Genomic DNA, 114564 nt, shown 5'->3' with positions numbered 1-114564 from the left:
AGAACTGGGAAACCTGCTTGCTGCAGGGCGTTGGCCACGAAGCTGCCAATAGCCCCCAAGCCTAATACGCCCACCGGCCACTGGTTTTTTTCCACCACCTCTTGCGATTTCCAGGTGGCGCTCTGCTGTTGCTCTAGATAACGATCCATACTGCGGTAGAAGTGCAGCACGCCATACAGGGCGTAATCGGCCATCAGCTCGCCCATACCCGCATCGCGCAATTTTACAATCGGCACATCACTGGGCAGGCCTGGCGTTTTCAGCAGGTAATCTACCCCAGCGCCTAAATTGATGATGCCTTTGAGCTGGGTCTGCTCTTGCAGCAAATGGGCGGGAGCTTTCCAGATGGCGAGATAGTCAGCATCTTTACGCTCATCCGCTGGCGCTTCACTGGTGAGGACGGTGGCTTGGGGTAGCGCTTCAGCAAGCGCCGCTTGCCACTGTTCAGCCTCACCAGTATGCACAACAATTTTCATCTTGTTCCCCTCTTGATAAAAGTGTCATTACTACAAGCTATCATGGTGAGCACTTAAGATCGTTGCAAGCTCGCTTAGTGCAAATAACGGTGCCGTATACATTTTTTGTCATAAAGCCTTTGACCGCTAACCAAGGGTCGGTGCTAGTATCGGGTCAAGACGACATTGGCGGGCCTGCTGCAAGCGTGGCAGATGCAACCCCGACGCCTGATCGGTGGTGGCCAGGTCGATCCTGTGGCCCAGCGTTGCGTGCCTATAGTAGGCAGAGCGCTGGTTCTTGGTGATCTTTAATGGCGAGTTGCCCGATGACTCAGGTTTCCCTGCCTTTCACGCGCGAAGAGTACGCTACCCGCCTGTGGAAAGTGCGAGCTGAAATGGCCAGTCGTGGCATTGACGTTCTGATCGTCAGTGACCCTTCCAATATGGCTTGGCTAACCGGCTACGACGGTTGGTCGTTTTATGTGCATCAATGTGTGCTGGTGGGCCTTGAAGGCGAGCCAGTATGGTTCGGACGGCGCATGGACGCCAACGGTGCCCTGCGTACCTGCTGGATTGATCCTGACAACATTACCTACTATCCGGATTACTATGTACAGAATCCGGACATGCACCCGATGGAGTATCTGGCTCAGTCGATCATGCCCGATCGCGGCTGGCATCTGGGGGTAGTGGGCATGGAAATGGATAACTACTACTTCTCCGCCAAGGCCTATCTAAGCCTGTTGCGCGAGCTACCCCATGCGCGCTTTATGGATGCCAACGCCTTGGTGAACTGGTGCCGGGCGATCAAATCGCCGCAAGAAGTGGCCTATATGCGCATTGCCGCCAAGATCGTGGAAGGTATGCATACGCGTATTCTGGAAGTGATTGAGCCAGGCTTACCCAAGAGCAAGCTGGTGTCAGAGATTTACCGCGTTGGGATTGAAGGTTTTGTGGATGAGAACGGCAAAGTATTTGGCGGCGACTATCCTGCCATAGTGCCCATGCTGCCTACTGGAAAGGATGCTGCCGCGCCGCACCTGACCTGGGACGATACGCCGTTTCGCAAAGGTGAAGGTACCTTCTTCGAGATTGCCGGGGTGTTTAAGCGCTACCACGCACCGATGTCGCGCACCGTATTTCTGGGCACACCGCCAACGGATTTTATTCGTGCGGAATCAGCTCTTTTGGAAGGCATTGAAAACGGCTTGGCAGTGGCCAAACCCGGAAACCGCACGGCGGATATCGCCATGGCGCTGGGTGCGGCAATGGATAAATACGGCTTTGACCGCGGCGGTGCCCGCTGTGGTTATCCCATCGGTATTTCGTACCCGCCCGATTGGGGCGAGCGCACCATGAGCCTACGCCCCTCGGATGACACTATTCTGGAGCCGGGCATGACGTTTCACTTTATGCCGGGGCTCTGGGAAGAAAACTGGGGCTTGGAAATTACCGAAAGCATCTTGATTACCGAAGATGGCTGCGAAACCCTGGCCAATTTTCCGCGCCAGCTGTTTGTAAAGTAGTGGTTTGTAAACAAAGGAACATCCAATGACAGATCAAGCGAGCCCACTGCGGCCTAGCCCCATTTCCGCCACCGTTGATTTTGATGCTGATGGCGTGCAGCACGGCTTCTTAAAGCTGCCGATCTCTACCGATGAGTCTGCCTGGGGCGCGGTGATGATTCCGGTGACCGTGGTTAAAAACGGCGATGGCCCCACGGCACTGCTGACCGGTGGCAACCACGGCGATGAATATGAGGGCATTACCTCGCTGCTGAAACTCTCATCAACCCTGAAGGCAGAAGACGTGACGGGGCGGGTGATTATCGTCCCGTGCATGAACACGCCAGCGGTCATGGCGGGCAAGCGCACCTCACCGATGGACAAGGGAAACCTCAATCGTAGCTTTCCCGGTGACCCTAACGGCAGCGTTACGCCGCAAATTGCCGACTACTTCACCCGCGTAATGGTGCCAATGAGCGACGTGGTGCTCGACCTCCATTCGGGCGGCCGCACGCTGGATATTCTCCCCTTCGGCGCGTCCCACGTATTGGATAACAAAGCGCAGCAGCAGTCCGCGCTGGAAGGTGCCAAAGCGTTCGGCGCCCCCTATGCCATGGTGATGTTTGAGCTGGATGCGGAAAAACTCTTCGACACCGCCTGCGAGCGGCAGGGTAAAGTGTTTGTCGCCACCGAGCTTGGCGGCGGCGGCACTTCCACCCCACAAAGCATTGCCATTGCCGAGCGCGGCGTGCGCAATTTCCTGGTTCACTATGGCCTGGTAGAAGGCGAAGTGGAAATGCCGGAAAGTGGGCAGATGTATCTCGATATGCCCGACGCCAGCTGCTACGTACAGAGCCAGCACTCGGGCGTGTTAGAGCTATTGGTGGCCCTGGGTGATGAAGTGAAAAAAGGCCAAACCATCGCTTACGTGTACGACATGACCCGCAGCGGCACCGATCCGATCGCCTATAAAGCGGAGCGCGACGGTATTTTGATGGCACGCCGCGCGCCCTCATTGATCAATATGGGGGATACCCTGGCGGTGATTGCCGATGTTGTTGAACGCCTGGAGGCTTAGCCCTCGGCATGATGAAACTTGACCGATACGATCTGAAAATTCTCGACATCCTCTCCCGCGATGGGCGAATCACCAAGTCGAAGCTGGCCGAGGCGATCAACCTCTCGGTCAGCCCCTGCTGGGAGCGGGTAAAACGCCTGGAGAAAGCCGGCGTTATCCAAGGGTACAGTGCGCGCATCAATAGCGAGGTATTGGTGCCCCGCAACCCTGTCTGGGTGCAGATCGAACTCAAACAGCACAACGCCGAAAGCTTCACCCGTTTTGAAGCCCTGGTGATGCAAACCCCGGAAGTTACCGAGTGCGTGGCGGTGGGGGGCGGGGTGGATTACTTGGTGAAGTTTGAAGCGCGCACTATCGATAGCTATCAACGCCTGATGGATAGGTGGCTGGTTTCTGAAGCCGGTATCGAGCGCTACTTCACCTATATCGTGACCAAAACCGTAAAGCGCGTTCCCATAGGCATTGATATCGACGACATTCTTTAGGCCCCACCAAAAGCAATTACCAAGTACAACCAAAAAAAATCACTGCTAAACGCCCACTGACAAAAAAAGTCGTGCGATAAGGCTCGGTTTTCAAAAACACTTCGTGGCTCCTCTCCGTTAACCTGGGTGCATTCAACGGCAAGGCAATGAGCTTGCCGACAATGCCACACAGTAATTGCAGCGCTCGGTTAGCCAGACTGCATTTGAGGAGAGGTTCCCATGACCACACTATCGGCCACGCTCGCCAAGCGCCTGGAAGATCCGCGTCTGTTTCGGCAGTACGCCTACGTGAACGGTAAGTGGACCCACGGGGAAGGCGGTCGCGAAGAAGCTGTCTATGACCCCGCCACCAATGAAGCCATTGGCCATATCCCGTTACTGGAAGCCGAACAGATTACCGCCGCCGTAGATGCCGCTGAAGCCGCGTTTGTACAGTGGCGTGCGCTACGCGCCGACGAGCGCTGCGAGCGCCTATTGGCTTGGTACGATCTGATTCAAGCCAACCGCGAAGACCTTGCGACCATCATGACGCTGGAGCAGGGCAAACCCCTTCCCGATGCCCGTGGTGAGGTGCAGTACGGTGCCAGCTTCGTGCGCTGGTTCGCCGAAGAGGGTAAGCGTACCTACGGCGAAACCATCCCCAGCCATATTCCTAACGCCTCACTGGGTACCATTAAAGAGCCGGTGGGCATCGCGGCGATGATTACGCCGTGGAACTTCCCTTTGGCGATGATCACTCGCAAAGCAGCAGCGGCGCTGGCGGCGGGCTGTCCGGTGATTGTTAAACCTGCCAACGAAACGCCTTACTCTGCGTTGGCGCTGGCAGAGCTTGCCGAGCGCGCGGGGATTCCGGCGGGCATTTTTAACGTGGTGCTAGGCGATCCGGCGGAAGTCTCGAAAATCCTCTGCAGCGAGTCGCGTATTCGGGCGTTGTCGTTCACTGGCTCCACTCGTGTGGGCCGTCTGCTGATCGAGCAGAGCGCCAACACCGTCAAGCGCTTATCGTTGGAACTGGGCGGCAACGCACCGTTTATCGTCGGGCCGGATATGGACCCGAAAGAGGCTGCTTTCGCAGCAATCGACGCCAAGTTCCAAACCGCGGGGCAGGACTGTTTGGCAGCCAACCGCATTCTGGTGCACGAATCCATCCACGATGAGTTCGTTGAGCATTTCAGCGAGCGTATGGCAGCGCTTACCTTGGGCAATGGCCTCCAAAGCGAGATAGACCTTGGTCCGCTGATTCACCGCCAAGCGGTAGAAAAAGCCGCCGCGATTGTCGATGACGCCATCTCTAAAGGCGCCACCGTGATCGGCGGTGATCAAAGCCAAGCACCCGGCGAGAACTTCTTTATGCCGGTGATGCTGACCGGCGTGACGGCGCAGATGAAAGTGTGGCGGGAAGAAAACTTCGCCCCGGTTGCCGGTATCACCGCCTACAGCACCGACGACGAAGTAATCGAAATGGCCAACGACACCGAGTACGGCCTGGCCGCGTACATCTACACACACGATATTCGCCGCATCTGGAAGCTGATGCGCGCCCTGGAGTACGGCATGGTCAGCGTCAACTCAGTGAAGATGACAGGTCCGCCGGTGCCGTTCGGTGGTGTGAAGCAGTCCGGCCTTGGTCGTGAAGGCGGCGCCACGGGTATCGATGAGTATTTGGAAACGAAATATTACTGCCTGGGTGCGCTGGGTTCAGTCTCTGGCAGCTAGTCATAAAGTCGAAAATAATTTAAAACACCCTCCCCATAATGCGGGGAGGTTTACTGTATAGAGAGAACGCTATGAGCTTGCATCAGAATTTGATCGAACGTGATCGTAAAGTCACTTTCCACGCCTCTACCCACCTGCGCGATTTCGCCCATGGCGATGCCCCGGGCCGCGTGATTACCGGCGGCAAAGGCATCAATATCGTGGATAAAGATGGCCGTGAATTTATCGACGGCTTTGCCGGGCTTTACTGCGTCAACATCGGCTACGGTCGCACCGAAGTCGCTGAAGCGATCTATAAGCAAGCGTTAGAGCTCTCTTACTATCACACCTATGTGGGCCACTCCAACGAGCCGCAGATCGAGCTTTCCGAGCGTATTTTGAAAATCGCCGGCATGAACATGTCCAAAGTGTACTACGGCATGTCCGGCTCGGACGCCAACGAAACTCAGCTCAAGATCGTGCGCTACTACAACAACGTGCTGGGCCGCCCGCAGAAGAAAAAGGTTATCTCACGCATGCGCGGCTACCACGGTTCTGGCATTGCTTCAGGCTCGCTGACTGGCCTGAAAGCGTTCCACGACCACTTTGATCTGCCGATCGACACCATTCGCCATACCGAAGCGCCGCACTACTACCTACGCGCCGCCGAACAGCACGGCATGACCGAGCTCGAGTTCTCCGCTTACTGCGCCGACAAGTTGGAAGCGATGATTCTGGAAGAGGGCCCGGATACTGTGGCTGCCTTTATTGGCGAGCCGGTTCTGGGTACGGGGGGTATCGTACCGCCGCCGGAAGGCTACTGGGATGCGATTCAAACCGTGCTGGCGAAGTACGATGTGTTGCTGATTGCTGATGAAGTGGTGTGTGGCTTTGGCCGTACCGGCTCTGATTTCGGCAGCCATCACTACAATATGAAGCCTGACCTGGTCACCATCGCCAAGGGCTTAACTAGCGCCTACCAGCCGCTCTCCGGTGTGATTGTGGGTGAGAAAGTCTGGCAGGTGCTGGAGCAGGGCACCGGTGAGTACGGCCCCATCGGCCATGGCTGGACCTACTCTGGCCACGCCCTGGGCTGTGCGGCAGGGCTTGCCAACCTGGATATTATCGAACGTGAAAACCTGGTGGGCAACGCCGCTGAAACCGGTGCTTATTTCCAGCAGCAGCTAAAGGCTAACTTTGAAGGCCATCCGCTGCTGGGTGACGTACGCGGCGTTGGGCTAATGGCGGCACTGGAGTTCTCACCGGATGCCAAGCAGCGCCTGCACTTCGACCCGGCACTTAAAGTCGGCCCTCGCGTGGCGGCGGCTGCCATGGAAGAGAACCTGATTGCCCGGGCCATGCCCCAAGGCGATATTCTCGGCTTTGCACCGCCGCTGACCATTAATCGTGGGGAAGTGGATGAGATGATTGGCCGCGCCAAGCGCGCCATTGACCGGGTTACCGATGAACTGGTGCGCTCTGGTGACCTGAAAAGTGGTGAAAAAGAGGCCGCGTTTACGGTTTGATGACCTGATTTAGCCTTCTAAGCGCCGCTGCCTGTGCAGCGGCGCTTTTGTTATTGAAGGTGTCTACTATGCTAAAGATATAAGCTGAACTCAGGTCACAATTAATTGAAAGTTAAGGAGTAGCCAACGATGCAACCGGTCTTAGCCTTCGATGTATACGGTACGTTGATCGATACCCAAGGGGTTACCGTTGAGCTCGAACGTCGCCTAACGGATGCCTCCAAAGCCGGTGAATTTGCCCGCCGCTGGCGCGATAAGCAGCTAGAGTACAGCTTTCGCCATGGCCTGATGGGAGCTTACGTGCCGTTTTCGGAGTGCACCCGCGAAGCGCTGGTTTTTATCGACCGCGCACTGCAAACCGGGCTTTCGGATAACGACCAAGATCATCTAATGGCGGTCTATGGTGAGCTGCCCGCGTTTGACGATGTAGTGCCTGCGCTAGATCAGCTTCGCGATGCGGGCATACGCTGTGTGGCATTTTCGAACGGTACAGCGGATGCCGTGTCCAAACTACTTACCCGCGCAGGCGTTGAGAGCCATATGGACGATGTGATCAGCGCCGATGAGGTAAAACGCTTCAAGCCCGACCCAGCAGTGTACGCGCATTTGCGTAGCCGCTTAGAAACACGACCCGAACAGACATGGCTGGTTTCCAGTAACCCCTTTGATGTGATTGGCGCCACCCATGCAGGCCTACGCAGTGCCTGGATACGGCGCAGCTCTGACGCCCCTTTCGATCCTTGGGGGATCGAGCCGGATATGACCGTGACCGATCTAGAAGCATTGGCAGAGCGCATCATCCGCTAGGTTGTTAACCGACGTAGACAGGCCGCATAATGACACACGTTTAACGATCTAGGATTCAAGAATGTCAGAGAAAATTTACTGTATTGCCGGTTTTAAGCCCAAACTAGGCAAAGAAGAAGCGGTATTCAAAGCGCTTCAGTCGTTAGAACCGAACACCCACCGGGAAGATGCCTGCATTCACTACACCGTGACCCGGCAGATCGATAACCCCTTCGCCCAAGGCACCGGTTATCCGATTGTGTTTCATGAAATCTGGGCCAGTCGCGAAGAGTTTGAAGCCCACTGCCAGCGCAAAGAGATTCAAGACTTCTTTGCCAAGCACGTTGAAGCGCCGGATGGCGACATCGAAGATGCCAACGTGTGTGTCTACACCGATGAGCCATGGAATTTTGACGCGCCCAAGGTTTAAACGAATTAAGCTTTAAGCGAAAAAGGAGCCAACATGACCGATAAAAAGATGAACGTCGAGAGCTTTAACCTGGATCACACCAAGGTCAAAGCCCCGTATGTTCGGTTAGCCGATATTAAAGAAGGCCAGAACGGCGACCGTATTCATAAATACGACCTGCGTATCTGCCAGCCGAACAAAGATCATATGGAGATGCCCGCGCTGCACTCCCTTGAGCACTTGATGGCTGAGATGTCGCGTAATCATACCGATAAAGTAGTCGATATCAGTCCCATGGGCTGCCAAACCGGCTTCTACATCGCGATGATCAATCACGACGACTACGACGGCGTGATCACTATCATCGAACAAACCTTGAACGATGTGCTAGAAGCCACTGAAGTACCCGCCTGCAACGAAATGCAGTGCGGCTGGGCCGCCAGCCACAGCCTTGAAGGCGCCCAGGAGCTGGCTCGTAACTTGCTGGCCAAACGCAGCGAATGGACTGAAGTGTTCGCCTAAGCATTATATAGCAGTAAGCAGATAGTTAGCCTGACGCCTCCCCGATGCTACTGATAGCAAGGGAGGCGCTTTTATTGAGAGCGCCTTAACGAATGGAAAACGCCGCTCAACAGTGACATGCTGACGCGTTGGTCGCGGATTTAAAGGCATCTTCGTTGCCATCGGCGCCGCACTGGCTCTTCGCCCATGAAGTTAGCTCTGCGGGATTGATGAATGCGTGATAGAGAAGCATTGACTTCCGCTTATGATGCCCCTATAAACCCGCTACCACCCATCACTCTAGGCCCTCATGTTTCTCCTAATCACGATTGCTACCCTTTCAATCGCGTTCTCGTTTTTATGTTCCATCCTTGAAGCGGCGCTTCTTTCAATTACGCCCAGCTACATTGCTAAGCAGAAAGAAGATAACCCCAAGTTGCACGCCTCGCTTACGCACCTCAAGGCCAATATCGACCGGCCCCTCGCCGCTATTTTGACGCTCAACACAATTGCCCATACCGTGGGGGCAACCGCAGTGGGTGCTCAGGCCGCGGTCGTGTTTGGCGAAGCCTCTATTGCCATCGTCTCGGCGGTGATGACCATGGCGATTTTGATACTCTCGGAAATTATTCCTAAGACCATTGGCGCGACTTACTGGCGCGGTTTGTCGCCGTTTTTGCCGCGCTTATTAAAGCCGATGATTATAGGCCTGCTGCCTTTTATCTGGATGTCGGAGCAGATCACCCGCCGACTTGGTAAGTCAGAGCACGATGTCGATCTGCGCGATGAAATTAAAGTGCTGGCCCGCGTCGGCCTGGAAGAGAAGGTGCTGGATGCAGACGAGTCGCGCACCATTATCAATATGCTCAACTTGCACGATATCGTCGTCAGCAAAGCGATGACGCCGCGTACGGTGTGTGAAACCGTTTTGCCTGATATGACCGTGAAAACGTTTGATGAGCAGTATGGCAAAGCGCCGTTCACGCGTTTCCCGGTGATGGACAACGGTGAGCAGGCCTTTGGCTATGTGCATAAAGCGGATATGTACCACGCTGACGATGCCAAAACGATGCGCGAGTTGATGCATCCAATCGGCAGCGTTGACGTCTCCCATAACGTCGAGCAGGTATTCACCTCTATGCTAAAAGATCACCTGCACATGCGAGTGGTCTACGACGAGCACGGTACCTTTGTAGGTTTAATCACATTAGAAGACATTATCGAAACCATTTTGGGTCAAGATATTGTCGATGAGACCGACAATGTGGCCAATTTACGCCACTATGCAAAACAGCAGTGGATCAAACGAGTTAAGCGGGAAGATAAAGACACCAAAACAGTCGAGTAATCCCAGCTAGCCTCACTGATGTTGATCGGCGTCTAAGGGCGCCGTTCTGCTTTTTATAAGCGAGCGCTTTTGCTCCAAAGAGGGGCTAAACAAGCGATAGTGAACGTTGTCTGGGTACTCGCTGTCTTAGCGCTAAATGATCTATAGTGAAGGTGTTGAAAGTCCAATAAAGTATTAGGGCGTCTAGCGTCCATTAAGGAGGAAAGCATGTCATTACGTATTAATGCCGTCGTACCTGATTTTGAAGCGGAAACAAGCCAAGGGCCGATTCGCTTTCATGACTGGATTGGCGATAGCTGGGCGATCCTGTTTTCGCACCCGAAAGATTTTACCCCGGTTTGCACGACGGAATTCGGCGCCGTCGCGAAGCTGAGCGCAGAGTGGAAGAAACGCGGCACTAAAGTGATCGGTGTTTCCGTGGATGGCGTTGAAGACCACAAACGCTGGGGCAATGACATACAAACCGTCAGCGGCAGCGAGGTCGATTTTCCGATCATCGCCGACGACAGCCTAACGGTGTCAAAGCTTTATGACATGCTGCCGGAAGATGCCTACCTGCCTGATGGCCGCACACCGGCAGACAGCGCTACGGTGCGCTCGGTATTTATTATCGGGCCGGATAAGCAGTTGAAGCTTTCCATGACCTACCCGATGACCGTAGGGCGCAACTTTGCGGAAATTCTACGCGCCCTGGATGCGCTGCAAACCACCGCGAAATATGGCGTTGCCACCCCGGCTGATTGGACGATAGGTCAGGACGTGATTATTCCGCCTAGCGTTTCCGACGCCGATGCCAAGCAAAAGTATGGCGAATACGAAACAGTGCTGCCATACCTGCGTAAGACACCACTGCGTTAATAGAGTGGGGTAAAGAGCCAAAAGCCAGCGCCGATGCGCTGGTTTTTTGCATTGAATCAAGAAGCTTCCAGCGCTAACTGCTCAATAGACGTGGAAACACTGCGCGCCCCGGTGAGTATCTCGTTGACGATGATCTCAATTTCCCCGACGCTGGTCTGGCTGGATTTTCCTTGCTCTACTACCTGCTGCATCGCTTGAGTAGTGCGCTCCACCAAGGCGCTGTTCTCTTTCAGCACCTTAGTAATTTCATCCACCGCTTCACTAGAGCCTTTGGCCAAGCGGCGCACTTCGTTAGCCACAACCGCAAATCCGCGACCCTGTTCACCCGCTCGTGCTGCTTCTATTGCGGCATTAAGTGAGAGTAGGTTGGTCTGGTTAGCGATCAGTGCAATCGACTCGGTAATGCTATTAATACTCTGTGCTTGCTTGTTAAGCGCGGAGATTAGCTGCTGCGCTTCTGCCAACGTTAACGCCGCTTGTTCCGAATCACGAACAACGCGCTGTAGGTGGCTAAGGCCGTTTTGGGCGATTTGTTCTGTCTGAGATGAGGTGCTCTGGGCGGCAGTGACAGCGCGTGTCGCTGATTCAGCGGCCTCAACGGAGCGGGTGATGTCGGTGGCAAACTTAACCACTTTAACGACCTTTCCATGGCCATCTTGAATCGGGTTGTAAGTCGCCTCTAGCCACACGCTGGTGCCACGAGAATCCAAGCGCTGAAACTTGCCTTGCATGTACTCGCCCTGAGCCAGACGCTCCCAGAAAAGCGGGTTGGTTTTTGAGAAATCGGCAGGACAAAACATTCTATGGTGCGCACCTACTAATTCTTCATTTCGATAGCCCATCACCTTTTCAAAGTTTGTGTTGGCGTTAAGAATCTCACCGTTGGGCGTAAATTCAATCACCGCCATGGAGCTGTTTAGCGCTTCTAAGACAGCATTTTTGCGCTCTGCTTCTTGGTGCACGGTGGTAACGTCATTGGCAATTTTGAGTATCTCGACAACCTTTCCTCGCCGGTTACTGATCGGTAAGTAGGTGGCCTCTAACCAAATCTCATCGCCCAGGGCATTTGAACGCCGAAAGCGCCCTTGCTGGCTATGCCCAGCGGCAAGTGTTTCCCAAAAAGTACGGTACTCAAGACTACTGCTCTCTTCAGGAAAGCAGAAAATCCGGTGGTGTTGCCCCTTCACTTGCTCAAGGGAGTAACCGACAGTGGTCAGGAATTGCTCACTTGCCTCCTTGATAATCCCTTCAGGTGAAAAAGAGATACAAGCGGTATGTTGGTACAGTGCACTATGTAAACCATTAGAAGCTAGAAGAGTGAGCATTGTTAATCCTGTCAACGGTTCTATTAAAGTCTTGTGTACAAGGTTAGAGCAGTTTTGGTCTATAAGCATCAAATTGTATCTAGATGACACAAAATGTTGCATTTGTAATATTTTCGGTATTTTTATTATTAAATGTTGCTAATGGTCAGGCATTGAGTCGAGTTGTTAATAGTTATTATTTTCAAAATGTTACGCATTAAAAAGTTGCTTTTTTGGAGAAATTTTAAGAAGCGGTAGAAGTTAAGCTGTCTTTTTCAATTTCTATGTACAATATGAGTATAGGTAAAATTATAGAGGAGGTTCTGAAGAAAATCACTTGATCGTACAGTTTTTGTATAATTTATTGCTAGGCGCTATAACAATTCCGCTGTGGGTAGTGGAGTGAGGTGGTTTGCAGTGCCTAGCTGTATAGGCTAATCGCCTAACGTTTGGCGGGAATCAAGCAAGAAAAGTGGGGGGAGTTGCTAATGTAGAGGAAAGAGGCGCGAGGATCCCTCTACTAGCGCCTCTAGGGCGCACGCTTACATCGTGCTGATGAAGATCATCATTATTTATTCATTAGGCGTTAGTGCGTTAAAGTATGTGTTGAAACCACGTTAGACAACAACGTGTCGTTCTCTTTGATGCCTTTCTGATTGCCAACCGAGTTTATGCTGTCCATGGGAAATACGTTGTTATTAGGGTTTTTGGGCAGCTTAATTGCTGGATTGTTGACGGCGGTGGGTGCGCTACCGGTGCTGCTGGGTAAAACTCCTAGCCGGGGCTTTCGTGATCTGGCGCTGGGGTTTGCCGCTGGTGTGATGCTGGCGGCATCCTTCTTTTCGCTGATTATTCCAGCGCTCGACGCTGCGGAAATCTATTATTCCGATGGCCCCGTGCCCGCCGCGATTGTTTGTGCGGCTATTTTGTTAGGGATGGGCGCGATTGCGCTGCTTAACGAGCATCTGCCCCATGAGCATTTTGCCCAGGGGCGCGAAGGGCCGGAGGCAGCATCGCTGCGTCGGGTGTGGCTGTTTGTATTTGCGATTACTATCCACAACCTGCCTGAAGGCATGGCGGTGGGCGTCGGCTTTGGGGCCAATGGGTTAGAGGGTGGTATGCCCCTGGCGATTGGTATTGGCCTACAGAACATGCCAGAAGGGCTGGCCGTAGCGGTCGCTTTAATGGGCGAGGGCTACTCAAAGTGGCGCTCCTGGTCTATTGCTGCGCTAACTGGCCTAATCGAGCCCGTTGGCGGGCTATTTGGTGCCAGTATTGTCAGCGTTTCCCAAATACTGCTGCCTTGGGGCCTTGCCTTTGCCGCCGGCGCGATGCTGTACGTGATCAGCCACGAAATCATCCCCGAAACTCACCGCTGCGGGCACCAGAAAAAAGCCACCTTTGGTTTGGCGATGGGTCTGGTGATTATGCTGTTCTTGGATGTGTGGCTGGGTTGATCGCGCGTTAACCTATGACATCGGCGCCACCGTGAGGCCCTGTTTGATGGCACAACCGGTGGTCGCTTAGTACGTCAATAATATGGCACTGGCCAACATTGCCTCCCGCGCACTGATTGATCATACGCTGAAGCTCATCGCGCACTGAGGTGAGTCGCTCGAGTCGAGCTTCAACTTCAGCCAAGTGCCGCTTTGCCAGCGTATCAACCTCCTCGCAGGGCATGGCGGGATAATCCGCCATTTGTAACAGCTCCCTTACCGCCTCCACTGAAAAGCCAAAATCCCGCGCATGACGAATAAACGTCAATCGGCGGATAGCGGCGGGGGTATAGCGACGCTGGTTGCCCTCGTTGCGTGGCGCTGAAGGTAGCAGCCCAATCTGTTCGTAGTAGCGCACCGTTTCTGGCTTGCAGCCGGACTCACGTGCCAACTCGCCAATGCCGATATAGCGCTCAGTGGCGGCTGACTCAGGGTTTTGATCGTTCATTGCTTGAACCTCTAGTGACTATAGGTATTACGCTGCTGTCAAGATAGACCAACTTGGAGCAAAGAGCGATGAGTGACACCACCCCCGCTAAAACGACACAACACCCGACGCCACAAGCGACGAACACACCGATCACCTTGCGCGTGCAGGGCATGGACTGTGGCGGCTGCGAACGTAAAGTCGAAGCGGCGTTAACGCGCTTAAGCCATGTTGAAGAAGTCTCCGCGAGTTCTGTCACCGGCTCGGTGCGATTAACCGCGCCAATGGGAAAAGTGCTGCCACATTCCGAAATTGAGTCGACGATCACAGCGCTGGGCTACCAAGTGGTTGATGAATCGGCGGCCAAGGCTGAATCGGAAAAGTCGTCCTCTTGGTGGCAGTCCCCAAAAGGGTATTTAGTGATTGTCAGCGGTGCGTTGCTGGCGCTTGCTTGGGGGCTTAAGTTCGCCTGGCCCGCTCTGGGCAGTTGGCCGTTTATTGCCGCGACGGTCGTTGGCCTTGTACCGATTATTCAGCGTGCGTGGCAGGCGCTTAAGATGGGCAACCCCTTCACCATCGAAATGCTGATGAGCATTGCCGCTCTTGGGGCGCTGGCGATAAACGCCGCCGCCGAAGCGGCGGTGGTGGTGTTTCTATTTGCGGTGGGGGAGATGCTGGAAGGCGTCGCCGCCGCTCAAGCGCGCCGCAGTATTTCGGCGCTTTCCAAGCTGACGCCCTCCATCGCGCGGTTACTTGAGCATGGCGAAATACGCGAGATAGCCGCCGCCTCGCTTCAGCCTGGGCAACGGGTGCAGGTACGTCCAGGTGATCGGCTACCCTGTGATGGGCAAATTATTGCCGGTCACTCCTCAATCGATGAATCGCCGGTCAACGGCGAGTCGGTGCCGCGGGAGCGTGGCGAAGGTGAGACAGTGTTTGCCGGTACCATCAACCTGGATGGCGTTCTTGACGTCGAGGTGACCCAAAGTGCTGAAAATAACACCATCGCTAGGGTAATTAAGCTAGTGGAAGAGGCACAGGCAGCGAAAGCGCCAGTGGCGCGCTTTATTGACCGCTTCGCGTTTTACTATATGCCGGCGGTCGTCGGGGTGGCATTGCTGGTCGCGATCATACCGCCGCTGGTGTCGACGATGCTGTGGTCTGAGTCCATCTATCGCGCCCTAGCGCTTCTGCTCATTGCCTGCCCCTGTGCGCTAGTCATCTCGACCCCTGCAGCGATTGCCGCCGGGTTATCGGTGGGTGCTCGCAATGGCCTGTTGATGAAAGGCGGCGCGGTACTTGAGCAGTTGGGTAAACTCAAGCGGGTTGCGCTGGATAAAACCGGCACGCTAACCGCAGGCAAGCCCACTGTGACGGATGTTGAGAGCCTTGAAGCTGGTAGTCATCTTGATAAGAACCGTCGCGATGAGATAGTGCGTCTTGCTGCCGCTCTGGAGCAGAGCTCAAGCCATCCTCTTGCCGTGGCGATCAGTGATTATTATGACCGGCAAGATGGGGCTCCGATACCGACTGTGCAGGATGCCCGAGCGTTAGCGGGGCAGGGCGTTGCCGGGCAGGTAGAAGGGCGTGAGTTAATGCTGGTGAGCCCGCGCTATCTGCAATCTTTTAACCAGCACTCCAGTGAGATAGAAGCCCGCATTGCGTCGCTGGAAGCGGATGGCAAAAGTGTCGTGGTGCTGATAGATAACGAGCGCCCTTTAGGGCTGATCGCCCTGCGTGATGAGCCTCGTGAAGATGCTCACAAGGGCCTCCAAGCGCTAGAGCGCTTAGGCGTTCAGGTCGTGATGCTTAGCGGAGACAACGCCCGCACCGTGGCCGCTATTGGTGAGCAGCTTGGTATTGAAGCAGAAGGCGAGCTAATGCCGGAAGACAAAGCCCAGCGTGTGCGCCAGTGGCAGGCGCAAGGGCTTGGCCCGGTGGGCAAGGTTGGGGATGGTATTAACGATGCGCCTGCGCTTGCAGCGGCAGAGGTGGGGATTGCGATGGGCAGTGGTACGGATGTGGCATTGGAAACCGCGGATGCCGCCTTGCTGAAAAATCGGGTCGGCGGTATTGCCGAGATGATCGCGCTTTCTCGGGCCACCATGCGCAATGTAAAAACCAATGTGGCCCTGGCGCTTGGCTTCAAAGCGCTGTTTTTGGTCTCAACGGCGCTAGGCATCACGGGGATGTGGGTCGCGGTAATGGCGGACACTGGGGCGACCGTTTTGGTCACCCTCAATGCACTGTACTTATTGCGTTACCGCTTTAATGGCGTTGGCTAGAAAGAGCCGGCTAGTGGCTCTGAACGTACTCGACCAGCGCCTGGGCGAAGGAGTCGGTGCTGCCAGTCCCGCCCATATCGGGGGTGACCATATCGCGGCGGGTTTCCAGTACGGTACGAATGCCCTGGCGGATTGCGTCACCCTTTTCATTCATGCCCAGGTGATCCAGCATTTGGGCCGCAGCCAGCAGCAAAGCGCATGGGTTGGCGATGTTTTTGCCTTCGATATCCGGTGCAGAGCCGTGCACGGCCTCAAAGATCGCCGCTTTTTCACCGATGTTCGCACCTGGGGCGAGACCCAAACCGCCGACTAAGCCAGCACAAAGGTCAGAGAGAATATCGCCGAACAGGTTGGTGGTGACCATTACATCAAACTGATGAGGGTTCATCACCAGCTGCATGCAGGCGTTATCAACGATCATCTCCTGGAATTCAATCTCGGGATACTCTTTGGCTATTTCGCGCGCCACGTCCAAGAACAGCCCAGAGCTGGTTTTGATGATGTTGGCTTTATGTACCGCGGTGACTTTTTTGCGGCCGTTGTTTTTGGCCAGTTCAAAGGCGTAGCGCACGATACGCTCGGAGCCCTTGCGGGTTACTTTGATCACTGAAATGCCCGTCTCACCGTCGTCGATCATCTCCTGGCCGTCGGAAAGATACGCACCTTCGGTGTTTTCGCGCACGGTGATCATGTCGATGCCGTCGTAGCGTGAACGGGTGCCGGGAAAGCTAATAGCCGGGCGCACGTTGGCGTACAGATCAAAGTGGCGGCGTAGCTGTACGTTAATCGAAGAGAAGCCCTTGCCAATCGGCGTGGTGAGCGGTCCTTTCAGCGCGATGCCGTATTTTTCAATGGCATCCAGGGATTCTTGTGGAATCAGCGTGCCATGCTTTTCCAGGGCGCCTAGGCCAGCGTCTATATGCTGGTAGGTTAAGCCGCAATCTAACGCGTCGAGTACACGCAGCGTGGCCTCCATAATTTCGGGGCCGATACCGTCGCCCTTGATGACTGCAATAGATTGGCTCATGTGCTGCTCCTCTTTGATCGGCAAACGGGTTGCGCTTGCCGCTTCAACGTAAATAGTTGGGACCTGATAAGGCGTCGTTTTCGAGCGTAATGGTACGCCAAATTTAGCCTAGAGGGCACCCTGCAAAGGGAGTAGCGCGGGGTGCAACCAGGTGGAATTGCTGATAGACTCCTGCGGCTTATAACGACGCGATGATGTAGATTCGCGTTTTACTGACAGCAAGGCATAACGGTAATGATCTTTTCACGTTTATTGCAGGTACTACCTGTTTCAGGGCTGATGACTCCGCCCTAGGTTTTTCCCCTCCTCAAGCGATACGTCGGACACGTTCATTGCGTTGTCACGGCGTTACGGTTCGCTATTGCCACTCTTCTGCCGATTGGCGGACCCAATATTTGATTGCTCCAGCACTGACTCATTGGTCTTTTATTGCACGCCATGAATGCGTCGCTGCGTTGCGTCAACGGTTTTGATTATCTCGTTGTTATTCTTTCAATCCCCAACCAGGACTCTCTGCATGTCTCTTTTCAGTAAGCATGAGTGGTTTTCCAATATAAAGGGCGACACGCTCTCGGGCATTGTAGTAGCGCTCGCATTGATTCCCGAGGCGATTGCCTTCTCGATTATTGCCGGTGTTGACCCTAAAGTCGGCCTCTACGCCTCTTTCTGTATCGCGGTAGTCATCGCCTTTACCGGTGGTCGTCCTGGCATGATTTCTGCCGCTACCGGAGCCATGGCGCTGCTGATGGTGACGCTAGTGAAAGAGCATGGGCTCGAGTATCTGCTGGCAGCAACGCTGCTCACCGGTGTACTGCAGATTGTTGCGGGCTATCTGAAACTCGCGGATTTGATGCGCTTCGTGTCGCGCTCAGTGGTGACCGGGTTTGTAAATGCGCTGGCGATTTTGATTTTTATGGCACAGCTACCGGAATTGACCGACGTCACCTGGCACGTCTATGTAATGACGTTGGCGGGCCTGGGCATTATCTACCTGTTCCCCTATTTACCCGTCATCGGAAAATCAGTTCCCTCGCCGCTAGTCTGCATTGTGGTGTTAACCGTGGTGTATATGGTCAGCGGCATGGATATTCGCAGCGTGGGTGATATGGGTGAACTGCCCGATACCTTGCCTATGTTTCTATGGCCAGAAGTGCCCTTAAACCTTGAAACATTGATGATCATCTTCCCCACCGCGATCATGCTGACCGTGGTAGGCCTGCTTGAATCCATGATGACCGCCACTATTGTTGACGACCTCACCGATACGCCGAGTAATAAAAACCGCGAATGTAAGGGCCAAGGTATCGCCAACATTGGTGCAGGTTTAATGGGCGGTATGGCGGGCTGTGCCATGATTGGACAGTCGGTGATCAATATTAAATCCGGTGGACGTACGCGCCTTTCGACACTCATAGCAGGTGTTGTGTTGCTGCTAATGGTGGTCTTTTTAGCCGATTGGGTATCACAAATTCCCATGGCGGCGCTGGTAGCGGTAATGATCATGGTGTCGATTGGTACCTTTAGCTGGGAATCGATCCGGGATCTTAAAAAGCATCCGATAAGCACCAATATTGTCATGCTGGCAACGGTTGCGGTTACGGTTAGTACGCACAACTTAGCTATTGGTGTATTTGTTGGTGTACTGCTTGCTGCACTGTTCTTTGCTAATAAAGTGGGCAACATTCTCTACATCGGCTCAAAAGAGATTGAGGCTGGCAAGGAGCGTGAATATCAGGTAGTAGGTCAAGTATTCTTTGCCTCTTCCGAGCGTTTTACGGCCGCTTTCGATCTCAAGGAAAGTATTGATAAGGTGAGGATTGATCTTTCCCGTGCACATTTCTGGGATGTGACTGCTGTCCAGGCACTGGATCGGATCGTGATTAAATTCCGTCGTGAAGGTACCGAGGTAGAGTTGGTGGGCTTGAGCGAAGCCAGCGCAACGGTAGTGGATCGCTATGCAGTACACAACGATCCCGAAGCGGTTGAAAAGCTGATGGGCGGCCACTGAACCAACGCATGGAGAGCGATATGACAGATCAAGTATTAGCCGCGATTGACGGCTCCCAGTTTTCGGAAGGCGTCTGCGATTATGCAGCCTGGGCCAGCTTGGCGATGGATGCACCGTTAACCTTTGTGCATGTGGTCGACAATCACTCGGAAGTACCCGAAGAGCAGAATCTTTCCGGCAACCTGCGTTTTGGCGCCCGCGAACGGCTGATGAAAGAGCTTTCAGAGCTTGATGAGCAGCGCGCCAAGGTGAATCGCGAGCAGGGCAGGCTGATGCTGGAAGCCGCCAAAGAGCGGGCGATTGAGGATGGGGTCAGCGACCCCGTTACTCGTCAGCGCAATGGCACCCTGGTAGAGAGTTTGTTAGAGCTTGAAAAAGAGGTGCGTTTGCTGGTGGTGGGTAAACGCGGTGAGACCGCCCACCAGGCCAGTAGTCATCTTGGCTCTAACCTTGAACGGGCGGTGCGTGAACTGCACCGTCCGATCCTGATGGTGCCGAAAACCTTCAAGCGACCTGAAAAGATCCTGATGGCCTTTGACGGTAGCAAAACCGCCCGTAAAGGCGTTGAGATGCTGGCTCGTTCACCGTTATTCGCAGGCACCGAGTGCCATGTACTGATCGTCGGTGCGGAGACGGCCGAACGCCGCTCCGAGCTTGATTGGGCGTTAAGCACATTGCGCGAAGCGGGCCATCAAGCTGAAGGCGCTATTCGTGCTGGTGAGGTAGACGAAGCCCTACAATCCTACGAAAAAGAGCACAGTATCGATCTGCTGGTGATGGGCGCCTACGGGCACTCGCGTATTCGCCACCTGCTGGTCGGAAGCACCACAACGGCCATGCTGCGTGGTAGCCGCATACCGGTGCTGATTTTGCGCTAAAACTCAACGGCAGCACATAACCGTTTAGCTCGCTTTGCGTATTACCTTCGCAGCCGGCCTTCTCTTCTTGAGTGTGCCGGTTTTTTAGTACCTGCAGTGCATAAAATTGGTCTCTATCAAATGATGCTAATGTTGCAATGCGCTTCTATGCTAATAGTCAGGTTGTTACCTATTCACTCACTGGAATAGCGCGAGGAGCCTGCTGTGAACATGCCTTTGATGGAAAAACCGCCTGTTGGCTTCGATGAAGCTTCGACTTCCCACCGCTTTGTTGCCGAGCTATTGGCCCAAGCCGATATTCAGCTCGACGGCAGTCGACCATGGGATATCCAGTTGAATGCACCCGGCGTTATTGATAGCGCTCTTTCGCGAGGCAATCTTGGGCTTGGCGAAAGCTATATGAAGGGTGACTGGGACGCTGACCGGCTTGACGAGTTGTTTTACCGTTTAATGCGTGCCCGGCTCGGGCAGCGTATCAAGCCCACTCAATTGGTTTATCACTCGCTGCGTTCGCGCCTGTTGAATCGTCAAACGGCGAAGCGAGCCTGGGAGGTGGGCGAAAAGCATTACGACCTGGGTAATGACTTCTACGCGGCCATGCTCGATCAGCGCATGACCTATACCTGTGGTTACTGGAAGCATGCTCGAACCTTGGACGAAGCCCAGGAAGCCAAACTCGACCTCGTCTGCCGTAAATTGCAATTAAAGCCAGGTATGCAGGTACTCGATATTGGCTGCGGCTGGGGTAGCTTTATGGCCTACGCGGCGGAGCACTATGGTGTTGAGTGCGTAGGTTTGACTATCTCCAAAGAGCAAGCGGAGTTTGGGCAGCGGTTGCTCAAAAAGGGCTTGCCAGTAGAGTTTCGACTGCAGGATTACCGAAATGAAAGCGAGCAGTTTGACCGTATTGTCAGCATCGGCATGTTCGAGCATGTAGGGCATAAAAATTATCGTGAGTATATGGGCGTCGTTAACCGCTGCTTAAAAGAGGATGGGCTGTTTTTGCTGCATACCATCGGCAAAAGCTTAAGCAACACAGTGACTGACCCTTGGATTGATAAGTATATTTTCCCCAATGGCGAGCTGCCCACCTTGGGGCAAATCGCGGATGCTGCTGAAGCACTGTTCGTGGTGGAGGATGTGCATAATTTTGGGGCTGATTACGACCGCACCCTGATGGCGTGGCACGATAACTTTGAGAGGCACTGGCCGACATTTGAAAGCCAGTATGGCGAGCGTTTCTATCGTATGTGGCGCTACTACTTGCTGACGTGTGCCGGTGCTTTCCGGTCCAGGGAAATTCATCTTTGGCAGCTGGTGATGAGTAAGCAGGGAGTGCTGGGAGGATACTCTCGTGTTAGTTAATCAGAGGTTTCCTCGGCTTCCGGCAGTAACTTGCTGGGCACCCAGCGTAAAAACGCCACCATACCAAATAGCTCTACCAGTGATTGAAACACCACCACCACGACCGCTGCTTGCCAGGCGCCAGGTAGCGTTAGGGCGATGGGCAGTATCACAAAGGAGTTACGCGTCCCAAAGCTAAACGCTAGCGTTCTAGCGCTGGCGGTGGGCAGTTTAAACAACTTGCCAAGCCCCTTACCCAACAGTGCCGCAAAGAGTAAAAAACCGATAAAGATAAATACCACCTGAATCAACACGCGGCTAAGATCGAACACAGTGTTGACCTGGGAGGCGGCAATCATAAATACCACCAAGGCCAGTAAGGGCACTGGCAGTAAACCCAGGTAATGCACGGTGTGTTTAACTGCCTTGTGGTGCTGGGCTATGTACTCGGTTAACCAAGCGAGTGCTAAAGGCGTGAGAATAAGTCCTGCAAAAGCACTAAGCAGCTCTCTAGAGAGCGTAAGTCCAAACCACTCACTACCCAAGAATAGCCACAAATAAATGGGTAACGTGACCATCTGTACCAGCAGCAGTAGCGGGGTGGCGGCAACTGCCAGAGCACTATCGCCCTTGCCTAAATGCGTAAAGGTAATAAACCAATCGGTGCAGGGCACCAGCAGTACCAGTAAAACGCCTGCCATTGCGGCGGGAGAAAGCGGCAGCCAAATAACGGTCATGGCTAGAAAGGCTGGAATGGCAATAAAGTTACCGACCATCAGCGCGGCCATAAAGCGTGTGTCCGCGAAGCTACGGGCAACGTGCGGTAAAGGAATTTGCGTAAAGGTCGCATAAAGCAGCACCGCTAGCAGCGGCCATAAAAAATGCGCCAGCGGCTCAGCGAATTGCGGTGCTCTGATGCCTAACGCTAGGCCTAAGCCAATGGAAGCCAGGTAGAGCCAAGATTGATGCTTTTCCATCTGATTGCGCATGTGGCTCCCGTGGGTGACTGTGCTAACGAGAAAGCGCCATGCGCTCACCCACCACGGCGGCGCCCAGCCAAAGCGGTAGGCTGACCACGATATAAACCAGCGCCATACCAGGGCGGCCCAACTGCACTAGATGCAATGTCTCTAAGCTAAATAATGAAAAGGTGGTAAAGCCGCCGCAAAATCCGGCGACTAATAACGGTTGGAAATGAGCTAGCTGGCCGTTGGGGTATCGCGAGAGGGTGGCCGCCAACCAGCCGATTAGGCAGGAGCCCAGTACGTTAACGATGAGGGTTCCCCAGGGAAAATAACCCCCTAGTGCTGCCTGCGATAATAGCGAAACAGCGTAGCGCAGCGCGCTGCCCACGCCGCTACCGATACCCACCGCAAGGTAAGCCTTCCAGGCGCTCATAAGGTCGCTCCTGACAATGAAGCGCCTGACAACACCCAGCCAAGCGTGACCATGGCTAAGCCAAGCAGCAGCGTGGTACCCACGTTAACGCCGGCGCGGAATTGCTGGCCGCCCTGCCATAGCTCAATGGTCTGCAAGCTAAAAGAGGAAACGGTGGTGTAGCCACCCAGTAAACCAGCGACTGTGAACAGCCATAAAGGCGAGGGGGCGCTGGCGATACCTAGGCTGCCGAGTAGCCAGCCCGCTAGAAACGCGCCGCTGGCGTTAACTGCCAGCGTTCCCCAGGGAAAGGCCTTACCGAGGGAGCGTGCGAGTAGATTGGAAACCGCAAACCGGCTCATACCCCCCAGCGCGCCGCCTAATGCGACTAACAGTACGCTTGTTAAGCCATTTTCCATGCTTTCCCCCTTAGGCGGCCACTCCAATAGGCCGCTAAGTTTAGCATGTACGTTTTCTAGCGTCCGACGCCGGCAAAACGTTTTAGGGTGTCGCGCGTCAATGAGTTCGTGTAGAAAAGGTCGAGAATATAACAACAATGTTGATGCACCCGCTCAAGGAGAAGTAACCCATGTCAGATCGCGTGTTGGCAGCTATCGATAGTTCTCAGTTTTCAGAAGGTGTGTGTGATTATGCGGCCTGGGCCGCCAAAGCGCTGGATGCCCCGCTTAGTTTTATTCATACAGTCGATAACCATGCCCAGGTAGCCGAGCCCGATCTAACCGGTAACCTGGGGTTAGGTACCCGAGAACACTTGCTGGAACAGCTGTCAGACATTGAGGAGCAGCATGCAAAAGTCTCCCGTGAGCGTGGCCGCCTGCTACTCGACGCCGCCAAGGAGCGCGCGACAAACGCGGGTATTGCCGACCCCCAGTGTTTACAGCGCAACGGCACCCTAGTGGAAACCCTGGTCGAGAACGGAAAAGACGTACGGCTTTTGGTGGTGGGTAAGCGTGGCGAGACGGCGCACCAAGCCAGCGGCCATTTAGGCTCCAACCTTGAGCGCGTGGTGAGGGAAATGCACCGGCCGATTCTCATGGTGCCGAAACAGTTTACTCAACCGCATAACGTGCTGATGGCGTTCGACGGCAGCAAAACCGCGCGTAAAGGCGTGGAAATGCTGGCCAAAAGCCCACTGTTTGAGGGCGCCACCTGTCATGTCGTGATTGTGGGCGCGGAAACCGCTGAAAATCGCTCGCAGCTAGCTTGGGCACTGGACACTTTACGCGAGGCTGGCCACACCGCTGAAGGGGCTATTCGCGCGGGCGAAGTGGAAGAGACCCTGCGTAGCTATAAGCAAGAGCATAATATCGACATGTTGGTGATGGGTGCCTACGGGCACTCGCGCATTCGTCACCTGCTGGTTGGTAGCACCACTACCACTATGTTGCGTAAAGCCCAGCTACCGGTGCTGATTTTGCGCTGATTGAGGCACTTTTATGGCTCAGCCGGGATAGTGGAGGCTTCCCGCAGTACGCGCTGGGCCAGTAGCCAACCGGCGATGATAAACACCAGCATGCCCAATAGAAGCGCACGAAACGAAGCGCCTGCGCTGATGGCTAACCCCAGCACCGCAGGCGCGACGCCGGTGGAGAACACCATGGCAGCGCTCAGCGCGGAGCGAACCCTCCCTAGGTGCTCGGCTCCCCACAGCTTGATCAGCAGGCCTGAGGCAATTAGCTCTTGTGCGCCCATGGCTAAGCCACCGCCCACCATCAATGCCCAAATGCTGATATGCCCGCCAATGGTGAGTGCCATCAGCATGGCAAAGGCGTAGGGGAGTAGGTAAAGGCGGGCAAGCTTTACGGGCCCCAATTTATCCACCCAGCGGCCACCGAGAAGCGCCCCCGGCAGTTTGGCGATCCCCATGCCGGTCAGCGCCAGAGCATAAATGGCCAGCGAGCTATCTAGGGCTTCGGTTAATTGGGCTTGATAAATAAACAGCCCCGTCATGGTGATGGGGAGTGCCATAAGTAGCGGCATTAGCAACCAAAAGCGTTTTTCGCGAAAAGGGCGAGGACCGTGGGGCGTTTGTTTTGTCGGTTTAACGCCCGGTGCGCTGGGCCATGGGGCTTTCAGCAGCAGCCATAGCCAAGGCAGGGCGATGACGCCACACAGCAACCACCAGAAGGTTTGCCAACTGCTCCAGATGAGCGCCGCAGCCACTAACGGGGGCAGCAGCGCTTCACCCAACGGAATACCTAAGTTAGCCAGCCCAATGGCACGGCCGCGCATGGTGGAAAACTCTCGGGCGGCGAGCGTGTTACCCACATGGGTCAGCATGCCCTGCCCGCATAGCCGTACTATGCCAAGGCCGATTATCCCCAGCCACCACCAGGGCGATAAGGTAAGCAGAAAAACGCCGGTTAATAGCAGCGACAAGACGATAGCGGCAAAACGCCGTGGGTTGATCCAATCAATTGACGGCCCAAAGCGCAGCATGCAGAAGCCTGCTATCAGCGTAACCAAAGCGTAGGCGGTGCCAAACTGGCCGACACTAAGCCCCAGGTGGGCCGAAATGGGCGCTTGAAAGAGACCAATAAAGTAGCTCTGCCCAAGGCTTGAGCTAAACATCGCAAGAATAGCGATACTGAGTACGCTGCGGTGATCGCGCAGCAGGGTGCGGTAGCCCATCGAATAGTCCCTTACGCGATCAAATTTCAACCTGCCCTAGCACCCCTTTAACCAGAGTTGTATTTCTAACTGAAATTTAAGCTTCGGCGGCAGCTTCTTTCTGCTGGTGCAGTTCAGTTGCCTGAGCTGCGTTAATGCCTGACAGCAGCGCCTTAAGCGATGCACTTACAGTGTCGCTATCCTCGGCAACTGCGCAGAGCCGCTGGCCATCGATATTGAGCTGAACGAAGGCAATGGCATTGGCCTCACTGCTGGCACCAAGGGAGTGCTCGCTGTAATCGATAATCCCTAGACTGCTGCCGGAGTGGCGTTGCCAGGCATCGGTAAACGCCGACATCGCGCCGTTGCCCTTGCCCGAAAGGCGTAGTGTTTCGTCACCCTGTTGCAGCGTTAGCTCAATGCCTTCCTGCTGACCTTTGGATAGCTGGTAATCCACAAGAGATAAGGGTGCTTCCTGGGTGAAATTATCGAACATCACCTGGCGAATCATCTCGCTGGAAAGTTCGCTGGCGCGCTGTTCACTCTCCTTCTGCACATAAGGTGCCAAGGCCAGCATCATCCAGCGCGGCAGGTTAATGCCGTAATCCCGCTCAAGCAGAAAAGCCATACCGCCTTTGCCAGATTGGCTATTGACGCGGATGACGGCCTGGTAGTCGCGGCCAATATCATGAGGATCAATCGGCAAATAGGCGACTTGCCAGGGTTCATCAGGCTTCTGGTGCTTGAGTGATTTACGTATCGCATCCTGGTGGCTGCCCGAGAAGGCGGTGTAGACCATTTCGCCTACCCAGGGGTGGCGTGGGTGTATGGCGATACCGGTGCACTCGTTGACCACCTGAATAATTTCATCAGGATTGGAGAGATCCAGTTCAGGATCGATGCCCTGGCTGTAGAGGTTCATCGCCAGAGTGACGATATCCATATTGCCTGTGCGCTCGCCATTGCCCAGCAGGGTGCCTTCCACTCGCTCGGCGCCCGCCAGCAGGGCGAGCTCAGCAGAGGCCACCGCGCCACCGCGGTCGTTATGGGTATGCACCGAGATGATCACACTGTCGCGGCGGCTAATGTGTTGGCAGAAGTATTCGATCTGGTCGGCGTGATGATGGGGCCCCGCCACTTCCACCGTGGTGGGTAGATTAAGAATGCACTTGTTGTCTGGCGTTGGCTGCCAGACATCCATCACCGCCTCGCAAATCTCCAGCGAGAAATCGATCTCGGTGCTGGAAAAACTTTCCGGGGTGTACTCGAAACACCAATCGATATCGGGGTATTGATCGGCGTAGGTTTTGACCCAGGTAGCCCCCTGAACCGCGATATCGACAATCCCGGCGCGATCCATCTCAAACACCCGCTCGCGCTGAACGGTGGAGGTGGAGTTATACAGGTGAACAATGGCACGCTTGGCACCCACCAGCGAGGCAAAGGTCTTTTCAATCAGGTGTTCACGGCACTGCACCAGTACCGCAATGGTGACGTCATCGGGAATTTGATTATCTTCGATCAGCCAGCGCACGAAGTCATAATCGGGCTGGCTGGCCGACGGAAAGCCTACCATGACTTCTTTGATGCCCACTTTAACGATCTGCTGCCAGAAACGCTGCTTTTGCTCAACGGTCATCGGCTCAAGCAGCGCCTGATTGCCGTCGCGCAGGTCTTCGCTCACCCAGATCGGGGCGTGCGCTAGATCGCGATCCGGCCATTGGCGGTTGAAGGCAGGCACGCGGGGCGCAGGGCGATATTTGCGATGATCGAAAGCAGGCATGGCGGTGTTCCTAAAGTAGTGGTCGTCACAGTGTTGTAGATAGCGGCTGCTTATGGCGGCCGTGCTGCTGATTCGCTGCTTTTGGCAGTTCAAATAGTGTAAAGGGTTTGCCGCGCTAGGTTCTTGCGAAGATAGGTTGGATGGAGTGATAATTAGCAGAGTATATCTTTTAAGTAAATTTTTTTAGCAGGAGCTGCTTTCTATGGCCGTAACCCCGCTTGTGTTGGACCGTTTTGATCGCCATATCTTAGATATAGTGCAGTTAGAAGGGCGCATTAGTAATCAGGAGTTGGCGGATCGTATCGGGCTTTCACCTTCGCCCTGTTTGCGCCGAGTGCGGGCCTTGGAAGAGCATGGCCTTATAATGCGCTACCGTGCGGAGGTCGATTCCCGCCAATTGGGCTATCAGTTAATGGCGCTACTGCATATTTCCATGGATCAACACACGCCGGAGCGCTTCGATAATTTTGAGCGCCATATTCGTGAGATCCCCAACGTCATCGAGTGCCTGATCATTACCGGTCAGGCGGCGGATTTTCAGCTTAAAATCCTGGTACGCGACATGGACGACTACCAACACTTGCTGCTGCATGTGATTAACCGCATCGAGGGTGTGACCGGTGCGCACACCAGCTTTGTGTTACGACGAGTCTTTGAGCATCGCCCGGTGCCTACGGATCGGGCTTAATCAACTACTCATGGTCAAGGACAATGTCGGCGGTTTAGACTGCTGTTTTTCAACCTGCTAGGAGTTTTTCCTATGACGATTCAGCGCCACGATACGAAAGCCCGTATGAGCCGTGCGGTTATTCATCAAGGTGTGGCCTACCTGTGTGGCCAGGTGGCTGGCCCAGAGGCCCGTGAGGGGGATATTACTGCCCAGACGGAAAGCATGCTGGCGCGGGTGGATGCGTTGTTAAAAGAGATTGGTTCAAGCCGAGAGCAGCTGCTTAGCGCGACGGTTTATCTAAAAGATGGCAGCGACGTGGCCGCTATGAACGAGGTATGGGATGCCTGGGTGCCGGAAGGCTACGCACCGGCGCGCACCTGCGTTTGCGCACCGCTACCCGCCGATGAGCTCAAAGTGGAAATTACCGTTACTGCTGCGGTTAGCAGCTAACGATTCACTTCCCAGGCTTTTCCACCGGAAAGCGGGTGTCGCGCAGGCTATCTTTGATCTTCTTGAGGTGGGGTAAAAAGTCTTCACCACGCCTCAAGGTCACTCCAGTGGCTAGCGCGTCAATCAGCGTTAACTGAATTACCCGCGAGGTCATCGGCATGTAGTGGTCGGTGTCTTCAGGGGTAGCAACATCCAGGGTGGCAGTGCACTCGTTAGCCAGCGGTGAGTTGGGCGCGGTTATCCCGAGTACGACGGCCCCGGCATCTCTCGCCAAACGGGCGATATCCACCAGCTCCCGCGTGCGCCCGGTGTAGGAGATAATCACCACCACATCACCTGTATGGCAAGCGGCGGCAACCATGCGTTGCATCAACACATCGATGTAAGCCATCACCGGCAGGTTGAAGCGGAAGAACTTGTGCTGGGCATCCTGGGCCACCGCACCGGAGGCGCCCAAGCCAAAAATGTGGATCTGTTTGGCCTGGGTGAGGTAGTCCACCATGCGCTCAACGGCGCCCATATCGATTTCGCGCTGGGCTTCATCGAGGGCGGCGATGGTAGCGCCAAAAATCTTATGGGTGTACTGGGTGGCGGTGTCGCCAGGTTCCACTGCTCGAGTCACATAGGGCGTGCCACCGGCTAAACTCTGGGCCAGTTTAATTTTAAAATCGGGATAGCCCTTGGCACCAAAGTTACGGCAAAAGCGATTAACAGTGGGTTCGCTGACGCTTGCCGCCTGAGCGAGGCTGGCAATGCTTAGACTGGTGGCGACCGTCGGGTCTTCAAGAATTACATTGGCGACTTTACGCTCGGAGCGGTTGAGTTCTTCTAAGCGTTCGCGTAAGCGGTCAAGTAAGTCATGAGCCATTAACGGTCTCCGTGTGAGGGGTAGAAAAAAGCGGTTTCCATTCGCTGCACCAAGACACAAATGCCTCTGCAGGCAGCGGACGGGCGTAGAAGTAACCTTGCGCTGCTTCACAGCCGATAGAGCTTAAATAGGCTGCCTGGGCTGAGTTCTCGATGCCTTCCGCCACCACATCGCAGCCCACGCTGTGGGCAAGCTGGGTAATGGTTTGGGCCAGTTGGCGGTCAATTGCGCTGGTTTCCAAGTCCATCACAAAGGCGCGATCTATTTTGAGCGTCGAGAACGGCAGCGTTTTAATATACGCCAGCGACGATTGACCGGTGCCAAAATCGTCGATGGCGACGGCGATATCCATGTCAGCCAATTGGGCAAGCTGCTGACGGGCATGGTTCATATCGCTCATCAGCCCCGACTCGGTTACTTCCAGGGCCAGGAAGCGCTGGGGAATCTGCCGCTGTTCAAGGCGAGCAAGCAACTGTTGGGCAAAGTCCTTACGGGTCAACTGACGAGCGGCCACATTCACCGCAATATGAAAATCGTCATTGAGCAGCCCTTGCGCCCGCCAAGTGCTGATATAGCGCATGGTTTCATCCAGCACCCAATCGCCTATGCAGAGAATATCACCGCTGGCCTCTGCCAGCGGAATAAATTCGCCAGGGGATATAAACCCAAACTCCGGATGCTGCCAGCGTAGTAGCGCTTCCGCGCCGAGAATCTTGTGGTCAGCCAGTGATAGTTTGGGCTGGAAGGCGAGCGACATCTCGCCACGCTCGGTGGCACCACGGATGGCCTGCTGAATATGTAGCCGATGCCGCTGCTTGGTCTCGAGCGCGGGTGTGTAGTATTGAACCTTTAGCGATTCTAGAGGAGGTAGTGCTAACGCGGCCATATGCACCAGCCGTTCCGTCTCAAAATAGCCAGATTCGGCGCTAATGCCGATACGTGCGCTGAGGGGAAGTAAAAGCTCTCCCAGCGCCTGATCATTTTCGAAACAGACGAGTAGCTGCTCGGCCAGGTGCAGCAGCTTGTCTGGGGTTGCTGTGGGGGTAATGACGAGCAGCTCGCTTCCCCCCCATAGCCCTAACAGACACTCCGCGTCGAGCTGTTGACGAAGCCGCTGGCTAATGAAACGCAGTAGCTGATCGGCAACCCGGTAACCGTGCAGGCGCACCACGTCATCGAGCTTATCAATAGCGATAAATAGTAGCCCTGTGCCCGAGGCCTGAAGAGCCGCGGCGTGGAGCGCTTGGCTTAATCCACGGCGGTTGGGCAACTGGGTAATGGGGTCGGTGCGAGACTGGCGGTCTAACTCCTGGGTGCGCTTGGCAACCATAAGTTCGAGAGTGTCGACCTGCTTCTCGCGTACTTGGTAGCGGTGCTCAATGTTTAAGGTATTACGGATGCGCTGTAAGACTTCATCCTGCTTAAAAGGCTTGGTGATAAAGTCACGTACACCCATGGCTAGCGCGCGCTGGCGAGTGGCGTCATCAATTTGGGCGGTAAGCACAATAATCGGTGGCATCTGCTCGGCAAAATACGTACTGAGCTGTTCAATGACCGCGTAGCCGTCTAAATGCGGCATGCGAATATCCAGCAGCAGTAGGTCAGGTAACTGGCGCTGGCAGTGGGGGAGCACCTCGCGGGGGTCGTTGATCCCGTGGATATTCTCAAACCCATACTCATCAAGAAGATCGAACATGAGCTCGATGTTAATCGTGCTGTCATCCACTATTAACAGGTGTTTTTCAGTAAGGCTCATGGTTCCTTCCCTGACGCAGTCTGAATAAACTGAGCGATGGTGGCTTTTAGTTTATCAAGTTCAAGCGGTTTGGTGAGATAGGCGTTAAAGCCTGCTTCCAAACCGCGCTTTATGTCGCCTGGCATGGCATTGGCCGAGAGGGCGACCACTGGCAACGTTTGCAACTGTGGGTCGCGGCGCATTGCTTCCAATGCCTGATAGCCGTTCATGCCCGGCAGATGGATATCCATTAGTACCAAAGCAGGCGAGCAGTGACGCATTATTTCCAGGCCAATTTCAGCGCTGGGTGCAATTTGCAGCTTGATGTCGCCTATCTCTTCGATAATATCTTCCATTAGCCGCTGATTGTTGGGGTTATCTTCAATATAGAGCAGCGTAAAGGCGTTTCTGGGCTGGGTATGAACCCAATGGGGCGGAGGGACTTCGTTAGCGGCGGCGTCTGCGTTAGCCGTAGGCAAGGTAAACCAGAAGGTGGCACCTTGGCCTAGCTGGCTATCGACGCCCATTTCTCCGTTCATACGCTCGACTAGCTCGCGGGTAATCGCCAGGCCAATACCGGAGCCTTCTATGCTGCCGCCTTCTGCATCAAGACGATTAAAGGGTTCAAAAAGCTCGTGCTGGCGTTCAGGTGCAATGCCAGGGCCGGTGTCGGTCACGCTGATGCGTACATGGTCAACTAAGTGGGCCACGGCAATATCGATTGAGCCGTTGGCACCGTTGTACTTAATCGCATTGGAGAGCAGGTTTAACAGTATCTGTTTGGTGCGCGTGTAGTCGGCGTTAACCTGCCATTGGTCATTGGGCGAGGTGTAGCGAAAACGAATGCCTGCCGCCTCGGCGCTGGCTTCCAAGGTGGAGCAGGCGTCGTTAAACACGTTGGTGAGAATAATCGGTTCGATGGAGAGCGTCATATGGCCTGCTTCGATCTTGGCCAAATCCAGCACTTCATTAATTAGGCTAAGCAGATGCTGGCCACTTCTCTCGATGTGCAAGACCTGGCGATGCTGCTTGTCGCCCAGCGGTTCCCGGCGGCTATTGGCCAGTATTTGGGCAAAACCGATGATGGCATTGAGCGGTGTGCGTAGCTCGTGGCTCATGGACGAGAGAAATTCACTTTTCGCCCGGCTGGCAGTTTCCGCCTGGTCTCTAGCGGCAGCCAGATCGCCCATGACCTGTTCACGCTCGGCCATTTGGCTATAAAGATTGATCAGCAGTGCACAGGTATCGGTAAACGGCTGAAGCCAATCCAGCAGCGCTTGATTCAGCGGCTGTTTGCTGTTGGCAATAGCGTACATGCCGATTAACCGTTCACCGCTGAAAATAGGCACGCCGAGGTAGTTATGCAGTGGCGGATGCCCTGAAGGGAAGCCGCCACGTTTGATGTGACCATGGACATCATTCGTCATGATCACTTCACCATACGCAAATACGTTGCCAAGCAGCGATTTAGGGTTAGTGAGGGTCATATCGCCGCTGCGCAGCCTCTCCATTAGGTGGCGCGACTCCTCACTCCATGACAGGTCTGTGATGGCATGAATTTTAAGGGCATTGGTGGTGTTGGTAGGCAGGACTTCACCTATCAGCGCGTAGCCGCTATCGGTAAGCTCACGCAGCGCCTCCATTAGAAATACCCACAACCGTTTTCCCGACATCAGCGCTGGATAATCGGTAATACCTTGGTGGAGTACTTTGAGCAGTTTCTGCTCTTTATGCATCCGGTGGGCAGTGTGGGCTAGTTCCAACTGCAGCTTGTGTAGGCGAAGTAGCTCTTCAGCCTGACCGGCTAAACTACCGAGTAGCTTTAAATCACGTTCGCTGAACTGACGAGGCTGCTGGTCAATGATACACAGCGTGCCAACGGCCATGCCATCCAGAGGCCTTAGTGGGTAGCCTGCGTAAGAGCGGATATGCGGTGAATCTGTGACCAGTCGATTGTCTGCAAAGCGCGCGTCTTTATGGGTGTCTTCAATGACCAGCGGTCCATCGTGGGCGATGGCATAGGCGCAGAACGAGACTGTCCGCTCGGTTTCACACACCTCAAGCCCTTGGTGCGATTTAAACCACTGGCGCTCTTTATCCACTAACGACACTAAGGCAATGGGCACATCGAACAGGTCACGGGCCAGTTGCGTCAACCGCTCAAAAGCCGTGTCTTGAGGCGTATCGAGTACCTGTAGAGTATGCAAGGCCGCCAGACGCTGTGTTTCATTATGATGAGTATCTGGGGATTGCATGGCCTTTCCACCGAAGAGGATTAAGTAAATATATCGTACAAGAGTTATACCAATGAATAATTATCTATCGGTCATTAACCCACAAGCTTTAGCCAAGACCTATAAGTTTTATTAGCCAGCGTCGATAAGGTGGGTAAAGTAGGCGGCTAGTGGTTCGTTTGGCTTGATAAAAAACGCTGCGCATGTGGCTAAAACGCTCAAAGCCGTGACGGCCATGGTAAGCACCCATGCCGCTCTCGCCAACGCCGCCAAAGGGCAGTGAAGGAACGGCGTGATGAAGCAGCGTGGCATTAAACACCAGCGCGCCAGAGCGTGTTGTTTGCAGCAACTGCTGTTGTAAGCCCTTATCATTTGTAAAGGCATACAGTGCTAACGGGTGAGGGCGGGCGTTCACATAACGTATTGCCGCTGACATATCGCTTACGCCAATGACCGGTAAACAGCGGCCAAAAATCTCTTCGCGCATCATCTGTAGCCCCTGGTGAGGGTCGATAATCAGCGCAGGCGCATGAGGTCCGTGATCGACGACTCTGCAGCTATGGTCTTGGGCTTCTTGCAGCATGGTATCTAGCCGCTGCTGGTGGGCCGCGTTAATCGCGTGGGTGGCTGCATGGTCGTCGGGGCGCTGCCGTTGAATAGCCTCGCTCAACGCTTTAACCAAGGCACTAATATGGCGGCTCTCAACCAGCACATAGTCGGGGGCGATACAGGTTTGCCCGCCGTTCATGCCTTTACCAAAAATAATATCCGCTGCCGCTTTAGCAAAATCCGCATCCCCTGCCACGATAGCGGGCGACTTGCCGCCTAATTCGAGTGTCGTTGGGGTCAAGTTCGCCGCGGCTGCTTGGGCCACTTGCCGGCCTACCGCGCTGGAGCCGGTGAACACTAAGTGATCGAACGGCAAACCGCTAAAACGACGCGCCACATCCACATCGCCTTCCACTACTTTGAACTCTTCGGGAGAAAAGTATTGCGGCACCAGTTGTTTCAGCAGAGCGCTGGTGGCAGGGGAGTGCTCGCTAGGCTTAAGCATCACCACATTGCCCGCTGCAAACGCATCCACTATTGGCATTAGTGCCAAACTCCAGGGGTAATTCCAGGGCGACATCACGCCGATAACGCCCAACGGTTGCGGTGCGATGCGTGCCCGGGCAGGCAACAATCGCCACGCTACGTTCACCGACCGGGGGCGCATCCAGCGCCATAGATGCAGTCTGGAGTGGCGAATAGCGTGGAGCACCGCGCTGATTTCAGCTATACGTATTTCCACGTCGCTGCGCTGACCAAAATCCGTTTGAATTGCGCGGATAATCTCAAGCTGGTGATGCTTGGTCATACGCGCGAGGCGGGCCAGCCGGTCACGGCGCTCCGTTAGCGTCGGATAGGGCGTTTGGTCGGCAGCCTGGCGCTGCGTTTGAAAGTCACCCGTCAGATCGCGCGTCATGGCCTCTCCTTATATGCCGTTACCGGCGTGGCATGGTGCAGTACAGTGCAAACTAAGCTTCGCATCCGCTTTCGTTGGTACAGCCCGTTGATGCAGTCAGTAGATATAGATAAAAGGTGTGGATAGTTAGTGTAAACGGTTTATATAAACAGTTAGTGTAAAGTGGCATTTTAGCCCCACACACTCGGAAAGGTGCTATGCCGTTGCCCCCACTGTCGATCACTATTCTACCCACCATTGAGGCCGTTACGGCAAGTCAGTGGGATTCACTGGTCGATGATGATCAGCCCTTTTTACGTCATGGTTTTTTACACGCCCTGGAGGCCAGTGGCTCTGTCAGCGTCGCTACAGGCTGGGAGCCGTGCCATTTGAGTGTATGGCAAGGCGAGCAACTGGTCGCGGCGCTGCCCATGTATCGCAAGCATCACTCCTACGGCGAGTATGTGTTTGATTGGGGCTGGGCAGAAGCGCTAGAACGCGCCGGTGGCCGCTACTACCCCAAAGCGCTCAGTGCGGTACCGTTCACGCCGGTGCCAGGCGCGCGCACGCTAATCGCCAGCCACGCCGATGCCAGTGCCGTGCGCGCTTTGCTGGCCGAGGCTTGGCGTGAACAGTGCGAAAACCTTGAGCTGTCTAGCTGGCACTTGCTGTTTGCCGATGAATCGGATGTTACCGCCTGGCAGGCCCAGTGCCCGGAACTGATCACCCGTGAAGGGGTACAGTTTCAGTGGCGTGATTGTGGCTTTGGTGATTTTGAGGGCTTTCTATCCAGCCTGACCTCTAAGCGGCGCAAAATGATCAAGCGTGAGCGACGCTTGGTCGCCGAGCAGGGTTTACAGGTAGCGCGCCGGGAAGGCGATGCGATTACATCAGCGGATATGGCGCATTTCTATCGCTGCTATGCGATTACCTACCATGAACGAGGCCGCCCGCCTTATTTAAACCATGACTTTTTTGAGCGCCTGCGCCAAACCATGCCCGACGCGCTGATGCTGGTACAAGCCTACGTTGAAGAGCGCCCGGTGGCGGCTGCGCTCTATTTTCGTGGCACTAGCACACTCTATGGGCGTTACTGGGGGAGTGAAGTCGTTGCCGATTGCCTGCATTTTGAGGCGTGTTATTACCAAGGCATTGAGTACTGCTTGCAGCGTGGCTTAACGCTGTTTGACCCAGGCACCCAGGGCGAGCACAAGCTGGTGCGCGGGTTTGCACCCCAGCGCGTGCGCTCACTGCACTATATTAGCCACCCAGGGCTTGCCGCCGGTGTTGCCCAGTTTTGTCATGAAGAGGGCGAGCATGTCAGCGCCTACCGTGATGCGGCCTATCAAGCGCTGCCATTTAAGTAGTTATTTAAGCTGTTATTTAAATGATGCGCGGCTCGCTGGTGGTGCGCCTTGATGGCATAATGCGCGCCAATCAGCGCGTCTATTTGAAACAACCGCTGTTTTAATACGTCATTTTATATTTTTAGCCTGGTCGATAGGCTGGAAGAGATAGGTTATCGGAGAGCAGTGATGCGCAAATGGTTAGTGATGACATTGCTCGCTGTCTTAGCGCTGCTCCAATACGAGCTGTGGTTGGGCAACGGCGGCTGGCGCGATTTGCAGCACGTGGAGCAGCGGGTTGCGGTGCAAGAGGCGGCCAATGTGCCCATGCGCGAGCGCAATGCGCGGCTGGCGGCCGAAGTGACGGACTTAAAAACCGGGTTAGACGCCATTGAGGAGCGTGCCCGCAGCGATATGGGTATGGTACGCACCGACGAACAGTTCTTCTGGGTGCCGGGGGTAGCGATCCAAAATGAGTTGATCGGCATCAATGCAGGGCTAGTCGCTCCCCAGGAGCCACCGCAGTGAGTCAAACCTGGTTAATTGTTCCCGCGGCAGGTCAAGGACGCCGCATGGGCGCCGACAAACCCAAACAGTATTTGACCTTGGCCGACGAGCAGCCGGTGCTGGCGCATACCTTGGCGCGCCTTCATAGCGCTTTTCCTAGTGCTCGCTTGGTGCTCTGTTTGGATGCCGACGACCACTGGTTTTCGCCACGCTGGGTGCCTTTTACTGATTGGCAGCGTGTGGCGGGCGGTAGCGAACGAATGGACAGCGTGTTAAATGCACTGCATGCCATGGCGGCCGACGATGATGACGTGGTAATGGTGCATGATGTGGCCCGTCCCTGTATTACCTTGGGTGATCTCCAGGCGCTGTATCAGGCCGCTGCGACGCACCCTGCAGGCGCGCTCTTGGCGATGCCGGTGGCGGATACCATGAAACGCGCCGATGACCAGTGTCAGAGTGCACAAACCGAACCCCGGGATGGCTTGTGGCACGCGCTAACGCCCCAAGGCTTTCGCTACGCGCTGCTGCGGCGAGCGCTGGAGACCGCCCGCCAGCAGCAAACGCTGGTGACCGATGAAGCTTCGGCGGTTGAAGCCCTGGGCGAATGCCCACAGTTGGTAAGCGGGCGCCGCGACAACCTGAAAATTACCCACCCGGATGACTTGGCGCTTGCAGCCGCGATTATGGCGGCCCAAACCACTAGCGCGTCCGGCGGGCTTTAATCATTAGGAGTTCATAATGCGTATCGGCCACGGATTCGATGTACATCGCTTCGGCCCCGGCGATCATTTAATGATCGGCGGGGTTAAACTTCCGTTTGAACACGGCTTTGTGGCCCACTCCGACGGTGATGTGCTGCTCCACGCTGTCAGTGATGCACTGTTGGGCGCCTGTGCGCTGGGCGATATTGGCCGCCACTTTCCCGATACTGATTCCGCGTGGGCAGGGGCCGACAGCCGCGAGCTGTTGCGTCATGTGGTCACGCTTATTCAAGGCCAGGGCTATGGAGTGGTCAATGTCGACACCACGCTGATGGCCCAAGCGCCGAAAATGGCGCCGCATATCGAGGCAATGCGGGAGGTTATTGCCGCTGATCTTGGGGTCGCGCTTGGTCAGGTCAATGTTAAAGCCACCACCACCGAACGATTAGGTTTCACCGGACGCGGTGAAGGCATCGCCGCGGAAGCTGTGGTGCTGCTTAACCTTACCGAGACGCTTAATGATTAATATGCCTGAATGGCAGCGCTGTTTAGATGCTCAATTTGGCTCTCCCAAGCCTGGACAGTACCGTGCACAGCCGGAAGACTTCTGGGTCGATGAACAGCTTGATTTTACCCCCGAGGCACACGGTGAACATCTGTGGCTGCGAGTTGAAAAGCGCAATCAAACCACGTTGGATGTCGTCAAGACCTTAAGCCGGCTTTGCGGCGTGACACCCCGCGATATTGGTTATTCTGGCATGAAGGACCGTATTGCCGTCACACGCCAGTGGCTGAGCGTGCATCTACCCGGCCGCGACGCGCCGCCAGAGCTTGAGCAGTCCCTTCAAGCGCTAGGCATTACGGTGGTTGAACAGGCGCGGCATCCACGGAAGTTGAAGCGTGGCGTTCACCGCACTAATCGGTTTGTGTTGCGTCTGAGCGGTGAGGCCATTGAGAGCGAAGATTTTGTGGGTCGCTGGGAAGCCCTTTGTCAGTATGGCGTGCCTAACTATTTTGGCCCCCAGCGCTTTGGGCCTGAAGGGCGTAATCTTCAGCGTGCCGAAGCATTACTTTACCGAGGTTGGCGCAAACGCGATGATCGCCAGGGTATGATGCTCTCCACGGCGCGCAGTTTTTTGTTTAACGAATTGCTCAGCGCGCGCATTGCGGATGGCACCTGGTCGCAGCCGCTGGCAGGCGATACGTTGATGCTGGATGGCACGCAAAGCGTGTTTCGTATCGACGCCTCCGATGCGACCCTACAGGCCCGTGCCGCTGAATTGGATGTGCATCCCACTGGGGTGCTTTGGGGCGTTGGTGAAGCAGACCAGGGCGACGCCGCTGACTATGAAGCTCGTCTGCTTGAGCACTACCCTGGCCTGTGCAGTGGCTTAGAGCGCAGCGGAGTAAAGCAGGCGCGCCGTGCACTGCGTATGCGGCTGCTGGATCCTCAGCTTACCAGGGAGTCTGGTGCCGTCCGGCTTTCGTTTGCACTGCCTCGGGGTAGCTTTGCCACTGCCGTGCTGGGGGAGCTGATGTTAGCGAACTGATAGCCGTGGGTGGACTCAGTCGTTAGCGCTGTGTAACTAATAAGGCCTAGCGGTTAGTAAAAGTGATGGGTATAAGCCGCCACGTTACGCGCTTATGATCAAGGAGACCCGCCATGCGGCGACTACTGCTTTCAAATGATGATGGTGTTCACGCGCCGGGACTGCGTGCGCTGCACGATGCGCTGTTGGCCCATGCCAATATTCGCGTAGTGGCTCCTGACCGAGACCGTAGTGGTGCCAGCAACTCGCTCACTTTGTCACGGCCACTCTCGTTGACGCCGCTGGATAACGGCTTTTATAGCGTCGATGGCACGCCCGCGGACTGCGTCTATTTGGGCGTTCATGGCGTATGGGACGAAAAACCTGATTTAGTCATCTCAGGCATTAATCACGGCAGTAATCTGGGTGACGATGTGCTCTATTCAGGCACCGTCGCGGCGGCAATGGAGGGGCGCAATTTGGGTATGACGGCGATTGCCATGTCGCTGTGTGGCGAGCGCCATTTCGCCACCGCCGCCAGGGTGGCTGCCACCTTGATTGGCGCCGCTGATCAGCTCTCGCTACCGCCGCGAACGCTGCTAAATGTCAATGTGCCCGATGTGCCCTGGGAGGAGATTAAAGGCGTAAAAGTGACCCGTTTAGGCTATCGTGGCCCAGCCGAGAAACCGTTAGCGGTAGAAGACCCTCGGGGGCGTACGCGCTACTGGATTGCGCCGGTAGCGGCCAATGCCGATGACGGTGATGATACCGATTTTGCTGCCGTCGAGGCGGGCTATGTGTCGATTACTCCCCTACAAACAGACCTCACGCGGTACCCCGCGCTTAACGATGTGCAGGAATGGTTGGATGTTTTTGCCTGATATCTCTCCAGGAGAGCTGCGCGGTCGTGGTATGACCTCCCAGCGTACCCGTGACCGCATGGTCGAGCGCCTCATGCAGCAGGGCATCAGCGATGCCCGAGTGCTGGAAATCATGGCCAGAGAGCCGCGTCATCTGTTTGTTGATGAAGCGCTGGCTCATCGGGCTTATGAAGATACCGCACTACCGATTGGCTTTAGCCAAACGCTGTCGCAGCCCTTCATCGTGGCGCGCATGACGGAGCTTGTGCTGCGCGCCGAGCCGCTCAGGGTATTGGAACTGGGGACAGGGTCTGGCTATCAGACGTTAATACTGTCGCGCTTGGTCCAAGAACTCTATTCCATTGAGCGCATCAGTGCGCTACATGAGCGTGCGGCAGAGCGTTTAAGACGGCTAGCGGCACCTGCCACTCTGGCGGTGGCAGACGGCGGCTATGGTTGGCCTGACGCCGCGCCATTTGACGTTATTTTGTTAACCGCCTGTGCTCATACGCTGCCTACAGCGCTACTAGAGCAATTGAGCCACGACGGGGTGCTGATCGCTCCGTTGGAAGAGCCCGACGGCAGCCAGTGGCTTACGCAGGTAAAGCGCATTGGCAGTGCCTTTGAAAAACGTCGGCTCGAGCCCGTGCGTTTTGTACCCTTACTGCAAGGAGTAGTGGATTGAAGCGGCAACCCTTAGGAATATTTTTACGAGGCGCAGGGATGGGCGCCGCCGACGCGGTACCCGGCGTATCGGGAGGAACGATTGCGTTTATCAGCGGTATTTATGAAGAGCTGATCAACACGATCAAGCAGTTTGGCCCCAGTGCCATTGGCGCTTGGCGCCGCGGCGGCTGGCGGGCCCTGAGTAACCATTTGAATCTCGCCTTTCTGGTGCCGTTGCTGGCGGGGGTCGCGGTTAGTCTGTTTAGCGTAGCGCATTTAGCGCTCTGGTTGATGGAAGCACACCCGCTGCTGCTGGATGGGTTCTTTTTTGGCCTGGTGGCTGCCTCTGCATTGGTGGTAGGGCAGGCGAGCAATGGCTGGAAGCTGTGGTATTTAGTGCCGCTACTGGTGGGGTTAGTGCTAGCACAAGCGTTGCCCGGCATGATGCCGCTGGTGTTATTAATTGGTAATGAAGCGCTGGTAGTGATGATGGCAGGCTGTATCGCGATTAGCGCCATGCTATTGCCGGGCGTGTCAGGCAGCTTTCTGTTGCTGACTATGGGTCTCTACGGCACCATTATGGGCGCAATTCGCAGTCTGGATATGGGCATTATTGTGCTGTTTGGCATGGGTTGTATGGTGGGATTGGCGCTTTTTTCACGGCTCTTGTCCTGGCTGTTACGGCGCCACCACACCTCAACGATGCAACTGCTGCTGGGGTTTATTGTCGGTTCGCTACCGGTTCTCTGGCCATGGCGCGAGCTATTACGCTACCAAATTGGGCCAGAAGGGCAAATGATACCTCTGGAATACCGCTATTTATTACCCGCCGACTATGCCGTATTGACCGGTGCTTCGGCACAAGTAGCCGGTGTTATCGCGCTAATGGCTGTGGGTGCTCTCATTGTCGTTTTGCTCAACCGACATGCGGATCGTCGGCCAATCGATACCCAGCTTGGCGCTGAAAAGGAGTAGGTTTGTATGCATAAAGGTTATCTACCTAAAGTACTAATGATGTCGGTGCTGACACTCGCCATTGCTGGCTGTGCCAGCCAGCAAGGCAGAAGCCCCCAAGTGCGCGATTTAAGCCAAGCACGTCAGGCGGTTGAAAAATCCCCCCAATATACGGTCAAAGCAGGCGATACCCTGTATGGCATTGCGTGGCAGCACAATATGGATTATCGCCAGCTCGCAGCAATGAATAATATTGATCCGCCCTACCAAATTCGGCCGGGGCAAACGATTGCCCTGCGTGAGGATGCGGCGTCGGCATCAATGGCCAGTAACCAGCCTGCTGATACCTCACGAGGTGGAGGCGCTGTGGCGACCGGGTTGAATCCGCAGGCGGCCTCAGTGGCGAGTGATGACCAGGAGCTGGATTGGTTGCTGCCAGATGAGTCGGCTATTCAGCGTAACCAGCGCCTAACCGCTGAACGCAATGCCGCAGAGCAGGAAGCTGATGAGCCGTCCTCCTCCCCTCAGCCAGAAGTGGTCGCGGCAGTTGATCCTGAGCCCGCCCAACAACCGGCACCTCAGCCATCATCAGAACCTGAACAAGCGCCAGAGTCGCAGCCAGTCTCAGAGCCAGAACCACAGCCCGAAGCTGCTCCAGCCACACAAAGCGCCAGCGTAGATCGCTCTTCACGTACCTATACGCCTGCCGAAACCATTGCTTGGCAGTGGCCTGCCGATGGCAATGTCGTCGGGGCATATGGGCAGGGTGATAGCATCACCGCCGGGATTGATATCGCTGGTAAAAAGGGGCAACCTGTTAAAGCGGCAGGCCCTGGTATCGTGGTCTATGCGGGCAGTGGCGTAAGAGGCTATGGCAACCTGATCCTTCTCAAACACAACGACCAATTCCTTAGTGCGTATGCCCATAACGACAGCCTACGAGTCAGTGAAAATGACGTAGTAGAGGCTGGCGAAGTTATCGCCACGATGGGGGATAGCGATGCAGAAAACGTCAGATTACACTTTGAGGTTCGTCGTGATGGGCAACCTCAAGATCCCATGGACTTTCTGCCTAACCGTTAGTGCACTCACCGGTAGAGCGAGTAAACAGCGTTTAACCTGGATGTTGCCCGAATGGCTATATTCGAGCGTCATATAACAATCGTCACATAACAATATGGTGTGCGTCTTAGCGTGCACTCCTTTGACTTTATAAATGGCGGGTAGGCGACAAACGAGGGGTAAGGCCATGAGTATGTTGGAGAAAGACCTACAGGAGGTTGACCTGGACGCTGCCGAGGAGGCACTTGATGATACCGACGACGATGTTGCGGTAGAAGAAGATGCTTTCGAGAAGGCGCTAGGGCGTGAGGATCGTCAATCGACCCAAAGCTTGGATGCAACGCAAATCTACCTCAACGAAATCGGCTTTTCGCCACTGCTAACGCCAGAAGAAGAAGTTTACTACGGCCGCTTGGCGCGTAAAGGTGACCCTTTGGGTCGCTCGCGGATGATTGAATCCAACCTGCGGCTGGTAGTGAAAATAGCCCGCCGCTATCTGAACCGCGGCTTGACGTTGCTGGATTTGATCGAAGAGGGCAATTTGGGTTTGATTCGCGCGGTAGAGAAGTTTGATCCCGAAAGGGGCTTCCGTTTCTCGACCTACGCCACTTGGTGGATCCGCCAAACCATCGAACGGGCGCTGATGAACCAGACGCGAACGATCCGCTTGCCCATTCACGTAGTCAAAGAACTCAATATTTACCTGCGTGCGGCGCGGGAATTAACCCAAAAATTTGATCATGAAGCTACCGCCGAAGAGATCGCTGATCACCTTGATAAACCGGTCGATGTGGTGAAAAAGATGCTCGGCCTTAATGAGCGAGTGTCGTCGGTCGACTACCCCATGGGTGGCGAGAGTGATAAGCCGCTGATTGATACGTTGGCTGACGATGAGGTTCAAGGCCCAGAGGCACGCCTGGTGGATGGCGATGTCAAAGAGCATGTGGATCTGTGGCTGGATGAGCTGAGCGAAAAACAACGCGAAGTGGTTGTCCGCCGCTTTGGCTTACGTGGCCACGAGTCTGCAACTCTGGAAGAAGTGGGTGCCGAAATTGGTTTAACCCGTGAGCGGGTGCGCCAGATACAGGTCGAAGCACTCAAGAAACTACGTCGTGCATTGGAAAAACAGGGGCTTTCTCTTGAAGCGCTGTTTGAAACCTAAGTGAAGCTTCGGCGAGTGCAAAGCGCAACACCCCTCTAAGCCGAGCGAGTGCCATTGAGCGCTTACTCGGTTTTTTATTGCTAAATCAGGTAAGTGAGAGAGTACATGCGCCCCCTTGTGGCTGACATTGATCTGGACGCGCTGCGTCACAACTATCAATTGGCGTGTCGCTGCGCGCCGCAAAGCCGCTCAGTGGCAGTGATCAAAGCAGATGGGTATGGGCATGGCGCGCTGGCCTGCGCCCAGGCGCTGGAGCACCTAGCCCCGGCGTTTGCCGTCGCCTGTATTGAGGAGGCCCTTACCCTGCGCCAGGGCGGCATTACCCAACCCATTATCCTATTGGAAGGCATCTTCAGCGCCGACGAGCTGACGCTGGTGGACACCCACGGCTTCTGGATTACGGTTCACAGTCAGTGGCAAGTCGATGTCCTGCTAGCGGCTTCACCTAAAAAGCCAATTCCCGTCTGGTTGAAAGTTGACTCCGGCATGCACCGCCTGGGCTTCGACATCGACGAGGCCGCTGCCATCTGGCGTCAGCTTAGCGCCGCTCCGAGCGTGTCTTCGCTCCATCTCATGAGCCACTTTGCCAGCGCCGATTCCCGCGATAACCGTTACTTCAACCAGCAAATGGCGCGTCTTCAGGGGCTTGCTAGCGAGCTAAAAGCGCCGCTGTGTTTGGCCAACTCACCGGCTACCCTGGCGTGGCCAGTGGCCCATGGCGACTGGAACCGGCCAGGTGTGATGCTTTACGGCAGCGACCCCTTGGAAGTCGCCAATGAAATCACCCAGCAGCTGCAGCCCGTGATGACCCTGCGCTCGGAAATCATTGCCTTGCGTGAGCTGGAGGAGGGTGAGCCCGTGGGCTATAGCGGGCGCTGGCGCGCACCGAGGCGCTCACGCATTGCCGTGGTTGCCTGCGGCTACGGCGATGGCTACGACCGCCATGCCCGCGATGGCACACCGGTACTGGTCAACGGCCAGCGCTGCGCGATTGCCGGTAAAGTCTCCATGGATATGTTGACCGTTGATGTGACGGACGTCCCCAATGCCGCGATTGGCAGCGACGTTGTATTGTGGGGCAGGGCCAGCAACGGGGAGGTGCTGTCGGTGGATGAAGTGGCCCGCTACTGCGATACCATCAGCTATACGCTGCTAACAGGGGTACTGCCTCGGGCGCCGCGGCGTTATCATGGGCGTTCTGCTTAAACGGTTGTTTGCATGTCAAAATCACGTTACCCGCGCTCGTTTGCCCACCCGCGTTACTGGCCCACATGGCTCGGTATTGGTGCTATGTATATCGCTGCCTGGTTGCCTTGGCGATTAAAAATGGCCATTGGCAAAGGGCTTGGACTACTCGCCTGGCGCTTTGCCAAACGGCGCCGCCATATCACTGAAACCAATATAGCGCTCTGTTTTCCCGAAAAGAGCCCCGAACAACAGCATCAGCTTGTCAGAGATACCTTTATTGCCAATGGCATTGGACTGATTGAAACCGCAACCGGTTGGTGTCGCGATGGCGAAAGCCTGCGCCACCGTGTCGCTTACATCGGCGAAGAGCATATGGCCCACGCCGAGGCCAAGGGTAAAGGTGTGATCATTGTGGGGGTTCATTTCTCTTCTCTTGATTTAGGGGGGGCGCTGCATGCACTTTTTTTCTCCGCCGATGCGGTTTATCGCCCGCATAACAACCCGCTGTTTGAACGCTTTATGACACGAGCCCGCGGGCGCAATTTTGGTGTCGCCATTGACCGTTACGATCTGCGTGGGGCTGTGCGTCAGCTCAAGGCGGGCCGCATGGTGTGGTACTCACCAGATCAGGATTTTGGCCGCGATGTGAGCGTATTCGCGCCGCTATTTGGCCAGCAGGCCGCCACTATTCGCTTAACGGCCAAGCTTGCCCGTATGACCGGCGCATCAGTGGTGCCGATGATGTTTCACCGCAACCCGGATAATGCCACTTATACCATTGAAAGCCTGCCGGCCCTGGAAGGGTTTCCCAGCGGTGATGAAGTGGCCGATGCCACGCGGGTCAACCAGTTTATTGAACTGGCCATTCGCAAGCACCCCGAGCAGTATCTATGGCTACATCGGCGTTTTAAGACCCGCCCCGAAGGCGAACCTGGGGTTTATTAATCACTCGCGACAGTCATAAAAAAAGCCAGCATTAGCTGGCTTTTGGTTTTCCGGTGCTGCGTTGAGCCCAGATTAGGGGCTTAATCCAAGTTGCGGGAGTAGAAAATTTCCAGCATTTCTTTACGCAGACGACCCTCGATGTCGCGGGCTTCTTCAAAGGTAATGTCGCGACGCGACGTGCCGAACAGGTAGTTATCCAGTTCGAAGTCTTTGAGCAGCATCTTGGTGTGGAACATGTTTTCCTGATACACGTTCACGTCCATCATCTGATACGCATGTTTGGTGTCTTCAGCGAGATAATCTTGAATGGAAGTAATACCGTGATCGATAAACAGTTTCTTGCCATCCACATCGCGGGTAAAGCCGCGCACCCGGTAATCCATGGTAACGATGTCGGAGTCGAAACTATGGATCAGGTAGTTCAGTGCTTTTAACGGGCTGATATGTCCACAGGTGGAAACATCGATATCCAGGCGGAAGGTGCTGATACCGTTGTCGGGGTGCGACTCTGGGTAGCTATGCACCGTAACATGGCTTTTATCCAGGTGCCCAACCACCGTCTTCGGTAGCGGGCCGGGGCCTGGTTGAATTTGCTCCGGTGCCGCCTCATCAAGCTCATGTTCGGCAATCAAAATCGTTACGCTCGCGCCATGGGGCTCGTAGTCCTGGCGGGCGATATTGAGCACATGGGCGCCAATGATGTTGGTGACGTCTTTAAGAATCTGGGTCAAACGCTCGGCGTTATAGAGCTCATCGATATAGTCGATGTAGGCCGCCGTCTGCTCTTCGGTCTTGGCATAACAGATATCGTAAATGTTGAAGCTCAGCGAGCTGGTCAGGTTGTTAAATCCGTGCAGCCGGAGATTGTCTGTCACGTCCGAGCCTCCTCAATAATCTCAAAGGAATGGGTAATCTTAACGCCGCCATTAACGAGCATGATCGATGCACTGCAATATTTTTCAGCGGAGAGTTCAACCGCGCGGGCAACCTGTTTTTCTTTCAGCGCGCGGCCGGTTACCACGAAATGGACGTGGATCTTGGTAAATACGGCGGGCACTTCATCGGCGCGTTCGGCGTCTAGCTCAGCGACGCAGTCGGTCACATCGGCACGTGCTTTATCAAGAATATTCAAGATATCAAAAGCGGTGCAACTACCCATGCCCATCAGCAGCATTTCCATTGGGCGAGGCCCCGTATTACGGCCGCCGTGGTCGGGCGGGCCATCGATCACAACGCTGTGCCCGCTACCGGATTCCGCCACGAATTGGCGGCCTTCTGTCCATTTTACCCGTGCTTTCACGCTGCTCTCCTCATCTAGGCGACGAAAGGTAAGTCGCGCAGCATAACATTTCTTGGCCTGCGCGCCTCTTCTCAGCGCCGCTGTTGAACATTGCTACTGTTCGGCATGCGCCAACCACCCTCATAGATAGCTGGTTTGCCCACCACGCTCGGATTGTAAAGATACACCCAGGCTAGGCCAAAGCAGGTGGTTATCTGCTGGCGGACATATTCCCCCTCGGACGGTGCATCAATGCGGTAATCCTCTAACCGGTCTAGCTGGGCTAGGTGGTCGACGTTGATCCGATAAACTTCTATTGTGACCCCTTTTGACGGTTGCCATTTGGCGCCGGGGTAGGGGCCGATATCGTAGAGCGTGAGCACTGGGGTAATGTCACTTCCGAGCAGAGTGGCGCTTTTTAACCAGTAGGCATTGTTGAAACCTTGCTTGAGCGTGCCATAGACCGCAACCCGTGGCGTGTCAGCGATGGCTTCACGTAAATAGCGAAGAAGCATAGGTTAACCTCTTTTGCCCTGTAGCTGGTTTTCCAGTGCGGCCAGTCGTTCGGGGGTTCCTACATCGACCCATGGCCCTGTGTAGCATTCACCGCTTACCCGATGGTTATCAATGGCAGCTCTGAGCAGTGGCGCCAAGGCAAAGGCGCCCTGGGGTTGACCGGCTAACAGGGCGGGGTGAATCACGCCGATTCCCGCGTAGGTCAATCGCTCGGTGCTGGTTAGATTAATGCGTCCTTCCGCTAGTCCAAAATCCCCATTCAAGTGGTGTGAAGGGTTTTCCACCAGTACCAAATGCGCCAAATCGTCGCCATGGAGTGCGTGTTGGGCGGGTAGTGCCGCGCACCAAACGTCACCGTTGACTAACAGAAACGGCGACTCGCCAAGTAGCGGCAACGCTTGCTGAATGCCGCCGCCGGTTTCCAGCGGCGCTGTTTCCCGACTCCAGTGAATGCGCAGCCCATAGGCGTCACCGTCGCCGAGCGCGTCAATAATCTGATCTGCACGGTAGCTGACGTTGATGACGACCTCATGAATATTCGCCTCGCGAAGACGCTCCAGGTGGTGCACGATCAGCGGCTTGCCAGCGACGGGCAACAGCGGCTTGGGGCAGTGGTCAGTGAGTGGGCGCATCCGCTTGCCTAGGCCTGCGGCTAAAATCATCGCCTTCATGACGGCATTTCCGCTAGTCGTTTCATAATGGCAGGCCGTAAGGTGAGTTTGACCCACTCTGCGAACGCCACCTTCTCGGGTACATTGGAGAAGGAGAGCGCAGAGAGACTATCTTCCAGATGATCAAGAAAGTGCGGTAAGCGTTCCAGATAACCACTTTTTTGATCACGCAGGGTTAAACGGCAGAAAATCCCCAGTACTTTTAGCGAGCGCTGGGCGGCCATGGCGTGGCATTGGGAGAGAAAAGTGGCAAAATCGACGCTGCTAGTGAGTCGGCCATCGCGGAGAGCCTGGTGATAAAATGTCTCGACAAAATCGGCAAACTTTTCGCTGCTAAAGCGGCAGTAGCGCCCCCGCAGCAGTGAGATCACATCGTAGCTGAGCGGACCCGCCACGGCGTCTTGAAAGTCGATCATAAACAGACGCTGATCGTGCATCATCAGGTTCATGGCATCATAATCACGGTGCACAGTGACCACCGGCTGCGCTAAGGCGTGCTGGATAAGCTGCTCGCGAATGGCTTGCCAGCTTTCTGGAGGTGACAGCGTTAACCAAGCGCTGAGACACCACTCGGGAAATAGGTCGAGCTCGCGGCCCAGCAGCGCCGCATCATAAGCAGGTAGTGAGTCAGGGTTTGCGCGGTTTTGCAGCTCGGCGATCAGCGTGAGAGCCTGCGCATGGTAAGTCTGTGTGGTAGCGTCGTCGCTAAATAAACGCTGTAGCGGCGTATTGCCCAAGTCTTCTAGCAGAAGAAAACCCTCCGCTAGGTTGGTGGCGTGCACCTTGGGAACCGGTAGCCCGGCGCTGCGCCATCGCTTGGCGATCGCCACAAACGGCTGGGAGTCCTCTTGCTCTGGAGGTGCATCCATGACCATTTGGGTGGTGCCGTCGGGTAGCGTTAGGCGAAAATAGCGCCGAAAACTCGCGTCACCCACGGCGGAGGAAAGCGAAATATCGGCCTTGATTAGGCCATTTTGTTGGGCAGCCCACGTGGTGAGGGCGTTAATCCGATATGAGGACATGCAAGCTCCTTGCTGGTCGGGCATCATGCGGGCTGTATAATACCGATTCTGGATGCCAAGGATAACGAACATGGGCAAGCGATTTTCGCGCACGTTGCCGGTTGCGCATACGCTAATGGGCAGTTTGCTTGCTGGCGCCTCGTTTACGGCGGTGGCTCAAGGGGAGGCCTTATCAGCTAAAGCGTTGGATTGGCAACCCTGGGGGAAAGAGGAAGCGGCTAATCAACTGTGCCGTGGGCGCTACGTCATGCCCAGCTACCGCTTACCCGCGGAAGAAAACCCGGAGACCCTCTCACTTGAGGCCAGCGACGTCGATTATGCTGCCAATGGCGAGGCGTTGCTACGCGGTGATGTTGTACTACGCCGCGGCAATGAGGAAGTGGAAGCGGAGCGGATCTTTTTACCCGCCGACCGCCAGCAGATCGATGCTGAAGGCAATATCGCCATACGCGACGGGCTAGCTTTGGTACGTGGCGAACAGGCGATGCTAAGGCTTAACGAAGATCGGGCCACCCTGGATAATAGCCACTATGTGCTTTACGACCAGCACCTACGCGGTCAGGCTCGCCAGCTAGAGCAAACCGGGGAGAGCGAGTACCGCCTGCAAGACGCAAGCTTTACTACCTGTGACCCCGGCGCCAATAGTTGGCAATTGGTCAGCAGTGATATTCGCCTGAACCAGGCCGAAGGCTTTGGCACTGCACGTCATGCGCGTCTGAAAGTGAAGGATGTGCCGGTATTTTATTGGCCATGGTTACGCTTTCCCATCGACGATCGCCGACACACAGGTCTGTTGACGCCCTCCTTTAGTTTCTCAACAGATAGTTTGGACTTCACTCAACCGTTTTATTGGAATATCGCGCCCAATCGTGATGCGACTATCACGCCGCGCTGGATGAGCGATCACGGCTTGCTGATGAACGGTGAGTACCGCTACCTGTTTGAAGAGAGTGCGGGTATCGTTGAAGGTGGCTATTTAAGTAGCGATAAAGGCGGCTCTGGCGGCGGTGAAAATCGCTTCGAAGGCGAGGATCGCTGGTATGTGGATGCCCGCCATGCTGGTCGTATTAACGCACGTAGTAATTACCGCTTGGGGTACGGTGCAGCCAGCGACGGTCGCTATTTCGATGATTTTGGTGGCGAGTTTGGCGACAATGATCGCGCTAGTATGGAACGCTTGGCCCAGGTCGATTACCGTGGTGAACGCTGGCAGCTTGATGCCCGGGCTCAAGGATTTCAGCGCTTGGAAGACCCGCTCAACGAACGCGATAAGCCTTTCTATCGCCTGCCGAGCTTAAGCGCCAATGCCAGTTGGCAGTTGGGCAACGGTTTCTATAGCCAATGGCGCTCCAATGCGACCTATTTCTGGCGGGATGTGAACGAACAGCGAGTGATTGAACGTGAGGCCGCCACGGGTAGTCGTGTGCACTTAACGCCAGCCCTGGGTTGGCGGTTTGAGCGCCCATGGGGCTACCTGGAGCCACGAACAGAGCTTTGGCACACCGACTATCAATTGGATTACGGAAACCGGGCTACCCAGAACAGCGAATCGCCCAGTCGCAGTATTGCGGTAACGTCGGTGGACAGTGGTTTGGCATTTGATCGTGAGCTCTCTCTGGGCGGGCGCGACTATCGCCAAACCTTAGAGCCGCGTTTGAACTACGCCTATGTACCGCGCACTGACCAGAGCGAGCTACCCGATTTCGATAGCCGCGAGCGCCCTTTCTCCTGGAATCAGCTGTGGTCGGCCCAACGCTTTTCCGGCGCTGACCGCGTGGGTGATCTTAATCGTCTCTCTTACGGCGTGGAGTCGCGCTTGCTTGAAGACGCGTCCGGTCGTGATCGGCTCTCGTTCGGGATAGGCCAGAGCGTTTACTTTGATGATCGTCGAATTGATATTGTGGGCGATGCTGACACGCTACCGCCGCGTACCGACGGTGAGCGTTATTACCAGGCCACGCGCGATAAATCGCCGCTGGTCACACGCATCGACTGGCAGATTAGTGACCGCTGGAGCACTGGTTACGATCTGCTCTACGACGATAACCTCGACCGCACTGAGCGCTCGAGCGTGGATGTGCGCTATCGCCACCCTCAAGGCCACGTAGTCAACCTTGGCTACCATTGGGAAATCCAAAACTTCGACCCTGGCGTAGAACCCAGTGATGACAGCTTTCGCAACTACGATCGTGAAGAGTGGGATCTGTCATTTGCGTGGAAGGCAAGCCCGCAGATTGATCTGATCGGCCGTTACATTCACGATCAAACCAATGACCGCTCGCTTGAGCAACTGGCGGGCGTACAGTGGAGCGACTGCTGCTATGGCTTGCAGTTAGTATGGCGGGAATGGGTCGATGACAATGACAACGCACGTATCGATGATGACCTTACCGATCGCGGGCTATTTTTGCGCTTTGTATTCCGAGGTTTAGGCGGCGTTGGTCAGGAGGCGGATAGCTATTTTGAACAGAATATCCCTGGCTATCGTCCGACTGCCCTGTAAATGACTTCCATAGAATGGCTAATGAAAGAGACGTTTGTTATGAAAATGAGAAAGCCCTTGTTAGGCCGCATGAAACAGCTTTCTGCTAGCAGTTTGCTGGCGCTGTGTGTAGGCACAGGCCTTGCGTTGGCCCCGCTAGCCCTACAGGCGCAGAACTTCCAGTCAACCCAGCGTCAAGCGCTGGACAGCGTCGTGGCCGTGGTCAATGACGATGTGATTATGCGCAGCGAATTAGACGACCGGATGCTGCAAATCGAGCAGCAGGCGCAAGCCCAGGGCGGTAATCTTCCACCGCGCTCCCAGTTGGAGCGTCAGGTGCTCGAGCGCATGGTGGTGGAGGAAATTCAGCTACAGATGGCAGAAGATGCCAATTTGAGCATTGATGATACCGAGCTAAACGGACAAGTGCGCTCGATTGCCGAATCCAACGGCATGACGCTTGATGAGTTCGCTGATGCCGTGGAGGCCGAAGGCACAACGCTGGCTAGCGTGCGTGAAGATGTTCGCCGTGAAATGCTGATGCGTCAGGTGCAGCAGCGGCAAATCAGCAACCGCGTAACGGTGAGTGATCGTGACGTTGAGCGTTTTCTCAATCAGCAGTCTGGCCAATCCGGCGACCAGAACTTTATCGAAGAGATCCGCGCGCGCCATGTATTGATTGAGCTGACCCCCACCCGTGATGAAAATCAAGCCCGTGCATTAGCGGAAGAAGTGCGTGAACGCTTATCTCAAGGTGAGGATTTTGCCTCTGTGGCGCGTGAAGTGAGTGACGACAGCGGCAGTGCCCTTAACGGTGGCGAGCTAGGCTGGGTACGCCCAGGACAAACCGTTCCTGCCTTTGAAGAAGCAATGCGTGAGTTAAGTATTAACCAAGTATCGCAGCCGGTGCGTTCTCAGTTCGGCTATCACATCATTGAAGTGCAGGAGCGCCGCCGTCAGAACGTCACCCAAGAGAGCCAGCGCGAGCAGGTTCGTCAAGCTATTTTTCAGCGTCGCGCTAATGAAGAGCTAGAGACCTGGCAGCAAGAGATTCGCTCGCAGGCTTTTGTTGATATTCGTCTCTAATGGTAACGGGCACTTTATTACCCGATAGCATTTTGCCGGTGGTCGTTACCACTGGCGAGCCCGCGGGGATCGGCCCAGAATTAATGCTCATGCTGGCGGCCCAAGGTGATCTTCCCGCCAATGCGGTGGCGATTGGCGACCCGGATATGCTCCGCCAGCGTGCCGCTGCGTTAGGGCTTAATGTTAAGCTGGTTGAGTGTTCGCCCGGCGAGAAGCCACGTGGAGCCAACTGTTTGCCGGTTTGGCCGGTTACACTAAAGGCGCCGGCGACGCCGGGGGTTCTTAATCCGGCCAACGCTGACTATGTGCTGGCTACTTTGGCACTGGCGGTTGATGCCTGCCAACGTGGCCTTGTTGCTGCCATGGTCACGGCGCCGCTGCACAAAGGCGTCATCATCGAGGGCGGCTATCCAGGCTTTACTGGGCACACCGAGTGGTTGCGCGATGCCTGCGGCGTTGATGAGGTAGTGATGATGCTCGCCACCGACGCGGCACTGCATGCCAGCGCCTCAGGTTGGCAGGGCAGTGGTGATCTTCGTGTGGCGCTGGTGACCACCCATTTGCCGCTGCGCAAGGTTGCCGACGCCATCACCTTTGAGCGGGTAACCCGTATTAGCCGACTGCTGGCGGCCGACTTGCAGGGCCAGTTCGGCATTGCCCAGCCACGTATTGCGGTGTGTGGCTTAAACCCGCACGCCGGTGAAGAGGGGCATCTTGGGCGCGAAGAGCTGGATATCATTATTCCTGCGCTTGATGCGTTGCGCGCAGAGGGAATGGATATCCTTGGCCCCTTGCCCGCCGACACGCTATTTACCCCCCGGCACTTGGCAGGTGTTGATGCGGTGCTGGCGATGTACCATGACCAGGGCTTGGCGGTGTTAAAATACGCAGGTTTTGGTCAGGCCGCTAATATTACCCTGGGCTTGCCATTGGTTCGCACTTCGGTCGACCATGGCACCGCGCTGGATCTGGCTGGCAAAGGCGTGGCAGACCCTGGCAGCCTAAAAGTCGCTATCGACCTTGCGCGCCGTTTAGCCGCTCAGCGGTTGTCTGCTACTGCCTAGCATTCGCTGCTACACACTCCCGATTGAATCCGCACTCCAAGGAACACCGTTTGATGTCTACTGTGCCCCAACACCGCGCTCGTAAACGCTTTGGTCAGAACTTTTTACGCGACCTTGGCATTATCTCGCGGATTGTTCGCGCCGTTGGACCGCGCTCGACGGATCGCCTTGTCGAAATTGGCCCAGGCCAGGGGGCGCTGACCGAACCGCTGCTGGAAGCCGCGGGGCATCTGGAAGTGATCGAGCTCGACCGCGACCTCATTCCCGGCCTGCGGGTGCAGTTCTTCAACTACCCCGAGTTTGTCATTCATGAAGGCGATGCGCTGAAGTTTGATTTTGCCGCGCTAAAAGGCGATGGGCCCGCGCTGCGCGTAGTGGGCAATCTACCCTACAATATCTCCACACCACTGATAATACATCTGCTGGCGGCAGGAAGTGCCATAGAAGATATGCACTTTATGCTGCAAAAAGAGGTGGTTGAACGCTTAGCCGCAGAGCCTGGTGGCGCTGATTGGGGGCGTCTATCGGTCATGGCCCAGTACTACTGCCAGGTCGAACAACTGTTTATTGTGCCACCGGAAGCCTTTGTGCCACGACCCAAAGTCGACTCCGCCATTGTGCGCTTAACCCCTCATGAAACGCTGCCCCATACGGCGGATGACCCAACGCTGCTGTTTGAGCTGGTGAAGCTCGCCTTTGGTCAGCGGCGCAAAACGCTGCGCAATAACTTCAAAGGGCGGGTGAGTCCCGATACTTTGGAGGACTTGGGCATTGACCCCATTCGCCGTCCGCAAACGTTGACCGTGGCAGAGTACGTGGCGATTGCCAACCGTGTCGCTGCCGATGAACAGGCAAGCGGTGAGCGGGGTGACCAAACGTGAGTGGCCTAGCGATCAAGGTCAGCGTTGTCCCCAGCTATCGCGCTGATGAGTCTAACGATGGCGAGTCGCGCTATGTGTTTAGCTACACCGTGACTGTTCACAATCAGAGCCCCCATAGCGTTCAACTGATGGCGCGCTACTGGAAAATCACCCAGGGCAGCGGCGACTGCCAGGAAGTGCGCGGTAAAGGCGTCGTCGGCCAACAGCCGCTAATTGGCCCAGGCCAGAGTTTTCGTTACACCAGCCGCGCCATACTGCAAACTCCAGTGGGGGTAATGGAGGGTGCCTATACGCTGTTAGATACCTCTACTCAGCGTGTTTTTGAGGTAGCCATTACCCCCTTTAGATTAGCCGTACCGCTCCAGCTCCATTAGACAGTTTGCGTTAGCCTGCTCTCCAGATGGTCGCAAAGCCGCAGGGCCAACTGCACAAGCGTTAACGTGGGGTTGGCGTGCCCGGCGCTGGCAAAAACGCTGGAACCCGCCACATAGAAGTTATCCTGGGCAAACAGTCGGCAGTCGGGGTTAACGATGCCTTGCTCGGCATTAAGGCTCATGCGCGTGCCGCCCATATGGTGACGGCCAGCCAACTCGCCCTCGGTGGGCAACTGTACCGGCGTATCGGCGAGCCAGTCAGCCAGTTGTAGCCTACCCACCTCGTTGTCGCGCAGATACTCCCCCAGTAGCAGCATGCTCTCGCGGATCGTATGACGATCCAGCTCGGACTGCTGCCACACCAATCGGCCGCGGGGTACGCCCAGATCATCCAGCTCTTCGCTTAATTCTATGCGATTGTCAAAGCGAGGTTCCTGCTCCCAGGCGGCTCTGAGTACCGCGCCGTGTATCACCCGCCCCTGGGCCTGCCAGATACGCAAACGTCCTGCTAGCGTGGGTGCCTGATCTGTGAGCTCGTCAATCAGTTCCTGGGTGGCTTCAGCGTTCATGCGGTGCAACCGCAGCCCACAATTCAGTATTTGGCGTGAGCTGATGGCGCGGGCGGTGGGGGAGAGGAATACGTTGTAATCCTCGTCCAGTCCCAGTGCCGCTGGCTCAAAAATGAGCGCCTGGCCCACCGTGGCGTGGGGGTGCTCCATCCAGTAGCGCCCTAGGGTGTCGGCTTGAGGTATGAGCTGGCCATTTAACTGCTGGTTGCACCACAGCAGCAGACGCGAGTTTTCGATGCCGCCACAGGCCAGCACAAAGTAGCGCGCCTGAACCTTTCGATACTCACCTTGGTAGTTTTTGAAAGTGGCGCTGGTAACTTTGCCATCCTGGCTTTCCAATGCAGCCAAGTTGGCCGTTAGGCAGCACTCCAGCGTGGTCGATTCGCTTAGCGTGGTGGCATACTTCTCCTTCAGGCGCGTTGGGTGGCCCAGTGAGAAATAGATGCGCTTGAGCCCAGAATCCGTGATCGGCTGATCAGCAGGCGTAGGCGCCAAGTCCAGCACGCTGGCGGCGGCAGGATAGTAGGGCGATAACGCGTCGCGGCCAATAGGCCAATCCGTCTCTCTGGCCGCTCTTTTGGCGTTAAAGTCATAGCGATCGAGTGGTCGGCAGATGCCGCCCCAGTGGTTGGTCGACCCGCCCAAATAGCGCAGGCGAGCGCCATAGAGCGGAATATAAGGGTCGCCGACGACTTCGCCCCGGTAGCACTCCTGGGAGCGTTCGCTGTAGTCCGCATCGCCACCTTCGCAGAGCAGTACCCGGTGCCCCCGCTCTGCCAGGGTAACGGCCATGGAAATGCCCGCCGCACCCGCGCCGATAATGCAGACATCCACTGCCTCGCTGTGTTCGCTGATATCCTCAAAAGCGATATACATCAGCGGTCACTGCTGCGCAGTAGCCAACCATTGACCGTCACCGCAGCGGGCGGTGGAGTATGCTTGGGAGCGGCAGCTCGCGCGGCAGGAAGAAGCGTTGTGCCGGGGAGTATCAGTGCGCCAAGGCCTGCCAGCGTTGCCGCTCGCAGTAGCCCGCGTCGAGAGTGATCCATTGTCATAAGCGTATCGTTTTCCTTAACAGTTATGGCGAGGCGGCTACTCGATTGACCAACTACGCGATTCAGTGGCTAAGCTAGCGAGAGGTTTAAGAGGGCCGATGCGTACTTTTTATAGTGATCTAGGTTCGCCCTTTTCACCAGTTTAATCATTAATATAAATCGCCATCGAAAGGCAGAGGGTGTCGGTGAAGTGGTAGTATTTAGCCAACTCATTTTATTAAAAAGGCCTCCCGCATGAGCACCTATGCGATCGGCGATCTGCACGGCTGTCACGCTGAATTTGTAGCGCTTCTTGAGAAGCTCAGCTTCAACCCCGCGCGGGATACGCTATGGCTGGTGGGCGATTTGATCAATCGTGGACCTGGGTCTTTGGAATGCCTGCGAGAAGTGCGCGCACTGGGTAGCTCGGTACGCAGCGTATTGGGCAACCACGATTTTCATTTGCTGGTCGTGGCGCGTGGCGGCGGCAAGCTGAAAAAAAATGACACCTTGAGCGATATTCTGGGCGCGCCTGACCGCGAAGTGTTGCTGGATTGGCTACAGAGCCAACCGCTTAGCGTGTTTCAAAACGGTACGCTAATGACCCACGCGGGACTGCTTCCCCAATGGAGCGTGGCTCAAACCGTGTCTCTGGGGTGTGAAGTGCAGGCGACGCTTGGCAGTGAGGCATCGGGTGCGTTTTTGACCCGACTGTTTGGCAACCAGCCAGACAGCTGGCACGACGATTTAGACGGCATGGATCGGCTGCGCCTGATTGTCAATGTGCTGACTCGGATGCGCTTTATTGATGCCCAGGGCCGTTTGGATTTTGCTGCCAAAGAGGGGTTGGACAGTGCCCCAGAGGGCTTTCTGCCCTGGTTTCAATACCCGCGCAACGATGACACCCGGCTGCTCTTCGGCCACTGGGCGGCGTTGGAGGGGAACACCCCACAGGCGAGGGTGCCCGTTGAGGCGCTGGATACGGGCTGCGTTTGGGGCGGCAAGCTAACCGCACTTAATCTAGACAGCGGTGAGCGAAGCAATGTACCTAGCCTTCAGCGGGGAAAATGCTAGTGAAAGCGACCAACAGTGATCCCCGTTTAGCGGGTTTAAAAGTGTATCGGGTGGGCGGCGCCGTGCGCGATGAGTTACTCGGCTGGCCGGTTTACGACAATGACTGGGTCGTGGTGGGCGCTACGCCGGAGGCCATGCGCAAGCGCGGCTTTAAGCCCGTGGGGCGAGACTTTCCGGTCTTCCTGCATCCAGAGAGCGCCGAGGAGTACGCCCTGGCCCGCACCGAACGCAAGTCTGGCCACGGCTATGCCGGATTTGAAGTACACGCCAGCCCCGATGTCAGCCTGGAAGAGGATCTGCTGCGGCGTGATTTAACCATTAACGCCATTGCGCAGAGCACTGAGGGCGAATTAACCGACCCGTTTAATGGTCAAGGTGATATCGAGCGGCGGGTGTTACGGCATATTTCCTCGGCGTTTAGCGAAGACCCACTGCGGGTACTGCGTACCGCGCGCTTTCTGGCCCGCTATGCATCGTTGGGCTTTACCATTGCCCCTGAAACCCTGACGCTAATGCGTCAGGTGAGCCACAGCGGCGAACTTGAGCACCTAGCTGCCGAGCGGGTGTGGGTCGAAACGGAAAAAGCGCTGGGTGAGCCAAGCCCGGAGGTCTATTTCACCACCCTTGAAAGTTGCGACGCGCTCAACGTGTGGTGGCCAGAATTGGTGGGCGAAGCGTTAGTGAAGGGCTTGGCGGCGATGGCTCAGGTGCCTGATAGCGACATGTTCTCATTAGCTCACTGGCGCCATGCGCAGCTGGTATCGCCGCTAACCGCTGATCAGCGCGATGCTTTATCGGAACGACTCAAACTGCCCAATGCCGTTGCCCAATTAGCTCGCCATACCGCACTTACCTATTCTTTAATAAACCATTCGCTAACAAACCATGCACTGCTTGCCGACGCATTAGAGGGCCCCAGCGTGCTGCGTTGGCTGGAGCGTTTGGATGGTTGGCGTAAGCCAGAGCAGGTCGAAGCGCAGCTGGCGTTAGTCAAGGTGGTGGCGCCAGAGCAAGTTGGCCCGCTCGAAAGCGCCTGGCAGGCTGCCCGGGAGGTTAGCCCCCAGGCACTCATAGCCGAGGGGTATCAAGGAGCAGCGCTGGGCGAGGCCTTGCGAGAGCGCCGCGGGCAGGCCGTGGAGGCGGCGCTAACCAAGTAACTTACCGGCGTGCCGCCGCCAGTAGGGGCTGTTCATCCGCTTGGGAGATCCAGCGGCCGCGCCAGCTGAAATCCACCGCCCAAAGGCGTTGGTTACCAAGCTCAAAGGCGCTCCATAGCGCGGCATAGGGCTTGCCGCAGCTGGGGTGACGCTGCTCAGGCAGCAGCTCAGCAAGCGGCTGTAACACAAATGCGTTATGGGTGATTTCGCTTCGCGGTAGGGCGACGCCGTCTACAGTGCCGCAGAGACTACCCACGGTGAGCAGGTCGATATCCAGCGCGCGGGGACTAAATTTGGTAATGTCGGGCAGGCGGCCATGCTCTATTTCCAGTTGCTTACCCCACGCCTGAAGTTCCCCGGGCGTCCAGGCGCTTTGAAATGCCACCACCAAATTATAGAAATTGCGGCTGTCGGCGAAGCCGACCGGTTCGCTTTCAAACACGCGAGATATCTGCAGGGGGCCGAAGGTGTCGGTAAGCGCATCCAGGCAGCAGCGAATATGCCGAGTAGGGTGAATATTGCTGCCTAAGCTAACGGTCACCAGGTTCATACGCTGAGCTCCTGGGTTGCCTCCGGCAGGTTGCCGCGGGTAATTTCTAGGCCGACGCTAACGGCGTTGGCAACCGCGCCCGGTTTACGTACCGTCAAGCGCAGCCAAGTGATGGGAAACTCCGTACGCAGACACTCCGCGAGGCGTTCGGCGAAGGTTTCTACGAGGGCGAACTGATGGACATCGGCAAACTGCTGAATGCGCTGGCAGATAGCGGCGTAATCCAGGGTGAGACGTAAATCGTCGGTGGTCGCCGCCGAGCGAATATCGGTCGCCAGGACCAAGTCTAAGCTTAGCGACTGTTGAATCGAGCGCTCCCAGTCGTAGACACCAATCACGGTATCGACGCTTAACGCTTCAATCAAAATGCGATCCATCCAGCTTCCCCCTACGGTAACAAGCGGGCGATTGTACGTTAGGATAGGGTTAAACGACAGCATGCCGGGTTATCGAGACGGTCCATAAAGCGAGCAGGGCGCCATGGTATGGATAGTGGTGGGTTATTTAAGCGGCAGTTGGCTGGCAGCGATAAGCGTTTGCCGCCTGGCTGGCGTGGGCGACCCCCGACTACACGGCTCATTTAATCCAGGCTTTTCCAACGTACTACGCCTTTATGGCCCCCGCATAGCCGCAGCGACACTCCTCTTAGACGCCTTAAAAGCCATGCCCGCTGTTCTTGGCGCAAAGCTGATGAGCTCCCCGGTCTGGCTGCAGGGCCTGGTGGGGTTGGCAGTGTTACTAGGTCACAGCTTTCCACTGTGGCATGGCTTTCGTGGTGGTAAGGCGGTCGCCAGCTCGTTCGGCGTCCTGTTGGTATTGGTGCCGCAGGTGGCGCTACTGAGTGCTGCGATATGGACGCTGCTAGCGTGGCGACTCAAAACGGCGGCGCTGGCCTCGCTAGTGAGCGCACTCGTGGCACCGATTGCCTGTGGCTGGTTAGCGCCGGAGTACGTCATGGTGGTGGGAGGGTTCAGCCTGCTGGTGTTGGCCCGCCACGGGCTTAATATTCGCCGCCTGCGACGCGGTGAAGAGCCGCCGTTTCGTGGCTCCTAAAACGTAACTAGGTCAAGAGTGCTGCTAGCTGTTAGAGGTTTCTGGAGGCGCCAGTTGATCCAGCGGCCAGCGGGGCGTCGCCTGCATCATCCCCGGCGTGTCGTACTCGCCCGCCGCCAGGCGTTGAGCGCCTACATAGGCAATCATGGCGCCATTGTCCGTACAGAACCGCCCGCGCGGATAGTAGGCGCGGGCCTGACGTTTTTCACACTCAGCGTGCAGTCGTTCGCGCAGGCGATGATTGGCGCTCACTCCTCCCGCCACCACTAAGCGCTTCAAACCAGTTTGATCCAGCGCTCGACGGCACTTAATCACCAGCGTATCGACAACGGCCTCTTCAAAAGCGCGGGCAACGTCGGTGCGGGCCTGAGCGTCGAGTTCGCGGGCTGCTTCCAACTGGCGGATAGCCGTCATGGTATGGGTTTTTAAGCCCGAAAAACTGAAGTCGAGTCCCGGTCGGTCGGTCATGGGGCGCGGAAAGCGAAAGCGTTTGGGGTCACCCTGTTCCGCTAACTTGGCGACCTGAGGGCCACCTGGATAGGCCAGTCCGAGCATCTTGGCAGCTTTATCAAATGCTTCGCCGGCGGCGTCATCCACCGATTCGCCGAGCAGTTGATAACGCCCCAGTCCCTGAACTTCGACGAGCTGGGTATGGCCGCCGGAGACCAGCAGCGCCACGAAAGGGAACTCGGGTGGCTCGTCTTCCAACATCGGTGCCAATAAATGGCCTTCCATATGGTGTACGCCGAGCACTGGTATGTTCAAGGCGCGGGCCATTCCATGGGCCGTACTGGCACCCACCATTAATGCGCCGACCAAGCCGGGGCCGGCGGTATAGGTGATGCCATCCAGGTCGTGGCGCGTCAGCCTGGCGTCACTGAGCACCTGCTCAATCAGCGGCAGCAGTTTGCGGGTGTGATCACGAGAGGCGAGTTCGGGCACTACGCCGCCAAATTCTGCATGCATGGCGATTTGGCTATACAGCGCATCGGCCAGCAGCCCCTGGCCGCCGGTTAACGAGGTGTCGTAAATCGCGACACCTGTTTCGTCGCAGGATGTTTCAATGCCCAGAACTCGCATAAAAAAGGACTCTCAAAGGCTGTTCAAAAAGATGTAAAGGTGAAAAACAGAAGAGCACTAGTCTAGCATTGTCGCTTTAGGTCAGCGTAAGCATTTGCAAAGATGGTCATCGGCGACTAAACTACTGTCCGCTGTAAAACTGGGTCGTACACCGTGTTTTAAATCGTAGCATCGCAGTGTACGTACTATCCGAACTCAAGACTCCTTAAGGTAGGTGAGTGCTTAATGCCTTCTGTAAAAGTACGTGATAACGAGCCGTTTGACGTCGCCCTGCGTCGCTTCAAGCGTTCTTGCGAAAAAGCCGGTGTTCTTTCTGAAGTACGCCGCCGCGAGCACTATGAGAAGCCGACTGCTGAGCGTAAACGCAAAGCGGCAGCTGCCGTAAAACGCCACGCTAAGAAAGTGCAGCGTGAGCAAAAGCGTTTCGAACGGCTCTATTGATCCGTACCCGAGGGGGCCGGAGCAGTTAGCTGGTCGTCTCAAGAGGGATGCCAAGCGGCCGCCACTTAGGTGGCCGTTTGTTTTTGACTGTTGTTTTTAAAGCCGTCGTTTTTCAAAGCTGACGTTCAATACCCTCGCTGTTTATGATGATCTGATCTGGTAATGGGTCTGATGACCTTAGGCAGTGTTTTAAAGCTGGTTTTAAAAATTGGTTTTAAAACTAGTTTTTGAAAACAGAGCTTTAGAAGCAGGCTTTTAGAAACAGTCTCGAAAGTTAGCGCTTTGCGCGAGGATGCCCGTAGTTCATGGCAGGCCAAATTCCACAGCGTTTCATTGATGACCTGTTAGGCCGCGTTGACGTGGTCGAGGTGGTTGGTGAGCGTGTGCAGCTTAAAAAGGCTGGCCGCAACTACTCGGGGCTATGTCCCTTCCATCAAGAGAAAACTCCATCGTTTACCGTCAGTGCTGATAAGCAGTTTTATCACTGCTTTGGCTGCGGAGCTAATGGTAATGCACTACGCTTCTTGATGGAGTACGACAAGCTACCGTTTCCTGAGGCGGTAGAGCAACTGGCCGGGCGCCTGGGTATTGAAGTGCCGCGTGAAGGCGTCGATGACCCGCGTGCCCAGCAGCGCGAAAAGAAGCGCAAAGAGGGCGTTAACCTGCTAGAACTCGCCGCGAGTTTTTATCGCGAGCGATTAAAAATGCAGGAGGGCCAGTCCGCCCAGCGCTATCTTTCGGGTCGTGGACTTTCGGATGATGTAATCAAGACCTATGGCATCGGCTATGCTCCGGCGGGTTGGGAGGCGCTCAAACAGCACCTCAGCGAGCGAGGTGTCGGTGAGCCGGTACAGGTGGAGTACGGCCTGCTGATTCATCGTGAAGATACCGGGCGTACCTACGACCGCTTTCGTGATCGGGTAATGTTCCCGATTCGCGATTTGCGTGGGCGTACCATCGCTTTCGGTGGTCGAGTGATGGGCGATGATCAGCCCAAATACCTCAACTCACCGGAAACGCCCGTGTTCCATAAAGGTCGTGAGCTTTACGGCTTGTATGAGGCGCGCCAAGCCTCGAACAAGCTTGAGCAACTGGTCATGGTCGAAGGCTATATGGATGTGGTGGCGCTGGCGCAATACGGTATTCATAACGCCGTGGCGACGCTGGGTACTGCGACCACGGAAGACCATTTGACCCGCCTGTTTCGATTGGTGAGTCGCGTAGTGTTCTGTTTCGACGGTGACCGTGCGGGAAGACAGGCGGCTAGCCGGGCGCTGGAAACCGCACTGCCGCAAATGATTGATGGACGCGAAGCGCGCTTTCTGTTTCTGCCTGAAGGCGATGACCCGGACACCCTGGTGCGCCGTGAAGGTGCCGAGGCATTTCAGGATCGTGTGACCTGCGCCATGCCGCTGTCGGAGTTTCTGTTTGAGCAAGCTTCCCAGGGACGCGACTTAAATACAGTGGAAGGGCGCGAGCGATTTGCCAGTCAGGTGCTTGAAGCATTGAACAAAGTGCCCGAAGGCATGCTCAAATCGCTACTGCTGGAGTCATTGGCGCAGCGTAGCGGGCTGGCGCAAGAGCAGTTGAAAGTACTGCTCGAAAAGCGTGCCCAAGCGTCGCAGCGCCATGCTTCGCAGAGGCAGGTGGAGCAGGAGGAGCCCGATTCGGCATCATCAGAGATGCACGGTGCGGTATTGGCAGCGCCAGCCCACTCATCGCGCTCACGTTCCCAGGCGCTCTCCCCGGTTGGGCGTATCGTGCAGCTGTTGCTGCATGAACCCAATTTGGTGACTTCGCTCCCGGATCATTTGGAGTGGCTGCCGGAAGATGATGACGCACCGCTATGCAGAGAGCTGATCGCATTGCTAAAGGCGGGGCGCTACCGCAGCCCGCAAGTAGTGTTGGCGCATTTTCAAGGCAGTCAGCAGGGGCAGGCATTGGCGGTCTTTGCTAAGCGCGAGCTGCTGATTCCCAAGGCAGATCGGGAAGCAGAGCTGAAAGGTTTGGTGGAGCACTTGCAGTACGTTCAGCGTCAGCGTTCTCCTCAAGAGGAGTACATGGCGTTGCTGGCGCAGGAGCGCGCCGGGCAAAAGTTAGATAAGGAGCAGCGCCAGCGTTTGGCAAGCCTGGTAATGGAGCTTGCACAGCGTCAATGAGGCGGTGTCTTGGGCGATGGGGGTTGAATTCCTAGCGTTTCAGCACCAAATATAGGTTCAGCCACCAAGCGCTGGCCTAACCGAACAAACTAACACACCTGAATTACCGCGCAAATACGTCGAGCTGGAAAATTTCCTGCTTTTTACGCTATACTGTACGGCTTGTTGAGTTTAATCGATTCAGCGCTCCAGGTGTTTCATTCTTCTTCGTCGAGATAGGGTTTCTATGGCTGGAAATGCGCAGCAGCAGTCGCGTCTGAAGGAGTTGATCGCTCGAGGCAAGGAACAGGGCTACCTGACCTATGCCGAGGTCAACGACCATCTACCCGAGGATATCGCCGACCCGGATCAAGTGGAAGACATCATTGGCATGATCAACGACATGGGTATAAGTGTCGCTGAAGAAGCGCCAGATGAAGACACTTTGATGATGTCGGATCAATCCACGGACGAGTCCGCTGCGGAAGAGGCCGTAGCGGCCCTTGCCGCCGTGGAAAGCGATGTAGGCCGCACCACTGACCCCGTGCGCATGTACATGCGTGAAATGGGCACGGTTGAGCTTCTGACCCGAGAAGGCGAAATTGAAATCGCCAAACGGATCGAAGAGGGCACCCGAGAAGTGATGTCGTCTCTGGCCTATTTGCCGGGAGCCGTCGCGTCTATTCTTGACGCCTATGACGCCACCCAGGATGAAGAAGCGCCGGGGCGTCTTTCGGATCTGTTTTCTGGTTTTATCGATCCCGATGAGGGCATTCCCGGCGTTGCCGAAGCAGAAGTGCCCGAGCCGGAGCCTGAAGCCGAAATTGACGACGACGTGGAAGGCGACGGCGACGATGAGGACGAAGACTCCACGGCCAGCGAGGGCGGCCCGGATCCCGAAGAGGCGCGTGCGCGTTTCGAGCAGATTCGCGAGCAGAACGCCTTAGTCGAAGCGGCATTTGCTAAGCATGGTCGCGGTAGTGCTGAGCTCAAAAGTGAGCAGGCGCGCTTGGCAGTGCTTTTCTCGCCCATCAAGCTGGTGCCAAAGCACTTTGAGCGCTTGGTCGGTCAGGTGCGTATCAGCGTTGAGCAAGTGCGTGCCCAAGAGAAAGCGGTCATGCAGCTGTGCGTGAAAAAAGCCAAGGTGCCGCGTAAGACGTTTATCAAGTCGTTTCCTGGCAACGAGTCGCGCAAAACCTGGCTGGATGATTTCCAGGCAGCGCAGAGCAAGTACGCCGACCGCCTTGAGCCGCTGCGCGCCGATATTGCCCGCGCCCAGCGCAAGATCGCCTTCGAAGAGGATATGGTGCAGCTCTCGGTTGCCGACCTTAAAGAGGTGAATCGCAAGCTCTCGATTGGCGAGGCGAAAGCGCGCCGTGCCAAAAAAGAGATGGTTGAGGCTAACCTGCGCTTGGTGATCTCGATCGCCAAGAAATACACCAACCGTGGTTTGCAGTTCTTGGATCTCATCCAGGAAGGCAACATCGGCTTGATGAAAGCAGTCGATAAGTTCGAATACCGCCGTGGCTATAAGTTCTCTACCTATGCCACCTGGTGGATTCGTCAGGCAATTACCCGCTCGATTGCCGATCAGGCGCGCACCATCCGTATCCCGGTGCACATGATTGAGACGATCAACAAGCTCAATCGCGTATCGCGCCAGATGTTGCAGGAAATGGGCCGTGAGCCAACGCCGGAGGAGCTCGGCGAACGCTTGGAAATGCCGGAAGATAAAGTACGCAAGGTGCTCAAAATTGCCAAAGAGCCGATCTCCATGGAGACGCCGATTGGTGACGATGATGATTCACATCTGGGCGACTTTATCGAAGATGGCACTATGTTGCTGCCGATCGATATGGCCACGGGTGAAGGTCTTATCGAAGCCACGCGTAACGTATTGGGCGGTTTGACCGCCCGCGAAGCGAAAGTGTTGCGCATGCGTTTCGGTATTGATATGAACACCGACCATACGCTGGAAGAGGTGGGCAAACAGTTTGACGTAACCCGCGAGCGAATTCGTCAGATAGAAGCCAAAGCGCTGCGTAAGCTGCGTCACCCCAGCCGCTCCGAGCCGCTGCGTTCGTTTCTTGACGAGTGAACACCGTCATTAGTGATTAGTAGATGGTAGATAGAAAGTAAAAAGCCCGTCGTTCTCAGAACGGCGGGCTTTTTGTTGAAGGAAATTGTTGCTGCGCTTAAGTGGATAGCTGCTTGGCTTTATAAATGCGTCGAGCCAGAAGCAGTAACTCTAAGGTGGCGATCAAAATTAAGCTATATCCGAGCAGCTCAATGACTTCCTCCGCGGCATCTTTAAATTCACGCGTGAAATTGTCTTCGAGTACGGCGAGCCAAAATTCCTGACGCCCATATAAGCGCGAGAATATATAAGTGGTCAGCACACCAGCCGTAAACAAACCAAAGGCAAAGGTGTTGCTGTAATGAGCAAACTCCTCAATAAAGCGTTGGCGCTGCTTCACCACCCAAAAGAGTGATGGAAAAATAATCAGCGCAACCAACACCTTCCAGGTGTTCTCAGCCACATAGTTATCTAAAGAGTGATCCTGTTCACGCACTAAAGAGGCTGCCACAAACGCCAGCAGCAGCAGTGTAACGGTAGGCCAGACTTTAAGTACCTGGCGAATATAAATCAGCATGGCGCAGCAGGTGGCGAGCACTAGCGTTTGGGTGAATTCGGTAAAGCCCAGTTCAGTAAAGCGTACTGAGGGGAGGTAAAGCGCTTCTAAATAGGCACCTTGGGCTATAGCACCGATAAACAGTACGTACAGCACTGCACGCACTAAAATGGTCTGAAACCCGATGGGCCAGGCAGGTGGGGGAGACATTCCAACATCCTTTGTGGGTAAGCGGCATCGCTATTCGCGTATTAAACATGCAAAGTTGAATGTTCATTATATCGTCACACTTATGTGTTAGCACGTCGATATTGCGGTTAATCACTCGACGTTTGGTTGTCGGCGCTGCAAAGTAAGCAATAGGCAGGCAACAACAGCGTTATGAGGCGTAATAGGTATGGCTATTAGTGTGTTTGATCTTTTCCGAATTGGCATTGGGCCCTCAAGCTCCCATACGGTGGGGCCAATGCGTGCGTCCCGCGACTTTGCTCTGGCGCTTGGCAATAAGCACGTCACCCGGCTGGTGATAAGGCTGCACGGTTCACTTGCCGCTACCGGCGTGGGACATGGCACCGATCAGGCAGTAATTATGGGTCTGATGGGCGAAGCGCCTGAAAGCATCGATCCAGACACCATAGCTTCGCGGTTAAAACTCCTCGAAGAGGGAGAGCCACTAGTGCTTGCCAATGGGCAGCAGGTCGCTTTTGAGCGCCATAACGATGTCGAGTGGGATGAGACCTGCCTGCCTTTTCACCCCAATGCTATGGTGCTGAGCGCTTATTGTGGAGACGCGCTGATGGCGACCAATACGTTTTACTCCCTTGGCGGCGGTTTCTATGTCGATCAAGCGAAGGCCGATCAAGGCGAGGTTGGCGAAGACGCTACTGAACTGCCTTACCCCTTCAATACGGCGGCCGAGCTGCTCGCATTATGCAAGCAGCATCATCTGCGCATTAGCCAATTGATGCTTGAAAATGAAAAAGCCTGGCGTAGCGAAGCGACCATTCGTGAGGAGCTAAAGACCATTTGGCGCGCCATGAGCGACAGCATCGAGAATGGCCTGCGCGCCACTGGCCATTTGCCGGGCGGATTAAATGTCCGCCGTCGTGCGCAGTTGCTCCATCAGCAGTTGCTTCATCCACCGGCTAATCAGCGCCTGATCGTGTCGAGTTTTACCGTCATGGATTGGGTCAACGTATTCGCGCTGGCGGTAAATGAAGAGAACGCCGCCGGGCGGCGGATGGTCACTGCGCCAACCAACGGCGCAGCGGGTATTGTGCCCGCCGTATTGGCGTACTACTTGAAGTTTGAGCCCGACGCTAGCGAAGCCGATGTGGTGGACTTTCTGCTGACCGCCGGGGCAGTAGGCATTTTATGCAAAAAGAACGCTTCCATTTCCGGTGCGGAGGTGGGGTGCCAGGGTGAAGTGGGCTCCGCTTGCGCCATGGCGGCCGCCGGGCTTGCCGAAGTGCTAGGTGGCTCGCCGGGGCAGGTGGAGAACGCCGCTGAGATTGGCTTAGAGCATAACCTCGGCTTGACCTGCGACCCGGTCGGCGGGCTTGTTCAAGTGCCTTGCATAGAGCGCAATGCAATTGCCTCTGTCAAAGCTATTAATGCCGCGCGTATGGCGATGCACGGTGATGGCGAGCACTTTATATCGCTGGATAAAGTGATTCGCACCATGCGCGATACTGGCCGCGATATGCAGGATAAATATAAAGAGACATCTAAGGGCGGGCTCGCCGTTAATGCCATCGAGTGCTAGGTCAGCGGGTTGCTGGGCAATAAACTGTCAATGTTGGCGGCCAAATAGTCGACCAGTTGGCGGATTTTAGGCGATAGGTGACGGTGGCGAGGGTACACTGCCCAAACGGCGGTATCATGGTGCTGAAAAGGCGCAAGCACTGCCACCAGTTCTCCGCTGGCCAAGTAGGGGCCAACATAGTAGTCGGGCAGTTGTGCAAGCCCGAGCCCTTTAAGTGCGGCATCTAATAAAGCAGGGCCCGAATTACCGCTCCAGCGCCCCTCTACACGCACCTCGCGGCGTTGGCCGTTCACTTCAAACAGCCAGTTGGGCCGTGAGCCAATCAGGCAGCGATGCTGGTTAAGCTCGCTCAACGTATGGGGGCGCGGTGCTTGGCGAAAATAGCGCTGTGAGCCGACGACATACTCGCGGCGATCGCATAGGCGTCTGGCGATCAGGCTGGAATCCTTTAACACCCCCATCCGAATGGCAATATCGTAGCCCTCCTCAATCAGTTCCACCGGCCGGTTAGTAAAATGCATGTGAACATCCAACTGCGTATGTAAACACTGAAAGTCATTAACCAATGGGGCGATAAAGCGCTCGCCGAAGGTGGTGGCGGAGGTGAGTTTAAGCAGTCCATTGGGCTTGTCCTGGAGTTCACTAAGCGCCTGCTCGGCATCGCGTAGCCCATCAAATAGATGGCGACAGTGTTCAACGTAGGTAGCGCCCGCATCGGTTAAGCGGATCTGGCGGGTGGTGCGATAGAGCAACTGCACGCCCAGCTGGTTTTCGAGCTGACTGACCAGGCGGCTAATATGTGAGGTCGATACCTTCAGGTGGCGGGCCGCAGCAGAGAACGTGCCTAAACGCACGACCTCAATAAAGGCTTCGATACGGCTCCAGTGCTGCATGCTAACTCCCTGGGTTGATAGCGATTGTTGCTGAGTGGCAATAATCTTATGAGTGTATCCCGGTTTATCAAGGGCGCATAGGTGGCCTACACTGCTAGCATCGCTAGCCTATCAATGGAGCATTTTGCTTATGTCTATATCCTTACCACAGTGGTCGCGCGGTGCGCTGGCAGTCGCTATCAGTTCAGCCTGGGCTGTTAGTGCTCAGGCTGAGCTACCCACCCAGCAACAGGAGCAGGCGCCGGGCTGGTTTCGTATGATGGTCGGTGAGTATGAGGTGACCGCGCTATACGACGGCCATACGGCTATTGATACATCCTTGCTAAAAGGCATGGAGCAAGAAGAGATTCTCCGCCACTTGGATGCGTTATTTATCGATGCAGAAAGTGGCATGCAAACCGCGGTAAACGCCTTTCTTATTCACACAGGCGACAACCTTGTTCTGGTTGATGCCGGTTCTGCTGCCTGCTTTGGCCCCTCGTTGGGTCAAGTGGAGAGCAACCTGCGCGCTTCCGGCTACTCGCCGGATGATGTTGATACGGTGTTAATGACCCACCTGCATCCTGATCATGTGTGTGGTTTGGCCGATGAGAATGGCGAAGCGGTTTATGCCAATGCTGAACTGCGTGCCAGCCAAGCGGATGCCGATTTTTGGCTGGATGAGGAGCGTGCAGCTGCGGCTCCTGAAGCCAATCAACCCTTTTTTACCATGGCTCAAGAGGCGGTAGCGCCTTACCAGGAAGCAGATCGTTTCAACCCCTTCACGGCCGGTGATGAGGTGCTGATGGGCATAGTTGCCCAAGATACCCATGGACACACCGCCGGGCACTCAAGCTTCATGCTCAATAGCGATGATGACGCCATGCTGGTATGGGGAGACGTGGTGCATAGTTACGGCGTTCAATTTGCCGACCCTACTGTGGCTATTGAGTTTGATTCTGATCCCGAGCAAGCCATTCGCACTCGAGAAGAAGTGCTCGAAAGTGCGGTTGAAGATAAGCACTGGGTCGCCGGTGCCCACATGCCATTTCCCGGCATTGGTCATATCGTAAAAGATGAAGAGGGCTACCGCTGGCTGCCAGTTGAGTTTGGCCCGGTGGCAACTGACGAGTAACCCCCTTAGTTTTTGTTTTTTTGAAGTAATGAACATTTAGGAGTCAAAATGAAGTCACGCGCAGCTGTTGCATTGGAAGCGGGTAAGCCACTTGAACTGGTTGAGATCGATGTTGAAGGCCCAAAAGCTGGCGAAGTACTGGTTAAAATGGCTGCTACGAGCGTTTGCCATACCGATGCTTACACGCTTTCTGGTGCTGATCCAGAGGGTAATTTCCCCGCCGTCTTGGGTCACGAAGGTGCAGGTGTCGTTCAGGAAGTTGGCGAGGGCGTTACCAGCCTTAAGCCGGGTGACCATGTCATTCCCCTTTACACCGCCGAGTGCGGCAAGTGTAAATTCTGTTTATCGGGTAAAACCAACCTGTGCGGCAGCGTGCGTGCTACCCAAGGTAAAGGGGTAATGCCCGACGGTACCTCGCGTTTCTCACTCGATGGCAAGATGCTTCATCACTACATGGGTACCTCCACATTTAGTGAGTACACCGTGTTGCCCGAAGTATCCCTGGCGGTAGTGTCTAAAGAAGCGCCCATGGATAAAATCTGCCTGCTAGGCTGTGGAGTGACCACCGGCATCGGGGCGGTGCTGAATACCGCTAAAGTAGAGCCGGGTGCAACGGTAGCGGTATTTGGTCTCGGGGCTATCGGTTTGGCCGTCATTCAAGGCGCGGTAATGGCTAAAGCAGGCCGTATTATTGCTATCGATGTCAACGCCGATAAATTCGAGCTGGCCAAACAGTTTGGCGCCACCGACTTTGTGAACCCGAAAGAGTACTCAGACCCCATCCAGCAGGTCATCGTCGACCTGACCGATGGCGGCGTCGACTACTCCTTTGAGTGTATCGGCAACGTCAACGTGATGCGTTCGGCGCTGGAGTGCTGCCACAAGGGCTGGGGCGAATCGATCATCATTGGTGTCGCTGGAGCCGGTGAAGAGATCTCGACACGGCCATTCCAACTGGTTACCGGGCGGGTCTGGAAAGGCTCCGCGTTTGGCGGCGTCAAAGGGCGTAGCGAACTGCCGGGCTATGTTGACCGTTATATGAACGGCGAAATCAATATCGACGATTTCATTACCCACGATATGCCGTTTGAGAAAATCAACGAAGCGTTTGATTTGTTACATGCGGGCAAGAGCATTCGTACCGTGCTGCATTACTAGGCCTAGCATTATTAAGTAGTATAGGAAGCACGTTTGAAACGCTAAAACGCGGTAGGGTAGACCTGCCGCGTTTGCTGCATTTAAAGGAACCTGCCCATGAGCATGAGTGAAACTTTAGAACTGGTGTCCGCCAACCGTAGTTTCGGTGGCTGGCATAAGCGCTACCGCCACTACTCCCGCGCGTTGGATTGCGACATGATCTTCGCCGTTTACTTGCCACCTCAGGCAGAAAACGAGCGCGTGCCGTTGCTTTGGTGGCTCTCGGGGCTGACCTGTAATGACGAAAATTTCATGCAGAAGGCGGGTGCGCACCGTATTGCCGCAGAGCTGGGCGTGGCGATTGTTTGCCCTGACACCAGCCCACGGGGTACCGATTTACCCGGCGAGCATGAAAGCTTTGATTTAGGCTCTGGGGCTGGGTTTTACGTGAATGCCACCGAGTCACCCTGGAAGGCCCACTATCGCATGTACGATTATGTGATTGAGGAACTGCCTTCTGTGGTGCGTCAGCACTTCCCGGTCAATGGGCGCGAATCCATTAGCGGGCACTCGATGGGTGGGCATGGGGCATTGATCCTGGCGCTGCGTCACCCGGGGCGTTTCCGTTCGGTATCGGCCTTTTCTCCGGTGGTCAACCCGATGAACTGCCCCTGGGGGCAGCAGGCGTTTAACGCCTATTTGGGTGATGATCAGGCACGCTGGCGCCAGTACGATGCCTGCGAGCTGGTGGCCAACGGCGCATCACGCCAACGCCTCTTTATCGACCAGGGTGAAGCGGATCAATTTCTGGAGGAGCAGCTTCAGCCAGAGCGTTTAGAAGCCGTGTGCGAAGAGCACGATCATCCGTTAACGCTACGTCGCCAGCCGGGCTACGATCACAGTTACTTCTTCATTGCCTCGTTCATTGAGGATCATCTGCGCTATCATGCAGATCACCTCATGAAGCGTTAAGGATAACTGGATGCTCAATCGCTCGCTGCGCCGTTTTATGCGTCTGCTCTGGCGGATTGTTTGGCGCGGCGTTTTAGCGTTTGTGCTGCTGTCGGTCGCGCTGGTCTTGCTGTTTAGGGTCGTTCCTCCGCCGGGGTCGATGGTGATGGTCGAGCGCAAAATACAGAGTTGGGTCCACAGCGAGCCGATTCGTATACAGCGTGAGTGGCGCGGCTGGGATTCGCTCTCGGTAAACGCCAAGCTGGCAGTGATCGCCGCGGAGGATCAGCGCTTTCCGCACCACAGCGGGTTTGACCTGGTTGAATTGCGCCGCGCATTGCAGGCCAGCCGAGACGGGGGACGGTTGCGCGGTGCTAGCACCTTGAGCCAGCAAACGGCTAAAAACGTTTTTCTGTGGACAGGTCGCAGTTGGACGCGCAAGGGGCTAGAGGCGTGGTTTACGCTACTGATCGAGATACTCTGGAGCAAGCAGCGGATTTTGGAGGTCTATCTCAATGTCGCCGAGTGGGATCGCGGTGTATTTGGGCTAGAGGCCGCTGCTCAACACTATTTTGGCGTCTCTTCGAGTTCGTTAACAGAACGCCAGGCGAGTCTTCTTGCGGCTATTTTGCCCAGCCCGCTGACGCGCAGCGCCGCACGCCCCGATGCCCAGGTTGAACGGCGAAGCCAGTGGATTCGCCAGCAGATGCGTAACTTAGGCGGGACTGATTATTTGCAGCATCTATAGCGGTTTTTATCCGCGCTAGTCGTATTTGGCGTTGTCAATTTCCGCCAGTGCTTCTAGATTGGGATAGGAGAAGTAATAGCCCTGCTGCATGGGAATACCTAATTCCAGCAAGCAGCGGGACTCCTCGCGGGTTTCAATGCCCTCTGCAATTAGCTGTGTCCCCAATGTTTCTGCTAGTGCCACCAGGCTACGTAGGATGGCTTTGCGGCGCTTGTCGCTATCGCACCCCATTACCAGATCACGGTCAATTTTCAACGTATCGGGCCGCAGATCGGTCAATAGATCGAGATTAGCATAACCGTTACCAAAGTCATCCAGCGAGGTGGTAAAGCCCATTTCGCGGTAGCTCTCAATAATCGTACGCATATGCATACGGTCATTGACCCGCTCAGTTTCGGTAATTTCGAAATTGAGCCGCTCGGTGGGCCAGCCAACTCGGTGCGCTGTTTCCAGGGTGGCTTGGATGCATGCTTGAGGCTCATAAACCGCATTAGGCAGAAAGTTAATAGAGAGCCGTTCCCGCATGCCCAGTTCGCTAGCTAGCTCAATGGCTTTAATACGGCATGCCTGGTCAAAGCGGTACATCAACTCATCGGTCACTTGCCCGAGTATTGAAAAAGCAGATTCACCGCTCGGGCCGCGTACTAATGCCTCGTAGGAAATAATTTGCCGCTGACTGACATTGACGATCGGTTGAAATGCCATCGTAAATGCAAAAGGTACCGGAGAATCGCAACGGTTACAGTGTCCGTTCACTCTGGCACAGTGGTGTTGTGCTGACATGTTTATCCAAGCCCTGGAATAAAATTATCGATCATTATAAATATCGCGTTATCGTCTAACCCTCTTAGGGGCGGGTTTCCGTATAACCATCACCACCCCAGTGATGGCGACCAACATCCCCACAAGTCCTAATAAGGGAAGACGTTCGTCAAAGAGCCACCATGCCTGAAGAGCCGTGACCGGTGGCACAAGATAAAAAAGACTTGCGACCCGCGAGGCTTCCCCCTTTTTAATCAAGGCCATGAGTAACAGAATAGCGGCAATTGAGAGAATCAACACCAGCCAACCCAGGGTCAGCACAAAAGTGCTGCTCCACTCCACTTGGCGGGTCTCAAAAACCAGGGCACCCAACCCGAGCAGAGCGCCCGCCGCTAAGTACTGAATAACCGCCCCGGAAAGCAGCGGCATACTGGTGCAATATCTTTTTTGATACAGCGTGCCCAGCGAAATACCCATTAAAGCGGCGGTGACACACAGCAGAGCGCTAATCCCGAAGCCGTCAAACAGTGATTCACCCAGCTCGAGCTTACTGCCGAGTACTAGGCAGATGCCAATTAGGCCCAGCCCTAACCCTATCCATTGGCGCCAAGAGAGCTGTTCACCTAGCAGTGGCCCGGCGAAAGCGGCGGTCAATAGTGGCTGGAGGCCCACCAGTAATGCGGCTAGACCAGCGGGCATGCCTAGGTAAATTCCGTAGAAAACACCACCCAAATAGGCACCATGGACTAGAAAACCTGATATGGCGATGTGCGTCCATAACCTGGGTGATGTAGGCCAAGGTATACGCATCACGACGACCAGCGGGATCAGTAGCAGCAGCGTGAGCACAAAGCGGATAAACAAAAATGTGAAAGGTTCTGCGAATGGTAGGCCAAACTTAGCGCCGATAAAGCCGGTACTCCAAAGCAGAACAAAAACTGCGGGCATGATGGCCAACCCTGCCGAGGCCAGGTCTTTGTGACGTAACTTGCTGAATAAGCTTGGCATGTCGTTTCCATAATAGAGTGTTTTAGCTATTTTTTTATACATAAAGTTCTTTTTGTTACTAACTTTTACATAATAAATTGAACCTGCTTGAATAAGGCGCGTCACAGTCCGCACATACACAACGCAATATTGAGGTTTCTTCTATGCAACGTATGACTGCTCTGTTCTCCGCTGTCCTGCTCGCGACCGGTCTGATGACGGCGACTGCCCACGCCCAAGAAGAGCAACAAGGTGCAGCACAAGATCCAATGGCAACCCAGCAAGCACCTGCCCAGGATTTTTCTGACGACCAGCTACAGCAGTTTGCCGATGCTTCTCAAGAAATTGCGGTTATTTCTCAGGAATATACCCAGCGTCTGCAGGAAGCGGAAGATGAATCAGCGCAACAGGAAGTGCGCACTGAAGCTAACGATCGCATGATCGAAGTGGTCGAAGACAGCGGCCTTGATGTTGATACCTTCAACGCTATTGGTCAATCCATTCAGCAAGATCCAGAAATGATGCAGCGTGTGCAGGAAATGGCTAGCCAATCTTAAGTCATACCGCTGACAGTATCTGATTTTGGTTTTGCTAATACATTAACCTTCATTTAGCAGAGTGATTAGCAGTATGGCTTAGGCCATCAAAGCCCGGTGCATAGCTGCATCGGGCTTTTTGTTTTGCGGGTCGCTTCTCCAATGGGCAGTTTTATTATTCGTGTTGGGGTTTACCTGACTTAGCCTTCCCGCCACACTTTGTATTATGTGTAGATGACCCGTCTATTGACCGGCAAGCCCGAGGAGTCCGTATGGATGTCGAACTGTTAGAAATACGCCAACATATGGGACGTTTTCCCCCTTTTGATGGGCTGTCGGATGACCTGCTTGATGCCATTGCTGAACAGGTGGAAGTGAGCTACTTCAAAACCGGCAGCAGCATATTGGCGCTCAACGAGATGCTCAATGATCTTTGCTATATCCGCAGTGGCGCCGTGGAAGTTTATCGTAGCCAGGGAGAGCTGTATAACCGCTTGGGTGAGGGCGATATTTTTGGTCACTTTAGCTTGCTGCGTAACCATAAAGTGCGTTTTCCCGCTCAGGCGATTGAAGATACCCTGATCTACTTTATTCCCAAGGCGGTCTTCCTTCGGCTGTGTGAGGAGGATGAGCACTTTGCTGATTTCGTAGAGCTGGAACGACCGCGTCTTGAGAGCGCTGCCGAGCAGCAGAAGAAGTCCAACGATATGATGGTCACCCGGATACGCAAACTGCTGACCCGCTATCCGGTAATGGTGGAAACGTCTACCAGCGTTCAGCACGCCGCGCAGCAGATGAGCGAAGCGCAAGCATCCGCACTGCTGGTAATAAAAGAGGGAAGTGATAACCCACGCTACAGTTTCAAAGATAGTGAAGGCCAGACTTGGCAGATGTGCGGGATTTTAACCGACAGCGATTTTCGTACCCGCGTGGTGGCCGAGGGGCTATCGCCGCAAACCGCGGTCGGTGAGGTGGTTTCCTCAAGGCTAATCACCATTCAATCAGACGCCTCTGTTTATGAGGCCATGCTGACGATGCTGCGCAGTAACGTACATCACCTCCCTGTCTTGTATCGTCAACGCCCGGTGGGCGTGGTGCACCTTTCGGATATTATCCGCTACGAGACCCATAGCGGCCTCTACCTGGTCAGCAATATTTTTCATCAGTCCAGCGCCCAGGGGCTGGCACGCTTGGCGCCGGATGTGAGCGCGGCATTTGTGCGCATGGTGCAAGAGGGGGCTAACTCGCAAATGGTGGGTAGCGCCCTTTCCACGATCGGACGCAGCTTTACTCGGCGGTTGCTGGAAATGGCTGAAGCAGAACTTGGCCCCCCGCCGGTGCCTTACTGCTTTATGGTAAATGGTTCTATGGCACGCAATGAGCAGAGCATTGTTACTGACCAGGATAATGCGCTGATCCTCTCCGATGAGTTTATTCCAGAGCAGCATGATGACTATTTTCACGCCCTGGCAAAAATTGTTAGCGATGGTTTAGATGCCTGCGGCTACACCTACTGCAAAGGCGATGTTATGGCGACCAACACGCAATGGCGTCAGCCACTCAGCGTTTGGAAGGGGTATTTTCAGGATTGGATGGCCAACCCTACGCCGGAACGGTTGCTGCATAGCTCGATTTTCTTTGATCTTGACAGTTGCTACGGCGAAGACCTCTATGTGGAAACGTTGCAAGATTTGATTGCCGATACAGCGCCAAAATCACCGCTGTTTTTAGCCGCCATGGCTCGCAATGCCTTAAACCGTACCCCGCCGCTGGGGTTTTTCCGTACTTTTGTGATGGAGCAAGATGGTAAGCACAACAACTCCATCAACTTGAAGCGTCGCGGTACCGCACCGATGGTGGATTTGGTGCGGATTCACGCCTTGGCTTGCGGCTCCAAGGCACAGAACTCTTTTCAGCGCTTGAATGACATCAGCAAGACCCAGTTATTGGCAACCGGCATGAGCGAAAAGCTAAGCTACGCATTTGAGTTTTTATGCATGTCGCGGATTCGTCATCAAATGATTGATCTGCAAGAGGATCGCCTGCCGGATAACAATATCGAGCCGGAAAACGTTGCTGATAGCGAACGCCACACCCTGAAAGACGCTTTCCAGGTTCTAAGCAACGCGCAAAAATTTCTCAAATTCCGCTACCCCATGCCCGCCCAGCGGCAGGGGCGTTAAAATGTTCGGTATACGCCCACGTCAGAAAATTACCCAGGCTGACTGGAAGGGCTATATGGCCCAGCGAGCTCAGCAGGCGAAAAATCCTGCCATCCAGCAATTTTTTGCTACACCGTTGCCTGACCCTGAAACACCGATTGCCGATGTACCGATGGTGGCGCTGGATATGGAAACCACCGGGCTGGATGAGCGGCGTCATGGAATTGTCAGCATTGGCGTGGTGCCGTTCACGTTAAGCCGTATCAAGTTGGCCGAGCGACGCTATTGGGTCGTCAAGCCGCCAAGGCCGTTGGATGAAGCCTCGATTGCTTACCATCATATTACCCACTCGGAGATCGCCCAGTCGCCGGACTTAGATGTAATACTGGACGAACTCCTGGCCCAGCTAGCTGGTCGCCTAGTGGTGGTTCATTTTCGCAATATTGAACGCCCCTTTTTGAATGCAGCGATAAAAGCCCGACGTGGGGAAGGGGTGCTATTTCCGATGATTGATACCATGTCGCTAGAAGCGCGGATGCACCGCCAAACCTTATGGGCGCGGTTCCGCCGCTGGCTGGGCCGCCCACCGGTTTCCATCCGGATGCATGCGAGTCGTGAGCGCTATGGTTTGCCCCCTTATCAAGGGCATCATGCCCTGGTGGATGCGTTGGCAACCGCAGAGCTATTGCAGGCGCAAATAGCAACCCATTATCGACCTGAAACGCCATTGAAAGATATTTGGTGTTGATGCTTAGCTGCCAACATACCAACAAAAACGGGCAACCCATTGGGTTGCCCGTTTACTAACTATATTTGAACAATACCAGCAAGTTTTAAACGTATGGTTGGTTTAAAACCATGGTCGGTTCAAAGCAGCGCTAGACGGCTTTAGGTTCGCTCATCAACCCCTTGATAATGGCATAGCAGGCCACTAGCAGAATGATGGTGAACGGGAAGCCGGTAGAAACCGCCATGGTTTGCAGCGCTGTCAGGCCACCGCCTAGCAGTAGCGCAATGGCAATCGCGCCTTCGATAATCGCCCAGAAAACGCGCTGTGGCGTCGGTGCATCGACCTTACCGCCAGCGGTGATGGAATCAATCACCAGTGAGCCAGAGTCAGACGACGTCACGAAGAACACGATGACTAGCACAATGGCCACGAATGAGGTGATTTGTGATAACGGTAGCTGTTCGAGCATTATGAATAGCTGCAGATCAACGCCTGCATCCCGAACGGCCTCAATGCCTTGGCTGACGTACTGATCAATGGCTGTGCCACCAAACGTGGTCATCCAGAGTACTGATACTGTGGATGGCACCAGCATCACCGAGACCAGAAATTCTCGCACTGTACGGCCGCGAGATACACGCGCGATAAACATACCAACATACGGAGACCAGGAGATCCACCAGGCCCAGTAGAAGGCTGTCCAGCCCTGGCTGAAGTTGGCGTCTTCACGACCAAAAGGATTCGATAACGCAGGCAGATGAACCGCATAGTTCCAAAGGTTTTCAAAGAAGCCCGTGGCAATCATCAGGGTGGGGCCAACAGCAATTACAAAGAAAAGTAGCATTGCCGCAAGAATAATATTGATTTTGGAGAGCAGCTGTACGCCCTTATCAACGCCTGCCACGATTGAGCCGATGGCGATCATCGTAATACCGATGATCAACAGGATCATGGTGATATCACTTTCTGGCGCACCAAACAGATAAGTGAGGCCTGCTGCTGCTTGGGTTGCCCCTAAACCAAGGGATGTAGCCAGGCCAAATAAAGTGGCAAACACTGCCAAAATATCAATTACGTGGCCTGGCCAGCCCCATACGCGCTCACCCAAAAGGGGGTAGAACACTGAACGCATGGATAGCGGTAGGCCCTTATTGAAAGAGAACAGCGCCAGTGAAAGCGCGACCACAGCGTAAATCGCCCAGGGGTGCAGGCCCCAGTGGAAGATGGTTGCGGCCATAGCTAATGCTTCAGCACCGGCGGCATCACCTTCCGCACCTGCAAGCGGCGCCCAGCTGCCACCGTCAAATGAAGTGCCAAAGTGCGTCAGCGGTTCGTTAACGCCGAAGAACATCAGGCCAATCCCCATGCCTGCGGCAAACAGCATTGAAAACCAACCCATATAGGTAAAATCAGGCTTGGCATCGGCGCCACCAATGCGGATTTTACCTAAAGGAGAGAAGATCAGGCCAATACACAAGATGACGAATATATTCGCCGCTAAAATAAAGAACCATGCCAAATTCCCGGTCAAGAAACCGAAAATAGCATCATAAATTGGGGCGATGGTGTCTTGCAGTGCCAGCGTCAGTACTACAAACAACAACACCATAACCGCCGAAATGCTAAATACCTTGCCGTGCAGGTCAAGGTTAAGTCCCATGGCATTCGTGGTGATGTTGTCTTGGCCGATAACATAATCGGTATCGATCAGGTTAGCCGGGCCATCTGGGGCGGGTATCCCCTCAGAGACCGGCTCATCAGGCTCATTTTTCGGTGTTTTGTCCATAAGTTTACTTCCTTAATTATTTTAAAAACGAAAGGCGGTTTTATTGAGCCAGACGAATTAAGAAGACAGAGGCGTTTGTGTGGGTTGCTATTTTGCCACCATGCGAAGGCATGACAATATCCAAATGCCGCGGCAGGTGAGTGGCCATCATTACTAAGTCAGCCCCTACTTCGTCAATAGCTTTCTCAAGTAGTGTGTCGACATTCGCCACAGGGTCTGTTGAGCTATATACCTTGCTGCTTACTGGTTGGCCATGAACCTTATGTCGCTCTTGCGCAAAAGCCTCGAGCTTTTGCTCATACTCCTGGGGAGTGCGGGCAACGCTTGTGGGTGTATTGGCCGTGACGCCGACATAGGTGATATGGGCGTCGTATTTTTTGGCTAGGTCGGCTACAACGCTTAACGCGGGTTCAAGTGCTTCAAGGTGGGCAAGGTCTACCGGCACCATAATGTTATTAAACATATCAAGCTCCCGAAATGACCTGTCACACTATCAAACTGCTTATAGTAGTGTGCTCATGACAATAGGTTGTACAAACTTAAACGGCTGGGCTGAGGCTTACGAAAGCCCCAGTCCAACCATTGCTAACAAATACAATCTAGCTAATCAAAATGGCATTAGCTATCGAGCCACTCTGCGACGATGTCCTGGTTATCTTCAACCCACTGCTTCGCATTCTCGTAGGGGTCGCTGCCATCTTCCTGGTTCATTAGCATGACTTCGCCCATCTGCTCAGGCGTCCACTCGAAAGCGTCGAGAATAGCATAGGCTTCCGGCATGTCATCTTCCAGGCCTTGACGAACCGCTGTATGGATCTGCTCCGCGCCGCCATAGACGTTTTTAGGATCTTCTAGATATTTGATGTCAAAGCGGGCAAACATCCAGTGGGGCGTCCAACCGGTAACAACGACATCTTCTTCGTTATTAATCGCGCTGGATAGAGCTGCGGTCATGGTCGCGCCGCTGCCGCTACGCAGATCCAGTTCAAGGTCATAGGTATCCACAACCTCTTCAGTGAGGGCCATTAGGCCTGCACCGGGGTCAATACCGATGATCTCGCCATTAAAGCTGTCGGCGTTATCGTTAAGGTCAGCAATCGAATCGACATCGGTGTATGCCGGAACCACAAGGCCCAGCTTGGTGCCGTCCAGGTTGGGGCCAAGGTCTTCAATACTATCGCCCAGGCGCTCCATGTAATCAGCGTGAGTAGTCGGCAACCAGGCCGCAACAATGGCATCCGCATCGCCAGTGGAGAGCGCCTGGAACATGGCAGCCGCTGAGAGTGACGTCAGGTCGACATCGTAGCCCGCTTGCTCAAGCACTGCAGCAACGACGTTAGTTGAAGCGACTTCGGAAGACCACTCTACGTAGGCCAGGTTAACCGTGCCTTTCTCTTCTTCGGCCTGCGCCGCGCTGCCGACGGCAACACCGGCACCCGCTAACAGTGCCAGTGAAGCAAGACGGATACGGAGGTTCAGTGTGCGTTGTTTCATTCGCTTTCTCCCTTGAGTACTAAAATATCAACGTGCATGATTCTTAACGAGCACGGTTGCTGCAAAGCACAGCATGGTTAGCAAAAGGCGACTAAGCAAGCTAATGACTCAACGCAGCCGCTCCTGCTGTTTTACGCTATTCGCGCGTTCTAGCCGTTCCTGGTTTTTCTAAGCGATTGCGTCAGACGGTCGAGCAGCATAGCCAGAATGACCACCGCGATGCCCGCTTCAAAGCCATCGCCAGGGCGCAAGCGTTGAATAGCGCGCCATACTTCGCTGCCCAAGCCATCTGCACCAATCATGGCAGCGATGACGACCATGGAGAGGGCGAGCATTATCGTTTGGTTGATACCCGCCATTACCGTGGGCAGTGACAGCGGTAGCTGCACTTTAAATAGCTTTTGACCGCGGGTAGCGCCGTAGGCATCGGCGGCTTCGATCAGCTCCACCGGTACTTGACGAATACCCAAGGTGGTAAAGCGAATAGCCGGAGGCATCGAGAAGATCACCGTGGCAAAAATCGCCGAGACCGAGCCAATACCGAAAAACGGAATAGCCGGAATCAAATAGACGAATGCTGGCATGGTCTGCATAAAGTCCAAAATCGGCATAATGACCCGGTAGAGCCGATTAGACAGGGCCGCCGCGATCCCTACGGGTAACGCAATGACTACCGCCACCATGGTGGCAAATACCACCAGCGTGAGTGTCTCAATCATCGGATCCCAAAGATCCAGGTTCCAAATCAATGCCAGGCCAGCAGCGGCGCCTATCGCTAGCCTAATGCCCGCCAGCTTCCAGCAGAGTAGCGCTATCAAGCCGAGCAGTGCCCAAGCCGGCAACCACATCAAGCCGTCGTTAAGCACATCAATGCCGGTCTGGGTGAAGCGAGAAATGCCGCGTGTCACACCTGAATATTCGCTGGTCAACCAAGTCAGGCCGCTTTCAATCCAATCACCTAGCGGGATGCGTGGGATATCCATTATTGCTCTCCTGCTCGTGCCAGTTCGTCGAGTACTGCGCCTTTAACCACCACGCCCAGCAGCTGCTCTTGCTTATCAATAACGGCGATAGGGAAGCTCTTTTCACTAAACATGGCAAACAGGTTATGTAACGGCTCATCCATGGGGACTTTACGAAAATCCTGGGTCAAGTAGGGGGTAATCGTATCGGAACCCTCTTCAATCGCCCGGCTTGCAGCGTCGGCCTCGAGTAGGCCGATCAAGCGGCGGTCGCGATCAACCACATAGATAGAGTCGATAGCATGGTCGCGCATGCGGTGTAGTGCCGTGCGCGGCCCGTCGCTTTCGCGAGCGGTAGAACGCAGTGGCCGCATGGCGCTTTCAGCGGTCAGAATACGTGCCCGGTCAACGCCTTCGATAAAGCGCCGTACGTAGTCATCCGCAGGCTTGGTCAGAATCTCTTCAGGCGTGCCGATCTGCACCACTTCGCCATCTTTTAGCAGCACGATACGGTCGCCAATGTTGAGCGCCTCATCCAAATCGTGGGTAATGAAGACCGTGGTCTTTTGCATTTTGGATTGCAACTGCAAAAGCTCTTGCTGCATGTCTTTGCGAATCAGCGGGTCGAGCGCGGAGAAGGCCTCATCCATTAACAGCACGGTGGCATCGTTAGCTAGGGCGCGTGCTAGACCAACGCGCTGCTGCATGCCGCCGGAAAGTTGGTTGGGGTAGGCGTCTTCCCAGCCCTCCAGGCCCACTTGCTTGAGCGCATCATGAGCAATTTTATGGCGCTCTGTTTTCTCTACGCCGCGAATTTCCAAACCGAACTCGGCATTTTGCTGCACAGTGCGGTGGGGAAATAGCGCGAAATTTTGAAACACCATAGAGAAGTGGCGACGGCGGCACTCCAGTAGCGCTTTCTCTTTCAGCGTCGGAATGTTTTCGCCGTCGATGATGATTTCACCTTCGGTGGTTTCAATCAGACGGTTAAGGCAGCGGATCAAGGTCGATTTGCCTGACCCCGATAATCCCATGATGACCAGCAATTCGCCTTCATAGACATCAAACGAGATATTGGATAGCCCCAGTGTTTGGCCGGATTTCTCCAGAATTTCTGGGCGCTTCATTCCCTGGTTACGCAGCTCAATGGCTTTTTGTGGGTGCTTGCCAAAGACTTTGCTTAAGTCGCGCACTTTAATTTTGACGGGTCGTGTCTCGTCCATCGGCGATGCCTTTTGTTGAACAGAATAGGCGTGTCGTTGCTACGCCATTCATAAAGAAATAAGGGATTGAGTCGAATAATTTATTAAAAATTATTATACATAAGTGGCGCCTATGTGTCACAACGACTCGCTCAACGGGGGAATTAACGCTACATGTGTCATTTTTTACCCACCTAATTTGGTTGGTTTTACGCTAATGGTGGTGTGTCGTTGTTTTTATAAGGCGCTGATTTTATTTGTTTAATTTTTAAATTTTAATTTTTGGCATGTAAAGTGAATAGTATGTGTATGTGCAACACATAGTATGTACAGAACTGGCTCTAAGTTACCTAGCAAGACGTTTAAAAACATACGGTGTTAGCAATGGAGGTGGGTATTATGGACAAGCAACATGGCCACATTGAGAGAAAGCAAATTCACAATCGCCCACGCTGGTTAACGCTGTGCATGATGGCAACAGCTGCGAGCGTTATTGTGTTAGCTGGTTGCGGTGATAACGAAGAGCCAGCGCCGTCTGCAGATGAAACGGCGCCACTTGAGCAAAATGCCACTACTCAGCCAGAGCCAAGTATGAATGAAGAGCTGAGTGCGGACGAAGAGTCATCAATGGAGCAAGACCCAGGCCTAAGTGAAGACTCTGCAGCAGAAGACACTATGCCTCAAGACACCATGGATGAGCCGGCAGAAGGCACCACTATGAATCCAGACGAAGATGAGCCTGGCTTTGGCGAAGGTACTGAACCAATGCCTGGCGCAGATGAAGATGAGAATTCGACAAGTAACTAGTTCGTTACCCGTTTTGAGTTTTGAGTAAATGTACCGCTCCCTACGATGGTAAATCGACCCAGCTGTTTGTTCCCTGCGGCTGCTCCACACGGTTTATCATCTTTTCCGCCCCCGCGCCCGCGGGGGTTTTTTTTGTTTGTGTGTTAGGTTCTGTCGCTTGGCGATTAAGAAGGGGTGTGAGCAGTGTCGAAGTGGTTACTCTTCATTGTCTTCCAAGCGACGATAGAGTGTCCGCCGAGCAATCCCAAGTACCTCTGCCGTGCGCCGCTTATTGCCACCCGTTGCTTCTAGCACCTTGTTGATATAGCGCTTTTCAACTTCTTCTAGACTGGGCCAGCGGATCGGCTGTGGCGTTGGCATTTGACCTGCAGCCAGCACTTCGCCGCCGACGGCAGGTGCCAGAGGTGTACCGGTTTCCACTGTTGATTGCTCGCGAAGTCGTTCGGGCAGATCTTTATAGCTGAGCGAGCCGTCTTCGCTCAGAGTGACGGCACGCATAATGGCGTTTTCCAGTTCTCGAACGTTACCGGGGTAGGCATAGTTGAGTAGATTGCTGAGCGCTTCCGGTTCGATTTGCTCTATCTGTTTGCCCTGTGCCTCCGAATGCTTGTCGATAAGCGCAAACACAAGATGCTCGATATCGGTGCCACGCTCGCGCAGGGGCGGGATACGCAGTGAGAACGTCTCCAAGCGGTAAAACAAATCGCTGCGGAAGTTTTCCTGCTCGATCTCTTTCTCCAGGTTGCGGTGAGTCGCGGCGATGATTCGTACATCCACCGGCTCTTCGCGCTCGCCACCCACTGGGCGTACGGTCTTTTCCTGTAAAGCACGCAGCAATTTAGCCTGCAGATTGATGGGCATTTCACCAATCTCATCTAAAAACAGGCTGCCGCCCTGAGCGCTTTGGAAGAGTCCTTTGCGCGCTTCATTAGCACCGGTAAAGGCGCCTTTGACGTGGCCAAAGAACTCACTTTCCATCAAGTCGGGAGGAATGCTTGCACAGTTAACCGGCACAAAGGGCTGGTCATGACGCGGGCTTTCCTGATGAATGGCGCGGGCAAGTAGTTCTTTGCCGGTGCCGCTTTCACCTAATATCAGTATGGGCGCATCGCTTTTGGCAAGGCGGGAGGCGTCATGGAATAGCGTCTGCATGACCTGGCTTTTACCCACAATACCGTGGAAATGGCTGATATCCGTGTCGTGGAAAACCGCCAAGCGTTGGCGCTCCAGCACACGAAATACGGCATCACGGATAGCATCAAGGTCGAGCGGCTTGGTTAAAAAGTCGTCAGCCCCGAGTTTGAGTGCCTCGACTGCCTGGTCAATAGTGCCGAAAGCGGTAATCACAATAATGCCCAGCTCACTGCCTGCTTGGCGGAGCTGCTGAAGTAGTTGAATGCCGGTCATGCCCGGCAACCGTACGTCGGTAATTACCAGTGAGACGGTGGTGTGGCTCAATAAGGCGATCGCCTCTTCAGCGCTAGTTACGCCCAGCGTTGTGTAGCCTGCATCCTGCAGTTCTTCTTCTAATAGCTCAAGTATAGCGGCGTCATCTTCCACCACCAACAAAGGTAAAAGGGGGTCCTGTTGGGTCACAAACGTTGTCCTCAAGCGTATGCGGTTTCACTAATAGGTAGCGTAATTTCAAATCCAGCGCCGCCTAGGGCACTGTCAAACACGCCGATCGTACCGCCGTGGTCGTTGATAATGCGATGTACCATAGAGAGTCCCAAACCGCTGCCTTGGCCAACCGGTTTGGTGGTAAAAAATGGGTCGAACACCTTGTGGTGATGGGAGTCGGGTATCCCCGGGCCATCATCTTCCACCCACAGCAGTAATTCGTGCTCTTGCTGCTGGGCGCGCACTCTAATTCTGCTTACTTCGGGGGCCTGCGCTGCATTGCGCAGCAAATTGGTCAGCACCTGCACAATTTGTTGGCCGTTGGCGAGTAAGTTGGGTGCTGGCGTCGGTAATTCAACGTCTAAACGAATATTGCGTGGCTCTAGCTCGTCTTCAACTAAATCGCTGGCATTCATAATCAGCTGATCAAGCGCCAGTTCGCCTTTCTCTACGTTATGTTGACGACCTAATTCCATCAATTGGCGAACAATTTCAACGATGCGCTCTACTTCGCCGCGTATGCGTCCCAAACGTGCCCGTTCGTCATCGCCAATGACATCGCGGCGAGCCAAACGCTGAGCCTGGCCATTAATCACCGTTAGCGGTGCGCCTATCTCGTGTGCAACCCCCGCCGCCAGTACGCCGAGTTCGGCCAGCTTTTTCGATTTACGCAGGCGCTTTTCAAGCTCAATTTCGCGCCGCTGGCGATTTTCGATCTCTTGGTCTTTTTCGGCCATCGCATCCAGCATGCCATTCAACCCGGAGGCGAGGTGGCGATATTCGATAGGGCCGTCTTCGGTAGCACGTTGGCTGCGGTCCCCCTTTTCTACCAACTGCATTACGTGCAGCAGCCGGTTAAGCGGGCGCTCAATATGGCGCCGGAATCCCCACCAAATACTAAACACGATCCCGGCCGCACCAATCATAAACACCAGTACGGCCACAACGCTAATAAAACCCGTGTAGTTCTCAATACCGGTATTTAGCCGATTAACCTGAAGTACGCCATATACAGTGCCATCTTGTGAGCGCAAGGGTGTCAACGCCGAGTAGTAATTCCAACCCTCGTGTTGTCGGTAATTGCTGTAAAGGTCATCGCGTTCAATGATTTGCTGAATCTCTTCGCGACTGAAAATATCCTTGCCCAGGCCAAGCCCATAGATATCGCGCCCTTCGGTATCGAACACATAAGCGCCATAAATTCGATGGAAGGAGAACGCTGACTGTAGCGCTTCCTCAAGCGGCGTGTTGCTGTCAGGGGTGACCGCGTAGCTGAGCGAGGAGCTCAGCGTACGGGTAATAATCTCAACTTCCGTTTGTAGCTTTGAGCGTACGTTATCTTCGAGCGATTTGATCGCCACTAAGCTAAATACCACCAGGATGACAAACAGCGGCACAATCACCGTCAAAATAATCAAATTGCGTAGTCGCATGGGGCATCCATGGTGGTTTTAATACGTTGTAGTATCAGCGAGTGAACTAAGTGCTACGGGGTCGTTGGCGCTAGACGATACAAGCCGCCCTGAGGGTCGTCAGTGAGCAAGTAAATAGCGTCATCAGGGCCTTGGCGAACATCGCGAATACGCCCTACTTCGCCTTGTAAAATCAGCTCTTCTTCGGCGACACGGCCCTCTTCTAAGCGCAGACGCAGCAGTTTCTCGCTACCTAATCCACCGGCCAGCAGGTTTCCTTGCCATTCGCCAAAGGCGTCGCTAGTCACTTCGACAAGGCCAGCAGGGGCGAAACGGCCTTCAAATACATACACCGGGTCAATCATGCCGGGGAGCGAATTTTCACCAATCGGCTCATTGGTCGCATAGTCATTGCCCCGACTAACTTCTGGCCAGCCATAATTGTTGCCAGCTTCGATATGGTTAAGCTCGTCGCCGGTTCGGGGGCCGTGCTCTGATGCCCAGGCTTCGCCGTTACTCAACACGGTCATGCCTTGAATATTGCGATTACCCATGGAGTAGATTTCATCCAGGGTGGTGTCATCCCCGACAAAGGGGTTGTCATCAGGAACGTCGCCCGTGGCGGTAAGGCGCAGGGTAGAGCCCGCATGGTCATCGCTTGCCTGGGCGCGGAGTGGTTCACTGCCACGGTCGCCGATGCTCATTAGGAGGGTGCCGTCGGGCAGCCACGCCAACCGTGAGCCGTAGTGACGACCAGGCCCCGAGGCGCGACCTTGTTCAAACAAATGCTCAACCTCACCTAGCTCGCCATCCTGCCATTTTACCCGCGATAGCGCTGAACGGCTTTTATTGCCTTCGGGCTTGCTCCAGGTGAAATAGATCCAGTCGTTGTCGCCTCCGCCGTTCCCCCCTTCAAAATCAGGATGCAGCACCACGTCTAACAGCCCGCCCTGGCCCCGAGCACTGACTGCTGGCATGCCTTCCAACGTACTGGATTCACCGCTTTCGGGGTCGACGAGTTTCAACTGCCCGCTACGTTCGCTCACTAAATAGCGACCATCGGGTAAAAACGCCACTGCCCAGGGGTGCTCAAAACCATCGGCGATGCGCTCGATGGAGAGGTTTAAATGAGCGGTTTCCAGCGATTCCTGGACGACTTCCGCATTTGCCGTGTTAATAGTGCTAGCGAGCACTAGCCCACTGATCCCCGCCAAAACCGCAGGGGGCAGCCAACGGGAAGTGTGATGACTCCTGCTCGTATAGTGCATAGTGTGCCCTCTGGTAATGTAAACACTCGTTATGCTTGCCAGTAGTCTAGCAGGGACCCTTTAGCCACGTGGGGGTTCCGCTATTACATAAGCAGGGCGAGCAGCACGGGCAGATAAAACAGTGCTAACAATGTTGAGCAGAAAACCAAACTGGCGACATAGACGGGTTCGCGCTGGGCACGTTGGGCAAAGAGATAATTGAAGACCGCCACCGGCATACACATTTGCAACACTAGAATGCTTTGTGCCAGTGGCGGAAGGCCCACCCAGCCAGCGATCAGCCAGGCGACCCCTGCCGCGAGGGGCACGCGCACTAAGCTAAACCCGAGCCCCGAGCGCAGGTTCTTTACATGAATGCTGGCCAGCGAGACACCCAGGGTAATGAGCATCAGCGGTACCGTGAACCCCGACATTAAGTCCACCGTATTCGCGAGCCAGGACGGAAGGGAAGTGCCCGTCAGCAGCAGTGCCATGGAAATCGCAATGGCGTATACCGTGGGTGTTTTGGCGAGGGTTTTGAGGGGGTTGCCCTGGCTATTAAGTACGGCACCTAAGGTGAACTGAAACAGCGATACGGTCACCATCACCGTGATACCGTAGGCAAACCCGGCACTGCCAAAGGCGTAAAGCACCACCGGTAAGCCCATATTGCCGGTGTTGGGGTACATCATGGGGGCAAGCAGTACTCGCCAGCTGCGGCGCAACACTTTTGCTACCACAAAGGTAGCTGCCCCCATGGTGATAATCACCAGCGCGGCGGCCAGCATCGTCTGGCCAAAAGTGGTGGCATCAATATCGGCACCCGCCAGAGAGGCCAATACCAGTGAGGGCGTACCAATGTTAAATACTAGCCGGGTGATAAAGTCGACCGGGTAGGGATGGCCTAGGCGCACCCATAGGTAGCCAAGCCCTGCACCCGCCAGCACAGGCGCCATGACGGCAAAAAGTTCGGCAAGCATTGGCTGTCCTTGACAATCGTTAGCCGCCTATTGTCGTTAATAAGCGGGCTAACTGGCAAGGCAAACACTCGAATTAACCTACACCGTCGCGACTGACGTGCGCCACGGTGCGGGCACTTGGCTACGTAAAAACTCTAACAGTGCGTGGGTGCGGCGTGATTGGTGACCGTAGGCGTAGAGTAGCGTAATGGGCAGAGGCGCTGGTTCCCAGCCGGGTAAACAGTTAATCAGTTCGCCTGGATGATGCTGCTCGCGCTTTGCGGTTACCCAGTGTGAGAGCAAGCCGATCCCCTGACTGCGCGCGATGGCGTCAATATGCAGGGCAGTGAGGTCTACCCGCAGCCGAGAGCGGGGCGGATTAAAGGTGTACTGGCCATGCTCTGGGTGAGTGAGCAGCAGCCCGTCGGATGCTGAACCCAGCAGGTCTATCCAGGCGTGCTGGTTCAATTCATTGGGGTGATGGGGCGTGCCAGCCGCCGCTAAATAGCGTGGGCTGGCATAAAGCCCACGGGTTAAGTGCCCCAAGCGCTCCTGGTTTAGCCCGCACTCGTGAGTGGGCCCAAGCCACACGTGAACGCTATTACTGTGCATTTTAGTCGGCGGCGTTTCTCTGGTATGTAGCGTTAACTCTACCTTGGGGTGGCGATTTAAAAACGCATCAATGGCGCTGGCTAGCCAGCTGCGCGCCAGGGCGCCGTGAACCTCAAGGGTTATTTCGCCGCTAATCTCCTCACGCAGCTCTGCTAGCGCCTCCTGGCTATGAGCCGCCATCGCTAAAAGTTCGGTGCAGTAGTTGTGAAACAGCAGCCCTGCTTCAGTGGGAATTAAGCGATTGGCCTGGCGGCGCAGCAGCGGCTGGTTAAGCCGGGATTCGAGCTGGCTGATGCGTCGGCTAAGGGTCGATTTGGCTAAACCAAGCGTTTGAGCGCTGCGAGTCAAACTGCCCGTGGTCATCACATCGGCAAAGGCGGTGAGTTCGTCAAAGTCATACATGGTCAGACCCAAGGGAAGAGGTGAACGCTGATTGTGCCATTCTTTGGTGCGAATGAAAATAATAGGCATTTGTGTTCCGGTATACTGAACGTACTGTCTCACCCGAGCGTGCAAAAAGTGTGTAAAAATATTAATGCTTATGATTCGCATTTATTAGAGCGAACACCTATCTAAATTGCTCACACACTCTTAAGGACTAAGTTATGTCTCCCTATTTGCGCCGTTCCCTATTGGCCAGCGCCATTTCTACACTCGCCAGTGGCGCTCTGTGGGCACAAGAAGCGCCCCGCTTAGATGACATGGTGGTCACTGCGTCAGGATTTGAACAGCAGATTACCAATGCCCCAGCTTCTATCAGCGTGGTTTCCCGCGAAGAGTTAGAGCGGGGCCACTATCAAAATGTTACCGATGCACTACGCGATGTGCCCGGTGTGATTATCACCGGTGGTGGCGCAGGGGATAACGGCCAAGATATCTCCATTCGCGGGATGCCCTCCCAATACACACTAATCTTGGTAGACGGACGCCCGCAGAATTCACGCGAGTCCCGGCCCAATGGTAGCGCCGGATTTGAGCAGGATTGGCTACCGCCGCTACAGGCCATTGAACGTATTGAAGTCGTGCGCGGCCCAATGTCGACGCTCTACGGCTCCGATGCTATTGGTGGCGTGATCAACGTGATTACCCGTAAAGTTGCCCAGGAGTGGCACGGTAATGTACAGCTCGACACCGTACTTCAAGAAGACAGTGATTCCGGTGACAGTCGCCAAGCCAATTTTTACCTGAGCGGCCCCTTGGTAGGGGACCGGTTGGGTCTTCAGCTCTACGGGCGCACCTCCCAACGTGATGAAGACAATATTATTAACGGCTACGAAGATAAAAGCCTACAAAGCCTCACGGCCAGGCTGAGTCTAGCTGCCTCAGATAATCATGATTTCACTGCTGAAGCGGGCATTACCGAGCAGGAGCGCCAGTCGCTGATGGGCAACTCAGCGCCATCAGAGGGCTGCCGTGGAGGTTGTGAGGATAGCTTCAACGACTATACCCATCGGCATATTGCATTAACCCATAGTGGACGCTTTGATATTGGCACCAGCGAAAGCTTTATTCAGCGAGAAACTAGCGAAAACCCGTCGCGGGATATCGAAATCACTAATACCACTGCCAAAACTAGCCTCGTAATGCCGCTGGGGGCGCACATGGTAACGCTCGGTGCCAACTATGAAAAAGAGTCATTAGAAGACAACACTACCAACCAGATATCTTCCCGCACGGAAATAGACAATACTCAGTGGGCTCTCTTTGCAGAGAATGAATGGCTGCTGACGAACGCATGGGCGCTAACCGGCGGGCTACGCTTGGACAATGATGATAACTTCGGTAGTCATATTAGTCCGCGGCTTTATAGTGTGTGGAATATGACACCGCACTGGACACTTAAAGGTGGGGTATCTACCGGCTATCGTTCACCCAATCTGCGTGAAATCACGCCTGACTGGGGGCAGATCAGCCGTGGTGGGAATGTTTACGGTAATCCCGACCTTGAGCCAGAAACCTCGCTCAATAAAGAGTTAGCTCTGCTTTATGCCAACGACAATGGCTTGAACGGCAGTGTCACGGTATTCCATAACGACTTTGACGATAAAATCACACGCATTGCTTGCCCTGACGATATTTGCACCGATGGCGCCAATCAGTTTGGTAGCGATCCGACTTACCGAGTGAACGTAGATAAAGCCATTACCCAAGGCGCCGAAGTCAGTATTGCCGCGCCGCTGAACGATGCTCTGGAGTTAACGGCCAGCTACACCTTCACCGATAGCGAGCAAAAAAGCGGTGAATATGCCGGCGAGCCGCTAACTCAGCTACCACGCCACCAAGTATCGGCCACGCTGGATTGGCAAGCCTCGGCTAAGCTCACCCAGTGGACAAAAGTGACCTACCGCGGTGAAGAGAGCCAACCGACTACCGGCCCTTCTCAACGCTCCATCGTGGCCCCTTCCTACACCTTTGTAGATGCAGGCGTGGGCTACCAGCTAAATGAATCGACTCAACTGAACGCGGGTATCTACAACCTGTTCGATGAAACGATCGACTACGACGAGTACGGCTACGTGGAAGATGGTCGCCGGGTTTGGTTAGGCCTCAACGTCGCGTTCTAAACACTACGTTCCCGTTACAAATGCAATACAGCAGCGGCTATCCAGCGATAGCCGCTTTTTTTGCTGGGAAGCGGGGCAGTGAGGCACCGATAAGTACCGCAACGGTTGCACAAAATGGAACACTCCATTCGCTGGAATAGTAGTGCAAGCGCTTTTGAGAATCGTTATTATTAAAAGCACTGTATCGTATTGAGAGAAACTTATGCGGGTTAAAACGACGCTGTTTAAAACGAGATCAATGTCAGCAATTCTTATTAAAAGTGGGCGTTTAGGGATGCTGGGCATGTTGCTAAGTGCCTTAGTGGCAGGCACTGCGCAAGCTCGCACGCTGGAAACCGCCTTTGGCGACGTAGATATTGAGGGAACCCCAGAGCGCGTTGTAACACTCTACGAAGGCGCGTTGGACGCTGCCGTAGCGGCAGGCGTGAACCCGCTAGGCGCTGTGACGACGCGTGGTGGCGACAATGTGGCAAGCTACATTGAAGCGCATCTTGGTGAAAACCCGCCAGCGATTATGGGCGTGGTGCGCGAGATCAATATCGAGGCCGTGCTGGCGCAGCAGCCGGATCTGATTTTGGCACCCGCCCAGCTCTCTGATGAGCAGTATCAACTGCTGTCACGTATTGCGCCCACGGTGGTGCCACCGTCCCAGCCACTGGCGCCGGATAATTGGAAAGCGGAAGCACGCCTTTACGGCGAAGCGCTCAATCGCCAAGCCTCCATTGCAGAAGCGATTGTGGCGGTTGAGCAACGCGCCGCCGAGGTCGCTAAGGCAGTGGAAGAGGCCGGTGTCGGTGGTAGTGCCTTCTTGGTGCGCTGGATGCCCGGTGGCCCCATGGTGATGTCGGAAAACCTTTTCGCTGCAGGCTTGTTAGCCCAAGCGGGGCTGGACGTTCAGGACGCTGGCCTGGTCGGCGAGCGAGGCGTGCATAGCGATATGCTGAGCCTTGAAAACCTTTCCCAAGTGGACGGCGATTGGCTGTTCCTGGCAACGCTCAACGACGATGGTCAAGCGGCGGTGGAGGCAGCCAAGCAGAGCAGCGCCTTTACGCGCCTAAACGTGGTTCAGCAAGACCACGTTGTGCCGGTGGATGGTCAGCTATGGACAAGTGCCAATGGCCCGCTGGCCGCCCAGGCGATTCTTGACGATATAGAAGCAGCGCTGTTGCCGTGACGGTTCCACGTTTTGCAACGCCTAACGTTAGGCGTGCTACTCCCCGAACGCTAATGCTGCTACTACTCACCGCCCTTGTGGCGGTGAGTCTCGTTAGTTTATTAATCGGCGCAGGTAGCGTTGGCCCGGGTAGGGCTCTGGCGCTACTGAGTGGCGCCCAGGATAGTGAAGCGCACTTCATCGTCTGGGAACTGCGCGCACCGCGCACCTTGATGGGTATCGTGGTGGGTATGGCGTTAGGTGTCGCTGGCGCCCTGTTGCAAGCGGTGGCACGCAACCCGCTGGCTGAACCAGGGCTTTTAGGGGTTAGCGCGGGGGCGGCGTTTGCCGTGGCGCTGGCCTTAGTGCTGGGTGCCAGCGCCGCCACGTTACGCATTTCAGTCGCGCAGTTAGGTGCGCTGGTGGGTTGCGTGTGCGTGTTAAGCGTGGCGCGCTTTCACGGTGTGGGTAACGACCCTATCCGGCTCGTGCTTGCCGGGGCTGCGTTCTCTGGCCTGCTCGCTTCATTAACCTCATTGATTCTGCTTTACGACCAGCGTGCCGCTGATGAAATTCGTTTCTGGGTGATTGGCAGCTTGGCAGGCCGACGCTTGGACGACCTGTTTGGCGTGCTGCCCAGTATGCTGATCGCGTCGGTGATGGTTGCGCTGATTGCTCGGCCGCTAGCCGCCCTGGCGCTAGGCGAACGAGTGGCCTCTGGTTTGGGGCATCACCCCAACCTCATTCGTTGGTTGGTCATCGCCTGCGTGGCGCTGTTGGTGGGTGCTGCCACCGCCATCGCCGGGCCCATTGCCTTTGTTGGGTTGGTGGTGCCGTTTGTTGCACGGGCCTTTGCCGGGCCTGATATTCGTCGCACGCTATGGTTTTGCCTGCCCATCGGGCCGCTGATCGTTCTCGCGGCCGATATCATCTCTCGGGTGGTGGTCGCTCCTTCGGAACTACCGTTGGGCGTACTCACTGCGCTGTGCGGCGCACCCGTACTCATAGCGGTGGTTCGTGCACGCCGCCTACCGATGCTATGAATTCGCTAATGAAAACCACGCCTATAAAAAGCTCGTCTATGTCTTTCTCTTCGGAAGACCAGTCCTGTGCGGGCGGCGATGACAACGTACCGCCACCACAAGGTTACCGGCGATTCGCCTGGCGAAGCGGGAATAGTGCGAACAGCCTGTTGTTTGAGCAGCGAGCGGTGGCCGTTAACCTGGGCCTGTTGGGCGCGTTACTGTTTGCCAGCGTTATTTACCTAAGTCTGGGCAGCGTTAAGGTTGCCCCAGTGGCGGTGCTGCAGGCGCTGTTTGGCAACGCCGATATGATGGCGAGCTTTGTCGTGCAGGAGCTACGCTTGCCGCGTTTGGTCGCTGCCGTTAGTACCGGGGCGGCCTTCGCGTTAGCGGGCATTCTGATGCAAACCCTGGCCCGTAACCGCTTGGCGACGCCGGGTATTATCGGCATTGATAACGGCGCGACAGCGTTTGCCGTGGCCTCCATCGTAGGCCTTGGTGTTTCCATCGCGCCGCCTGCCATGGCGTTAGCCGGGGCAACCACCGCAGCGGTACTCACCTTCGGGCTCGCTGCGGGCAACGGCACCCAGGGGTATCGCTTTATCGTGGCGGGGATTGGCGTGGGCGCGGTGTTTGGCGCGATAACGCAATTGATGCTGGCGCGCGTCGCCATTGATACCGCCAATGCCGCCTACCCATGGACGGTGGGTTCGCTCAATGCCCGCCCCAGCGGCGCACTGCAATTACTCACGCTCGGGTTGGCGTTAGGGCTGGCCACTGCCATGGCGTTAGCCCGTTCGCTAACGCTACTGCGTTTCAAGGATGCTACCGCTAGCGGGCTAGGCGTAAACGTCAAGCGACGCCGGTTGGAAGTGCTGCTGCTGTCCGTCGCGTTGACTGGCTTGGCGGTCGCCGTTGCCGGGCCGGTAGGCATGGTGGGGCTGATTGGCCCGGAGATAGCCCGCTCGCTTGCGAGTTCGCGCAGCGTGCCTATTTTGGCGGCAACGCTAGCGGGGGCGCTGGTGATGGTGCTCGCCGACCTGGCCGGGCGTACGCTGCTGGCGCCTATCGAGATTCCCGTCGGTATCGTTACCGCTGTGGTCGGCGGGCCCTGGTTACTTTGGATATTAATGCGTCCGCAACGGAGCTTCACATGAGCCAATCTCCAACACCCACCATGCCGTCTCTTGCCACGCAGTCGCTCAACATGAGCTATGGCACCCGGCAGGTGATCGATGGCTTGGATATCAACCTGCCCAGCGGCCAAGTCACCGCCATTGTGGGGCCTAACGGCTGCGGAAAATCGACGTTGTTGGCCGGGCTTGCTCGTTTACACAAACCTGATAGCGGTGCCGTGTTGCTCGATGGCGCCGATATTCAGCGCCTGCCCACGCGTCAATTAGCCACTCAACTGGCGCTACTTCCCCAGGAGGCCGTCGCACCGGAGGGGCTAACCGTGACTGAACTGATTCGTTTTGGTCGCCAGCCCCACCAAGGCTGGCTGCGCCAGTGGTCAGCGGAGGACCAGCGGGTAGTCCAGCACGCGCTGGCCGCAGCAGGGCTTGAACAACTCGCTGATCGGCCAATTGATGCGCTTTCCGGCGGCCAGCGCCAACGCGCCTGGATCGCCATGACCATCGCCCAACAAACACCGCTGCTGCTGCTGGATGAACCCACTTCCGCGCTGGATCTTGGCCACCAGATTGAAGTGTTCGAGCTGGTGAAACATCTTGCCTACCAAGGCCGTACCGTGGTGATGGTGCTGCACGATCTCGCCAGCGCCTGCCGCTACGCTGATCATCTCATCGCCATGCGCGAAGGTCAGATTATCGCAGAAGGGCCGCCTGCCCAGGTGGTCACCCCAGACTTGGTACGAACGCTTTATCAGGTAGAATGCTCGCTATTAACCGACCCCGCTACCGGCTGCCCGTTACTGACCAATGTGCGGCGCACCCCGGCGAGCGCCTAGTCAAACCGACAAAAATTCAGTAAGGAATGCTCGTGTCCTCTCCTGCACACAGTTTTCAAGCCCTGTTGCGGCTACTGCGCTACGCCAAAGGCTACCGGCGCCGCATTATGGCCGCCACCGCCTGTTCGATTATCAATAAGCTGTTTGATATCGCCCCAGAAATTCTGATTGGTGTCGCCATTGATGTGGTGGTCAACCAAGAGCAGAGCTTTGTGGCCAGCCTCGGGTTCGAGACGCCTCAACAGCAGATCACCATGCTGGCGGTGCTGACGTTTGTTATCTGGGCGGGGGAGTCGTTATTTGAGTACCTGTTTCAAATCCTATGGCGTAACCTCGCCCAGCGACTGCAAGCGGATATGCGCCAGGATACCTATGAGCACGCCCAGCGGCTGGATATGGCGTTCTTTGAATCAAGAAGCTCCGGCCAGCTCGTGGCCACCATGAACGACGACGTTAATCAGCTCGAGCGCTTTCTGGATGGTGGCGCCAACGCAATGGTTCAGGTCGTGGTGACGGTGGTGGTGATTGGCGCGGTATTCTTCGTGCTTTCGCCGCTGATTGCGCTGCTGGCGTTTACACCTATTCCGCTGATCATTTGGGGTGCGTTCTTCTTCCAGCGCAAAGCCGGGCCGCTTTACAGCGACGTGCGTGAAAAGGTTGGCGATTTAGCCAGCCGTTTATCCAACAACCTAAGCGGTATCGCGACGATTAAGAGCTTTACCAGTGAAGATCGCGAAGCTGAACGCCTGCGCGAGGCCAGCGAAGCCTACGTAGACGCCAATAGAAGGGCGATCAAGGTTAGCTCGGCGTTTATTCCCGTGATCCGCATGGCGATTTTGGCGGGCTTTCTGGCCACCTTTACTGTGGGCGGCATGATGGCGCTCAACGGTTCACTCAATGTGGGTGCGTACGGTGTGCTGGTATTCCTGACCCAACGACTGCTCTGGCCGCTCACTGGCCTGGCCCAGGTGATCGACCTGTTCGAACGCGCCATGGCCAGCACGCGGCGGATTCTCGATTTGCTTGAAGTGCCGATTACCGTTAAAGACGATAGCACCACCCCGCTCGTTCAGCCGGTGCGCGGTGAAGTGACGATTGATAATGTGAGCTTTCACTACGCCACCAGCCTTGTGGGTGTCGATAATATTCATCTGCACGTGCCTGCTGGCAACACCTTGGCGCTGGTCGGGGCGACCGGCTCGGGCAAATCAACCCTCATCAAACTGCTGCTGCGCTTTTACGACCCGGAAAACGGACGAGTACTCATCGACGGCCAGCCGATTACCGACGTCAGCATGAACTCGCTACGCCAGTCGATTGGTCTAGTCAGCCAGGACGTTTATCTATTCGAAGGCAGCATTCGCGACAATATTGCCTACGGTAAACCTGACGCGGACGAAGCCGCGATTATCGACGCCGCCAAAACCGCCGAGGCGTGGAGCTTTATCGAAACGCTGCCCCAAGGATTGGATACGCCGGTAGGGGAGCGGGGCGTGCGGCTGTCTGGCGGCCAGCGCCAACGGCTCTCCTTAGCGCGGGCGCTACTTAAAGACCCGCCTATTTTGGTGCTGGATGAAGCCACCAGCGCGGTGGACAACGAAACCGAAGCGGCCATTCAGCGCTCGCTCAAGCGTATTGCCCATGGCCGCACGGTGATTATGATTGCCCACCGGCTTTCCACCATCGTCCATGCCGATGAGATCGTAGTGATCGAGAAAGGCCAAGTGGCCGAGCGCGGCACCCATTCCAGCCTATTGACAGCGAACGGCCACTACGCCGCCCAGTGGCGGGTACAAACCGGCGAAGCCCAGGCGGGGGATGTAGAAGCAGTTAGTAGCCTTTAACGACTATCGATTAACTATTACCTATTAACCAGGAGCGCATTGAGGGTGACGGGCACATGCTCGTCAATCTCTTGATAGCCCAGTAACGACATCACGGTGCGCACCGTGCTGTTGGCCATCAGCGCTCGGCCATCTATCGCCATCGGCTCGGCGTGGGTCACGCGTATCTCATTCAAGCCTTCGCGGGTAAACCGCAGCGGAACGGACTCCTGCTGATTAACCATGTCTGATTGAACGCTAAAGGTCAGTGTCTCAACCAGTGATTCGCCAATATCCAAACCGTCCAACCGCTCTGGCGGCATTTGCGCTTCTAGCGTCACCAAGGTGGTGTTCGCCAGCAAGCCTATCCACGGCGGCAGCTCGCCAAAGCGTTCAAGCACATCCGTTTGGCTGAGCTTTAACGGCAGGCGCAGGGTGCCATCGCTGGAGATATCGCCCTGCAGATTGCGCACTTGGTGATGATGCGTTTGCGGTGCTTCGCCGTTCAACTGAGTAATCGATGCCTGCACCCGCGACTGGCCAGGATCAAGCTGCCAGTCAGCGTGCACCGGCAGCGCCAACAATAGAGGAAATAGAGCAATCAATGCTTTCACAGCGCGTCTCCGCATAAAGAACTACTCTCCAGACTGCCCAATCCACATAAAGTGCCGTAATGACATCAAGATAGCGCAATGGGGCTAGCCTCACCCGGCCACATTCGCTATGATATGCACGCTTTTCGGGCCTATAGCTCAGTTGGTTAGAGCAGGGGACTCATAATCCCTTGGTCGTAGGTTCAAGTCCTACTGGGCCCACCATTTAAATCAGTAACTTAGCAATTATCTCTGGTGAGTCCCCTAGTCCAAGGGTACAGTTTCGGTACAGTGCCGATCTTTCAGACCCTGGAGATTTCTTGTGGCCACCATCGTCAAGACCCCTTCTGCAACCTGGAAAGCCGTCATCCGCATGTCGGGTTGGCCAACCATCGCAAAGACCTACCGTACCAAACGTGACGCCCAAGATTGTGCACGCCGCACTGAAGATGAAATTGTGCGCGGCGTTTATATTCAGGTAGTGCCTCAGAACGAATGACGCTTGAAGCAGCGCTAAAGCGCTACTTGGCCGATATTACCCCTATCTAGAAACCCTGCAGCCAGAAAAGCGAACGCCTCAAGGGCAATACTCTGATAGAACATTTAAGCAAATACTTTTTAGCCGCCCTCACGCCAGAGCTTGTCGCCAACTACCGTGACAAGCGTTTAAACAGTTTGGGGCGCACGGGAGTACCAATTAGCCCCAATACCGTGCGCCTAGAGCTTGCCCTACTTGGCCACCTATTCACGGTGACTATCCAAGAGTGGTTGGGCTCGGCCTGACTTATAACCCAATTCAGACTATGCGCAAGCCTAGCCCAGGTGATAGCCGGAGTAGACGTCTTAGCACCGATGAGGAGTAGCGGCTGTTCCCAGTATTAAGACGTAACAGCAACCCAATGCTGGCATGGATCGCCATAATCGCTCTTGAGATGGGAATGCGCTCTTCAGAGTTTTATGCCAAACGACCGTTAAACGCCGCTGAGTGCGCCTTACAGACACCAAAAACAACAACCCCTGCCTTGTGCCGCTAACTCAAGCCGCGATAGAGGTATTCAATCAGGCGCTAAATAACCCAGTGCGCCCGCTCGACTGTAACCTGGTGTTTCTCTGATAGCCTAGTAAAGAAGGTAAGCGGGGCCCTGAAGTTTATACGAAGGTTTGGAATCAGGCCAAGAAGAAGGCCGGGCGTGATGACTTTCGTTTTCATGATTTAAGGCATGAGGCTGTCAGCCGTTTAGTAGAAGCAGGGCTATCCGGTCAGGAAGTTGCGGCGATCAGTGCGCACAAGTCTATGCAAATATTGAGGCGGTATACTCATCTGAGAACGGAAGAATTAGTTATGAAACTAGATCGGGTAGGTCTAGCTTAAATTGATGTGAGCTGAGGTCATGATAAAGATGATTTTGAGTCTGCAAAGGGCGTAGCCAAGCCGTATAAGCCCAATTTGAATAGCAAAAAGAGACTGCGGGAAAGCATGATTGAGCGAATGTAAGATTTGCTAAGGCGCCGCCTACTTGACAAAAGTGAGAAAAAGCACAATTATGTGCTTTACAAATTCCATATTGGGAACACTTTGAGATGAAGCCGCCTTGCCACCCAGCAGAAATTGATTCTGAATTGACTGAATCGCGCTTAAATGAGCTAGCTAGACATATGCTTGATGTTTTTTCTCTCGCTATCGAGCAAACCAAGCACCCATTAGACGACGCTTATACGCAAGGAAGTCGTTGCTGGGCGTGGCTCCGGAATTCGTTACTTCAAGAAGGCGAAAGCCGGTTCCCTTGGCTACGAATTGTACACCATGGTAATGATATTCAATTTAGCATTGGCAACTCTGTGTTCCGGTTTTTCTGTGACGATCCAGAAAGGCCAAGAAAACACTATGCTACCGCATTAACAGATGCAGAATCTTTGACCACTAACTTGTTGCTTTTTGATGAAGAATCTCTTAGCCAGACGACGGGGCTGTGGAGATTTTTTATCAGAAAAGCTATGAACGATGAAGATGAGCATTCCCTTTATTGCATAAACTATCAACTTGGCTCCAAGGTCATTAATGCCAAATGGCAGTTTAATGCTAGCGTGAATACATTTGTTAGCACTACAGCTGATATTCCTGAAGCAGCTAAACTACCAGAGCATGAGCTTGGCCCCAGAACGAATGTCGCCGAAGCAGGTGAGGACGATGGAACAGTCGAAGACAACAATGGCTCAGTTTGAAGGAAGCAAACTTAGACTCGCGAGACATTATTGGGGTAAAACACTTGGTCAAATAGCAGAGGATATAGATAAGACTAGGCAGTATGTTTCCCAGCTGGAAACTGGCAAAGCTGCACATACAGTTTCTCAAGATGTTCTAGAGCGCTTGGCGTATTCTCTCAATGTCACTACCGGCTTTTTTTACGCACCAGCAAGCTCAGCTTTGACGGAAGACCAAGCTCACTTTAGAAGTCTAGCATCGACCAAAGTCAGTACCAAACTTAAGGTATTGGCTCGGGGTACTTTATTTGATCAGCTTGCCCGTTTCATAGATGAGCGTGTGGCTCTCCCTGAAGTTAACTTTCCTGATTTTTCAGGAGCTTGCACTACAGAAGAGATCGAGCGCGCTGCTGAAAAAACACGCCATCATTGGGGGTTAGGCCTTGGCCCAATCGATAATATGGTTAAAGTTGTGGAGCACGCTGGTGCTTTGGTAACTTTTTTTAATGATGCTTCCCAGGAGGTAGATGCTTTATCTATTCCCTCAGTAAGGCCGGTCATTGTAAGAAATGATGCTAAAGAAAGTCCTTTTAGGCAGCGTTTTGATATAGCTCACGAAATGGCACATTTGATTTTACATGAAGGAATAGTGACAGGAGATCGAAAGACAGAAACGGAGGCCAATAGGTTGAGCTCAGCCTTTCTTCTTCCTCGCTCTACTTTCATGAAAATATTTAAGACTCGTGGTCGTACTCTAGATTGGCAATGTATAATTGACATAAAAATGACCTTTGGTGTGTCTAAAGCAGCGGTTCTCTATAGGGCAAAGGTGCTCGGTGTAATTGATGAGCGTCAATATAAGAGTGGTGTGATTTTTTTAAAAAATACTCGCCAGAGTAAGAAGGAAGATGAGGATGGATATGTGGCGAGGGAACGCGCAGGTCTGCTTCCGAAATCTTTTGATGCCCTATTAAAATATCATGGCTTAGATTTTAATGATGTTGCAAATGCTCTTAATGTACAGCCGAAGCTTCTTAAAGAGATAATTCCTGATGCTGTTGATTCTAAAATTATAAATAATAAATTTGCTCATCAAAGAACACACCTAAGACTAGTATAATTAGATGCTTTTGAAGGCCACCATTCGGTGGCCTTTGTCATTTTCAAAAATTAATGCGACGTCGAAGACGAAAAAAAAGTTCGTGGTGCATTCTTTAACATTTGGCACGACAAGTTAGTATTAATTAGTGCAAAGCCTCTCGATATTTTAATAACTGGTACGGCTTTGAGCGCATCTGTACCCTTTCCCTAAATCGATGCTCGATGGCTTCCTGAATACCAAGTTCTGGCCTCGACCTTGCGTGACCGTGAAGCTCAGTTAGCCCTTTGTGGTCGCAATCGCTTCACCAACTACAGACAAAGCACTGAATCGGAGCATGAAAGTGGCCTCTGGATGATCGCATATATGCCCGGCGATGCCGTATCCCTCGCAGTTTTTTTGCTGAGTTACTTTCCTCATTAGGAAAGCACAGCTCATCGCGTTTTCTGCATCGTATTACTGGTACTGGGGATTACTCGAACCGTAACGCACATGTTGGCCTAGCTAGACTGCATCTGAGCACAAGATAAAGGGGATACCCCAAGCATTTAGTTTTGGTCACCTCGTAAAACTCTCGATTTTCAGTAAGTTAATGATAGCTTGGGTAGAGTCCTGGAACTAGGCCTAGCTATTCTAGCTATTCGCCTAGAGTCATCTATACTATTGAGGTATACACACATACTTGAAAAAATCTGAATTTATAAAAAAAAGTTCTTTAAGATTGTTGATAATTTAAAAAGCAAGAGGTTTTTATTTTTTATAAGGAGGTGGCTGGTAAGTTGATGTGATATATGAATAGAAGGTTGTATTGTATATCGTGATTTAATTTTCACCTCTTAAAGTGAGGTTATGTTTTGATTTCGAGCGACCATGAGTCAATTAATAAATTAGCTTATGAAAATGCATTGAACAGTCTTTCTATGCAACGCTCATCATTAACTAGTCTAAGGCAGAGGTCAGTAGCAATAACTACCTTAAGTGGGTTATCTGCCACTTTTTTAGGAAAGGAGGCATTGCTTAATTCGAAGAGAGGTGATTTGCTTTGCTTAGACATTGTGCTTTTTGCAGAAGGAGCAGCAATAACCTTTTTAGTAATTGCTTTGCTATGTTCAATAGAGCTTCTAAGGCCTCGTAAAGACTGGGTTTTCTATAATAGACCTTCTGAAATAATTAACCAGTTTTCGTTTGGTGATAATGTTGCTACACTTTCAGAAACTTATGTTATTTTAAGTATTTATATGGAGGAGCATTACTCTATCAACTTGACTCAATTAAGTAGAATGTATTATGTTTTAAATATTGCTATTGCATCCTGTTTTTTGCAAATAATATGCTGGTTTTTTTCTTTAATATTATAGGAGAGTGAGATGGACGAGCATAGTGACAATAAAAAAACTAAATCTATTTTTTCTAAAGTCTTCCCGGTTACAGATAAAAATAAACATTATTTAAATCCTGCTAATGTTAAAAATAATGAAGTATTGGTTGGTCATGATGTTAAGTTAAAAAACAGCAAAGGAGGTAAAAAAGAATCAAAAGAGTTACTAGAAATAAGGAAAAAAATGAAGGAGTCTTATAGTGACCCTGGCGCAGGTAGCTGTTAGAAAATGTTTTGCTTGGGCAATATTTGAACTTAACACTTTTGGTCAATAATACTTGACTTTATATAAGCTATGGCCGTGTCGCAGTATACCTTAAGGCAGCTAGGACCTCCAGATATTTAAGCCACTGCGAAAAAGTCAGCGTTTACTGCTAATGATCACTTTCTTCCATCGAAACGTTGAGCGTTTTGCCAAGATCACAGCGTACGCGTCTTTTAATTTGTCGGGAGCGATACGATAACGTCATTAGCAACCTTACGTAGCTGAGCATCTCGCTTCATCCTGCTAAAGGTCAACTATGATGCTTACGTGTAAGTAAAATTATATTTGAGGAAGAACTAATTTTTATTTTTGTTCATAAGTAACGCTTTTTCCTATATAAAATATACAGATTTCGTAAGGGGGCATGTTAGGGGGCATTTGCTTTTTTTATTAAATATAAATTCATAAAAAAAACAATGATATAAATATCCTTTTGGGGTGATACTGGGCCCACCATTCCTATATTTACCTATTTTAAAAGCAGGGGGTTATGAGTCCCTTGGGCTGCGGTATATCAACTGCTCGATTCCTTCCCCTCGTGTTCTATCCTGTTTTCACCTAACAACTGACGCTAATAGGTTCGAATCCATTAGCGAATGAATCTTTGCACTTTTAAGGATGTTCGGGCTCGGCTTCAACTCAGGGGGGAAATAGCAGAGCTATCTCTAAGTTATCCCCCCTCTATAACACCGGCAACATTTTGGCGTACAACGCGCAATCTTCTATATAGCATTCGCAGGACGCCTCGATTAGACCTGGCCGATCAAGCACCGTGATTGTTCCACCCTGATAACGGATTAATCCGCGTGCCTGCAGGGCTATCGTCGCCAGCGTAATGCCTGCACGTCTAACCCCGAGCATCATGGCCAGAAATTCATGGGTCAGATTCAATTGATCAGACCCAGCACGATCCTGAGTCATCAACAGCCATCTTGCGAGACGCGCCTCAATCCGATGGAAATGATTACATGCCGCCGCCGTTGCCAGTTGCTTCATTACGACATAGATATATCGCTTTAGTCGCTGATGTAATAAGGGACTGCTAAGTAGAAGTTGTTGAAAATTTTCAGCAGTAATGCGAAGGGCCGATCCCGCCCCTTGAACCAGCGCGAGCATTGGTGTTTCTTCGATGCCCAACACAAGCGAGCTACCCAGCATGCCCTCACGGCCTGCCATCGCGACCTCTAGACGGTTATCAGAGTCGAGTACAACAATTAGAGAAATGAAGCTATCAATAGGGAAATAGACGTGGGTAATCGTCTCGGCAGGCTGGAAGAGTACTTCGCCAAATGAAAGCTCTACGGTTTCGCTAACGGCCATAAAGCCATCCCGCTCGACGGCCGGTAGCTCAGTAAGCAGTCTGTTGGCATTAAGGACGTGCATAAAAGACGTCATGTGCCTCTCCGGTTGAAAGAACCTGGCAAACGGCACAATGAGGGTTAAATCATTTTGATGTCGGCTGCAGATCGGCCATCGTTAAACCCTGATGATCTATCTGCATATTAACATTGGGTAAATCACGCGTCGGCACGCTAGCGTACATAACGTTGGAATGGTGTTTACGGATAAATTGATGGCAGGGATTAAAGGACTACATAACGTTATGGTGGTTGAGTAGACGGTCGTACTCGCGCTTAACCACCGCGTAACACTCGCAGACCCGCTTCTCTAGCCCTGGCCTGTCAATGACGGTGATATGCCCGCGGTTGTAGGCAATCAGTCCCGCTCGCTGGAGTTTTCCAGCGGATTCGGTCACGCCTTCGCGGCGCACGCCCAGCATATTGGCAATGAGCTCTTGGGTCATAATCAGTTTATCGCCCGATAGACGGTCAAGGCTGAGTAACAGCCAGCGGCATAGCTGCTGATCGACATTGTGATGGCGATTGCATACCGCTGTTTGCGCCATCTGCGTCAGCAGTGCTTGGGTGTAGCGCAAGAGCAGTCGCTGCATTGGGCCAGCGCGGTAAAATTCGTTTTTTAAGCAGATGCCCCTTGAGACGTAACGCTTGCCCGGCACTCTGAACGATTGCCCGACTGGGTGTGGTCTCACCGCCCATGAATAGCGAAACGCCCACCACTCCTTCATAACCGACAACGGCAATTTCTGTCGAGGCGCCATTTTCCATCACGCACAGCAGCGAGACGATAGAATCCAGTGGAAAGTAAACGTGGTTCATATGCTGTCCAGATTCAGACAGCGATTGGCCCAATGTCAGCGTCACCCTCTCTAAATCAGGCAACAGACGATTCAGTTCTTCCTCAGGCAGTAAGCCCAGCAAAGCATTCTGCTGGAAATCACAGGGCACTGGCATTGAATATTCCCCCTGATTGCTGGCAATCGCAGTTTTACTGCAGTCGCCTGAATGGGATGCCGGATTCTGGTACTTTTGACTGGTATCTCAAGTTCTTAGAGAGATATCGTTCGAGTATAGCCCATCAATAGGCAAGCTCTGTACGCTAACGCACATAAAAGGCTGGGGCAGACTAAGGAACCGCGCGTCGTATCATTGAAGAGTAGTTAATTTAGAATTCTTTCACTCATGTTCGCCAGCGCACACTCAACCGCTTATAACCATCAAGGCTACGTATAGTTTGTGTCGCTGTCAGGCGGCGTTGGAATCCTCTCATTAGGTCATTGAAAGCAGCTATTTAAAAGCGCTATCATGAATGCTAATAACAACGATTATCATGATGCTTATTTTTCTGCTTCCTCTTTGCTCCTAAATCCAACTGAGACCACACCATGCCTCGTCTGCCGTTTGCCCGTCGTCCTTTGGCGCGCTCAATCTCCTCGCTGATTCCCGTCACCGTGGCGATCTTTTGTGCATCTGCCTACGCGCAAGAAACGTCTACGTCCAACGACACCGTGGTGGTCACGGCCACGGCTTTGAAAGTCGATACCCCGCTAGTGGAAACGCCACGCCCGGTATCTACTGTGAATCGTGAAGACCTTGATGATCGTAACGTCCAGCAACTCGACGAGACGTTCCGCTATCGGTCGGGTGTGCTTTCCGGCCACTATGGCTCGGACAACAACACGGATTGGTTCAAAATCCGGGGCTTTGATCAGGCAACCTATCAGGATGGACTTCGTCTCTATCGTGCCGGTTACTATCAGTGGTTACCTGAAACTTATGGCCTGGATAGAGTCGACGTTTTTAAAGGGCCCGCATCGATCCTATATGGCGAAGCACCTTCGGGAGGGCTGATTAACGCAGTAAGCAAGCGCCCTACCGATGAGCAAAGAGGTGAGGTCGAAATACAAGCGGGCAACCGTGACCACCGCCAGTTGGGTTTTGATACCTCGGGTCCAGCCACAGAAAGTGGCGACGTACGCTATCGTGTCGTTGGGGTATACAAAGAGCGGGATGGTGATTTAAATGACACTGATAATGAGCGTTATTACTTTGCGCCGAGCCTTGAGTGGGATATTTCTGATGAGACGCAACTAACAGTTCTAGCCAGTTTCCAGCAGGACGACGGCGTTCCGGTCAATCCTTTCAAACTTCCCTACGGTACGATAAACAATACGCCTTTTGGCAAGGTAGACCCGCAAACTAACTATGGTGCCCCCAACTACGATAAGGATGAACGTACTCAGACGGCTATCGGCTACGAGTTCAAGCATCAGCTCGATGATACCTGGAAATTTGAGCAGGATTTCCGGTATAGCCATCTCGATTTGGATCTCCGCAGCACTTATGTTCTAGGACAAACGGGTGATGGGCAAACAGCTTATCGGGGCCATTTGCAGCGCGATGGAGAGATCGACAGTTTTACGATTGATAACCGTATGGTGGGTCAGTGGTTTACAGATCGTACTGAAAACACGTTACTGGTCGGGGTGGACTACCAAGATCTAAGTCTTGATGGTAAGGAATTCGATAGCTTTGGTTACGATGTTGTCGATATTTTCAATCCGCAGGGCGATATTGCACCAGTCTCCAGCGATCTGTTGACTCAGCGTCAAATCGATAAAGAGCAGCTAGGTTTTTATCTTCAGGACCAATTGCGTATCGATGACCGTTGGGTATTGCTGGGAGCTGTTCGCTACGATCAGGCAGAAACTGACAACTCCAATCGAACTAGTGGAACAACGGAGCGGGCCGATGATAATCAGGTCTCTTGGTCCGGTGGCGTGATGTATCTCGGTAACCATGGCATTAACCCCTACTTGAGCTACACAGAATCCTTTGAAGCGCAAACCAGCGTTGACGATGGTGGAGATCTTTACGAGCCATTGGAAGGTGAGCAGTGGGAGCTTGGGGTTAAGATTGCTCCCACTTCTTGGGATGGCTATGTAACAGCTGCAATCTTTGACCTAGAGCAGCGCAATAGTTTGGTGACTTCAACAACAGGAGGTCCTCAGGAGCAGAGTGGTAAACAGACATCCCAAGGGTTTGAGGTAGAAGGTGTCAGCTATTTGACCGACCAACTCCAACTAACCGCTGCCTATACTTATACTGATGCTGAAGACGAAAACGGTCAGCGTAAGAGCCTCATTCCCCGTCATCAAGCATCGGCATGGATTGACTATGACTTTCAAGGTACTGGCGTGGATGGTTTGAAAGTTGGTGCTGGTATCCGTCATGTCGGTGAAAGCTCAGGCGGACTTTCTATCGATGTACCTAGTTATACCGTGGGCGATGCAATGGCCAGCTATGACATCAATGAAAGCTGGACTGCTCAGCTTAACGTTAACAATATTACAAACGAAGAATATGTAGCTAGCTGTGAATCTGATTTCTGGTGTTATTACGGCGAATCTCGCAGTGTGATTGGCAGCGTTAAATATAGCTGGTAAGCGTAATCTAAAGGCTAAGCCCGCCACAGAGGGCTTAGCTTAAAACGCTCAGGCCTGGGCTATATGTGTATAGAGTCCAGGCTTTTGAGCTGTAATGAAGAACCAAACTGTGGGCTTTCTAGAGAGTGTTTTTGTAAGAAACGCCTCCCTTCATAATCAACATGAGCTGTTCATCAGGCTGAGTAAGCACGGTGATATCATCCAAAGGGTTGTCTTTGAGTACGATAATATCCCCTCTTGCGCCTGGAATAATTTCGCCAAAATCGCCTGTGTGCCCATAAGCGTCGGCGGCGTGGCTTGTTGCCGCACGAATCAGTTCGTCGGTCGGTACCACATCTTTACGTAAATGGAATTCGTTGAGCTGATGGCGCTGCATCCGACCAAGCAGGTCAGAGCCGTAGAGCATTTTAACGCCATACCGTTGGGCCATTTCTAGCGCCTTACCGCCTGCATCCAGAACATCATACACCTTGCGCTGTAGGTGCTCGGCCATCCCCGCCTCGACACCTTCCTTCGCTAGGGCGTCGTAGGTGCAGAGCGTCGGCGTAAGGTAAGCGTCGTACTCAAGGAATAGCCGACAGCTCTCCTCGTCCATGAGGTTGCCGTGCTCAATGGTCTTGACGCCTCTTGGGATAAGCCGATTGATAGCGCGTGCCGTATAAGCATGTGCCATGGTGTGAATATTGGCGGCAGTGGCTTCCTCCACAATGGCGTCAATTTCCTCAAGCGAAAACTGGGTGCTATCGATACGGTCGGTCGGTGAAGAAACACCGCCTGAGGCCATAATTTTGATCTGGGTGGCCCCCTTCCTGATCTCATCCCGAGCGGCCCGGCGTACTTCACTAACACCGTCGCAAACACGACCGAGACCCGCGCAGCAGAAACAACCTTCAAAGGTTTGCTGCCCAGGGCCACGCATGTCGGCGTGACCGCCAGTCTGAGAAAGGGCATTTCCTGCGTACATGATGCGCGGGCCGATCAAAGCGCCTTCGTCTACGGCTTTGGCCAGGCCATAATCTGCACCGCCAGCGTCGCGCACGGTGGTGAATCCACGCATCAACATGGCTTCCATCAACTCGCTTGATTTGGCACCGACATAGAAAGGCGAAAGCGTCTCCAATAGGGCAAAATTGGGTGTGATAGCCGTGACGTGGACATGCGAATCAACCAGACCGGGCATCAGGAAGTGACCCTGAATATCGATGACGTGATCATCACTGCCTTCAAGGGGCGAATCGCTCACATCGACGATACGGCCATCCTGAATGCGCACCTGCTGGTTGGCGAGCACCTTTCCGTTGCGAGTATCAATGACGTTGGCATTAATAAAACGTGTTGTTGTCATGAGTGTTCCTTGTGGGTATTTCATGTGAGAGTGGCGTTAAAACATTTTTTGCGGTAGATAGAGCGAAAGCGCTGGAATCAGCACGATCAACAACAGGGCAACAATATCCATGACAATGAACCAGGTAACGCCCTTGAACACTTCAGACAGTGTGACGCTATTGCCCAGCGCGCCTTTGATGACATAAACATTGAGTCCGATAGGCGGGGTAACCAGCCCCACTTCCAGCAGCTTGACGACGATGATGCCGAACCAGATCAAGTTGAGATCAGCGCCCTCTACTAAGGGCAGGATTAACGGCAGAGTGAGCAGCAGTAAACCTATGGAGTCGATAAACATACCCAGTACGAGATAGATCACAGCGACAGCAAGAATGATCCACCACGTCTCAGTACTAACACCGAGAATCAACTCGGAAAAAGCGGCGGGTACGCCACTCATGGCTAGAAAACGAGTGAAAAACAGTGACCCGATGAGAATAATGAAGATGCTTGCCGTGCTCACCGCCGTGCGAACCAGTGCTTCCTGAATGGCTGAAAAGGTGAGCGTGCGACGTGCCAGGGCGATCAGGGCTGCAATGGTTGTACCCACGGCCCCTGCTTCCGTAGGTGAGAAGATACCCAGGAAAATCCCGCCAAGCACTGATCCGATCAGCAGCGGCAACGGCCAAATATGCTTAAAGGCATCCCATTTTTCTTCCCAGCTAGAGCGCACATCGGTGTTGCCCGCCAGACTGGGATTCAGCTTGGTTCTCACCATGATCATGGCGATGTAAAGCAGCGCTGAAAGCACACCGGGAATGAACCCCGCCATAAATAGCTGGCCTACCGACACTTGAGCATAAACGCCATAGAGCACCAGCAACACGCTTGGCGGAATCAGCGAGCCGAGTGTGCCAGATGCTGCGACGGTACCCGTAGCCAACCCCTTGTCGTAGTTATGCTTGAGCATTTCGGGCACGGCAATACGCGACATTGCAGCCGAGGTTGCTACGCTAGAGCCCGACGCGGCGGCAAAGAAAGCAGAGGCCATGACACTGGAAACCGCTAGGCCACCGGGCAGGCGTGCCAGATAAAGGCGCATGGCGTGAAACAGGCCTTGGGTCATATTGGTGCTAGTACACAAATAGCCCATGAACAGGAACATAGGTGCAGCGGTCAGTTCCCAGGTGCCTGCAAAGTCAAACGGCGTGGCAGAAATCATCCCCCAGGCCACGCGTATGCTGGTCATTTCACCAATGCCGATGATGGACACCAAGCCCAGTGCAATGCCGATTGGCACGCGCAGGGCGATCAGGGCCAAGGCGATGGCAATGCCTGCCATGCCTATCTCGATATTACTCATTAGGAAACTCCTAAAGGGCTCGGCGTTGTTGCAGCGCCTTAATCATGTTGGCGAGGATGGCCAGGCACATAGCTGCAAAGCCAACCGGTAACGCCCAGCGACTGGGCCAAAGATAGAAGGTAAAGTTGGCCATGGCCGTTTCCATTCGAACCGTGGCGCGAACCGCATCAAGATAGCTCTGGTAGCAGAGCATGCCGAAATAGACGAGCCCAAGAGTGCTGGCAAACAGGTAAAGCACCAGCTGGGCCCTAGACGGAAGCCTCCCCACTAACACATCCACGCTGATGTGCTCCCGCTGAAGCTCCACATAAGCGAGTGGCAGAAAGACGACGGCGACCATGTAGTAGAAAGAGACAAACTCCAGGGTGCCGGTAAATGACTTTCCGAATAAGTAGCGCAGGCCTACATCCAATGAGACATGCAGCGCCATCAGTACCAGAAACAATGAGGCCAGCACCATGGCGCTTTTGGCAATCCACTGGCTCAACGCCTCCACGTGTTTGGTGATCATGCGGGCTCACTCACTTGTGTATCTGAGGCAGAAAAACCCAGTTCCAGCAGCGTCTCTTTCCAGAACAGCAGCATATCGCGGTAGAGCTCGGGGTCATCACGCCAGATGCTTTGAGCCCCCATGCCACGCATCATGCACAAGGTGGCGTTCAGAGCGACGCGATTCTGATGCGACGTGTGCTTGGAACTGGCGACCAATTGTTCCCAAATTTGCTCCAAAGAGTCATTGAAATTGGCGGCCAGCGGCACTAACACTTTCATGATGTCAGGATCGGTTCGCGCATTAGTGAGGTACTCAAGAGTGACCATGTAAAGGTCGCCCTTGAAGTGCTCATGCAATGCTTTAAGCAGGTTGTCAAAGTTAAGCTCGCCTGCTTTAACCTTCACGGCCATCTCTCTTACGCTTTCGACTTCGCGACTCAGCAAGTCCTCCAGCGCTGCCTGCATCAATAATGTTTTAGAAGGATAGTGGTGAACTAAAGCGCCTCGGGAAACGCCCGCCTGACGTGCCACATCCACCGTTGAAGTGGCACGAATGCCCTTCTCGAGAATGCATTCGATAGTCGCTTGCGTCACCCGGGCCTGGGTTTGGCGTGAGCGTTCTTCTTGATTTTGTCGCTTCGTCATAGCGAACCCTTATTTGGCCAGGCCGCCTCAATGCGACGGCCTAAGTGTTACAGCGTTAATAAATTCCGTAGTCTGCAGGAAGCTTATTGTAGATTTCTTGCATGGCCAGTTCGGCCAGTGCCTCTTCGTCTTCGCGATCAACCTCACTGATTAATGCATCCCACTTTTCATAGGTCGCGATGAAATCATCAATCAGCGCTTCTGGGTCTTCAACACCATACTCATCACGGGCCTTATCGTAGACATTTGCCAAGGCCTCATCGCGGAAAGCCTCCACGGAAGCCATCAGATCCTCTTCGGGCTCGTAGATATTGTTGCCGTGGGAAGCGGCTTCTTCCAGTGCGGCTTCAGAAGCGCCCAGATACTGAACAATCATGCGTGTCATTGCTTTAGCCGTCGCTTCTTTAAAGACATCGCGCTCTTCATCGCTGAGGCTAGCCCAAAAGCCCGAGTTGAATCCCCATTGAGGGCCAGACCAATACATGCCGGTGGGCAGCAGCGTCGTATGCTCGGCGACTTCCCAAAGAGACCGATCTATCAAGTCGTTAGCCGCATTCGTTGCACAATCCAACGATCCCCGATCGAGGCCGCTATACATTTCACTGGAAGGCACATTGACAGGCGTTCCCCCAGCTTGCTCGACCCAGGCAGACACCGTCGAGCCAGCCGTACGAATACGCTTACCACGTAGCTCTTCTAGGTTGCGAACTGGCTCGCGGCAGAACAGCACATAGGAAGGCGTGTTATAGGCGCCCAGATAGACAATATCCAACTCTTCCCACTCGGCTAGCTGGGTCGGATTATTAAGGCTGAAGTCTGTTACCGCCATTATGCCAATCAGTGGGTCATCATAGTTAAACCCCAACTCCTGCACGGCATTCGCGACCGGCATTTCAGAAGGCGTGTAAATAGCCGCATGGTGAGCCACCTGAACCACGTTATCCTGGATACCCTGAAGGTTAGCGCGTGGTGCCAGCAGTACGGTGCCGGTATAAACCTCGGGTTGCAGTTCACCATTCGAGAGCTCCTTGACCATTTCTGCCCACTCGATATAGCCGTAACGAGAGTGGGGATGTTGTTGGTCATAGAACGAATTGGCAATAAAGGAGGTTGCGGCATTGGCCGAAGAAGCAACGACAGGTAAGACCAGCGCTCCAACGGCGAGTGTCAGCGTATTACGAGTGAAGTTCATGTAGTTTCCCGGGCCGATTTAATCGGCTGTTTTTTTCTGTTGTATTGTTTCGCCTTATTGACACATCACCAGCTATGGCGCGTGTACATAATTCAATCTAGACTTCAAATAATAAAAAAACAAGCAGGTCTGTTTGTTTTTGTTGCAGCCCGCT

108 protein-coding genes, 1 tRNA gene and 1 pseudogene (1 of these 110 cut by a window edge) are annotated in these 114564 nt (G+C 54.3%); 64 read left to right on the top strand and 46 right to left on the bottom strand.

The genetic code is table 11. The features are described from left to right. Window positions 1-476, bottom strand: the 5' portion of a protein-coding gene (locus tag QEN58_RS14765) for a 2-hydroxyacid dehydrogenase (protein WP_280104379.1). 460 nt of this gene lie to the left of the window's left edge; only the first 476 of its 936 coding nucleotides appear in the window; it begins with the start codon at window positions 474-476; its stop codon lies beyond the left edge, outside the window. 305 nt (window positions 477-781) lie between these two features. Between QEN58_RS14765 and doeA the strand changes: the two genes are divergently transcribed. The 10 genes from doeA (at window position 782) to QEN58_RS14715 (ending at window position 10646) form a co-directional block, all read left to right on the top strand. Beyond that, window positions 782-1981: an ectoine hydrolase DoeA gene (gene doeA / locus QEN58_RS14760; protein ID WP_280104378.1), complete on the top strand. Its 1200-nt coding sequence runs from the start codon at window positions 782-784 to the stop codon at window positions 1979-1981. Window positions 1982-2006: 25 nt separating this feature from the next. Then, the gene (doeB, locus tag QEN58_RS14755) at window positions 2007-3038 is read left to right on the top strand and encodes a N(2)-acetyl-L-2,4-diaminobutanoate deacetylase DoeB (protein ID WP_280104377.1); all 1032 of its coding nucleotides are present in this window, start codon (window positions 2007-2009) and stop codon (window positions 3036-3038) included. A gap of 8 nt (window positions 3039-3046) precedes the next feature. Further along, a complete protein-coding gene (locus QEN58_RS14750) occupies window positions 3047-3523 on the top strand; it encodes an Lrp/AsnC family transcriptional regulator (RefSeq protein WP_280104376.1) in 477 nt (158 codons plus the stop codon). A gap of 219 nt (window positions 3524-3742) precedes the next feature. Next, window positions 3743-5239: an NAD-dependent succinate-semialdehyde dehydrogenase gene (locus QEN58_RS14745; protein WP_280104375.1), complete on the top strand. Its 1497-nt coding sequence runs from the start codon at window positions 3743-3745 to the stop codon at window positions 5237-5239. Window positions 5240-5310: 71 nt separating this feature from the next. Continuing rightward, a complete protein-coding gene (locus QEN58_RS14740; RefSeq protein ID WP_280104374.1) occupies window positions 5311-6744 on the top strand; it encodes an aspartate aminotransferase family protein in 1434 nt (477 codons plus the stop codon). Window positions 6745-6873: 129 nt separating this feature from the next. Beyond that, the gene (locus QEN58_RS14735; RefSeq protein ID WP_280104373.1) at window positions 6874-7551 is read left to right on the top strand and encodes a haloacid dehalogenase type II; all 678 of its coding nucleotides are present in this window, start codon (window positions 6874-6876) and stop codon (window positions 7549-7551) included. Window positions 7552-7612: 61 nt separating this feature from the next. Continuing rightward, window positions 7613-7960, top strand: coding sequence for a putative quinol monooxygenase (locus QEN58_RS14730; RefSeq protein WP_280104372.1), 348 nt, complete (start codon window positions 7613-7615; stop codon window positions 7958-7960). Between the two features lie 33 nt (window positions 7961-7993). Then, the gene (locus QEN58_RS14725; protein WP_280104371.1) at window positions 7994-8461 is read left to right on the top strand and encodes an S-ribosylhomocysteine lyase; all 468 of its coding nucleotides are present in this window, start codon (window positions 7994-7996) and stop codon (window positions 8459-8461) included. A gap of 289 nt (window positions 8462-8750) precedes the next feature. Then, on the top strand, window positions 8751-9788 hold the full coding sequence (locus QEN58_RS14720) for a CNNM domain-containing protein (protein ID WP_280104370.1): 1038 nt from the start codon (window positions 8751-8753) through the stop codon (window positions 9786-9788). A 207-nt stretch (window positions 9789-9995) separates the two neighbouring features. Beyond that, the gene (locus tag QEN58_RS14715) at window positions 9996-10646 is read left to right on the top strand and encodes a peroxiredoxin (RefSeq protein WP_280104369.1); all 651 of its coding nucleotides are present in this window, start codon (window positions 9996-9998) and stop codon (window positions 10644-10646) included. Between the two features lie 56 nt (window positions 10647-10702). Here the strand turns inward: QEN58_RS14715 and QEN58_RS14710 are convergent, their stop codons facing one another. Then, window positions 10703-11971, bottom strand: coding sequence for a methyl-accepting chemotaxis protein (locus QEN58_RS14710; protein WP_280104368.1), 1269 nt, complete (start codon window positions 11969-11971; stop codon window positions 10703-10705). Between the two features lie 659 nt (window positions 11972-12630). Between QEN58_RS14710 and QEN58_RS14705 the strand changes: the two genes are divergently transcribed. Continuing rightward, entirely contained in the window at window positions 12631-13407 is a 777-nt protein-coding gene (locus tag QEN58_RS14705) for a ZIP family metal transporter (protein WP_280104367.1), read from the top strand. Between the two features lie 7 nt (window positions 13408-13414). On the opposite strand, the gene QEN58_RS14700 is transcribed toward QEN58_RS14705, so the two are convergent. Continuing rightward, window positions 13415-13894 carry a MerR family transcriptional regulator gene (locus tag QEN58_RS14700; RefSeq protein ID WP_280104366.1) on the bottom strand — a complete coding sequence of 160 codons (480 nt, stop codon included), beginning with the start codon at window positions 13892-13894 and terminating at the stop codon, window positions 13415-13417. Window positions 13895-13962: 68 nt separating this feature from the next. Between QEN58_RS14700 and QEN58_RS14695 the strand changes: the two genes are divergently transcribed. Continuing rightward, entirely contained in the window at window positions 13963-16158 is a 2196-nt protein-coding gene (locus tag QEN58_RS14695) for a heavy metal translocating P-type ATPase (protein WP_280104365.1), read from the top strand. Between the two features lie 10 nt (window positions 16159-16168). Here the strand turns inward: QEN58_RS14695 and QEN58_RS14690 are convergent, their stop codons facing one another. Next, the gene (locus QEN58_RS14690) at window positions 16169-17185 is read right to left on the bottom strand and encodes an isocitrate dehydrogenase (protein ID WP_071694065.1); all 1017 of its coding nucleotides are present in this window, start codon (window positions 17183-17185) and stop codon (window positions 16169-16171) included. Between the two features lie 517 nt (window positions 17186-17702). On the opposite strand from QEN58_RS14690, the gene QEN58_RS14685 reads away from it, so the two are divergent. From QEN58_RS14685 to cfa, 3 genes are all read left to right on the top strand, one after another. Then, window positions 17703-19193 (top strand): SulP family inorganic anion transporter, encoded by a 1491-nt coding sequence (locus tag QEN58_RS14685; protein ID WP_280104364.1) that lies wholly within the window; start codon window positions 17703-17705, stop codon window positions 19191-19193. A 20-nt stretch (window positions 19194-19213) separates the two neighbouring features. Next, on the top strand, window positions 19214-20071 hold the full coding sequence (locus QEN58_RS14680) for a universal stress protein (protein WP_280104363.1): 858 nt from the start codon (window positions 19214-19216) through the stop codon (window positions 20069-20071). A 204-nt stretch (window positions 20072-20275) separates the two neighbouring features. After that, window positions 20276-21436, top strand: a complete 1161-nt coding sequence (gene cfa, locus QEN58_RS14675) for a cyclopropane fatty acyl phospholipid synthase (protein ID WP_425270289.1) — start codon at window positions 20276-20278, stop codon at window positions 21434-21436. Here cfa and QEN58_RS14670 read toward each other — a convergent pair. From QEN58_RS14670 to crcB (QEN58_RS14660), 3 genes are read right to left on the bottom strand one after another with little or no spacing between them, the layout of a single operon-like run. After that, the gene (locus QEN58_RS14670) at window positions 21433-22404 is read right to left on the bottom strand and encodes an arsenic resistance protein (RefSeq protein WP_280104362.1); all 972 of its coding nucleotides are present in this window, start codon (window positions 22402-22404) and stop codon (window positions 21433-21435) included. The genes cfa and QEN58_RS14670 overlap by 4 nt on opposite strands. Before the next feature lie 22 nt (window positions 22405-22426). After that, window positions 22427-22813, bottom strand: coding sequence for a fluoride efflux transporter CrcB (gene crcB, locus QEN58_RS14665; protein WP_280104361.1), 387 nt, complete (start codon window positions 22811-22813; stop codon window positions 22427-22429). Next, window positions 22810-23211, bottom strand: coding sequence for a fluoride efflux transporter CrcB (crcB, locus tag QEN58_RS14660; protein WP_280104360.1), 402 nt, complete (start codon window positions 23209-23211; stop codon window positions 22810-22812). Before crcB (QEN58_RS14660) ends, crcB (QEN58_RS14665) begins: the two co-directional genes overlap by 4 nt. A 170-nt stretch (window positions 23212-23381) precedes the next feature. Here crcB (QEN58_RS14660) and QEN58_RS14655 point away from each other — a divergent pair, with 170 nt between their 5' ends. Continuing rightward, window positions 23382-24236: a universal stress protein gene (locus QEN58_RS14655; RefSeq protein WP_280104359.1), complete on the top strand. Its 855-nt coding sequence runs from the start codon at window positions 23382-23384 to the stop codon at window positions 24234-24236. Window positions 24237-24247: 11 nt separating this feature from the next. Here the strand turns inward: QEN58_RS14655 and QEN58_RS14650 are convergent, their stop codons facing one another. Beyond that, window positions 24248-25444, bottom strand: coding sequence for an MFS transporter (locus QEN58_RS14650; protein ID WP_280104358.1), 1197 nt, complete (start codon window positions 25442-25444; stop codon window positions 24248-24250). Between the two features lie 76 nt (window positions 25445-25520). Next, window positions 25521-27206, bottom strand: coding sequence for a 2-isopropylmalate synthase (locus QEN58_RS14645; RefSeq protein WP_280104357.1), 1686 nt, complete (start codon window positions 27204-27206; stop codon window positions 25521-25523). Window positions 27207-27408: 202 nt separating this feature from the next. Here QEN58_RS14645 and QEN58_RS14640 point away from each other — a divergent pair, with 202 nt between their 5' ends. Continuing rightward, entirely contained in the window at window positions 27409-27894 is a 486-nt protein-coding gene (locus QEN58_RS14640; RefSeq protein WP_280104356.1) for an Lrp/AsnC family transcriptional regulator, read from the top strand. Window positions 27895-27966: 72 nt separating this feature from the next. Next, window positions 27967-28326, top strand: coding sequence for a RidA family protein (locus QEN58_RS14635; protein WP_280104355.1), 360 nt, complete (start codon window positions 27967-27969; stop codon window positions 28324-28326). Between the two features lie 4 nt (window positions 28327-28330). On the opposite strand, the gene QEN58_RS14630 is transcribed toward QEN58_RS14635, so the two are convergent. From QEN58_RS14630 to QEN58_RS14615, 4 genes are all read right to left on the bottom strand, one after another. Further along, the gene (locus QEN58_RS14630; protein ID WP_280104354.1) at window positions 28331-29194 is read right to left on the bottom strand and encodes a MurR/RpiR family transcriptional regulator; all 864 of its coding nucleotides are present in this window, start codon (window positions 29192-29194) and stop codon (window positions 28331-28333) included. Next, entirely contained in the window at window positions 29184-30950 is a 1767-nt protein-coding gene (locus QEN58_RS14625; RefSeq protein WP_280104353.1) for a two-component system response regulator, read from the bottom strand. The genes QEN58_RS14630 and QEN58_RS14625 overlap by 11 nt, the downstream gene beginning before the upstream one ends. After that, entirely contained in the window at window positions 30947-33184 is a 2238-nt protein-coding gene (locus tag QEN58_RS14620; RefSeq protein ID WP_280104352.1) for a GAF domain-containing hybrid sensor histidine kinase/response regulator, read from the bottom strand. The genes QEN58_RS14625 and QEN58_RS14620 overlap by 4 nt, the downstream gene beginning before the upstream one ends. 88 nt (window positions 33185-33272) lie before the next feature. Continuing rightward, a complete protein-coding gene (locus tag QEN58_RS14615) occupies window positions 33273-34628 on the bottom strand; it encodes an aldehyde dehydrogenase family protein (protein ID WP_280104351.1) in 1356 nt (451 codons plus the stop codon). 197 nt (window positions 34629-34825) lie between these two features. Between QEN58_RS14615 and QEN58_RS14610 the strand changes: the two genes are divergently transcribed. From QEN58_RS14610 to lpxL, 12 genes are all read left to right on the top strand, one after another. Further along, window positions 34826-35974 (top strand): GNAT family N-acetyltransferase, encoded by a 1149-nt coding sequence (locus tag QEN58_RS14610; protein WP_280104350.1) that lies wholly within the window; start codon window positions 34826-34828, stop codon window positions 35972-35974. A gap of 168 nt (window positions 35975-36142) precedes the next feature. After that, window positions 36143-36481 carry a cell division protein FtsB gene (gene ftsB, locus QEN58_RS14605; RefSeq protein WP_280104349.1) on the top strand — a complete coding sequence of 113 codons (339 nt, stop codon included), beginning with the start codon at window positions 36143-36145 and terminating at the stop codon, window positions 36479-36481. Next, complete coding sequence (ispD, locus tag QEN58_RS14600) at window positions 36478-37185, top strand: 2-C-methyl-D-erythritol 4-phosphate cytidylyltransferase (protein ID WP_280104348.1); 708 nt, start codon at window positions 36478-36480, stop codon at window positions 37183-37185. The genes ftsB and ispD overlap by 4 nt, the downstream gene beginning before the upstream one ends. 16 nt (window positions 37186-37201) lie before the next feature. Continuing rightward, window positions 37202-37690, top strand: coding sequence for a 2-C-methyl-D-erythritol 2,4-cyclodiphosphate synthase (gene ispF, locus QEN58_RS14595; protein ID WP_280104347.1), 489 nt, complete (start codon window positions 37202-37204; stop codon window positions 37688-37690). After that, a complete protein-coding gene (gene truD, locus QEN58_RS14590) occupies window positions 37683-38714 on the top strand; it encodes a tRNA pseudouridine(13) synthase TruD (RefSeq protein WP_280104346.1) in 1032 nt (343 codons plus the stop codon). The genes ispF and truD overlap by 8 nt, the downstream gene beginning before the upstream one ends. A gap of 113 nt (window positions 38715-38827) precedes the next feature. Further along, the gene (gene surE / locus QEN58_RS14585) at window positions 38828-39574 is read left to right on the top strand and encodes a 5'/3'-nucleotidase SurE (RefSeq protein WP_280104345.1); all 747 of its coding nucleotides are present in this window, start codon (window positions 38828-38830) and stop codon (window positions 39572-39574) included. Continuing rightward, entirely contained in the window at window positions 39561-40238 is a 678-nt protein-coding gene (locus QEN58_RS14580) for a protein-L-isoaspartate(D-aspartate) O-methyltransferase (protein ID WP_280104344.1), read from the top strand. Before surE ends, QEN58_RS14580 begins: the two co-directional genes overlap by 14 nt. Further along, window positions 40235-41194: a DUF368 domain-containing protein gene (locus QEN58_RS14575; RefSeq protein ID WP_280104343.1), complete on the top strand. Its 960-nt coding sequence runs from the start codon at window positions 40235-40237 to the stop codon at window positions 41192-41194. The genes QEN58_RS14580 and QEN58_RS14575 overlap by 4 nt, the downstream gene beginning before the upstream one ends. A gap of 6 nt (window positions 41195-41200) precedes the next feature. After that, entirely contained in the window at window positions 41201-42256 is a 1056-nt protein-coding gene (locus QEN58_RS14570; RefSeq protein WP_280104342.1) for a peptidoglycan DD-metalloendopeptidase family protein, read from the top strand. 166 nt (window positions 42257-42422) lie between these two features. Beyond that, window positions 42423-43397, top strand: a complete 975-nt coding sequence (gene rpoS, locus QEN58_RS14565) for an RNA polymerase sigma factor RpoS (protein WP_280104341.1) — start codon at window positions 42423-42425, stop codon at window positions 43395-43397. Window positions 43398-43502: 105 nt separating this feature from the next. Next, a complete protein-coding gene (alr, locus tag QEN58_RS14560; RefSeq protein ID WP_280104340.1) occupies window positions 43503-44603 on the top strand; it encodes an alanine racemase in 1101 nt (366 codons plus the stop codon). Window positions 44604-44615: 12 nt separating this feature from the next. Then, window positions 44616-45530, top strand: a complete 915-nt coding sequence (gene lpxL / locus QEN58_RS14555; RefSeq protein ID WP_280104339.1) for an LpxL/LpxP family Kdo(2)-lipid IV(A) lauroyl/palmitoleoyl acyltransferase — start codon at window positions 44616-44618, stop codon at window positions 45528-45530. Between the two features lie 80 nt (window positions 45531-45610). Here the strand turns inward: lpxL and speD are convergent, their stop codons facing one another. The 5 genes from speD to QEN58_RS14530 all read right to left on the bottom strand — a co-directional run bounded on the left by speD (window position 45611) and on the right by QEN58_RS14530 (window position 49018). Next, window positions 45611-46405 (bottom strand): adenosylmethionine decarboxylase, encoded by a 795-nt coding sequence (gene speD, locus QEN58_RS14550; protein ID WP_280104338.1) that lies wholly within the window; start codon window positions 46403-46405, stop codon window positions 45611-45613. Further along, window positions 46402-46830 (bottom strand): OsmC family protein, encoded by a 429-nt coding sequence (locus tag QEN58_RS14545; protein WP_133729881.1) that lies wholly within the window; start codon window positions 46828-46830, stop codon window positions 46402-46404. The genes speD and QEN58_RS14545 overlap by 4 nt, the downstream gene beginning before the upstream one ends. A 71-nt stretch (window positions 46831-46901) precedes the next feature. Continuing rightward, window positions 46902-47324, bottom strand: coding sequence for a gamma-glutamylcyclotransferase family protein (locus tag QEN58_RS14540; protein WP_280104337.1), 423 nt, complete (start codon window positions 47322-47324; stop codon window positions 46902-46904). Window positions 47325-47327: 3 nt separating this feature from the next. Beyond that, the gene (gene murU / locus QEN58_RS14535; protein WP_280104336.1) at window positions 47328-47996 is read right to left on the bottom strand and encodes an N-acetylmuramate alpha-1-phosphate uridylyltransferase MurU; all 669 of its coding nucleotides are present in this window, start codon (window positions 47994-47996) and stop codon (window positions 47328-47330) included. Continuing rightward, window positions 47993-49018, bottom strand: coding sequence for an aminoglycoside phosphotransferase family protein (locus QEN58_RS14530; protein WP_280104335.1), 1026 nt, complete (start codon window positions 49016-49018; stop codon window positions 47993-47995). The genes murU and QEN58_RS14530 overlap by 4 nt, the downstream gene beginning before the upstream one ends. A gap of 70 nt (window positions 49019-49088) precedes the next feature. Here QEN58_RS14530 and QEN58_RS14525 point away from each other — a divergent pair, with 70 nt between their 5' ends. The 5 genes from QEN58_RS14525 to apaG are packed head-to-tail and all read left to right on the top strand — an operon-like array spanning window position 49089 to window position 54905. Continuing rightward, window positions 49089-51521, top strand: coding sequence for an LPS-assembly protein LptD (locus QEN58_RS14525; RefSeq protein WP_280104334.1), 2433 nt, complete (start codon window positions 49089-49091; stop codon window positions 51519-51521). Window positions 51522-51560: 39 nt separating this feature from the next. After that, window positions 51561-52586 (top strand): peptidylprolyl isomerase, encoded by a 1026-nt coding sequence (locus QEN58_RS14520; RefSeq protein WP_280104333.1) that lies wholly within the window; start codon window positions 51561-51563, stop codon window positions 52584-52586. Continuing rightward, window positions 52586-53650 (top strand): 4-hydroxythreonine-4-phosphate dehydrogenase PdxA, encoded by a 1065-nt coding sequence (pdxA, locus tag QEN58_RS14515; RefSeq protein WP_280104332.1) that lies wholly within the window; start codon window positions 52586-52588, stop codon window positions 53648-53650. Before QEN58_RS14520 ends, pdxA begins: the two co-directional genes overlap by 1 nt. A gap of 53 nt (window positions 53651-53703) precedes the next feature. Next, window positions 53704-54531: a 16S rRNA (adenine(1518)-N(6)/adenine(1519)-N(6))-dimethyltransferase RsmA gene (gene rsmA, locus QEN58_RS14510; RefSeq protein ID WP_280104331.1), complete on the top strand. Its 828-nt coding sequence runs from the start codon at window positions 53704-53706 to the stop codon at window positions 54529-54531. Next, entirely contained in the window at window positions 54528-54905 is a 378-nt protein-coding gene (gene apaG / locus QEN58_RS14505) for a Co2+/Mg2+ efflux protein ApaG (RefSeq protein WP_022522372.1), read from the top strand. The genes rsmA and apaG overlap by 4 nt, the downstream gene beginning before the upstream one ends. Here apaG and QEN58_RS14500 read toward each other — a convergent pair. Together QEN58_RS14500 and QEN58_RS14495 are read right to left on the bottom strand one after the other, a co-directional pair. After that, window positions 54902-56350 carry an FAD-dependent oxidoreductase gene (locus tag QEN58_RS14500; protein WP_280104330.1) on the bottom strand — a complete coding sequence of 483 codons (1449 nt, stop codon included), beginning with the start codon at window positions 56348-56350 and terminating at the stop codon, window positions 54902-54904. The two genes, apaG and QEN58_RS14500, sit on opposite strands and share 4 nt — an antisense overlap. After that, window positions 56350-56529: a hypothetical protein gene (locus QEN58_RS14495; RefSeq protein ID WP_280104329.1), complete on the bottom strand. Its 180-nt coding sequence runs from the start codon at window positions 56527-56529 to the stop codon at window positions 56350-56352. Before QEN58_RS14495 ends, QEN58_RS14500 begins: the two co-directional genes overlap by 1 nt. Before the next feature lie 234 nt (window positions 56530-56763). On the opposite strand from QEN58_RS14495, the gene QEN58_RS14490 reads away from it, so the two are divergent. Together QEN58_RS14490 and QEN58_RS14485 are read left to right on the top strand one after the other, a co-directional pair. After that, on the top strand, window positions 56764-57582 hold the full coding sequence (locus QEN58_RS14490) for a symmetrical bis(5'-nucleosyl)-tetraphosphatase (RefSeq protein WP_280104328.1): 819 nt from the start codon (window positions 56764-56766) through the stop codon (window positions 57580-57582). Beyond that, window positions 57582-58739: a tRNA nucleotidyltransferase/poly(A) polymerase-related protein gene (locus QEN58_RS14485; RefSeq protein WP_425270288.1), complete on the top strand. Its 1158-nt coding sequence runs from the start codon at window positions 57582-57584 to the stop codon at window positions 58737-58739. Before QEN58_RS14490 ends, QEN58_RS14485 begins: the two co-directional genes overlap by 1 nt. A 1-nt stretch (window position 58740) precedes the next feature. Here the strand turns inward: QEN58_RS14485 and folK are convergent, their stop codons facing one another. Then, window positions 58741-59289: a 2-amino-4-hydroxy-6-hydroxymethyldihydropteridine diphosphokinase gene (gene folK / locus QEN58_RS14480; RefSeq protein ID WP_280104326.1), complete on the bottom strand. Its 549-nt coding sequence runs from the start codon at window positions 59287-59289 to the stop codon at window positions 58741-58743. Further along, window positions 59286-59666, bottom strand: coding sequence for a dihydroneopterin aldolase (gene folB, locus QEN58_RS14475; protein ID WP_280104325.1), 381 nt, complete (start codon window positions 59664-59666; stop codon window positions 59286-59288). Before folB ends, folK begins: the two co-directional genes overlap by 4 nt. 103 nt (window positions 59667-59769) lie before the next feature. On the opposite strand from folB, the gene plsY reads away from it, so the two are divergent. Beyond that, window positions 59770-60342: a glycerol-3-phosphate 1-O-acyltransferase PlsY gene (plsY, locus tag QEN58_RS14470; RefSeq protein WP_280104324.1), complete on the top strand. Its 573-nt coding sequence runs from the start codon at window positions 59770-59772 to the stop codon at window positions 60340-60342. Window positions 60343-60366: 24 nt separating this feature from the next. Here the strand turns inward: plsY and tsaD are convergent, their stop codons facing one another. Next, on the bottom strand, window positions 60367-61422 hold the full coding sequence (gene tsaD, locus QEN58_RS14465) for a tRNA (adenosine(37)-N6)-threonylcarbamoyltransferase complex transferase subunit TsaD (RefSeq protein ID WP_280104323.1): 1056 nt from the start codon (window positions 61420-61422) through the stop codon (window positions 60367-60369). Between the two features lie 225 nt (window positions 61423-61647). Between tsaD and rpsU the strand changes: the two genes are divergently transcribed. The 3 genes from rpsU (at window position 61648) to rpoD (ending at window position 66099) form a co-directional block, all read left to right on the top strand. Next, window positions 61648-61863 carry a 30S ribosomal protein S21 gene (gene rpsU / locus QEN58_RS14460; RefSeq protein ID WP_008956349.1) on the top strand — a complete coding sequence of 72 codons (216 nt, stop codon included), beginning with the start codon at window positions 61648-61650 and terminating at the stop codon, window positions 61861-61863. A gap of 305 nt (window positions 61864-62168) precedes the next feature. Next, entirely contained in the window at window positions 62169-64022 is a 1854-nt protein-coding gene (gene dnaG, locus QEN58_RS14455; protein ID WP_280104322.1) for a DNA primase, read from the top strand. A 226-nt stretch (window positions 64023-64248) separates the two neighbouring features. Further along, window positions 64249-66099 carry an RNA polymerase sigma factor RpoD gene (gene rpoD, locus QEN58_RS14450; RefSeq protein WP_280104321.1) on the top strand — a complete coding sequence of 617 codons (1851 nt, stop codon included), beginning with the start codon at window positions 64249-64251 and terminating at the stop codon, window positions 66097-66099. 97 nt (window positions 66100-66196) lie between these two features. On the opposite strand, the gene QEN58_RS14445 is transcribed toward rpoD, so the two are convergent. Next, the gene (locus tag QEN58_RS14445) at window positions 66197-66844 is read right to left on the bottom strand and encodes a hypothetical protein (RefSeq protein ID WP_280104320.1); all 648 of its coding nucleotides are present in this window, start codon (window positions 66842-66844) and stop codon (window positions 66197-66199) included. A gap of 187 nt (window positions 66845-67031) precedes the next feature. Between QEN58_RS14445 and QEN58_RS14440 the strand changes: the two genes are divergently transcribed. Then, a complete protein-coding gene (locus QEN58_RS14440) occupies window positions 67032-68399 on the top strand; it encodes an L-serine ammonia-lyase (protein ID WP_280104319.1) in 1368 nt (455 codons plus the stop codon). On the opposite strand, the gene QEN58_RS14435 is transcribed toward QEN58_RS14440, so the two are convergent. Continuing rightward, window positions 68396-69292 carry a LysR family transcriptional regulator gene (locus tag QEN58_RS14435; RefSeq protein ID WP_280104318.1) on the bottom strand — a complete coding sequence of 299 codons (897 nt, stop codon included), beginning with the start codon at window positions 69290-69292 and terminating at the stop codon, window positions 68396-68398. The genes QEN58_RS14440 and QEN58_RS14435 overlap by 4 nt on opposite strands. A 130-nt stretch (window positions 69293-69422) precedes the next feature. Here QEN58_RS14435 and QEN58_RS14430 point away from each other — a divergent pair, with 130 nt between their 5' ends. The 4 genes from QEN58_RS14430 (at window position 69423) to mtgA (ending at window position 73242) form a co-directional block, all read left to right on the top strand. Continuing rightward, window positions 69423-70406 carry an MBL fold metallo-hydrolase gene (locus tag QEN58_RS14430; RefSeq protein WP_280104317.1) on the top strand — a complete coding sequence of 328 codons (984 nt, stop codon included), beginning with the start codon at window positions 69423-69425 and terminating at the stop codon, window positions 70404-70406. Window positions 70407-70454: 48 nt separating this feature from the next. Further along, window positions 70455-71564 carry an S-(hydroxymethyl)glutathione dehydrogenase/class III alcohol dehydrogenase gene (locus QEN58_RS14425; RefSeq protein WP_280104316.1) on the top strand — a complete coding sequence of 370 codons (1110 nt, stop codon included), beginning with the start codon at window positions 70455-70457 and terminating at the stop codon, window positions 71562-71564. 96 nt (window positions 71565-71660) lie between these two features. Continuing rightward, window positions 71661-72515: an S-formylglutathione hydrolase gene (gene fghA, locus QEN58_RS14420; RefSeq protein ID WP_280104315.1), complete on the top strand. Its 855-nt coding sequence runs from the start codon at window positions 71661-71663 to the stop codon at window positions 72513-72515. 10 nt (window positions 72516-72525) lie between these two features. Continuing rightward, window positions 72526-73242: a monofunctional biosynthetic peptidoglycan transglycosylase gene (mtgA, locus tag QEN58_RS14415; RefSeq protein ID WP_280104314.1), complete on the top strand. Its 717-nt coding sequence runs from the start codon at window positions 72526-72528 to the stop codon at window positions 73240-73242. A 15-nt stretch (window positions 73243-73257) separates the two neighbouring features. Here mtgA and QEN58_RS14410 read toward each other — a convergent pair whose 3' ends face one another. Together QEN58_RS14410 and QEN58_RS14405 are read right to left on the bottom strand one after the other, a co-directional pair. After that, window positions 73258-74025, bottom strand: a complete 768-nt coding sequence (locus QEN58_RS14410) for an EAL domain-containing protein (RefSeq protein WP_483050742.1) — start codon at window positions 74023-74025, stop codon at window positions 73258-73260. Between the two features lie 48 nt (window positions 74026-74073). Continuing rightward, window positions 74074-75012 (bottom strand): DMT family transporter, encoded by a 939-nt coding sequence (locus QEN58_RS14405; protein WP_280104312.1) that lies wholly within the window; start codon window positions 75010-75012, stop codon window positions 74074-74076. A 143-nt stretch (window positions 75013-75155) separates the two neighbouring features. Between QEN58_RS14405 and QEN58_RS14400 the strand changes: the two genes are divergently transcribed. The 3 genes from QEN58_RS14400 to QEN58_RS14390 all read left to right on the top strand — a co-directional run bounded on the left by QEN58_RS14400 (window position 75156) and on the right by QEN58_RS14390 (window position 78437). Beyond that, window positions 75156-75548: a DUF4168 domain-containing protein gene (locus QEN58_RS14400; RefSeq protein ID WP_280104311.1), complete on the top strand. Its 393-nt coding sequence runs from the start codon at window positions 75156-75158 to the stop codon at window positions 75546-75548. A 251-nt stretch (window positions 75549-75799) separates the two neighbouring features. Next, on the top strand, window positions 75800-77710 hold the full coding sequence (locus tag QEN58_RS14395) for a DUF294 nucleotidyltransferase-like domain-containing protein (protein ID WP_280104310.1): 1911 nt from the start codon (window positions 75800-75802) through the stop codon (window positions 77708-77710). Between the two features lies 1 nt (window position 77711). Further along, the gene (locus QEN58_RS14390; protein ID WP_280104309.1) at window positions 77712-78437 is read left to right on the top strand and encodes a 3'-5' exonuclease; all 726 of its coding nucleotides are present in this window, start codon (window positions 77712-77714) and stop codon (window positions 78435-78437) included. Between the two features lie 130 nt (window positions 78438-78567). Here QEN58_RS14390 and QEN58_RS14385 read toward each other — a convergent pair whose 3' ends face one another. From QEN58_RS14385 to QEN58_RS14365, 5 genes are all read right to left on the bottom strand, one after another. Then, window positions 78568-80205 carry a BCCT family transporter gene (locus QEN58_RS14385; RefSeq protein WP_280104308.1) on the bottom strand — a complete coding sequence of 546 codons (1638 nt, stop codon included), beginning with the start codon at window positions 80203-80205 and terminating at the stop codon, window positions 78568-78570. A gap of 40 nt (window positions 80206-80245) precedes the next feature. Further along, the gene (locus tag QEN58_RS14380) at window positions 80246-80668 is read right to left on the bottom strand and encodes a universal stress protein (RefSeq protein WP_280104307.1); all 423 of its coding nucleotides are present in this window, start codon (window positions 80666-80668) and stop codon (window positions 80246-80248) included. Between the two features lie 155 nt (window positions 80669-80823). Beyond that, the gene (locus QEN58_RS14375) at window positions 80824-81699 is read right to left on the bottom strand and encodes a glycine betaine ABC transporter substrate-binding protein (protein WP_280104306.1); all 876 of its coding nucleotides are present in this window, start codon (window positions 81697-81699) and stop codon (window positions 80824-80826) included. Between the two features lie 149 nt (window positions 81700-81848). Further along, a complete protein-coding gene (locus QEN58_RS14370) occupies window positions 81849-82682 on the bottom strand; it encodes an ABC transporter permease (protein ID WP_280104305.1) in 834 nt (277 codons plus the stop codon). After that, a complete protein-coding gene (locus QEN58_RS14365) occupies window positions 82682-83884 on the bottom strand; it encodes a quaternary amine ABC transporter ATP-binding protein (RefSeq protein ID WP_280104304.1) in 1203 nt (400 codons plus the stop codon). Before QEN58_RS14365 ends, QEN58_RS14370 begins: the two co-directional genes overlap by 1 nt. 378 nt (window positions 83885-84262) lie before the next feature. Here QEN58_RS14365 and QEN58_RS14360 point away from each other — a divergent pair, with 378 nt between their 5' ends. Further along, window positions 84263-84670, top strand: a complete 408-nt coding sequence (locus tag QEN58_RS14360; protein ID WP_280104303.1) for a prolipoprotein diacylglyceryl transferase — start codon at window positions 84263-84265, stop codon at window positions 84668-84670. Between the two features lie 195 nt (window positions 84671-84865). Here the strand turns inward: QEN58_RS14360 and QEN58_RS14355 are convergent, their stop codons facing one another. The 5 genes from QEN58_RS14355 to QEN58_RS14335 all read right to left on the bottom strand — a co-directional run bounded on the left by QEN58_RS14355 (window position 84866) and on the right by QEN58_RS14335 (window position 90922). After that, window positions 84866-86266 carry a sigma-54-dependent transcriptional regulator gene (locus QEN58_RS14355; RefSeq protein WP_280104302.1) on the bottom strand — a complete coding sequence of 467 codons (1401 nt, stop codon included), beginning with the start codon at window positions 86264-86266 and terminating at the stop codon, window positions 84866-84868. Between the two features lie 11 nt (window positions 86267-86277). Beyond that, window positions 86278-87723: an ATP-binding protein gene (locus tag QEN58_RS14350; protein WP_280104301.1), complete on the bottom strand. Its 1446-nt coding sequence runs from the start codon at window positions 87721-87723 to the stop codon at window positions 86278-86280. Window positions 87724-87776: 53 nt separating this feature from the next. After that, window positions 87777-88970, bottom strand: coding sequence for a PQQ-dependent sugar dehydrogenase (locus QEN58_RS14345; RefSeq protein ID WP_280104300.1), 1194 nt, complete (start codon window positions 88968-88970; stop codon window positions 87777-87779). An 83-nt stretch (window positions 88971-89053) separates the two neighbouring features. Continuing rightward, on the bottom strand, window positions 89054-89929 hold the full coding sequence (locus tag QEN58_RS14340; protein WP_280104299.1) for an AEC family transporter: 876 nt from the start codon (window positions 89927-89929) through the stop codon (window positions 89054-89056). Window positions 89930-90007: 78 nt separating this feature from the next. After that, window positions 90008-90922 carry a LysR family transcriptional regulator gene (locus QEN58_RS14335; RefSeq protein WP_280106946.1) on the bottom strand — a complete coding sequence of 305 codons (915 nt, stop codon included), beginning with the start codon at window positions 90920-90922 and terminating at the stop codon, window positions 90008-90010. A gap of 203 nt (window positions 90923-91125) precedes the next feature. On the opposite strand from QEN58_RS14335, the gene QEN58_RS14330 reads away from it, so the two are divergent. The 6 genes from QEN58_RS14330 to QEN58_RS14305 all read left to right on the top strand — a co-directional run bounded on the left by QEN58_RS14330 (window position 91126) and on the right by QEN58_RS14305 (window position 99072). Further along, entirely contained in the window at window positions 91126-93084 is a 1959-nt protein-coding gene (locus QEN58_RS14330) for a ligand-gated channel protein (protein WP_280104298.1), read from the top strand. A gap of 238 nt (window positions 93085-93322) precedes the next feature. After that, a complete protein-coding gene (locus tag QEN58_RS14325; RefSeq protein WP_280104297.1) occupies window positions 93323-94258 on the top strand; it encodes an ABC transporter substrate-binding protein in 936 nt (311 codons plus the stop codon). Between the two features lie 53 nt (window positions 94259-94311). Next, window positions 94312-95280: a FecCD family ABC transporter permease gene (locus QEN58_RS14320; protein ID WP_280106945.1), complete on the top strand. Its 969-nt coding sequence runs from the start codon at window positions 94312-94314 to the stop codon at window positions 95278-95280. A gap of 38 nt (window positions 95281-95318) precedes the next feature. Next, a complete protein-coding gene (locus QEN58_RS14315) occupies window positions 95319-96416 on the top strand; it encodes a FecCD family ABC transporter permease (protein WP_280104296.1) in 1098 nt (365 codons plus the stop codon). Further along, entirely contained in the window at window positions 96413-97228 is an 816-nt protein-coding gene (locus tag QEN58_RS14310) for an ABC transporter ATP-binding protein (protein WP_280104295.1), read from the top strand. The genes QEN58_RS14315 and QEN58_RS14310 overlap by 4 nt, the downstream gene beginning before the upstream one ends. 26 nt (window positions 97229-97254) lie before the next feature. Continuing rightward, the gene (locus QEN58_RS14305; protein WP_280104294.1) at window positions 97255-99072 is read left to right on the top strand and encodes an ABC transporter ATP-binding protein; all 1818 of its coding nucleotides are present in this window, start codon (window positions 97255-97257) and stop codon (window positions 99070-99072) included. Between the two features lie 17 nt (window positions 99073-99089). Here the strand turns inward: QEN58_RS14305 and QEN58_RS14300 are convergent, their stop codons facing one another. Beyond that, window positions 99090-99680, bottom strand: coding sequence for a hypothetical protein (locus tag QEN58_RS14300; protein ID WP_341870827.1), 591 nt, complete (start codon window positions 99678-99680; stop codon window positions 99090-99092). Window positions 99681-99792: 112 nt separating this feature from the next. On the opposite strand from QEN58_RS14300, the gene QEN58_RS14295 reads away from it, so the two are divergent. The 7 genes and pseudogenes from QEN58_RS14295 (at window position 99793) to QEN58_RS14265 (ending at window position 104549) form a co-directional block, all read left to right on the top strand. After that, a tRNA-Ile gene (locus QEN58_RS14295) sits at window positions 99793-99869 on the top strand. Between the two features lie 97 nt (window positions 99870-99966). Next, a complete protein-coding gene (locus QEN58_RS14290; protein WP_280104292.1) occupies window positions 99967-100143 on the top strand; it encodes a hypothetical protein in 177 nt (58 codons plus the stop codon). A 663-nt stretch (window positions 100144-100806) separates the two neighbouring features. Next, window positions 100807-101016: pseudogene (locus QEN58_RS14285) on the top strand (tyrosine-type recombinase/integrase); the annotation flags it as partial. Between the two features lie 209 nt (window positions 101017-101225). Further along, window positions 101226-101867 carry a hypothetical protein gene (locus tag QEN58_RS14280; protein ID WP_280104291.1) on the top strand — a complete coding sequence of 214 codons (642 nt, stop codon included), beginning with the start codon at window positions 101226-101228 and terminating at the stop codon, window positions 101865-101867. After that, window positions 101833-102966, top strand: coding sequence for a helix-turn-helix domain-containing protein (locus tag QEN58_RS14275; protein ID WP_280104290.1), 1134 nt, complete (start codon window positions 101833-101835; stop codon window positions 102964-102966). Before QEN58_RS14280 ends, QEN58_RS14275 begins: the two co-directional genes overlap by 35 nt. 833 nt (window positions 102967-103799) lie before the next feature. After that, window positions 103800-104303, top strand: coding sequence for a hypothetical protein (locus QEN58_RS14270; RefSeq protein ID WP_280104289.1), 504 nt, complete (start codon window positions 103800-103802; stop codon window positions 104301-104303). A 9-nt stretch (window positions 104304-104312) separates the two neighbouring features. Next, on the top strand, window positions 104313-104549 hold the full coding sequence (locus QEN58_RS14265) for a hypothetical protein (protein WP_280104288.1): 237 nt from the start codon (window positions 104313-104315) through the stop codon (window positions 104547-104549). A 720-nt stretch (window positions 104550-105269) separates the two neighbouring features. Here the strand turns inward: QEN58_RS14265 and QEN58_RS14260 are convergent. The 3 genes from QEN58_RS14260 to QEN58_RS14250 all read right to left on the bottom strand — a co-directional run bounded on the left by QEN58_RS14260 (window position 105270) and on the right by QEN58_RS14250 (window position 106900). Further along, entirely contained in the window at window positions 105270-105983 is a 714-nt protein-coding gene (locus tag QEN58_RS14260) for a Crp/Fnr family transcriptional regulator (protein ID WP_280104287.1), read from the bottom strand. A 196-nt stretch (window positions 105984-106179) separates the two neighbouring features. After that, window positions 106180-106392 (bottom strand): Crp/Fnr family transcriptional regulator, encoded by a 213-nt coding sequence (locus QEN58_RS14255; protein ID WP_280104286.1) that lies wholly within the window; start codon window positions 106390-106392, stop codon window positions 106180-106182. Between the two features lie 25 nt (window positions 106393-106417). Continuing rightward, window positions 106418-106900, bottom strand: coding sequence for a cyclic nucleotide-binding domain-containing protein (locus tag QEN58_RS14250; protein WP_280104285.1), 483 nt, complete (start codon window positions 106898-106900; stop codon window positions 106418-106420). 431 nt (window positions 106901-107331) lie between these two features. On the opposite strand from QEN58_RS14250, the gene QEN58_RS14245 reads away from it, so the two are divergent. Next, window positions 107332-109392 carry a TonB-dependent siderophore receptor gene (locus tag QEN58_RS14245; RefSeq protein WP_280104284.1) on the top strand — a complete coding sequence of 687 codons (2061 nt, stop codon included), beginning with the start codon at window positions 107332-107334 and terminating at the stop codon, window positions 109390-109392. A 118-nt stretch (window positions 109393-109510) separates the two neighbouring features. Here the strand turns inward: QEN58_RS14245 and QEN58_RS14240 are convergent, their stop codons facing one another. The 5 genes from QEN58_RS14240 to QEN58_RS14220 are packed head-to-tail and all read right to left on the bottom strand — an operon-like array spanning window position 109511 to window position 114410. Beyond that, window positions 109511-110737, bottom strand: a complete 1227-nt coding sequence (locus tag QEN58_RS14240) for a metal-dependent hydrolase family protein (protein WP_280104283.1) — start codon at window positions 110735-110737, stop codon at window positions 109511-109513. A gap of 36 nt (window positions 110738-110773) precedes the next feature. Further along, window positions 110774-112081, bottom strand: a complete 1308-nt coding sequence (locus QEN58_RS14235) for a TRAP transporter large permease (protein ID WP_280104282.1) — start codon at window positions 112079-112081, stop codon at window positions 110774-110776. 10 nt (window positions 112082-112091) lie between these two features. Further along, window positions 112092-112592 (bottom strand): TRAP transporter small permease subunit, encoded by a 501-nt coding sequence (locus QEN58_RS14230; protein ID WP_280104281.1) that lies wholly within the window; start codon window positions 112590-112592, stop codon window positions 112092-112094. Beyond that, window positions 112589-113218 (bottom strand): TetR/AcrR family transcriptional regulator, encoded by a 630-nt coding sequence (locus tag QEN58_RS14225; protein WP_280104280.1) that lies wholly within the window; start codon window positions 113216-113218, stop codon window positions 112589-112591. The genes QEN58_RS14230 and QEN58_RS14225 overlap by 4 nt, the downstream gene beginning before the upstream one ends. Window positions 113219-113273: 55 nt before the next feature. After that, window positions 113274-114410, bottom strand: a complete 1137-nt coding sequence (locus QEN58_RS14220) for a C4-dicarboxylate TRAP transporter substrate-binding protein (protein ID WP_280104279.1) — start codon at window positions 114408-114410, stop codon at window positions 113274-113276. Window positions 114411-114564: the final 154 nt, after the last annotated feature.

Origin of the sequence: Halomonas alkaliantarctica (assembly GCF_029854215.1) — a bacterium.
In the GTDB taxonomy this organism is placed as follows: Bacteria; Pseudomonadota; Gammaproteobacteria; order Pseudomonadales; family Halomonadaceae; genus Vreelandella; species Vreelandella alkaliantarctica_A.
The sequence above is the reverse complement of the archived record's forward strand: the minus strand, read 5'-3'. Positions and strand labels throughout refer to the sequence as shown.

Bases quoted from the DNA above. Each gene is read 5' to 3' on its own strand.
- doeA (WP_280104378.1), top strand. From the start codon at position 782: ATGACTCAGGTTTCCCTGCCTTTCACGCGCGAAGAGTACGCTACCCGC.
- doeB (WP_280104377.1), top strand. From the start codon at position 2,007: ATGACAGATCAAGCGAGCCCACTGCGGCCTAGCCCCATTTCCGCCACC.
- QEN58_RS14750 (WP_280104376.1), top strand. From the start codon at position 3,047: ATGATGAAACTTGACCGATACGATCTGAAAATTCTCGACATCCTCTCC.
- QEN58_RS14745 (WP_280104375.1), top strand. From the start codon at position 3,743: ATGACCACACTATCGGCCACGCTCGCCAAGCGCCTGGAAGATCCGCGT.
- QEN58_RS14740 (WP_280104374.1), top strand. From the start codon at position 5,311: ATGAGCTTGCATCAGAATTTGATCGAACGTGATCGTAAAGTCACTTTC.
- QEN58_RS14735 (WP_280104373.1), top strand. From the start codon at position 6,874: ATGCAACCGGTCTTAGCCTTCGATGTATACGGTACGTTGATCGATACC.
- QEN58_RS14730 (WP_280104372.1), top strand. From the start codon at position 7,613: ATGTCAGAGAAAATTTACTGTATTGCCGGTTTTAAGCCCAAACTAGGC.
- QEN58_RS14725 (WP_280104371.1), top strand. From the start codon at position 7,994: ATGACCGATAAAAAGATGAACGTCGAGAGCTTTAACCTGGATCACACC.
- QEN58_RS14720 (WP_280104370.1), top strand. From the start codon at position 8,751: ATGTTTCTCCTAATCACGATTGCTACCCTTTCAATCGCGTTCTCGTTT.
- QEN58_RS14715 (WP_280104369.1), top strand. From the start codon at position 9,996: ATGTCATTACGTATTAATGCCGTCGTACCTGATTTTGAAGCGGAAACA.
- QEN58_RS14710 (WP_280104368.1), bottom strand. From the start codon at position 11,971: ATGCTCACTCTTCTAGCTTCTAATGGTTTACATAGTGCACTGTACCAA.
- QEN58_RS14705 (WP_280104367.1), top strand. From the start codon at position 12,631: ATGGGAAATACGTTGTTATTAGGGTTTTTGGGCAGCTTAATTGCTGGA.
- QEN58_RS14700 (WP_280104366.1), bottom strand. From the start codon at position 13,894: ATGAACGATCAAAACCCTGAGTCAGCCGCCACTGAGCGCTATATCGGC.
- QEN58_RS14695 (WP_280104365.1), top strand. From the start codon at position 13,963: ATGAGTGACACCACCCCCGCTAAAACGACACAACACCCGACGCCACAA.
- QEN58_RS14690 (WP_071694065.1), bottom strand. From the start codon at position 17,185: ATGAGCCAATCTATTGCAGTCATCAAGGGCGACGGTATCGGCCCCGAA.
- QEN58_RS14685 (WP_280104364.1), top strand. From the start codon at position 17,703: ATGTCTCTTTTCAGTAAGCATGAGTGGTTTTCCAATATAAAGGGCGAC.
- QEN58_RS14680 (WP_280104363.1), top strand. From the start codon at position 19,214: ATGACAGATCAAGTATTAGCCGCGATTGACGGCTCCCAGTTTTCGGAA.
- QEN58_RS14670 (WP_280104362.1), bottom strand. From the start codon at position 22,404: ATGCGCAATCAGATGGAAAAGCATCAATCTTGGCTCTACCTGGCTTCC.
- crcB (WP_280104361.1), bottom strand. From the start codon at position 22,813: ATGAGCGCCTGGAAGGCTTACCTTGCGGTGGGTATCGGTAGCGGCGTG.
- crcB (WP_280104360.1), bottom strand. From the start codon at position 23,211: ATGGAAAATGGCTTAACAAGCGTACTGTTAGTCGCATTAGGCGGCGCG.
- QEN58_RS14655 (WP_280104359.1), top strand. From the start codon at position 23,382: ATGTCAGATCGCGTGTTGGCAGCTATCGATAGTTCTCAGTTTTCAGAA.
- QEN58_RS14650 (WP_280104358.1), bottom strand. From the start codon at position 25,444: ATGGGCTACCGCACCCTGCTGCGCGATCACCGCAGCGTACTCAGTATC.
- QEN58_RS14645 (WP_280104357.1), bottom strand. From the start codon at position 27,206: ATGCCTGCTTTCGATCATCGCAAATATCGCCCTGCGCCCCGCGTGCCT.
- QEN58_RS14640 (WP_280104356.1), top strand. From the start codon at position 27,409: ATGGCCGTAACCCCGCTTGTGTTGGACCGTTTTGATCGCCATATCTTA.
- QEN58_RS14635 (WP_280104355.1), top strand. From the start codon at position 27,967: ATGACGATTCAGCGCCACGATACGAAAGCCCGTATGAGCCGTGCGGTT.
- QEN58_RS14630 (WP_280104354.1), bottom strand. From the start codon at position 29,194: ATGGCTCATGACTTACTTGACCGCTTACGCGAACGCTTAGAAGAACTC.
- QEN58_RS14625 (WP_280104353.1), bottom strand. From the start codon at position 30,950: ATGAGCCTTACTGAAAAACACCTGTTAATAGTGGATGACAGCACGATT.
- QEN58_RS14620 (WP_280104352.1), bottom strand. From the start codon at position 33,184: ATGCAATCCCCAGATACTCATCATAATGAAACACAGCGTCTGGCGGCC.
- QEN58_RS14615 (WP_280104351.1), bottom strand. From the start codon at position 34,628: ATGACGCGCGATCTGACGGGTGACTTTCAAACGCAGCGCCAGGCTGCC.
- QEN58_RS14610 (WP_280104350.1), top strand. From the start codon at position 34,826: ATGCCGTTGCCCCCACTGTCGATCACTATTCTACCCACCATTGAGGCC.
- ftsB (WP_280104349.1), top strand. From the start codon at position 36,143: ATGCGCAAATGGTTAGTGATGACATTGCTCGCTGTCTTAGCGCTGCTC.
- ispF (WP_280104347.1), top strand. From the start codon at position 37,202: ATGCGTATCGGCCACGGATTCGATGTACATCGCTTCGGCCCCGGCGAT.
- truD (WP_280104346.1), top strand. From the start codon at position 37,683: ATGATTAATATGCCTGAATGGCAGCGCTGTTTAGATGCTCAATTTGGC.
- surE (WP_280104345.1), top strand. From the start codon at position 38,828: ATGCGGCGACTACTGCTTTCAAATGATGATGGTGTTCACGCGCCGGGA.
- QEN58_RS14580 (WP_280104344.1), top strand. From the start codon at position 39,561: ATGTTTTTGCCTGATATCTCTCCAGGAGAGCTGCGCGGTCGTGGTATG.
- QEN58_RS14570 (WP_280104342.1), top strand. From the start codon at position 41,201: ATGCATAAAGGTTATCTACCTAAAGTACTAATGATGTCGGTGCTGACA.
- rpoS (WP_280104341.1), top strand. From the start codon at position 42,423: ATGAGTATGTTGGAGAAAGACCTACAGGAGGTTGACCTGGACGCTGCC.
- alr (WP_280104340.1), top strand. From the start codon at position 43,503: ATGCGCCCCCTTGTGGCTGACATTGATCTGGACGCGCTGCGTCACAAC.
- lpxL (WP_280104339.1), top strand. From the start codon at position 44,616: ATGTCAAAATCACGTTACCCGCGCTCGTTTGCCCACCCGCGTTACTGG.
- QEN58_RS14540 (WP_280104337.1), bottom strand. From the start codon at position 47,324: ATGCTTCTTCGCTATTTACGTGAAGCCATCGCTGACACGCCACGGGTT.
- murU (WP_280104336.1), bottom strand. From the start codon at position 47,996: ATGAAGGCGATGATTTTAGCCGCAGGCCTAGGCAAGCGGATGCGCCCA.
- QEN58_RS14530 (WP_280104335.1), bottom strand. From the start codon at position 49,018: ATGTCCTCATATCGGATTAACGCCCTCACCACGTGGGCTGCCCAACAA.
- QEN58_RS14525 (WP_280104334.1), top strand. From the start codon at position 49,089: ATGGGCAAGCGATTTTCGCGCACGTTGCCGGTTGCGCATACGCTAATG.
- QEN58_RS14520 (WP_280104333.1), top strand. From the start codon at position 51,561: ATGAAAATGAGAAAGCCCTTGTTAGGCCGCATGAAACAGCTTTCTGCT.
- pdxA (WP_280104332.1), top strand. From the start codon at position 52,586: ATGGTAACGGGCACTTTATTACCCGATAGCATTTTGCCGGTGGTCGTT.
- rsmA (WP_280104331.1), top strand. From the start codon at position 53,704: ATGTCTACTGTGCCCCAACACCGCGCTCGTAAACGCTTTGGTCAGAAC.
- QEN58_RS14500 (WP_280104330.1), bottom strand. From the start codon at position 56,350: ATGTATATCGCTTTTGAGGATATCAGCGAACACAGCGAGGCAGTGGAT.
- QEN58_RS14495 (WP_280104329.1), bottom strand. From the start codon at position 56,529: ATGACAATGGATCACTCTCGACGCGGGCTACTGCGAGCGGCAACGCTG.
- QEN58_RS14490 (WP_280104328.1), top strand. From the start codon at position 56,764: ATGAGCACCTATGCGATCGGCGATCTGCACGGCTGTCACGCTGAATTT.
- folK (WP_280104326.1), bottom strand. From the start codon at position 59,289: ATGAACCTGGTGACCGTTAGCTTAGGCAGCAATATTCACCCTACTCGG.
- folB (WP_280104325.1), bottom strand. From the start codon at position 59,666: ATGGATCGCATTTTGATTGAAGCGTTAAGCGTCGATACCGTGATTGGT.
- plsY (WP_280104324.1), top strand. From the start codon at position 59,770: ATGGTATGGATAGTGGTGGGTTATTTAAGCGGCAGTTGGCTGGCAGCG.
- tsaD (WP_280104323.1), bottom strand. From the start codon at position 61,422: ATGCGAGTTCTGGGCATTGAAACATCCTGCGACGAAACAGGTGTCGCG.
- rpsU (WP_008956349.1), top strand. From the start codon at position 61,648: ATGCCTTCTGTAAAAGTACGTGATAACGAGCCGTTTGACGTCGCCCTG.
- dnaG (WP_280104322.1), top strand. From the start codon at position 62,169: ATGGCAGGCCAAATTCCACAGCGTTTCATTGATGACCTGTTAGGCCGC.
- rpoD (WP_280104321.1), top strand. From the start codon at position 64,249: ATGGCTGGAAATGCGCAGCAGCAGTCGCGTCTGAAGGAGTTGATCGCT.
- QEN58_RS14445 (WP_280104320.1), bottom strand. From the start codon at position 66,844: ATGTCTCCCCCACCTGCCTGGCCCATCGGGTTTCAGACCATTTTAGTG.
- QEN58_RS14440 (WP_280104319.1), top strand. From the start codon at position 67,032: ATGGCTATTAGTGTGTTTGATCTTTTCCGAATTGGCATTGGGCCCTCA.
- QEN58_RS14435 (WP_280104318.1), bottom strand. From the start codon at position 69,292: ATGCAGCACTGGAGCCGTATCGAAGCCTTTATTGAGGTCGTGCGTTTA.
- QEN58_RS14430 (WP_280104317.1), top strand. From the start codon at position 69,423: ATGTCTATATCCTTACCACAGTGGTCGCGCGGTGCGCTGGCAGTCGCT.
- QEN58_RS14425 (WP_280104316.1), top strand. From the start codon at position 70,455: ATGAAGTCACGCGCAGCTGTTGCATTGGAAGCGGGTAAGCCACTTGAA.
- fghA (WP_280104315.1), top strand. From the start codon at position 71,661: ATGAGCATGAGTGAAACTTTAGAACTGGTGTCCGCCAACCGTAGTTTC.
- mtgA (WP_280104314.1), top strand. From the start codon at position 72,526: ATGCTCAATCGCTCGCTGCGCCGTTTTATGCGTCTGCTCTGGCGGATT.
- QEN58_RS14410 (WP_483050742.1), bottom strand. From the start codon at position 74,025: ATGTCAGCACAACACCACTGTGCCAGAGTGAACGGACACTGTAACCGT.
- QEN58_RS14405 (WP_280104312.1), bottom strand. From the start codon at position 75,012: ATGCCAAGCTTATTCAGCAAGTTACGTCACAAAGACCTGGCCTCGGCA.
- QEN58_RS14400 (WP_280104311.1), top strand. From the start codon at position 75,156: ATGCAACGTATGACTGCTCTGTTCTCCGCTGTCCTGCTCGCGACCGGT.
- QEN58_RS14395 (WP_280104310.1), top strand. From the start codon at position 75,800: ATGGATGTCGAACTGTTAGAAATACGCCAACATATGGGACGTTTTCCC.
- QEN58_RS14390 (WP_280104309.1), top strand. From the start codon at position 77,712: ATGTTCGGTATACGCCCACGTCAGAAAATTACCCAGGCTGACTGGAAG.
- QEN58_RS14385 (WP_280104308.1), bottom strand. From the start codon at position 80,205: ATGGACAAAACACCGAAAAATGAGCCTGATGAGCCGGTCTCTGAGGGG.
- QEN58_RS14380 (WP_280104307.1), bottom strand. From the start codon at position 80,668: ATGTTTAATAACATTATGGTGCCGGTAGACCTTGCCCACCTTGAAGCA.
- QEN58_RS14375 (WP_280104306.1), bottom strand. From the start codon at position 81,699: ATGAAACAACGCACACTGAACCTCCGTATCCGTCTTGCTTCACTGGCA.
- QEN58_RS14370 (WP_280104305.1), bottom strand. From the start codon at position 82,682: ATGGATATCCCACGCATCCCGCTAGGTGATTGGATTGAAAGCGGCCTG.
- QEN58_RS14365 (WP_280104304.1), bottom strand. From the start codon at position 83,884: ATGGACGAGACACGACCCGTCAAAATTAAAGTGCGCGACTTAAGCAAA.
- QEN58_RS14360 (WP_280104303.1), top strand. From the start codon at position 84,263: ATGGACAAGCAACATGGCCACATTGAGAGAAAGCAAATTCACAATCGC.
- QEN58_RS14350 (WP_280104301.1), bottom strand. From the start codon at position 87,723: ATGCGACTACGCAATTTGATTATTTTGACGGTGATTGTGCCGCTGTTT.
- QEN58_RS14345 (WP_280104300.1), bottom strand. From the start codon at position 88,970: ATGCACTATACGAGCAGGAGTCATCACACTTCCCGTTGGCTGCCCCCT.
- QEN58_RS14340 (WP_280104299.1), bottom strand. From the start codon at position 89,929: ATGCTTGCCGAACTTTTTGCCGTCATGGCGCCTGTGCTGGCGGGTGCA.
- QEN58_RS14335 (WP_280106946.1), bottom strand. From the start codon at position 90,922: ATGTATGACTTTGACGAACTCACCGCCTTTGCCGATGTGATGACCACG.
- QEN58_RS14330 (WP_280104298.1), top strand. From the start codon at position 91,126: ATGTCTCCCTATTTGCGCCGTTCCCTATTGGCCAGCGCCATTTCTACA.
- QEN58_RS14325 (WP_280104297.1), top strand. From the start codon at position 93,323: ATGTCAGCAATTCTTATTAAAAGTGGGCGTTTAGGGATGCTGGGCATG.
- QEN58_RS14320 (WP_280106945.1), top strand. From the start codon at position 94,312: ATGCTGCTACTACTCACCGCCCTTGTGGCGGTGAGTCTCGTTAGTTTA.
- QEN58_RS14315 (WP_280104296.1), top strand. From the start codon at position 95,319: ATGTCTTTCTCTTCGGAAGACCAGTCCTGTGCGGGCGGCGATGACAAC.
- QEN58_RS14310 (WP_280104295.1), top strand. From the start codon at position 96,413: ATGAGCCAATCTCCAACACCCACCATGCCGTCTCTTGCCACGCAGTCG.
- QEN58_RS14305 (WP_280104294.1), top strand. From the start codon at position 97,255: ATGCTCGTGTCCTCTCCTGCACACAGTTTTCAAGCCCTGTTGCGGCTA.
- QEN58_RS14300 (WP_341870827.1), bottom strand. From the start codon at position 99,680: ATGCGGAGACGCGCTGTGAAAGCATTGATTGCTCTATTTCCTCTATTG.
- QEN58_RS14280 (WP_280104291.1), top strand. From the start codon at position 101,226: ATGAAGCCGCCTTGCCACCCAGCAGAAATTGATTCTGAATTGACTGAA.
- QEN58_RS14275 (WP_280104290.1), top strand. From the start codon at position 101,833: ATGGAACAGTCGAAGACAACAATGGCTCAGTTTGAAGGAAGCAAACTT.
- QEN58_RS14265 (WP_280104288.1), top strand. From the start codon at position 104,313: ATGGACGAGCATAGTGACAATAAAAAAACTAAATCTATTTTTTCTAAA.
- QEN58_RS14260 (WP_280104287.1), bottom strand. From the start codon at position 105,983: ATGACGTCTTTTATGCACGTCCTTAATGCCAACAGACTGCTTACTGAG.
- QEN58_RS14255 (WP_280104286.1), bottom strand. From the start codon at position 106,392: ATGACCCAAGAGCTCATTGCCAATATGCTGGGCGTGCGCCGCGAAGGC.
- QEN58_RS14250 (WP_280104285.1), bottom strand. From the start codon at position 106,900: ATGCCAGTGCCCTGTGATTTCCAGCAGAATGCTTTGCTGGGCTTACTG.
- QEN58_RS14245 (WP_280104284.1), top strand. From the start codon at position 107,332: ATGCCTCGTCTGCCGTTTGCCCGTCGTCCTTTGGCGCGCTCAATCTCC.
- QEN58_RS14240 (WP_280104283.1), bottom strand. From the start codon at position 110,737: ATGACAACAACACGTTTTATTAATGCCAACGTCATTGATACTCGCAAC.
- QEN58_RS14235 (WP_280104282.1), bottom strand. From the start codon at position 112,081: ATGAGTAATATCGAGATAGGCATGGCAGGCATTGCCATCGCCTTGGCC.
- QEN58_RS14230 (WP_280104281.1), bottom strand. From the start codon at position 112,592: ATGATCACCAAACACGTGGAGGCGTTGAGCCAGTGGATTGCCAAAAGC.
- QEN58_RS14225 (WP_280104280.1), bottom strand. From the start codon at position 113,218: ATGACGAAGCGACAAAATCAAGAAGAACGCTCACGCCAAACCCAGGCC.
- QEN58_RS14220 (WP_280104279.1), bottom strand. From the start codon at position 114,410: ATGAACTTCACTCGTAATACGCTGACACTCGCCGTTGGAGCGCTGGTC.